Annotated in this window: 110 protein-coding genes, 5 tRNA genes, 2 pseudogenes and 1 riboswitch (2 of these 118 running past the window's edge); of the genes and pseudogenes, 39 read left to right on the top strand and 78 right to left on the bottom strand. The window is 55.2% G+C overall.

Translation table 11 applies throughout. The features are described from left to right. The 3 genes from nhaC to ACMV5H_RS02920 form a co-directional block, all read right to left on the bottom strand. On the bottom strand, window positions 1–855 hold the 5' portion of the coding sequence (gene nhaC, locus ACMV5H_RS02930; protein ID WP_021805199.1) for a Na+/H+ antiporter NhaC. 594 nt of this gene lie to the left of the window's left edge; the window shows 855 of its 1,449 coding nt (coding positions 1–855); the start codon lies at window positions 853–855; the stop codon falls past the left edge of the window. 142 nt (window positions 856–997) lie between these two features. After that, the gene (locus tag ACMV5H_RS02925; protein ID WP_094982724.1) at window positions 998–2,002 is read right to left on the bottom strand and encodes a LacI family DNA-binding transcriptional regulator; all 1,005 of its coding nucleotides are present in this window, start codon (window positions 2,000–2,002) and stop codon (window positions 998–1,000) included. A gap of 136 nt (window positions 2,003–2,138) precedes the next feature. Continuing rightward, on the bottom strand, window positions 2,139–2,729 hold the full coding sequence (locus tag ACMV5H_RS02920) for a Yip1 family protein (RefSeq protein ID WP_021805201.1): 591 nt from the start codon (window positions 2,727–2,729) through the stop codon (window positions 2,139–2,141). 207 nt (window positions 2,730–2,936) lie between these two features. On the opposite strand from ACMV5H_RS02920, the gene ACMV5H_RS02915 reads away from it, so the two are divergent. From ACMV5H_RS02915 to ACMV5H_RS02885, 7 genes are all read left to right on the top strand, one after another. Beyond that, entirely contained in the window at window positions 2,937–3,404 is a 468-nt protein-coding gene (locus tag ACMV5H_RS02915) for an acyltransferase (RefSeq protein ID WP_037375107.1), read from the top strand. Beyond that, window positions 3,405–3,947, top strand: coding sequence for a GNAT family N-acetyltransferase (locus ACMV5H_RS02910; protein ID WP_021805202.1), 543 nt, complete (start codon window positions 3,405–3,407; stop codon window positions 3,945–3,947). A gap of 79 nt (window positions 3,948–4,026) precedes the next feature. Further along, entirely contained in the window at window positions 4,027–4,860 is an 834-nt protein-coding gene (locus ACMV5H_RS02905) for a DUF1460 domain-containing protein (RefSeq protein ID WP_414821424.1), read from the top strand. 118 nt (window positions 4,861–4,978) lie between these two features. Further along, window positions 4,979–5,791: a MetQ/NlpA family lipoprotein gene (locus ACMV5H_RS02900; RefSeq protein WP_021180425.1), complete on the top strand. Its 813-nt coding sequence runs from the start codon at window positions 4,979–4,981 to the stop codon at window positions 5,789–5,791. A 287-nt stretch (window positions 5,792–6,078) separates the two neighbouring features. Beyond that, on the top strand, window positions 6,079–6,627 hold the full coding sequence (locus tag ACMV5H_RS02895) for an N-acetyltransferase family protein (protein ID WP_414821423.1): 549 nt from the start codon (window positions 6,079–6,081) through the stop codon (window positions 6,625–6,627). A 365-nt stretch (window positions 6,628–6,992) separates the two neighbouring features. Beyond that, window positions 6,993–7,532 (top strand): hypothetical protein, encoded by a 540-nt coding sequence (locus ACMV5H_RS02890; protein WP_414821422.1) that lies wholly within the window; start codon window positions 6,993–6,995, stop codon window positions 7,530–7,532. Next, window positions 7,516–7,707, top strand: coding sequence for a hypothetical protein (locus ACMV5H_RS02885; RefSeq protein WP_021805206.1), 192 nt, complete (start codon window positions 7,516–7,518; stop codon window positions 7,705–7,707). Before ACMV5H_RS02890 ends, ACMV5H_RS02885 begins: the two co-directional genes overlap by 17 nt. Before the next feature lie 121 nt (window positions 7,708–7,828). Here the strand turns inward: ACMV5H_RS02885 and ACMV5H_RS02880 are convergent, their stop codons facing one another. The 6 genes from ACMV5H_RS02880 to ACMV5H_RS02855 all read right to left on the bottom strand — a co-directional run bounded on the left by ACMV5H_RS02880 (window position 7,829) and on the right by ACMV5H_RS02855 (window position 14,026). Next, window positions 7,829–8,749 carry a DUF808 domain-containing protein gene (locus ACMV5H_RS02880; protein ID WP_021805207.1) on the bottom strand — a complete coding sequence of 307 codons (921 nt, stop codon included), beginning with the start codon at window positions 8,747–8,749 and terminating at the stop codon, window positions 7,829–7,831. A gap of 176 nt (window positions 8,750–8,925) precedes the next feature. Continuing rightward, on the bottom strand, window positions 8,926–9,855 hold the full coding sequence (gene pbpG / locus ACMV5H_RS02875; protein WP_037375110.1) for a D-alanyl-D-alanine endopeptidase: 930 nt from the start codon (window positions 9,853–9,855) through the stop codon (window positions 8,926–8,928). Between the two features lie 156 nt (window positions 9,856–10,011). Beyond that, window positions 10,012–11,115, bottom strand: coding sequence for an adenosylhomocysteinase (locus ACMV5H_RS02870; protein ID WP_021180419.1), 1,104 nt, complete (start codon window positions 11,113–11,115; stop codon window positions 10,012–10,014). A 226-nt stretch (window positions 11,116–11,341) separates the two neighbouring features. Next, window positions 11,342–12,025 (bottom strand): outer membrane protein, encoded by a 684-nt coding sequence (locus tag ACMV5H_RS02865; RefSeq protein ID WP_021805209.1) that lies wholly within the window; start codon window positions 12,023–12,025, stop codon window positions 11,342–11,344. Window positions 12,026–12,134: 109 nt separating this feature from the next. After that, a complete protein-coding gene (locus ACMV5H_RS02860; protein WP_115159171.1) occupies window positions 12,135–12,758 on the bottom strand; it encodes a response regulator transcription factor in 624 nt (207 codons plus the stop codon). Beyond that, window positions 12,758–14,026, bottom strand: coding sequence for a sensor histidine kinase (locus ACMV5H_RS02855; protein WP_258557381.1), 1,269 nt, complete (start codon window positions 14,024–14,026; stop codon window positions 12,758–12,760). Before ACMV5H_RS02855 ends, ACMV5H_RS02860 begins: the two co-directional genes overlap by 1 nt. 204 nt (window positions 14,027–14,230) lie before the next feature. Here ACMV5H_RS02855 and ACMV5H_RS02850 point away from each other — a divergent pair, with 204 nt between their 5' ends. Beyond that, window positions 14,231–14,794: a DedA family protein gene (locus tag ACMV5H_RS02850; RefSeq protein ID WP_021805212.1), complete on the top strand. Its 564-nt coding sequence runs from the start codon at window positions 14,231–14,233 to the stop codon at window positions 14,792–14,794. 2 nt (window positions 14,795–14,796) lie between these two features. Here the strand turns inward: ACMV5H_RS02850 and ACMV5H_RS02845 are convergent. Both ACMV5H_RS02845 and ACMV5H_RS02840 read right to left on the bottom strand, forming a co-directional pair. Continuing rightward, window positions 14,797–15,423 (bottom strand): annotated as a pseudogene (locus ACMV5H_RS02845) (LysE family translocator). 107 nt (window positions 15,424–15,530) lie between these two features. Further along, on the bottom strand, window positions 15,531–16,418 hold the full coding sequence (locus tag ACMV5H_RS02840) for a LysR family transcriptional regulator (RefSeq protein ID WP_021805214.1): 888 nt from the start codon (window positions 16,416–16,418) through the stop codon (window positions 15,531–15,533). 119 nt (window positions 16,419–16,537) lie between these two features. Between ACMV5H_RS02840 and ACMV5H_RS02835 the strand changes: the two genes are divergently transcribed. Beyond that, window positions 16,538–16,975 (top strand): PACE efflux transporter, encoded by a 438-nt coding sequence (locus ACMV5H_RS02835; RefSeq protein ID WP_021180412.1) that lies wholly within the window; start codon window positions 16,538–16,540, stop codon window positions 16,973–16,975. Between the two features lie 160 nt (window positions 16,976–17,135). Then, a complete protein-coding gene (ansP, locus tag ACMV5H_RS02830) occupies window positions 17,136–18,602 on the top strand; it encodes an L-asparagine permease (RefSeq protein WP_414821421.1) in 1,467 nt (488 codons plus the stop codon). Window positions 18,603–18,659: 57 nt separating this feature from the next. Here ansP and ACMV5H_RS02825 read toward each other — a convergent pair whose 3' ends face one another. The 3 genes from ACMV5H_RS02825 to ACMV5H_RS02815 form a co-directional block, all read right to left on the bottom strand. Next, window positions 18,660–21,761, bottom strand: coding sequence for an efflux RND transporter permease subunit (locus ACMV5H_RS02825; RefSeq protein ID WP_414821420.1), 3,102 nt, complete (start codon window positions 21,759–21,761; stop codon window positions 18,660–18,662). A gap of 10 nt (window positions 21,762–21,771) precedes the next feature. Beyond that, on the bottom strand, window positions 21,772–22,887 hold the full coding sequence (locus ACMV5H_RS02820; protein WP_071683288.1) for an efflux RND transporter periplasmic adaptor subunit: 1,116 nt from the start codon (window positions 22,885–22,887) through the stop codon (window positions 21,772–21,774). Window positions 22,888–23,019: 132 nt separating this feature from the next. Beyond that, window positions 23,020–23,772, bottom strand: coding sequence for an SDR family NAD(P)-dependent oxidoreductase (locus ACMV5H_RS02815; protein ID WP_021180410.1), 753 nt, complete (start codon window positions 23,770–23,772; stop codon window positions 23,020–23,022). Window positions 23,773–24,747: 975 nt separating this feature from the next. On the opposite strand from ACMV5H_RS02815, the gene ACMV5H_RS02810 reads away from it, so the two are divergent. Next, complete coding sequence (locus ACMV5H_RS02810; RefSeq protein WP_414821419.1) at window positions 24,748–25,509, top strand: arylamine N-acetyltransferase family protein; 762 nt, start codon at window positions 24,748–24,750, stop codon at window positions 25,507–25,509. Here the strand turns inward: ACMV5H_RS02810 and dusC are convergent. The 3 genes from dusC to rhlE form a co-directional block, all read right to left on the bottom strand. Then, entirely contained in the window at window positions 25,506–26,435 is a 930-nt protein-coding gene (gene dusC, locus ACMV5H_RS02805) for a tRNA dihydrouridine(16) synthase DusC (RefSeq protein ID WP_414821418.1), read from the bottom strand. The two genes, ACMV5H_RS02810 and dusC, sit on opposite strands and share 4 nt — an antisense overlap. Before the next feature lie 74 nt (window positions 26,436–26,509). Then, on the bottom strand, window positions 26,510–27,469 hold the full coding sequence (locus ACMV5H_RS02800; RefSeq protein ID WP_414821417.1) for a D-2-hydroxyacid dehydrogenase family protein: 960 nt from the start codon (window positions 27,467–27,469) through the stop codon (window positions 26,510–26,512). A 71-nt stretch (window positions 27,470–27,540) separates the two neighbouring features. Next, window positions 27,541–28,914 carry an ATP-dependent RNA helicase RhlE gene (gene rhlE, locus ACMV5H_RS02795; protein WP_024483101.1) on the bottom strand — a complete coding sequence of 458 codons (1,374 nt, stop codon included), beginning with the start codon at window positions 28,912–28,914 and terminating at the stop codon, window positions 27,541–27,543. 323 nt (window positions 28,915–29,237) lie between these two features. Here rhlE and cecR point away from each other — a divergent pair, with 323 nt between their 5' ends. The 6 genes from cecR (at window position 29,238) to dinQ (ending at window position 35,381) form a co-directional block, all read left to right on the top strand. After that, a complete protein-coding gene (gene cecR, locus ACMV5H_RS02790) occupies window positions 29,238–29,936 on the top strand; it encodes a transcriptional regulator CecR (RefSeq protein ID WP_115159167.1) in 699 nt (232 codons plus the stop codon). A 27-nt stretch (window positions 29,937–29,963) separates the two neighbouring features. Beyond that, window positions 29,964–30,950 (top strand): secretion protein HlyD, encoded by a 987-nt coding sequence (gene hlyD, locus ACMV5H_RS02785; protein ID WP_021805220.1) that lies wholly within the window; start codon window positions 29,964–29,966, stop codon window positions 30,948–30,950. A gap of 9 nt (window positions 30,951–30,959) precedes the next feature. Next, on the top strand, window positions 30,960–32,696 hold the full coding sequence (locus ACMV5H_RS02780) for an ATP-binding cassette domain-containing protein (protein ID WP_414821416.1): 1,737 nt from the start codon (window positions 30,960–30,962) through the stop codon (window positions 32,694–32,696). After that, on the top strand, window positions 32,693–33,829 hold the full coding sequence (locus ACMV5H_RS02775; protein WP_414821415.1) for an ABC transporter permease: 1,137 nt from the start codon (window positions 32,693–32,695) through the stop codon (window positions 33,827–33,829). Before ACMV5H_RS02780 ends, ACMV5H_RS02775 begins: the two co-directional genes overlap by 4 nt. A 9-nt stretch (window positions 33,830–33,838) precedes the next feature. Then, window positions 33,839–34,945, top strand: coding sequence for an ABC transporter permease (locus ACMV5H_RS02770; protein ID WP_094982709.1), 1,107 nt, complete (start codon window positions 33,839–33,841; stop codon window positions 34,943–34,945). Between the two features lie 352 nt (window positions 34,946–35,297). Beyond that, complete coding sequence (gene dinQ / locus ACMV5H_RS02765) at window positions 35,298–35,381, top strand: damage-inducible type I toxin DinQ (RefSeq protein ID WP_363136641.1); 84 nt, start codon at window positions 35,298–35,300, stop codon at window positions 35,379–35,381. A 225-nt stretch (window positions 35,382–35,606) separates the two neighbouring features. On the opposite strand, the gene ACMV5H_RS02760 is transcribed toward dinQ, so the two are convergent. The 6 genes from ACMV5H_RS02760 to moaA all read right to left on the bottom strand — a co-directional run bounded on the left by ACMV5H_RS02760 (window position 35,607) and on the right by moaA (window position 39,254). Beyond that, window positions 35,607–36,314: a Bax inhibitor-1 family protein gene (locus tag ACMV5H_RS02760; RefSeq protein ID WP_021180400.1), complete on the bottom strand. Its 708-nt coding sequence runs from the start codon at window positions 36,312–36,314 to the stop codon at window positions 35,607–35,609. 125 nt (window positions 36,315–36,439) lie between these two features. Beyond that, the gene (gene moaE, locus ACMV5H_RS02755; protein ID WP_021805225.1) at window positions 36,440–36,892 is read right to left on the bottom strand and encodes a molybdopterin synthase catalytic subunit MoaE; all 453 of its coding nucleotides are present in this window, start codon (window positions 36,890–36,892) and stop codon (window positions 36,440–36,442) included. 2 nt (window positions 36,893–36,894) lie between these two features. Next, the gene (gene moaD / locus ACMV5H_RS02750) at window positions 36,895–37,140 is read right to left on the bottom strand and encodes a molybdopterin synthase sulfur carrier subunit (protein WP_021805226.1); all 246 of its coding nucleotides are present in this window, start codon (window positions 37,138–37,140) and stop codon (window positions 36,895–36,897) included. Next, a complete protein-coding gene (moaC, locus tag ACMV5H_RS02745; protein WP_021180397.1) occupies window positions 37,137–37,616 on the bottom strand; it encodes a cyclic pyranopterin monophosphate synthase MoaC in 480 nt (159 codons plus the stop codon). The genes moaD and moaC overlap by 4 nt, the downstream gene beginning before the upstream one ends. A 3-nt stretch (window positions 37,617–37,619) precedes the next feature. Next, window positions 37,620–38,132, bottom strand: coding sequence for a molybdenum cofactor biosynthesis protein B (gene moaB, locus ACMV5H_RS02740; RefSeq protein WP_021805228.1), 513 nt, complete (start codon window positions 38,130–38,132; stop codon window positions 37,620–37,622). A gap of 138 nt (window positions 38,133–38,270) precedes the next feature. Then, on the bottom strand, window positions 38,271–39,254 hold the full coding sequence (gene moaA, locus ACMV5H_RS02735) for a GTP 3',8-cyclase MoaA (RefSeq protein WP_021180395.1): 984 nt from the start codon (window positions 39,252–39,254) through the stop codon (window positions 38,271–38,273). Continuing rightward, window positions 39,245–39,387, bottom strand: a riboswitch (molybdenum cofactor riboswitch). Its footprint overlaps the gene before it by 10 nt. A gap of 263 nt (window positions 39,388–39,650) precedes the next feature. Between moaA and ACMV5H_RS02730 the strand changes: the two genes are divergently transcribed. Then, window positions 39,651–40,568, top strand: coding sequence for a gluconeogenesis factor YvcK family protein (locus ACMV5H_RS02730; protein ID WP_024483111.1), 918 nt, complete (start codon window positions 39,651–39,653; stop codon window positions 40,566–40,568). Here the strand turns inward: ACMV5H_RS02730 and ACMV5H_RS02725 are convergent. Continuing rightward, on the bottom strand, window positions 40,565–40,810 hold the full coding sequence (locus ACMV5H_RS02725) for a VF530 family DNA-binding protein (protein WP_021180393.1): 246 nt from the start codon (window positions 40,808–40,810) through the stop codon (window positions 40,565–40,567). The genes ACMV5H_RS02730 and ACMV5H_RS02725 overlap by 4 nt on opposite strands. 102 nt (window positions 40,811–40,912) lie before the next feature. Then, window positions 40,913–42,925 carry an excinuclease ABC subunit UvrB gene (gene uvrB / locus ACMV5H_RS02720; RefSeq protein WP_179246202.1) on the bottom strand — a complete coding sequence of 671 codons (2,013 nt, stop codon included), beginning with the start codon at window positions 42,923–42,925 and terminating at the stop codon, window positions 40,913–40,915. Window positions 42,926–43,987: 1,062 nt separating this feature from the next. Between uvrB and ACMV5H_RS02715 the strand changes: the two genes are divergently transcribed. Then, window positions 43,988–44,698, top strand: coding sequence for an ABC transporter ATP-binding protein (locus ACMV5H_RS02715; RefSeq protein WP_021805233.1), 711 nt, complete (start codon window positions 43,988–43,990; stop codon window positions 44,696–44,698). A 25-nt stretch (window positions 44,699–44,723) separates the two neighbouring features. Here ACMV5H_RS02715 and bioD read toward each other — a convergent pair whose 3' ends face one another. Genes bioD through bioB form a run of 4 tightly spaced genes read right to left on the bottom strand, consistent with a single transcriptional unit; the run spans window position 44,724 to window position 48,336 of the window. Then, window positions 44,724–45,404 carry a dethiobiotin synthase gene (gene bioD / locus ACMV5H_RS02710; protein ID WP_059200186.1) on the bottom strand — a complete coding sequence of 227 codons (681 nt, stop codon included), beginning with the start codon at window positions 45,402–45,404 and terminating at the stop codon, window positions 44,724–44,726. Then, entirely contained in the window at window positions 45,397–46,164 is a 768-nt protein-coding gene (bioC, locus tag ACMV5H_RS02705) for a malonyl-ACP O-methyltransferase BioC (RefSeq protein ID WP_179246205.1), read from the bottom strand. The genes bioD and bioC overlap by 8 nt, the downstream gene beginning before the upstream one ends. Next, window positions 46,148–47,299: an 8-amino-7-oxononanoate synthase gene (bioF, locus tag ACMV5H_RS02700; RefSeq protein ID WP_414821414.1), complete on the bottom strand. Its 1,152-nt coding sequence runs from the start codon at window positions 47,297–47,299 to the stop codon at window positions 46,148–46,150. Before bioF ends, bioC begins: the two co-directional genes overlap by 17 nt. After that, entirely contained in the window at window positions 47,299–48,336 is a 1,038-nt protein-coding gene (gene bioB, locus ACMV5H_RS02695) for a biotin synthase BioB (RefSeq protein ID WP_414821413.1), read from the bottom strand. The genes bioF and bioB overlap by 1 nt, the downstream gene beginning before the upstream one ends. 91 nt (window positions 48,337–48,427) lie before the next feature. Here bioB and bioA point away from each other — a divergent pair, with 91 nt between their 5' ends. Together bioA and ACMV5H_RS02685 are read left to right on the top strand one after the other, a co-directional pair. Further along, a complete protein-coding gene (gene bioA / locus ACMV5H_RS02690) occupies window positions 48,428–49,702 on the top strand; it encodes an adenosylmethionine--8-amino-7-oxononanoate transaminase (protein ID WP_414821412.1) in 1,275 nt (424 codons plus the stop codon). 75 nt (window positions 49,703–49,777) lie between these two features. Beyond that, the gene (locus ACMV5H_RS02685; RefSeq protein ID WP_021805239.1) at window positions 49,778–50,260 is read left to right on the top strand and encodes a kinase inhibitor; all 483 of its coding nucleotides are present in this window, start codon (window positions 49,778–49,780) and stop codon (window positions 50,258–50,260) included. A gap of 43 nt (window positions 50,261–50,303) precedes the next feature. On the opposite strand, the gene pgl is transcribed toward ACMV5H_RS02685, so the two are convergent. Then, window positions 50,304–51,308, bottom strand: coding sequence for a 6-phosphogluconolactonase (gene pgl / locus ACMV5H_RS02680; RefSeq protein ID WP_414821411.1), 1,005 nt, complete (start codon window positions 51,306–51,308; stop codon window positions 50,304–50,306). Between the two features lie 155 nt (window positions 51,309–51,463). Here pgl and ACMV5H_RS02675 point away from each other — a divergent pair, with 155 nt between their 5' ends. Then, the gene (locus ACMV5H_RS02675; protein WP_059200182.1) at window positions 51,464–52,285 is read left to right on the top strand and encodes a pyridoxal phosphatase; all 822 of its coding nucleotides are present in this window, start codon (window positions 51,464–51,466) and stop codon (window positions 52,283–52,285) included. 249 nt (window positions 52,286–52,534) lie between these two features. Here the strand turns inward: ACMV5H_RS02675 and modC are convergent, their stop codons facing one another. The 4 genes from modC to ACMV5H_RS02655 all read right to left on the bottom strand — a co-directional run bounded on the left by modC (window position 52,535) and on the right by ACMV5H_RS02655 (window position 55,391). Next, window positions 52,535–53,638: a molybdenum ABC transporter ATP-binding protein ModC gene (modC, locus tag ACMV5H_RS02670; protein ID WP_021805242.1), complete on the bottom strand. Its 1,104-nt coding sequence runs from the start codon at window positions 53,636–53,638 to the stop codon at window positions 52,535–52,537. Continuing rightward, a complete protein-coding gene (gene modB / locus ACMV5H_RS02665) occupies window positions 53,639–54,328 on the bottom strand; it encodes a molybdate ABC transporter permease subunit (RefSeq protein ID WP_021180337.1) in 690 nt (229 codons plus the stop codon). Continuing rightward, a complete protein-coding gene (gene modA, locus ACMV5H_RS02660; protein WP_414821410.1) occupies window positions 54,325–55,098 on the bottom strand; it encodes a molybdate ABC transporter substrate-binding protein in 774 nt (257 codons plus the stop codon). Before modA ends, modB begins: the two co-directional genes overlap by 4 nt. A gap of 149 nt (window positions 55,099–55,247) precedes the next feature. Beyond that, window positions 55,248–55,391 (bottom strand): AcrZ family multidrug efflux pump-associated protein, encoded by a 144-nt coding sequence (locus ACMV5H_RS02655; RefSeq protein ID WP_021180335.1) that lies wholly within the window; start codon window positions 55,389–55,391, stop codon window positions 55,248–55,250. Between the two features lie 179 nt (window positions 55,392–55,570). Here ACMV5H_RS02655 and modE point away from each other — a divergent pair, with 179 nt between their 5' ends. From modE to gpmA, 9 genes are all read left to right on the top strand, one after another. Further along, on the top strand, window positions 55,571–56,362 hold the full coding sequence (gene modE / locus ACMV5H_RS02650; RefSeq protein ID WP_414821409.1) for a molybdenum-dependent transcriptional regulator: 792 nt from the start codon (window positions 55,571–55,573) through the stop codon (window positions 56,360–56,362). A 90-nt stretch (window positions 56,363–56,452) separates the two neighbouring features. Then, window positions 56,453–57,922 carry a molybdate ABC transporter ATP-binding protein ModF gene (modF, locus tag ACMV5H_RS02645; RefSeq protein ID WP_414821408.1) on the top strand — a complete coding sequence of 490 codons (1,470 nt, stop codon included), beginning with the start codon at window positions 56,453–56,455 and terminating at the stop codon, window positions 57,920–57,922. A 121-nt stretch (window positions 57,923–58,043) separates the two neighbouring features. After that, complete coding sequence (locus ACMV5H_RS02640) at window positions 58,044–58,616, top strand: cysteine hydrolase family protein (RefSeq protein WP_094982690.1); 573 nt, start codon at window positions 58,044–58,046, stop codon at window positions 58,614–58,616. Between the two features lie 216 nt (window positions 58,617–58,832). Next, window positions 58,833–59,651: a lysostaphin resistance A-like protein gene (locus tag ACMV5H_RS02635; RefSeq protein WP_414821407.1), complete on the top strand. Its 819-nt coding sequence runs from the start codon at window positions 58,833–58,835 to the stop codon at window positions 59,649–59,651. Window positions 59,652–59,915: 264 nt separating this feature from the next. After that, window positions 59,916–60,965 carry a galactose-1-phosphate uridylyltransferase gene (gene galT / locus ACMV5H_RS02630; RefSeq protein ID WP_021180330.1) on the top strand — a complete coding sequence of 350 codons (1,050 nt, stop codon included), beginning with the start codon at window positions 59,916–59,918 and terminating at the stop codon, window positions 60,963–60,965. Next, window positions 60,965–62,116, top strand: coding sequence for a galactokinase (gene galK, locus ACMV5H_RS02625; RefSeq protein ID WP_414821406.1), 1,152 nt, complete (start codon window positions 60,965–60,967; stop codon window positions 62,114–62,116). The genes galT and galK overlap by 1 nt, the downstream gene beginning before the upstream one ends. Next, on the top strand, window positions 62,110–63,153 hold the full coding sequence (gene galM, locus ACMV5H_RS02620; RefSeq protein WP_021805249.1) for a galactose-1-epimerase: 1,044 nt from the start codon (window positions 62,110–62,112) through the stop codon (window positions 63,151–63,153). The genes galK and galM overlap by 7 nt, the downstream gene beginning before the upstream one ends. 187 nt (window positions 63,154–63,340) lie before the next feature. Beyond that, entirely contained in the window at window positions 63,341–63,679 is a 339-nt protein-coding gene (locus ACMV5H_RS02615) for a PsiF family protein (protein WP_024483131.1), read from the top strand. Between the two features lie 282 nt (window positions 63,680–63,961). After that, the gene (gpmA, locus tag ACMV5H_RS02610) at window positions 63,962–64,714 is read left to right on the top strand and encodes a 2,3-diphosphoglycerate-dependent phosphoglycerate mutase (RefSeq protein WP_059200177.1); all 753 of its coding nucleotides are present in this window, start codon (window positions 63,962–63,964) and stop codon (window positions 64,712–64,714) included. A 52-nt stretch (window positions 64,715–64,766) separates the two neighbouring features. Here gpmA and ACMV5H_RS02605 read toward each other — a convergent pair whose 3' ends face one another. The 3 genes from ACMV5H_RS02605 to aroG all read right to left on the bottom strand — a co-directional run bounded on the left by ACMV5H_RS02605 (window position 64,767) and on the right by aroG (window position 68,390). Beyond that, window positions 64,767–65,801: a M48 family metallopeptidase gene (locus tag ACMV5H_RS02605; RefSeq protein ID WP_414821405.1), complete on the bottom strand. Its 1,035-nt coding sequence runs from the start codon at window positions 65,799–65,801 to the stop codon at window positions 64,767–64,769. Window positions 65,802–65,811: 10 nt separating this feature from the next. Then, a complete protein-coding gene (locus ACMV5H_RS02600; protein WP_414821404.1) occupies window positions 65,812–66,990 on the bottom strand; it encodes a YjgN family protein in 1,179 nt (392 codons plus the stop codon). Window positions 66,991–67,334: 344 nt separating this feature from the next. Further along, the gene (gene aroG / locus ACMV5H_RS02595) at window positions 67,335–68,390 is read right to left on the bottom strand and encodes a 3-deoxy-7-phosphoheptulonate synthase AroG (RefSeq protein WP_021180323.1); all 1,056 of its coding nucleotides are present in this window, start codon (window positions 68,388–68,390) and stop codon (window positions 67,335–67,337) included. A 209-nt stretch (window positions 68,391–68,599) separates the two neighbouring features. Here aroG and zitB point away from each other — a divergent pair, with 209 nt between their 5' ends. Next, a complete protein-coding gene (gene zitB / locus ACMV5H_RS02590; RefSeq protein ID WP_021805253.1) occupies window positions 68,600–69,538 on the top strand; it encodes a CDF family zinc transporter ZitB in 939 nt (312 codons plus the stop codon). A gap of 32 nt (window positions 69,539–69,570) precedes the next feature. Here the strand turns inward: zitB and pnuC are convergent, their stop codons facing one another. From pnuC to sdhC, 26 genes are all read right to left on the bottom strand, one after another. Then, entirely contained in the window at window positions 69,571–70,296 is a 726-nt protein-coding gene (gene pnuC / locus ACMV5H_RS02585; RefSeq protein WP_115158778.1) for a nicotinamide riboside transporter PnuC, read from the bottom strand. A gap of 30 nt (window positions 70,297–70,326) precedes the next feature. After that, window positions 70,327–71,388 carry a quinolinate synthase NadA gene (nadA, locus tag ACMV5H_RS02580; protein WP_115158777.1) on the bottom strand — a complete coding sequence of 354 codons (1,062 nt, stop codon included), beginning with the start codon at window positions 71,386–71,388 and terminating at the stop codon, window positions 70,327–70,329. Window positions 71,389–71,886: 498 nt separating this feature from the next. Next, window positions 71,887–71,962, bottom strand: a tRNA-Lys gene (locus ACMV5H_RS02575). A 77-nt stretch (window positions 71,963–72,039) separates the two neighbouring features. Next, window positions 72,040–72,115, bottom strand: a tRNA-Lys gene (locus ACMV5H_RS02570). Between the two features lie 166 nt (window positions 72,116–72,281). Further along, a tRNA-Lys gene (locus tag ACMV5H_RS02565) sits at window positions 72,282–72,357 on the bottom strand. Window positions 72,358–72,364: 7 nt separating this feature from the next. Continuing rightward, window positions 72,365–72,440: transfer RNA gene (locus tag ACMV5H_RS02560), tRNA-Val, on the bottom strand. 153 nt (window positions 72,441–72,593) lie between these two features. Then, window positions 72,594–72,669 (bottom strand) — tRNA-Lys (locus ACMV5H_RS02555). Between the two features lie 193 nt (window positions 72,670–72,862). Then, entirely contained in the window at window positions 72,863–73,666 is an 804-nt protein-coding gene (gene cpoB / locus ACMV5H_RS02550) for a cell division protein CpoB (RefSeq protein ID WP_021805256.1), read from the bottom strand. Window positions 73,667–73,675: 9 nt separating this feature from the next. Further along, window positions 73,676–74,185 (bottom strand): peptidoglycan-associated lipoprotein Pal, encoded by a 510-nt coding sequence (pal, locus tag ACMV5H_RS02545; RefSeq protein WP_065686444.1) that lies wholly within the window; start codon window positions 74,183–74,185, stop codon window positions 73,676–73,678. A gap of 47 nt (window positions 74,186–74,232) precedes the next feature. After that, entirely contained in the window at window positions 74,233–75,525 is a 1,293-nt protein-coding gene (tolB, locus tag ACMV5H_RS02540; protein WP_115158776.1) for a Tol-Pal system beta propeller repeat protein TolB, read from the bottom strand. A 132-nt stretch (window positions 75,526–75,657) separates the two neighbouring features. Then, window positions 75,658–76,866 carry a cell envelope integrity protein TolA gene (tolA, locus tag ACMV5H_RS02535; RefSeq protein WP_037375210.1) on the bottom strand — a complete coding sequence of 403 codons (1,209 nt, stop codon included), beginning with the start codon at window positions 76,864–76,866 and terminating at the stop codon, window positions 75,658–75,660. Between the two features lie 78 nt (window positions 76,867–76,944). Then, on the bottom strand, window positions 76,945–77,373 hold the full coding sequence (gene tolR, locus ACMV5H_RS02530) for a colicin uptake protein TolR (protein WP_021805261.1): 429 nt from the start codon (window positions 77,371–77,373) through the stop codon (window positions 76,945–76,947). A gap of 16 nt (window positions 77,374–77,389) precedes the next feature. Continuing rightward, window positions 77,390–78,073, bottom strand: coding sequence for a Tol-Pal system protein TolQ (tolQ, locus tag ACMV5H_RS02525; RefSeq protein ID WP_024483139.1), 684 nt, complete (start codon window positions 78,071–78,073; stop codon window positions 77,390–77,392). Beyond that, on the bottom strand, window positions 78,070–78,477 hold the full coding sequence (gene ybgC, locus ACMV5H_RS02520) for a tol-pal system-associated acyl-CoA thioesterase (protein ID WP_021805263.1): 408 nt from the start codon (window positions 78,475–78,477) through the stop codon (window positions 78,070–78,072). Before ybgC ends, tolQ begins: the two co-directional genes overlap by 4 nt. A gap of 133 nt (window positions 78,478–78,610) precedes the next feature. Then, window positions 78,611–78,907 (bottom strand): cyd operon protein YbgE, encoded by a 297-nt coding sequence (gene ybgE / locus ACMV5H_RS02515; protein WP_021805264.1) that lies wholly within the window; start codon window positions 78,905–78,907, stop codon window positions 78,611–78,613. Beyond that, window positions 78,907–79,020, bottom strand: a complete 114-nt coding sequence (gene cydX, locus ACMV5H_RS02510; protein ID WP_021805265.1) for a cytochrome bd-I oxidase subunit CydX — start codon at window positions 79,018–79,020, stop codon at window positions 78,907–78,909. Before cydX ends, ybgE begins: the two co-directional genes overlap by 1 nt. 17 nt (window positions 79,021–79,037) lie before the next feature. Next, window positions 79,038–80,177 (bottom strand): cytochrome d ubiquinol oxidase subunit II, encoded by a 1,140-nt coding sequence (gene cydB, locus ACMV5H_RS02505; protein ID WP_021805266.1) that lies wholly within the window; start codon window positions 80,175–80,177, stop codon window positions 79,038–79,040. Between the two features lie 15 nt (window positions 80,178–80,192). Continuing rightward, window positions 80,193–81,761 carry a cytochrome ubiquinol oxidase subunit I gene (gene cydA, locus ACMV5H_RS02500; RefSeq protein ID WP_021805267.1) on the bottom strand — a complete coding sequence of 523 codons (1,569 nt, stop codon included), beginning with the start codon at window positions 81,759–81,761 and terminating at the stop codon, window positions 80,193–80,195. Between the two features lie 762 nt (window positions 81,762–82,523). Further along, a complete protein-coding gene (sucD, locus tag ACMV5H_RS02495) occupies window positions 82,524–83,396 on the bottom strand; it encodes a succinate--CoA ligase subunit alpha (RefSeq protein WP_021805268.1) in 873 nt (290 codons plus the stop codon). Further along, window positions 83,396–84,562: an ADP-forming succinate--CoA ligase subunit beta gene (gene sucC / locus ACMV5H_RS02490; protein WP_004949756.1), complete on the bottom strand. Its 1,167-nt coding sequence runs from the start codon at window positions 84,560–84,562 to the stop codon at window positions 83,396–83,398. The genes sucD and sucC overlap by 1 nt, the downstream gene beginning before the upstream one ends. 119 nt (window positions 84,563–84,681) lie before the next feature. Further along, window positions 84,682–85,899, bottom strand: coding sequence for a 2-oxoglutarate dehydrogenase complex dihydrolipoyllysine-residue succinyltransferase (odhB, locus tag ACMV5H_RS02485; protein ID WP_414821403.1), 1,218 nt, complete (start codon window positions 85,897–85,899; stop codon window positions 84,682–84,684). A gap of 10 nt (window positions 85,900–85,909) precedes the next feature. Continuing rightward, window positions 85,910–88,726, bottom strand: a complete 2,817-nt coding sequence (gene sucA / locus ACMV5H_RS02480; RefSeq protein ID WP_021805270.1) for a 2-oxoglutarate dehydrogenase E1 component — start codon at window positions 88,724–88,726, stop codon at window positions 85,910–85,912. A gap of 254 nt (window positions 88,727–88,980) precedes the next feature. Further along, a complete protein-coding gene (locus tag ACMV5H_RS02475) occupies window positions 88,981–89,697 on the bottom strand; it encodes a succinate dehydrogenase iron-sulfur subunit (RefSeq protein WP_414821402.1) in 717 nt (238 codons plus the stop codon). A gap of 16 nt (window positions 89,698–89,713) precedes the next feature. After that, window positions 89,714–91,480, bottom strand: a complete 1,767-nt coding sequence (sdhA, locus tag ACMV5H_RS02470; protein WP_059200169.1) for a succinate dehydrogenase flavoprotein subunit — start codon at window positions 91,478–91,480, stop codon at window positions 89,714–89,716. Further along, on the bottom strand, window positions 91,481–91,828 hold the full coding sequence (sdhD, locus tag ACMV5H_RS02465) for a succinate dehydrogenase membrane anchor subunit (protein ID WP_021805273.1): 348 nt from the start codon (window positions 91,826–91,828) through the stop codon (window positions 91,481–91,483). Further along, window positions 91,822–92,211, bottom strand: coding sequence for a succinate dehydrogenase cytochrome b556 subunit (gene sdhC, locus ACMV5H_RS02460; protein ID WP_024483149.1), 390 nt, complete (start codon window positions 92,209–92,211; stop codon window positions 91,822–91,824). Before sdhC ends, sdhD begins: the two co-directional genes overlap by 7 nt. Window positions 92,212–92,857: 646 nt before the next feature. Between sdhC and ACMV5H_RS02455 the strand changes: the two genes are divergently transcribed. Next, on the top strand, window positions 92,858–94,147 hold the full coding sequence (locus ACMV5H_RS02455; RefSeq protein WP_021805275.1) for a citrate synthase: 1,290 nt from the start codon (window positions 92,858–92,860) through the stop codon (window positions 94,145–94,147). Window positions 94,148–94,233: 86 nt separating this feature from the next. Here ACMV5H_RS02455 and nei read toward each other — a convergent pair whose 3' ends face one another. The 12 genes and pseudogenes from nei to ACMV5H_RS02395 form a co-directional block, all read right to left on the bottom strand. Next, window positions 94,234–95,025, bottom strand: coding sequence for an endonuclease VIII (nei, locus tag ACMV5H_RS02450; RefSeq protein ID WP_115158775.1), 792 nt, complete (start codon window positions 95,023–95,025; stop codon window positions 94,234–94,236). Window positions 95,026–95,097: 72 nt separating this feature from the next. Further along, complete coding sequence (gene pcp / locus ACMV5H_RS02445; protein WP_414821401.1) at window positions 95,098–95,742, bottom strand: pyroglutamyl-peptidase I; 645 nt, start codon at window positions 95,740–95,742, stop codon at window positions 95,098–95,100. 8 nt (window positions 95,743–95,750) lie between these two features. Beyond that, window positions 95,751–96,758: a DUF979 domain-containing protein gene (locus ACMV5H_RS02440; RefSeq protein ID WP_021805278.1), complete on the bottom strand. Its 1,008-nt coding sequence runs from the start codon at window positions 96,756–96,758 to the stop codon at window positions 95,751–95,753. Then, complete coding sequence (locus ACMV5H_RS02435) at window positions 96,755–97,486, bottom strand: DUF969 domain-containing protein (protein ID WP_021805279.1); 732 nt, start codon at window positions 97,484–97,486, stop codon at window positions 96,755–96,757. The genes ACMV5H_RS02440 and ACMV5H_RS02435 overlap by 4 nt, the downstream gene beginning before the upstream one ends. A 66-nt stretch (window positions 97,487–97,552) precedes the next feature. Then, the gene (pxpA, locus tag ACMV5H_RS02430) at window positions 97,553–98,290 is read right to left on the bottom strand and encodes a 5-oxoprolinase subunit PxpA (RefSeq protein WP_179252388.1); all 738 of its coding nucleotides are present in this window, start codon (window positions 98,288–98,290) and stop codon (window positions 97,553–97,555) included. Further along, on the bottom strand, window positions 98,287–99,213 hold the full coding sequence (gene pxpC / locus ACMV5H_RS02425; RefSeq protein ID WP_414821400.1) for a 5-oxoprolinase subunit PxpC: 927 nt from the start codon (window positions 99,211–99,213) through the stop codon (window positions 98,287–98,289). Before pxpC ends, pxpA begins: the two co-directional genes overlap by 4 nt. Then, window positions 99,207–99,863 carry a 5-oxoprolinase subunit PxpB gene (gene pxpB, locus ACMV5H_RS02420; protein WP_024483155.1) on the bottom strand — a complete coding sequence of 219 codons (657 nt, stop codon included), beginning with the start codon at window positions 99,861–99,863 and terminating at the stop codon, window positions 99,207–99,209. Before pxpB ends, pxpC begins: the two co-directional genes overlap by 7 nt. A gap of 224 nt (window positions 99,864–100,087) precedes the next feature. After that, complete coding sequence (locus tag ACMV5H_RS02415) at window positions 100,088–100,831, bottom strand: type 2 GTP cyclohydrolase I (RefSeq protein WP_115158801.1); 744 nt, start codon at window positions 100,829–100,831, stop codon at window positions 100,088–100,090. A 17-nt stretch (window positions 100,832–100,848) separates the two neighbouring features. Beyond that, window positions 100,849–101,829 (bottom strand): MBL fold metallo-hydrolase, encoded by a 981-nt coding sequence (locus ACMV5H_RS02410; protein ID WP_414821399.1) that lies wholly within the window; start codon window positions 101,827–101,829, stop codon window positions 100,849–100,851. Window positions 101,830–101,851: 22 nt separating this feature from the next. Beyond that, a complete protein-coding gene (gene phrB, locus ACMV5H_RS02405; RefSeq protein WP_414821398.1) occupies window positions 101,852–103,276 on the bottom strand; it encodes a deoxyribodipyrimidine photo-lyase in 1,425 nt (474 codons plus the stop codon). Window positions 103,277–103,291: 15 nt separating this feature from the next. Continuing rightward, a pseudogene (locus ACMV5H_RS02400) lies at window positions 103,292–103,466 on the bottom strand (DUF1722 domain-containing protein); the annotation flags it as partial. Between the two features lie 128 nt (window positions 103,467–103,594). Next, window positions 103,595–103,801 (bottom strand): YbfA family protein, encoded by a 207-nt coding sequence (locus tag ACMV5H_RS02395; RefSeq protein ID WP_094982676.1) that lies wholly within the window; start codon window positions 103,799–103,801, stop codon window positions 103,595–103,597. 431 nt (window positions 103,802–104,232) lie between these two features. On the opposite strand from ACMV5H_RS02395, the gene ACMV5H_RS02390 reads away from it, so the two are divergent. From ACMV5H_RS02390 to kdpE, 6 genes are all read left to right on the top strand, one after another. Continuing rightward, entirely contained in the window at window positions 104,233–104,322 is a 90-nt protein-coding gene (locus ACMV5H_RS02390) for a K(+)-transporting ATPase subunit F (protein ID WP_037375124.1), read from the top strand. Then, window positions 104,322–106,010, top strand: coding sequence for a potassium-transporting ATPase subunit KdpA (gene kdpA, locus ACMV5H_RS02385; RefSeq protein WP_115158770.1), 1,689 nt, complete (start codon window positions 104,322–104,324; stop codon window positions 106,008–106,010). The genes ACMV5H_RS02390 and kdpA overlap by 1 nt, the downstream gene beginning before the upstream one ends. Before the next feature lie 25 nt (window positions 106,011–106,035). Then, a complete protein-coding gene (gene kdpB, locus ACMV5H_RS02380) occupies window positions 106,036–108,105 on the top strand; it encodes a potassium-transporting ATPase subunit KdpB (protein WP_021805289.1) in 2,070 nt (689 codons plus the stop codon). A gap of 18 nt (window positions 108,106–108,123) precedes the next feature. Further along, on the top strand, window positions 108,124–108,693 hold the full coding sequence (kdpC, locus tag ACMV5H_RS02375; RefSeq protein WP_414821450.1) for a potassium-transporting ATPase subunit KdpC: 570 nt from the start codon (window positions 108,124–108,126) through the stop codon (window positions 108,691–108,693). Window positions 108,694–108,769: 76 nt separating this feature from the next. Beyond that, entirely contained in the window at window positions 108,770–111,463 is a 2,694-nt protein-coding gene (gene kdpD, locus ACMV5H_RS02370) for a two-component system sensor histidine kinase KdpD (RefSeq protein ID WP_115158769.1), read from the top strand. An 18-nt stretch (window positions 111,464–111,481) separates the two neighbouring features. Beyond that, window positions 111,482–112,171 (top strand): two-component system response regulator KdpE, encoded by a 690-nt coding sequence (gene kdpE, locus ACMV5H_RS02365; protein ID WP_021805292.1) that lies wholly within the window; start codon window positions 111,482–111,484, stop codon window positions 112,169–112,171. Here kdpE and ACMV5H_RS02360 read toward each other — a convergent pair. The 3 genes from ACMV5H_RS02360 to pgm form a co-directional block, all read right to left on the bottom strand. Further along, the gene (locus tag ACMV5H_RS02360) at window positions 112,168–112,476 is read right to left on the bottom strand and encodes a DUF3861 domain-containing protein (RefSeq protein ID WP_414821397.1); all 309 of its coding nucleotides are present in this window, start codon (window positions 112,474–112,476) and stop codon (window positions 112,168–112,170) included. The genes kdpE and ACMV5H_RS02360 overlap by 4 nt on opposite strands. After that, window positions 112,476–113,114, bottom strand: coding sequence for a PadR family transcriptional regulator (locus tag ACMV5H_RS02355; protein ID WP_373368194.1), 639 nt, complete (start codon window positions 113,112–113,114; stop codon window positions 112,476–112,478). The genes ACMV5H_RS02360 and ACMV5H_RS02355 overlap by 1 nt, the downstream gene beginning before the upstream one ends. Window positions 113,115–113,304: 190 nt before the next feature. After that, a protein-coding gene (gene pgm, locus ACMV5H_RS02350) for a phosphoglucomutase (alpha-D-glucose-1,6-bisphosphate-dependent) (RefSeq protein ID WP_071682262.1) crosses the window boundary here: on the bottom strand, window positions 113,305–114,140 show its 3' portion. Its footprint extends 808 nt past the window's final position; only the last 836 of its 1,644 coding nucleotides appear in the window; its start codon lies off the right edge, out of view — the gene reads right to left on this strand; the stop codon is at window positions 113,305–113,307.

Raw genomic sequence — 114,140 nt, 5'->3', positions numbered from 1 at the left:
CAGGCCCTGTTTCAGGCTAAAGCCCTGCATCACCACGGCGAGGCCGATCGCTAGCACACAGGCTGCCAGCATGACCGGGATCACCGGTCGTTTGGTCACCGCCCCCCACAGCACCAGCACCGGCGGCAGGATCAGCAGCAGGTTGAAATGATATAGGCTTTCCAGCCCAACAATGATGTCAGTGACCCGCTGTGGCGTGGCAACCGTTCCCACCACGCTGCTATGACCGGCGATCAGGTAAACGGTGGCTGCCAGCACAAAGCTGGGCAGTGTGGTGTACATCAGGTGTTTGATATGCGCATAGAGATCGGTTTCGGCCACGATGGCGGCAAAGTTGGTCGAATCCGACAGCGGAGAGATTTTATCGCCGAAATAGGCCCCGGAAACCACCGCGCCCGCCGCCGCAGCCAACGGCACATCCAGCCCCGCAGCAACGCCCATCAGCGCAACGCCGACGGTCCCCGCAGACCCCCATGAGGTGCCGGTACAGACGGAGATCACGCTGGTGAGGAAAAAGGCCGCGATCAGAATATATTGCGGGCTGATCACTTTCAGCCCCCAGTACACCATATAAGGAATGGTGCCGCTGATCATCCAGGTACCAATCAGCCCGCCGACGCAGATCAGGATCATGATCACCGGCATAGCCTTCGCCAGTTTGCTGACGATCGAGTTGATAATGTCATCCCAGCTGTAGCCCTGCCACAGTGCCAACCCGGCAGCAACGGCCGCCGAAAGCAGTAACAGCGGTTCAATACGTAATTCCCACACCCCATAGCCGACGATCAACAGCGTCAGCATGGCAACGATCGGCAGCAAAGCCAGCCAAAGGTTGAGCGTTTTCTTACCATCCATAGGTCACCCCGAATTGTTATTGATGTGCCGCTAGCGTAGTGAATCCTGATTTCTCGGGGTGTGAGCTAGCGCCTCAAGCCATGTAACCGCTTTCATGACGGATAACTTTGTGAGGCAGATCTCAGAACAACCTCTGGACAAGCTATCCCTGCCAGCGAGTGACCGAGTCACGCAGCACCAGTTCAGCGCTAAACATGTTATTTTGCGGCGGCACCCCTTGTTGTTGCTGGCTCAGCAACGCCAGCCTGGCAGCCCGCCTGGCCATACGCTCGATGGGATAATGCATGGTACTTAACGCGGGATACAGATAGCGCGCCAGCACCACATCATCAAAGCCGATAATCGACAGTTGCTGCGGCAAGGGGATTTGGCGCTGGTGCAAGGCTCGCATCATGCCGGCGGCCATCACATCATTAAACGTCACCGCGGCCGTAAAACGATGACGGCTGGAAAGTATCTGCTCTGCGGCCAATTCGCCCCCCTCTTCATCAAAGGGCACGCTGATCACCCATTCACCCGGAACGTCGATTCCCGCCTGTGCCATCGCGTTGCGGTAGCCCTGTAAACGCAGTTTGCGATCGTCGATGGGCAAATCGGCGGTCACACAAGCAATACGCCGATGCCCCTGTTGCAGCAAATGTTCGGTCGAAGCCTGAGCCGCGCTGAGGTTATCCAACCACACGCAGCGGTTGGCAATGGCAGGAAAGTAGCGATTGATGATCACCAAACCGGGGGAATGAGCAGCATAGCGCAGCACATCGGCATCGCTCATGCGGGTGATGTGGGCGACAATCGCCTCACAGCCCTGGTTAATCAGAAAATCCAACCCGGCCTTTTCGCGCTCCGCCTGGTGCCCGCCGCTGCACACCATCAGCTTGGCCCCTTCTTTGCGGGTCACTTCCTCCACACCGCGTGCCAGACGCGAGAAAAAAGGATCGGCCAGATTGCCGGTCAGCAGCCCCAGCATGTTGCCACTGCGTTTGGCTAACGCCAGGGCCGCCGCATTGCGGTGGTAATTGAACTCGCGCATCGCTTTTTCGACACGCTCGCGGGTAACAGGCTCAACATAGGCGGTATTGTTAATCACCCGAGAGACCGTCGCAGCGGAAACTCCGGCTCGCTGCGCCACCTCTTTCATTGTCGCCATCAATTATTCCAGTCGGTATCATTTGATGAGTTGATAATAAGCAGGCGGGAGTAACAAATCCAGATGAGCGAGTTCGGCTCCTTTAAACAAAAGCCCCTCATACCCAAGGATATGAGGGGCAACGATCACGCTAACATCAGAATAACCAGGAACCATATCCCCACATTAATACCGTCAGACCGAGCAACAGCTCAAGCAACAGAATGCCCATAGCCAACGTCGAGCTGGAGAAGATAAATCCCTCTTTACGATCGATATTCAGGAAATGCGGAATGCCGAGATACAGCAGATAGCCCGAATAAGCCAGGCCGATAATCCCGACGAACAGGCACAACCAGACCACCGGGTACAGCGCCACTAATCCGCTGAGGAACATTGGAGTCGCCACATAGCCCGCAAAGACCATACACAGATGCAGACTTGGCCGCGACTCATAACGCCGCGCCATCCAGTGGATCACCTTGCCCATGATCGCCACGCCAGCCAGCATCAACAGATAAAACGCGACGGCGGTGTAGAAAGCGGTGAACATATCCAGGCGAATTGCCTGCCCTTGGCCAGAGAGCCAGCCAAGCTGCGTGGTACCGATAAACGCACTGACCACCGGTATTAACGCCATTAGCAGCACGTGGTGGGTATACAGGTGCGAGACGGATTCATTCTCGCTTTTGATCTGTTTCAACTCGACGTTGGGATGGGTCAGTAGACCCCAGACATGATTGACCATGAGACACCTCCTCACTTCGCCGCCAACCGCGATCGGCGAACGGAAAACACACCACTGGCGGTTCAGACACCGCGCAAGGGTTGCGGCTATCAGGCTCTCTGCCCTGCATCAATTATAGTCTTTGGCTGAAAAAACGTACGCTGTCAGCGGCCTGTGGGTTACTCTGCACTATAATCAATATGTTGCGTTATTTGATGGAGGGAGACCATGACAACCAAGATCCGCACCCGCCAAAGCGGGATTAATAACGTCCAGGCCGGACAGAACGTGATGGTGATAGAACCCAGCAACCTGTATGGCTGCCAGTTGGGGGACGACGTGTTTGTCGGCCCATTTGTCGAGATCCAGAAGAACGTTTGCGTGGGCGCGCGCAGCAAGATCCAGTCGCATAGCTTTATCTGTGAATACGTGACCTTGGGCGAAGATTGCTTTATTGGCCACGGCGTGATGTTTGCCAACGATCTGTTCAAAGGGGGCACCCCAAATGCCGACCCGGCAAGCTGGGGGCACACGCAGCTCGGCAACCGAGTTTCTGTGGGTTCTGGCGCCACCATACTGGCCGTGGAAATCTGCGATGACGTGGTGATTGGTGCTGGTGCAGTAGTCAGCAAAAACATCACCCGCAAAGGTATTTATGCGGGCAACCCCGCCAGGCTGCTAAGGGAGCTGGAATAATTGCATCAGGCGATCGGCATCGAAATTATCAGCGAACTCCCCTTCGGTTACCTGGAATACGGTGATTTTTCCTTTGCCGTCTCCTGTTACGCCCAGCCCTGTTTTGATAAGCCAGTCGAGCTGTGGCCGACCCAGCCAGTGGCTCCTTTCAATAAAGTCTACCCGCTGGCCCCGTTCCTTAATGACGATGGGGAAACCTTCCTCGCTCGCTACCAGGGGGAAGCGGTAGGGCATATCACACTCAGCAAAAACTGGAACGACTATACGCTGATCGAGGAGATTGCCGTTAGCCACCACGCTCGCCGCCAAGGCGTAGCCACGGCGCTATTGGATGCCGCACGTCATTGGGCACGAGAGCAGGACACCGCCGGGCTGATGCTGGAAACGCAAAACAATAATCTGACCGCCTGCCGCTGCTATCAACGCTATGGCTTTGTGCTGGGTGGCATCGATCATTTACTCTATCGTGGGCAACCGGACATTGCCGATCATGAGATCGCGCTGTTTTGGTATCTGCCGTTCAATAATGAAGTGGGCTATTGATCTACCACTTTTTGGGTGACGTTAGGTTTACCTTGCGTACGCCATACTGGCCAAACCAATGATCGCTTGGGAGAGAGGGATGCGTGGCTTGGCCCTGATAATATTGTGTACGACGCTGATGGGTTGCAGTGGTAAACAACCGGCCAAAATCCCGGTAGAATCGCTACCGCAACAGGTGAAACCAATAACAATGGCGATAGCAATGGACGATTACACAGTAAACAAACTGCAGGCAGCGCTGGCTCTGCATGCAGCGGTACCGGAAATCGATAAAGGGCGGGCCATTGAGATGCTCTCGCAGACTTTCCTGGAAACCCCTTACCTAGCCAACCGGCTGATCGGTTCCGCCACCACAGCGGAACAATTGGTGATCGATTTCCGTGGGGTAGATTGCTTTACCTATCTGGATTACGTGCAGGCGCTCAGAACCGCCACCAGCGAAAATGAATTCGTCGAAAATGTGATTCAGACGCGCTATATCAATGGGGACATCAGTTTCCCGCAGCGCAAGCATTTCTTCACCGACTGGGCACACACCCGCCAGATCCTTGCCGATGACGTCACCCCGCAACTCAGCCCGCATACCGTCACCGTGGTAAAACAGCTCAACCTCAAAGCGGATGGCGAGCTCTATCTGCCTGGCATCCCAGTCACCGAGCGCAGCGTCACCTATATCCCTAGCGAATTTATTGATGAGCAGGTGATTAGCCAATTACAGACCGGTGACTATATCGGCATCTATACCAAGCTGCCTGGGCTGGACGTTACCCATACCGGCTTCTTTATCATGACCCCAAATGGGCCGGTACTGCGCCATGCTTCCTCGCGCACGGAAAACCACAAAGTGATGGACTCGGCGTTTGCCAGCTATGTGCTGAATACGCCGGGGATCGTGGTGTTACGACCACGCTGATCGCCGGGTTATGAGCTATAAGAAATTGTGCTTAACCAGGATTTGACTTGGCTACGGCCATAGGTTTAGCTGTTGGCACAACACTGACCGATCTTATTGTTTTTACAGGGAGTCACTCATGGCAATTGTTTGGCGCTGCACCGCTTTGGCCGCAGCATTAGCAGCAACGTTGTTATTACAAGGGTGCGATCAGAAGGCCGATCAAAACCATATCAAGGTTGGCGTCATTAACGGTGCCGAGCAGGACGTGGCAGAGGTCGCCAAACGGGTGGCCAAAGAGAAATATGGCCTGGACGTGGAGCTGATTGGCTTTAGCGGTTCGTTGCTGCCCAATGATGCCACCGACAAAGGGGAACTGGATGCCAACGTATTCCAGCACCGCCCCTTCCTGGAACAGCAAAATAAAGATCACGGCTACAAACTGGTGGTGGTAGGCAATACCTTTGTGTTCCCCATGGCTGGCTATTCGAAAAAGATCAAATCACTGTCAGAGTTGCAGGACGGCGCGGTAATTGCCATCCCGAACGATCCCACCAACCTGGGCCGTGCGCTGTTGCTGCTGCAAAAGGTTGGGCTGATCGAGCTTAAGCAAGGCAAAGGCCTGCTGCCAACCTCGCTGGATATCAGTGCCAACCCGCACAACTACCAGATTATGGAGCTGGAAGGTGCACAGCTGCCCCAGGTATTGGACGATCCGAAAGTCGCGGTAGCGGTGATCAGCACCACCTACATCAACCAGATTGGCCTGACGCCGACCAAAGACGGGATTTTTATCGAGGATAAAGATTCGCCGTACACCAATATCGTGGTGGCGCGCGAAGATAATAAAGATGCACAGAACGTGCAAAACTTCGTGAAAGCCTACGAGTCCGATGAAGTCGCCAAAGCGGCAGAGAAGATCTTCAACGGCGGTGCCGTCAAAGGCTGGTAACTCCCCCGCGATCTGTTGCAGGCGCTGGTTGTTGGTGCCTGCAACGCGCCACAAAAATTCCCCACCTCCCTGCTTGACCCTCACGTAACGTCAGGCTGGCTCGCCAGCTTGGATGAGGGGGTAACACCTAACGCAATGGCATACCTTTCGTCACCTAACACATTTGTCAGCATGAAAATGCCATCATTTTTTCTTATCCCCACCAGACAAAAAGCCAATTTATCTTGTCGCCAGGCGCGGAGCATAATGCCTTGGTACTCTGATTTATCATCATAAAAGGGAGCTCTATGTCACTTGCACCCCCACCGCGGGCAACGCTAAGCGTCTCCGATGCCGGCACTGAGGATATGGCTGGCATTCAACAGATATATGCCCATCACGTGCTTTACGGGCCCGCCTCGTTTGAAGAAACGCCTCCGATGCTGGATGAGATGCAACAGCGCCGCCAAAACGTCTTGGCTGCGGGGTTGCCATGGCTGGTGGCGAAGATGGAAGACCGCGTCGTGGGCTATTGCTATGCCACGCCGTATCGGCCGCGACCCGCTTATCGTTATACCATCGAGAATTCGGTCTATGTCGCCGAAGGCCTGCAAGGGCATGGTATTGGCAAGGCGTTACTCGGCGCATTGATTGCCCGCTGTGAACACGGCCCGTGGCGGCAGATGCTGGCAACGATTGGCGATGCTGCTGGCAATGCTGGCTCCCTTGCCCTGCACCGCAAGCTGGGCTTCACCAGCATCGGCACTCTAAGCGGCGTCGGGTTTAAATTTGGCGGTTGGCTGGATACTCATATGATGCAGCGGCCACTGAATGACGGCAGCCATACGCTGCCTTAGGCCCTTTCCGGGCAAGCTGCTGATTTTCATCTATAGTTAATCTTGTCGTGGCTTAGCGATCTCAGCGTGCATTCACGCATTCACTAAACATAAACAGTCGGGAGAGACGGATGAAAATTTTTCTGTGGATTATTGCGATTATCTTTATTGTTGGCCTACTGACCATTACCGGTGTGTTCAAACTGATCTTCTAGTTCTCCCCCCCATTGGGCGCATCAATGCGCCCTGCATCGCTCTGCAGTGATGTAAGCATATCAATGAGCTCAGATTCTTTTCGAGCCGCTTCCCAACTCTCTTATATTATTGTCAAAATCCGCTAAAAATCGTGTTGAATGCCTTCATTGCTACGTTAAAGAGAGCACAGGATGGCCTCAATTCATCACCTAACTCTTCCGTATCCTTTGGAAATCAACCGAGACTACGGAAAGCCCTACGTCACTGGTACCTTTGAAGTTGGAGGCAAGCTATTCCTTGTGGTGTTCAACAAAATAGCCACAGCGACAGAGGCTCGAGCCAAAGGCTACGCTATCAACATGCCTGACATACCTTTTCCGCCCAATGGCATGGTAGAAATCTTTTTCGACGCTCTGAGCGTACCTGAAGAATACGGCCAATTTAGACACGTGCCGTTGCCGGGTGAAAACGGATCCAGGGTCTTGTTCAACGTTGCCAAGCTGGTGAGACTTCATTATAGTGTTTGCAAATCTGGTGGATATTTGTTCTATGCAGCGCCTGATGTTCACAGTGAACGCAAAGTTGATCTGGTCATCATCTATAATAGCCTGCTAGGGTTACGGAACCCGCAAAGAACCCAAAATGATACCAGACTCTGTCGATTGCCAGCTGGTTGGCACGCTTATAACGGATTGTGTGCAGATGGGAGGGGTTATGTCATTACTTGCTGAAAAACCTGTTGGTAACAAAATATTGGCCCGTCAGCGCCTAATGATGCAGATGGCTGCTACCCAGGTTGTGAACCAGAAATTACTGACCGGGGAGTTTGAGTTGCGTGATGGGAAAATCGCCAAAGGGAAAAACTTCCCTGAGCCCCACCATCCGCAACTTCACCACGAAGGTTAAGCCCACAGGCAAAACGCCGTGTTGCCGACAGCGCCAACGTTAAAAAAGCCCAATTTTTATGAGTTCGCGCTGTCAACACCCGAAAAAACACATTTCGGGTGTTTTTCACTAATCCGCAGTATCACGCCTTAAAACGAGCCCGCACCGAACCAATCCCAGAGACCACCAGCATCACAACGCCACCTGCGATCAGGCCAAACACTGCATTCAGCAGCGTTGGGGTCAGGCCCCCAAGAATGGCACCAACGCCAGGCACTACCGTAGAATAACTCGCCCAGTCGGTGAACAGGTGATGCACCGGCGGTAAACCGTGGGTCAAAATCCCGCCACCCACCATAAACATGGCCAGGGTACCCACCACCGACAGGGTTTTCATCAGATAAGGTGCCGCACTGACGATACCGCGCCCTAACGATTGTGCTAACGCGCTACTCTTACGGGCCAGGTAGAACCCCAGATCGTCCAGCTTGACGATGCCTGCCACGATGCCGTACACCCCAACCGTCATCACAATGGCGATGCCACACAGCACAATCACCTGCTGACTAAAGGTGGCTCCGGCTACGGTCCCCAGCGTGATGGCAATGATCTCGGCGGAGAGTACAAAGTCGGTACGAATGGCGCCTTTGATTTTGCGCTGTTCATAGACCGCAACGTCCTCACTGGTATCCAGTTCCGCTTTCTCTTCTGCCTCTGCGCCCTTGCGGTGCATCAGGCTGTGGTAAACCTTTTCAAACCCTTCATAGCAGAGGTAAGCCCCACCGACCATCAGCAGCGGCGTAATCGCCCAGGGGGCGAAAGCGCTGATCAGCAATGCCAGCGGTACCAGGATCGCCTTGTTGATAAACGAGCCTTTGGCCACCTTCCACACCACGGGGATTTCGCGATCGGCCTTAACACCACTAACCTGTTGGGCATTGAGCGCCAGATCGTCTCCCAGCACCCCGGCGGTCTTTTTGGCCGCCATTTTCGTCATCAGTGAAACATCATCCAGTAACGAAGCGATGTCGTCGATCAGGGTTAATAAGCTACTGCCTGCCAAAATGCACTTTCCTTATTAAAGGGTGGGATAGCCATACCGGTTTAGCATAGCGGGTTAAAAACATGAAGAGGGGAAATCCTAATGATTTTACTGCAGGTGCAGGCTTAAGTCGTGAATTTTGCACAATGGGAAAGTGATAGCCTGCCGTAACAGACGGCAGACTAATAAGTCACGTTTTATTCCGTGTCGTTCTTCGCCAGGGCGGCATCTTTCTGGCGGCGATAATCCCGCGCCGCCGCGGGGATCGGCGTTACTTTGCCGGTTTCAATCCAGGTGCGCAGGCGGCTAGCATCCGCAAAATGGGTATATTTGCCAAAGGCGTCCAATACCACCAGCGAAACGGAGCGGTTGCCGATTACGGTACGCATCGCCAGGCAGTGTCCGGCCTGATTGGTAAAACCGGTTTTGGTCAGCTGGATATTCCATTTCGGGTTGTAGACCAGATGGTTGGTATTGCGAAACGGCAGCGTATAGTTGGGATCCTTGAAGGTCGCCATCCGTTCGGTAGTGGTGCTCAACTGGCCGATCAGCGGGTACTGCTTGGTCGCCAACATCAGCTTGGTCAGGTCACGCGCGGTAGATACGTTATGAATCGATAGCCCGGTCGGTTCAACGTAACGGGTATTAGTCATGCCTAGCGCTTTGGCTTTGGCATTCATCGCCTTGATAAAGGCGTTATAGCCCCCTGGATAATGATGCGCCAAACTGGCCGCGGCCCGGTTTTCCGACGACATCAACGCCAACAGCAGCATATCCTTGCGGCTGATTTCGCTGTTCAACCGCACCCGGGAGTAGACCCCTTTCATTTCTGGCGTCTGGCTGATATCGACCGACAGCATTTCGTCCAGCGGCAGGCGGGCATCCAGCGTCACCATCGCCGTCATCAGCTTGGTGATCGAGGCGATAGGCACCACTTCATCGGGGTTACGTGAATAAATCACCCGATGTGTTTGCATATCCAGCACCATGGCACTGCCAGAAGCCAACTCAGGCTGGGAGGCCTGCACTGCGGCGGTTTTATTGCTGGCTAATGCACTCGGCACCAGGCCAGTACCGGCTTGCAACGCGAGCAGGGTTAGGACCAAAACACGGATTTTCACATGTATTACTCTGTAACGGAGGAGAGAACCGACTGCGTTGAATTATAAGTGAGGGGTATAGAATTGCACTGTGATTGTGAGTAGCTATTTGTGACAAAATCTATCGGCACAAAATTTATGCAACCCGCGAGCGTACTGGGTTGTACGCCCGCAAGGTAAAAGTTACAGCGCTGGCTGCCAGGCAGATTGCGGCAACAGGTACAATCCGGCAGCATGCTGCTCACCGGCACCGACAATATGTCCGATCCCGGCGGCCATCACGGCCAGGGTCACATCGAAGGCATTCAGGCTGTCGCCGTAGCCTGCCGTCAGGTTGAACATCGACCCGTTGGCCAGCAGATACAGCGTTTTGTCTGCCAGTTGGTAAGCGTTCACAAATGGCATTGGCTCGCTGTGCGGAAGGCCTTGCAGGAAACCGACGTCGATCTCTTCCGCCACATGCCCAACGTTGAGGATAAACACCCCATCCTTGGCCCGTTCCAGATGCCGTGCAGACAGCACGTTTTTGGCTCCGGTGGCCGTGGCAATCACGTCGGCCTGCTCTACGGCAGTGGCTAAATCGACTACCGCCCAACCATCGTAGCGCGCTTGCAAAGCCCGGGCCGGATCGATTTCCGCCACGATAACTTGCCCGCCATAAGCCTTGGCAGAAGCGGCTACGCCCTGGCCCACCAGCCCATAACCAATCACCACCACACATTTTTCATGCAACGTCAGATGGGTGGTCTGGAAGAAGGTATGCCAGGCGGTCAGCCCAACCATGTGGCGATTATGCAGCCCTTCTTTTACCGGCAGGTCATCCCAGTTAAAGATCGGGTAACGCGGTGCAATGCCCCCCAAGCGGCTGATGCCTGAACCGGTCGCTTCCAGCCCAGCCTTGATCTGTGGGCCATTGGCAGATTGATGCAGTCGAGTGGTCAGATCGGCTCCCATTTCACACAGATGAGTCGGCCCCCAGGCCAGCGCGCGGTCGAAAGATTCAGACCAGTCGGCATCGCTCATATCACGCCAGGCGTGCGCTTGGGCACCGTGACGTTCCAGCCAGGCCACTACGTCATCCTGTACCGTCGTCGGGTTACAGGTGGTGAGATAAATGGCAGCGCCCTTATCCAACAGCCCGGCTACCAGCGGGGCCATTTTCAGATCCAGGTGCATGTTACACGCCAGACGCACGCCGTGCAGGTCCGGTAACGCCGCCACTGCAGCGCGGGTACGCGGCATATGGCGCATGGCCCACTTCAACTCACTGTCAAAATCCTGATACATCGGTTACTCCTCTACTACGCCACGCCGCCAGGGCATGGCAGAATGATTAATCTGCATCGCATGGCGACTATTATCACTTATCTCGCAGCAAAAAACCGAGGTGACTATCATGACAGCAGCATGAGTGATGGTTTTCAGATCTATCAGGGGGGAGGAACCGCCGAACGGATTGTTCAGCGGTACAGGCCGCGATGGCGCAAATCACGGCCCGATATCAATGATAAGACTAGAACAGGTAACGCACGCCTAAAGCAAACTCACTGGAAACCAGGCGTGCTTTCATTTGCTCATCTTTTAACCCACGGGCATTGGTAAAGTTATTGTAACCACTTTCAATCTTGCCCATATCCACGTAGCGGTAGCCCAAATCAAGATTGAGCCGCTCCATGGCCGCATAGCTAATCCCTGCGCCAATGGAGTAAGCCAGATTATTTTGCGTGCTTGCCGCGTATTGGCGCGAGGTATTCCCCTGCCAGCCGTCGGATTTCACTTTGGCGATACCCAGGCCAACCGTGCCATAAACCGAGAAGTCATACCCTAGCGCGTAGTCACGATAGGCATTGAGCATCAGGCGCTGAGCGTCCACTTTGTGGTGATTGTAGCTGCTGGCAAAGGTGGTTGAGCCGCTGGTGTATTCGCTTTTCTTTTTGAACACATACTCTGCCTCACTGCGCCAGCCATTGCCAAATTGATAGCCTGCAGCAATAGCCCCGTTATAGAAATTATGTTTTTCGTCACCGCTGACAAAATCACCCACGCCTGGGCGGCTGCTGGTATTCATATCTTCTGCGGATTGCCTGGCGTGCAATAGTTTTATCGCCCCATAGTATCCCTCTAAATAATCATCGGCTAAAACATTACCGGAAACAACGGAGAGGGAAACCAGCAGTACCAGAGGTTTAATATTCATGCGATCCTCGCTTGAAAGGTTATTTATGATGAACAATGAAGGTTCAGCTAAAATAACCAGCGCGCAGCGGTGTCGCAATTCGGTTGAATACCTACTGCCCTAGGTATTTTTACTTAACTCTTGGTGGAGAAAACAGCTCACCATAAACTTTCATTAGCTTCACCGACGAGTTAATCGCCAGTTTGGCAAATAAATTGGCGCGATGGGCCTCTACCGTGCGCGGCGAAAGCTCTAGCTCCAGAGCAATTTCCTTGCTGGATTTCCCTTGCATAATCAGCCCGGTGACTTCCAGTTCCCGCGCTGAGAGCGTCTTGAGCCTCTCTTGTAACTCGGCGGTTGCTTGCCGCTGTTGTTGCAACGTTCGCTGATGATCCAATGCCCCAGCGACAGTTTCGATCAGCAGATCGGCATCAATGGGCTTGGTCAGGAATTCAAAAGCCCCGTTTTTGAAGGCCCGCCGGCATAAATCAATATTCCCGTGGCCGGTCATGATGATAACGGGGATATCCAACCCCTGTTGTTGCCACTCTTCCAGTAGCGTGATGCCGCTTTTACCCGGCATGCGAATATCCAGCAGCAAACAGCCGCACAGCGCCTGCGGCTCCCCCATCCGCTGTTGAAAATCCAGACTATTTTCATAAGCCAGCGTTTGCCAGCCCATGGTTGCCAATAGTGAAGTTAGCGAACTACGGATGGCCCGATCGTCATCAATCAGATAAATAAATTGTTCCATCACTCCTCCTGAGTGTTAAACGGAAACCACAGGGTAAAACGCGCTCCCTGGCCGGCCATATTTTCCACCGTAATAGTGCCGTTCAGGCGCTGAACCAGAGTTTCCGTCAGCGCCATGCCCAGCCCCAATCCCTCTTGGCGAGTCGTGAAGAAGGGAATAAAGACCTGTTGTAATGCGGGTTCAGAAAGCCCTGGCCCACCATCGGTAATCATCAGTTGGATCCCTTGCTTCGAGTATTCAGCATCGATTGCCACCCAACCTGGCTCCGGCTGATTGGGCTGTTGTGCCTGAATGGCGTTGGTCACTATGTTATGGAAGATTTGTTCAACCCAGAGAGGATCGGCTCGTAGAGTGGGTAACGCATCGGGCATCCGGTTAACGATCCTGACCTTGCCCTTGTTGATCTCATCTTCCAGCAGCATAGTGACGCGCAACCAGACCTTATGCAGATCGACCTCTTGCAATACTACCTGCTCATGCGCCAACTTTTGCCGAAATTGCAGCAACAAGGTGCTGATGCGTTTGATTTGTATCACAGCCGCATCAAGCAACGGCACGGCTTTATCCTGCTGCTGTTGGTCTAACAGACGCAGGGCGGCCTGGTTATAACTTAACACCGCAGTCAACGGTTGGTTGAGTTCGTGAACCATACTGGCCGTGATTTCCCCCATAGCGTTAAGCCGAGTCAATTGCGAGAAGTGTTCACGCAAAACGGCAATATTGCGTTGGCGTTTTTGAATACGGTATTGGTCGATAAAATAGACGACAGCAGCCCAGAAAACCGGCAGCAGCAATAACAGCAACCAAGGCAAACGCGCCCAATCAGGGTCGTTTCGGGCGGATAATGCAAAAGGCTGAGAGGCACTGCTGATCCCCTTGTCCCATTGCCAATACGCTGGTTGAGCATGATCCCCCTGCTCAAATAAAGGTTTGTTGTGCCAGCTCAGGCCGATCTGCCGGAAATCATGACGCTGGGGAATGTCCGCAAATAGCAGCGCAGGATCGATCAACAGCGCAAAATGTTGGTGGGCCAGCCAGTAAGTTCCCTCTCCCGTTGGCGTCAAGGTCGGGATTGGCTGTGCCTGTGGCATGCGTTTCCATGCCACAATCTGCGGGAATTTTTGCTGGACGATGGCAGGATCGCTGGACACCGACAGTAAGGAAAGCACCGTCTCAAGTTGGGATAATTTAACCGTCACCTCACGATATAAAATACGATAGGTGACTGATTGCTCTTCATATTGCTGTTGCAAAGCATAAATTATCACCCCGCTCCCTGAAAACAGAGATAGAACCAACCAGAGAGCAACCTTGAGCATAATATCTCCATGTCATTGGCAGACGAGTTTATTAATAACGGATTAAACACTATGCGAATGCAAGAATCTATTATTAACATCGGGCCGTTTCAATTCCCCCCGCTGCGGGGACAGGATGTTATAATCCTATTTCATCGCAATAAAGGAACAACAATGACGGATTTAGCCCACTACATTACCCAATATGGCTACTGGGCACTGCTGATTGGCTGCCTGCTCGAAGGGGAAACCATCACCCTGCTGGGAGGAATTGCCGCACACAACGGATTGCTGCGCCTGCCGCTGGTGATTGCGGTGGTCGCCATTGGCGGCGCCTTGGGCGATCAGGTGCTCTATTTTGCCGGGCGCCATTTTGGTGGACGGGTGCTTGCCCGTATAGAGAGTCAACAAGCACGCATTGAACGCGCCCAAAAGCTGATTGCCAGCCACCCGATTTTATTTGTGATTGGCGTACGTTTTATGTACGGATTCCGGCTTATCGGCCCGGTGCTGATCGGTGCCAGCAAGCTGCCCCCCTCGCGCTTTATCCCGCTGAATATTCTGGGGGCTATCCTGTGGGCCACGCTATTTGTACTGCTCGGCTATTTTGGTGGCCAGGCCATCAGCAGTTTTGTCAGCGGTAGTGACAAAAAGCTGTATAGCCTGCTGTTCTGCGTGGTGGTGATCGCCGCTATTCTGCTGCTTCGCTACTGGTGGCGGCGGCGTCACGCACAATAAGACTATTTGTTGAGCATCAGCTTCAGGCCCAGTAAGGCCAGCACGCTGCCGCCCAGGCGATCGAACCAGGCTTTGAAACGCAGGTAGACGCGGCGCGGGCGCGGTGACGACAGCACAAACGCCACAAAGGCATACCACAGCAGATCGACGGCCAGAGCAATCAACGGCAACACGATATACAGAACCATGGGGATCTTATGGCTAAGCAACGCAGCAAACACGCTGCCGAAGACGATAGCGGTGTTCGGGTTGCCCAGTTGGGTTAGCAGCCCGGTGGTGAACGCCCGGCGAAAGCCTAGCTGCTGGCCGCCAACCGTTTCGATCATCAACGGCTGATTAGCTCCGCGCAGCATTTTGAACGCCAGATAGATCAGATAGGCCCCCCCCAGCATTTTCAGCGTGGTATACAGCCAAGGCAGCGCCAGTAGCAGCGACTACAGCCCCAACAAGGCGATTAGTGCGAAGATAAAACAGCCGATCCCCATCCCCAATGCCACCGCCATCCCATCGCGCCGTGACGAAGCCACCGCCGTTCGCGCTACCAGAATAAAGCTTTGCCCTGGGCTCATGGCGCCAAGCGTAATAGCCCCGGTAATGCTGAGTACCGATAATAGCGTTTCGTTGATCATGCTCTTTTCCCTTGCCTGATTCCGTTACTCAAATTAACGCGCTGGATAAAATAAAAGCAATAGAAACGTATGGATACGGGAGAAAACTGCGCCACGTTCCCCCCCGGTCAAGCATTGCCCTGCATCATCAACGCCAGCAACTCCCTGGCCGCCTTCTGTTGCGGCTGGTGCTTCAACCAAATCAGGTGCACCGGCAGACGCAGTTCGTTTTTGGTATTTTTAAATTTCAGGCGGATCAACCGGCCCTGCTCAAGCAATGGTGCAGTTAACGACAGCGGAAAGTTGCCCCACCCCAGTCCAGCTTCCACCATGCTTAGCGCCATCGGCAAACTGTCAGTACGCCAGAAGGATTCCGCCACCTGTGGGCGTTTATCGGCCATAGGCAAATCCCGGCTGGCCACCATGATCTGCCGCACGTTGACCAGTTCCTCCAGAAACAACTCGGCACCGCCAGCGTTCAGAGCTGAATGCTGCGCCGCAATGGTTGCCACCAACGACTCGCTACCCACATAGTGAAAATGTTCCTGGCTGTTCACGTCCAGCCCGCCGAATGCCAGGCACAAGCTGACCCGCTGTTGATGCAGCATATGCAAAACATCATCTTGTGGGGCAGTCAGCACCTCGATATCCAACAACGGGTAGCGCTCCGCCAACGCTTTAACCGCCGCCAGTAGACCGCTGCTGTTGATATCCGATGCCACACCGATCGACAGCCTGCTTTCCAGCCCCTGAGAAAGCTCAATGGCGTGGATCTGCAGCTGCTTGAGCTGTTCGGCGATCAAGCGTGCGTGGGGAGCCAGTGCCAATGCCAGCGCGGTGGGCACCGGTTCGCGGTGCGAGCGGTCGAATAGTTGAAAACCCAGCTCCGCCTCCATATTGGCGATCCCCATGCTGACCGCCGAAGGCACGCGCCGCAATGCCCTGGCTGCCGCCGAGAATGATCCGCGATCCAACACAGCCAAAAACAGTTCGATATTGTCACTGGAAAAATTCATCACCTTACCTGTCAGTAAAACTGACAGCTCCTGACTTTTTCTATCAATAGTATTGACGTTATCTTACGCATCGGGTTGCCGGACGTCATCAGGCACGAAAAATAAAGCAGGAGAAAAGCATGCAAGGCGTGAAACGCAAACTGGTCTATGTGACCGCTTATGAAGTTATCGGTATGGTCATTTCGGCCCTTGGTTTGGCACTACTCTCTGGCTCCGCCCCGAGCAGCACCGGGCCGTTGGCGGTGATCATCACCACCATCGCCGTCAGTTGGAACCTGATTTACAACTACTTGTACGAATTCTGGGAAATCCGCCAGGCATCACGCACCCGCACGCTGAAGCGCCGCATTCTGCATGCGGTGGGCTTCCAACTGACGCTGGTGGTTTACCTGATCCCCCTGATCGCCTGGTGGATGGAGATTTCTCTGCTGCAGGCCTTGCTGCTGGATATGGCGCTGATCGTGATTATTCCCTGCTATACCTTTGTATTTAACTGGGCATTCGACAAAATATTCGGGCTACCGACCTCCGCCCTGCCTGCCACCGAATCGGCCTGAGTCAAACACTCTCCCCCTGAACCGCAGTTTTTTTGCCTCAATTCCCTAGAACGGGTGGCATGCCTCGCCGTTATTTAACGGCGCTGGTATCAACCATAAACTGCGGAATGTTGCCATGACCTCATTCCCATGATGCAAACAGACAGGAACAGGACGAATAATGCACTCAGAGAAAACGACTGCACATGACAAGCAGGCGGCCAGAAAACGTTGGTTAGACTCACACGAATCCGGTTACCACAAAAGCATGGGTAAACGGCAGATACAGATGATCGCCATTGGAGGCTCAATCGGCACTGGCCTATTCCTTGGCACCGGCGCACGTCTACAGATGGCGGGTCCGGCACTGGCGCTGGTATATCTGGTATGTGGCGTGTTTTCTTTTTTCATCCTACGCGCCTTGGGCGAGCTGGTATTACACCGCCCATCCAGCGGCAGTTTCGTTTCCTATGCACGCGAATTTCTCGGTGAAAAGGCCTCCTACGTTGCAGGATGGATGTACTTTCTTAATTGGGCGATGACCGGCATTGTCGATATCACCGCCGTAGCGCTGTATATGCATTATTGGGGTACCTTCGCCGAGGTTCCCCAGTGGCTGTTTGCCCTGGGGGCGCTTGGGATTGTGGCTACCATGAATATGATCGGCGTGAAATGGTTCGCCGAAATGGAGTTCTGGTTTGCGTTGATCAAGGTTGCCGCTATCTCTCTGTTCCTGGTCGTAGGGGTCATCTTCCTTGGCGTCGGCACACCGGTAGCGGGAAATACAACCGGGATCCACCTGATCACCGATAACGGCGGCATGTTCCCACACGGTCTGTTACCTGCTTTGGTATTGGTACAAGGGGTGATCTTCGCCTTTGCCGGTATCGAACTGATAGGCACCGCCGCTGGCGAGTGTAAAGATCCGGAAAAAATGATGCCAAAAGCGATCAACAGCGTGATCTGGCGTATCGGTTTGTTCTATGTCGGCTCGGTAGTACTGCTGGTTCTGCTGTTACCCTGGAACGCCTATCAGGCTGGGCAAAGCCCGTTTGTCACCTTCTTTTCCAAGCTTGGCGTACCCTACATCGGGACCATCATGAATATCGTGGTGCTGACCGCCGCCCTTTCCAGCCTGAACTCTGGTCTGTACTCAACAGGCCGTATCCTGCGCTCACTTTCCATGGGGGGCTCAGCACCAAAGCTGATGGCTAAAATGAGCAGCCAGCAGGTACCTTACGCCGGTATTCTGGTGACCTGCGGTATCTATGTAATTGGCGTGGTGCTGAATTATCTGGTGCCATCGCAGGTGTTCAAAATCGTGCTGAATATCGCTTCACTGGGCATCATCTGCTCTTGGGCATTTATTATCGTTTGTCAGATGCAACTGCGTAAGGCGATCAAGGCGGGGAAAGCCAAACCGGTGGCGTTTAAAATGCCAGGAGCACCGGTCACCTCGTGGCTGACGCTGTTGTTCCTGTTAGCGGTGGTGATCATGATGGCCTTTGATTACCCGAACGGCACCTGGACTATTGCCACCATCCCCGTGTTGGCCGTGTTACTGCTACTTGGCTGGTTTGGCCTGCGCAAGCGTGCCGCACAGGTGAAGCTGGAACAACAGGCTCACGAACAGCATAGCGAGGCTTAACAGCTTCCATTTGCAGGTCTACCCGGCCCCCGCGCCGAGTAGACCTGGTCAGCGACTCTAGGCAAACCGTGATTTAACCCATTCGCGCAGCCGTTGAATATGCAGGTACAGCGCAGGAATAAAGAAGATCCCGACCAGGGTTGCCAGTAACATCCCGCCAAACACGGTAATACCGATAATTTGGCGGCTCATCGCCCCGGCACCGGTAGCAAACACCAGCGGCATCACCCCGAGAATAAAGGAAATGGCCGTCATCATCACCGCCCGGAAACGTTGCCGGGCGCCGTCCTGCGCGGCTTCGCGAATGCTGGCCCCCTCTTCACGCCGCGCCTTGGAGAACTCAACGATCAGGATGGCATTCTTGGCCGCCAGGCCGATCAGCAGGACTAGCCCGATTTGGGCGTAAACGTCGTTGGCGAACCCCATCATGCGTAACCCCGCGACCGCTCCTGCCACCGCGAAAATCACCGACAGCATCACCACCAGCGGGATACTCCAGCTTTCATACTGAGCCACCAGGAACAGATAGGCGAACACCAGCGCCGCCAGATAGATCAGCAGGGCTTGGTCACCGGTTTGTTGTTCCTGCCAGGACAGGCCGCTCCAACTATAGCCGTAACCCTTTGGCAGCTGCTCGGCCAATAAAGACTCCATGGTTTTCATCGCCTGCCCGGAGCTAACCCCCTCGGCCGCAGAACCGTTCACCGATACCGACGGAAACTGGTTGAACTGGCTGATAAAAGGCGCGCCGATGGAAGGCGTAAGCCGTACCAGATTAGCCAGGCTCACCAGAGCGCCGGTGTCGCTGCGCACGTTCAGGCGATTAATTTGTTCGGTGCGTTGCCGGAAATCCATATCGTTTTGCAACTGCACCCGGAACATACGGTTATTGACCGAAAAATCCCCCACGTTCAGGCCGCCAAGCGAAACTTGCAGCGTATTGAAAATCCGGCTGACCGGCACCTGAAATAGTGCAGCACGTTCACGATCGACCGCTAGATCGATATCCGGCACCACGGCGCTGAAGGTGGTAAATACCCGGCTCAGCTCTGGCCGCTGGTTGGCCGCAAAAATAATCCCCTGGGCCACCTGAGCCATCTGCTGCGGCGTTTGCCCCTCCAGCGCCAGCAGGCGTAAATCAAAACCGGCGGCGTTGCCTAGCCCGGCGATGGCCGGTGGATTAACCACCATAATCATCGCCGAGGGGATTGCCGCCAGCCGGCCCTGAAGATCGGCTAACACCCGGTCAACATGTTCGCGTTGGCCCCAAGGTTTGAGCATCACGATGGCGAAGCCCGCATTGGGCGAATTGCCCCCGCTCAGCAGGCTGAAACCGGTAATTTTGATCACATCTTCCACCGCCGGGTTTTGTATCACCTGCTGATGCATCTGATCCATTACCGCCTGGGTACGTTCAAGGGAAGCTCCATCTGGCAACTGTACGTTGACGAAGAAGTAGCCCTGATCCTCCTCCGGCAGGAAAGAGGTTGGCAGACGGCTATAGCCATACCAGGTGGCCAAGCCAACGACAAAGAGTGCAATCACCGTGGTTAAAGCTCGCTTGCTAGCCAATGCGGTCATGCGAACATAGCCATAGCGCATCCGGTTCATACCCCGGTTGAAACCACCAAAAAAGCCGGTTTGCGCCAGCTCACGCCGCCGGATCAGCGTGGCACAAAGCGCCGGGGACAGCGTCAACGCGTTGATGCTCGACAGGATCACCGCCGCCGACAGGGTCACGGCAAACTGACGATACAGCTCACCGGTAATGCCCGGCAGCACCGCAATCGGCACAAACACCGCCATCAGCACTAACGTCGTAGCGACGATCGGCCCGGCAATCTGGCTAATCGCCTTGCGGGTTGCTTCTGCCGGGCTAAGAGCGGGACCTTGGGCCAGCAGACGCTCCACGTTTTCCACCACCACGATGGCGTCGTCTACCACGATAGTCAGCGCCAGGATAATGGCGAACAGGCTCAGGGTGTTGGCGGAGTAGCCGAAAACATACAGCACGGCGAAAGTACCGAGCAATGAAACTGGAATGGTGAGCGCCACGATAAAGGTGGCCCGCAGGCTCTGTAAGAACAGATAAACCACCAGCAACACCACCGCCAGGGTTAACGCCAGCGAAATGGCAATCTCGTGCAGCGTTGCCGTTACCGGGCGGGTAGAGTCATATTTGATGTCATAGCTCATATCGCTGGGGAAGGACTGCGACAAGCGTGCCATCTCCTGGCGTACCGCATTGGCAACATTCAGCGCGTTAGCTCCCGGCGTGGGGTAAACCACCAAAAATGCCGATTCCTGTTGGTTCATCGAAGCATTGACCTGGTAGTTTTGTGCCCCCAACTCGACCCGTGCCACGTCACCCACCCGCACCGTGCCGCCATTGGCTCCGCTGCGGATAATCACTCTGGCGAATTCCTGCGGATCGGTTAAACGCCCCTGCCCGCTGATGGTCAAGGTTTGCTGCTGCCGGGAAGGCGAAGGCGCGGAACCGATCTGGCCTGCGGCGGCCTGCACGTTCTGCTGCTGCAACGCTTGCACGATGTCCTGCACGCTGATATTCAGCGACTCCATACGCTGCGGATCGAGCCAGACGCGCATGCTGTAATCCCGGGCGCCAAACACCTGCACATCTCCCACACCGCTGATGCGGGCCAAGGCATCGCGCAGTTGGATACTGGTGTAATTGCTCAGAAACAGCGTGTCACGGCTGCCCTTGGGAGAGAACACGCTAACGCCCAACAACAGATTCGAGGCCCGCTTGCGCACCGAAACCCCGTTGTTATTCACCTCTGCCGGTAGCTGCGCGCTAACCTGTGAAATACGGTTTTGCACCTCCACGGCGGCCATATCCGGATCGGTGCCGCTGGCAAAGGTAATGCTCAGTTGATAACCGCCGTTGTTGGCGCTGGTCGATTCCATGTACAGCATGTTGCTGACGCCGTTGACCTGAGCTTCGATGGGCGATGCCACCGCCTGAGCCACGTCACGGGCGCTGGCTCCAGGATAGAGCGCGCTGACGGAAACCACCGGTGGCGTGATATCGGGGTACTGCTCCACCGGGATCACCTTGAGAGAAACGATCCCCACCAGGGTGATCACCAGCGCAATCACGATGGCGAACTTTGGCCGCCGGATAAAGAAATGCAGCATCAACGTCCCCTTATGGTTGCGCGTTGGCGCTGGAAAGAATGGCGTTCACCTGCATTCCGGGCCTGACGTGCTGAACCCCGGAGATAATCACCCTTTCGCCAGCACTGAGCCCGGCATTCACCTGATAATATTGTTGATGTTGTTCACCCAGCGTCACCGCTCGGACTTCCACAATATTCTCAGGCGTGACCACCAACACAAAGTGGCCTTGCTGGTTTTGCTGTAGCGCAGCAATTGGCACCAGCGTAACCGTCTGCGGTTGCTCGGCGGTCAGGATCACGTTCACCACGCCCCCGGGCAGCAGCAGATGATTAGGATTGGCAAAACGGGTGCGCAACGTGACGGTGCCAGTGTGGGCATCGATCTGGTTATCTATTGATTCAAAAGTGCCCGGCTCCGGGTAGGATTTGCCGTTGGCCAGTTCAAGACGGGCAGAAAACTGCCCTTCGGCAAGCTTGCCCTCCCCATGCTGACGCTGATAGGCGGCGGTAATATAGTCGCGTTCATTGATGGAGATCGCCACGCGGATCGGATCGAGCTGAATAATGTTGACCAGTGTGCCACTCGCCGCGTTGACCAGGCTGCCCACATGAAAACGGCTGTGGCCGATGCGCCCGGCAATCGGCGCATAAATTCGGGTATAGCTGAGTTGTAACTGCTGCGTATTAAGCAGTGCCCGCGCCTGGGCGACCGCAGCCCTGCTGGTATCACGCTCGGCTGCCGCGGCATCAATATCTGCTCTGCTAACCGCGCGGTTATTGCCTAACTGCTGCAAGCGCGTCAGGTTTACCTGAGCCAGGTTGGCTGTGGCCGTCGCGCTATCTAACTGAGCCTGAGCCTGTGCCACGGCAGAATGGTGTAATGCAGGCTCGATCTCGTACAGTAAATCCCCGGCCTTGACCATCTGCCCTTCGGTAAACGGCCGCTTGGCGATAAACCCTTCGGTGCGGGTCTTCACCTCCACGGTTTGTATCGCCTCGACGCGGCCGAGATAGTGCAATGCGCGTTCGGGTTGGCTTTGTTCAATCAGCGCCACGGTCACCGCAGGCAGCGGTGCAGCAACGATCGGAGTGGCTATGGCCAGCAGCCACAGTGCCATAAAACGGGAGAACAGAGATTTTGTCATCGGCAGCAAGATCGCTCATCAATTAATCTAACTTGATGAAAATTATAGTTCACCCCTAGCAAGTCAGAATGAGCTCTGCTGACGATTTCTTGCCAAGACGCAAGCTCGCTTACGCCTTAGCCTACCAACGGTTTACTGTGCCGTATAACCACCATCAATGCTGTAAAAGGCCCCGGTGGTGAAACTGCTGTCTATAGAAAGCAAAAAAACCACCGTTTTCGCTACCTCTTCACGCGTAGCCATTCGCCCCATTGGATGAGAGGCCGCCATTTTCTCCCGCACCAAGGCGGGTAATTTGGCCATCGATGGCGTATCGACATAGCCAGGCCCGACGGCGTTGATGCGTATCCCCCGATCGGCAAACTCCAGAGCGGCGGCCCGTGTCAAACCGATAATGCCATGCTTGGCCGCGGTATAAGGTGCAATGCCCGCAATACCGACCATGCCATTGACGGCTGAGAGATTCACTACCGCGCCACCGCCTGCCGCTGCGATAGCGGGTAATCCGTACTTCATCCCATAGAAGGTGCCACTGAGATCGGTTTCAATCACCGCGTGCCAATCTTCGATGGGGTATTCATTCAGCGGCACATCATGCGGCCCGGTGATACCGGCATTATTGACCAGCAGATGCAATTGCCCACCAAGGGCTAGCGTTTGCGCTACCGCACTGCGCACCGATTCAGGATCGCGAGCATCCATAACCAACGGAAATACCGATTTGCCTGTCGGATCTATACGTTGCGCCGTTGCTGCCAGTCTTTCGCTATTTCTGGCGGTGATCGCTACCTTCGCACCGCGATCGACCAACTCTTGAGCAATAGCCTCACCAATCCCGGTGGAAGCACCGGTCACCAGTGCCACTTTACCCGTAAAATCTTGCATAACGCCTCCCGATCGCTTTGAGTTAGGCGTTCAGGCTAAGGCTTGAGCATGACAGTTTCTGGCAGTGGCGTTCCTCCAAAAATGCTGAAGCATCACCCCATTGGCAAAAGGATAAAACGAAAAAGCCCTGACAATATTTGCCAGGGCTTTTAGGTTACTGCATATTTAAAATTCAACATTAATCAACTTACTAACTGGGTACTACTTTCGATACTATTTAAAATGTACTTGTTTATCACAGATAATATTGGGTATTAAAAAGCTAACTACATCCTCCCCTATACTGGCTGATTTACAAATTTTGACTTACCTACCTCATAATAATTAGCCGAGGCAAAGCAAGCTAAACTGGTACATTCCCCCTCGCGATATAAACTATTGACGCATGGCTTTACTTTCATTGCAACAAACTTACAGGATAAAATTAACAAGTTGCAACATTAACACTTGAGAAACATAGCCTTACATCATCGCGTTATGGTACACACCCTGCGATCGTCGGTACTGACTACGTGGCCTTAAAACATTGTCCTTGAGCCCGAACTGGCTACTCAACGACGACTTCCCCATACAACAGAACTTCGTGGCCTTTATCGCAATATCACTAAACAACTTATTAAAAGTAATCTTTCAATCTGTTATTTAGCTAAGCAGCTAACTATCAATTTCCTGCTGCTGGATACTAATCTACGACTTTTTCAAACTATGTCAATACTGTTTTTAACAACATACGTTTATTCGCTAAATCGCTAATTTTAAACGGACTGAAATCGATACGCATTTGTCTTTCTGGTTAATTACAGACGGCGTTCACATGCTCGCAAGCCAGGTGGCCACGACCTGTCAGGAAGACGAGTGTATTGCATTGGCACAAGCGGCTTTACGCCAGCGATTTTCAGCACCGCACATATTGCTTCCCCGACTGCCGCAATTCCCGCTAATTTATGCAAAATTTCCCGTATAGCGAGAATTCTGGTGGACATACCACGCTATCTGCAACACATCGGCTTCACAGGCACACCACAGGCCGATCTGCAAACTCTGCAACAGCTGCATCGCTGCCATATGCTGGCGGTACCCTTCGAGAATTTGAGCATTATCTATCATCAGGGAATCGATCTCAGCGAGGCCGGGCTGTTCAGCAAAATCGTCGAGCATAATCGCGGTGGGTTTTGCTATGAATTGAACCGGATATTCGCCCTGCTGTTGCAGCAGATCGGCTTTAAGGTGACGTTTATATCCGGGGAAATCCACGCCAGAGACGGCTCTTTTGGTCCGCCATTTGACCATATGGCGCTGGTGGTGACCCTGGATCAGCCGTATCTGGTCGATGTAGGGTTTGGTGATTCTTTCCTCGCCCCGCTGAAAATCACCACCACCGAACAACAACCGCAGGCCAGCGGCACCTTTCATCTTGAGCAAGACGGTGAGTGGTATCATCTCGAGCGCCGCAACGGCGATCAGACCTCCCACGCCAAGACGCTTTATCGCTTTACCCTGCAACCCCGGCAGCCGGAAGAGTTTAGCGACATGTGTCACTATCACAGCACTTCGCCACAGTCGCATTTTACCCAAAAGCTGGTGTGCTCCCGCCCCACAGAGGATGGCCGCATCACCCTCAGCGAGTTAAAGCTGATCGTGACCCAAAACCATCATCGTAAGGAGTCTACGCTGCATTCGGAGGAAGAACGGTTGGAGGCGCTGCGACACTATTTCGCCATTGAAATAAGGAGTTAGCGGCAAATCACCCGTGCAATATCCTTGGAGTTGTTTAACGTGCGGATCTCGGTAAACAGCTCCGTGGCTTCCTGATACTCTTTGCGCAGGTAGCTGAGCCACTGTTTGATGCGGGCGACGTGATATAAACCGGTATCGCCCTGCTTTTCCAGATGCACGTACTTTTGCAATAGCTGCACCACCTGCGGCCAAGGCATACGCGGTTCGTTATATTTCACCACCCGGCTCAGGTTGGGGATGTTCAACGCTCCACGCCCCAGCATTACCGCGTCGCAGCCGGTGGCCTGAATACAGGCCTGCGCACTTTGATAGTCCCAGATTTCCCCGTTGGCAATCACCGGGATGGTCAAACGCTGGCGGATCTCACCGATCGCCTGCCAGTTGATGCGATCGGCTTTATAACCGTCCTCTTTGGTACGGCCATGAATGGTGATTTCGGTCGCCCCCGCTTGCTGCACCGCATCGGCAATTTCAAAGCTGCGGGAATCCGAATCCCAACCCAAGCGCACTTTAACCGTCACTGGCAGATGCGCAGGCACCGCGGTGCGCATCGCTTTGGCACCCTGATAAATCAGTTCGGGATCTTTGAGCAAGGTGGCCCCGCCGCCGCTGCCGTTGACATGTTTGGACGGGCAACCGCAGTTCAGATCGACACCATAAGAACCCAGTTCAACCGCCTGAGCGGCGTTTTCCGCCAACCATTCGGGATACTGGCCCAGCAGTTGCACCCGCACCTGGGTGCCGGATGGCGTTCTGCTGGCATGGTGCAGTTCCGGGCATAGCCGGTAGAAGGATTTGGCCGGCAGCCGCTGATCGATCACCCGCAGGAATTCGGTGATGCAGAGATCGTAATCGTTCACCTCGGTGAGCAATTCCCGCACCAGAGAGTCGAGTACCCCCTCCATTGGAGCCAATAATACGCGCATGCCTACCCCTGCAATCAAAGAGGGCGCAATGATACGGGCGAAAGAGGGAGCCAACAAGCCTCCCGCCGATAAAATTAGCCTAGCTTGCGCAGCGGCTCACCGGCAATAAAGGCCTGGATATCGGCAATCGCTTCCCGGAAATAGGTGCGGTAGTTATCATCCGCCACATAACCCACATGCGGCGTAGCCAGCACGTTGGGCAAGCCGCGCAATGGGTGATCGGCTGGCAGTGGCTCTACTTCAAACACGTCCAGCCCGGCACCGGCGATCTGCCCTGTTTGCAGCGCCTCAACCAACGCTTGTTGATCGACAATTGCCGCGCGTGAGGTGTTGATCAGGAATGCACTGGTTTTCATCTGCGCCAGCGCCTGGCGGTCGATCAGCCCACGGCTGCGATCGCATAACACCAGATGGACCGAAACAAAGTCACTCGCTGCCAACAGCACCTGTTTTGACTCGGCAAGTTGCACACCGAATTCCTGTGCCCTTTCAGCCGTCAGATTTTGGCTCCAGGCCACGACGTTCATACCAAACGCCTGTGCCACCTTTGCCATCTGGCCGCCGATCTTGCCCAGCCCCAGTAAGCCTAACGTTTTGCCATGCAAGGTGATGCCAACATGTTGCTGCCAAGGCCCGTTGGCACGCAATCCGCTGCTTTCAGCCACCAGATGCTTGGCCAAACCGAGGATGAGCGCCCAGGTCAGTTCCATCGGTGCTTCAGAACCGCTGGCGGTGCCACAAACGGTAATCCCTTGCCGGGTTGCCGCTGGCAGATCGATCGAAGCGTTGCGCATGCCTGAGGTGATCAGCAATTGCAGTTTTGGCAAACGGGCAAGCAATGCGGCGGTGAACGGCGAACGTTCTCGCATAATCACCACGATCTCGCAGTCGTTGATGCGGCTCACCAGTTGGTCTTCATCGTCAATATGCTCACACAGGGAGAAGACCTCGACCTGCTCGCCAAGGACGGACCAATCCGCCATCGTCAGCGCTACACCTTGGTAATCATCAAGAATTGCACACTTCAATTTCATCTGGACCTCCGGAAACAGGCGAAAAAAAACCGCCAATCAATGGCGGTTCAGTATAGATCATCAATCGAGGATCACTCAGACGGTTTACGGCTATGCGGACGGCGCGATGGAGCACCTGAACGTGGTTTGCCGTCACCCTGCGGGCGAGCACTGCCGCCGCCGCGATTTTCACGCTGACCGCCGCCATTGCCACTACGCTGGCCGCCACCGTTACCGGTACGCGGAGCGCCGCCGCCGTTGCCACGTGGAGCACCACGGCCACCACCAGCCTGACGGCCATTGATGATCGGTTCGGCTTTGATGCTTGGGTCCGGTTCATAGCCTGGCAGCGCAATGCGTGGAATTTCACGCTTGAGCAGGCGCTCAATATCACGCAGCAGTTTGTGTTCATCCACGCAGACCAACGAGATCGCCTCACCGGTACGTTCGGCACGGCCAGTACGGCCAATGCGGTGAACGTAATCTTCCGGTACGTTTGGCAGTTCGTAGTTCACCACGTGTGGCAACTGATCGATATCCAGGCCGCGCGCAGCGATGTCGGTAGCTACCAGCACACGGATTTTGCCGTCTTTAAAGTCGGCCAGTGCGCGGGTACGTGCGCCCTGGCTTTTATTGCCGTGGATGGCCGCAGCGGTGATACCATCTTTATTCAGTTGTTCAGCCAAATGGTTGGCACCGTGCTTGGTACGGTTAAATACCAGCACCTGCTTCCAGTCACCTTCGCCGATCATCTGGGAAAGCAGTTCACGCTTACGCTTCTTATCGACAAAGTGAACGCTCTGTTCAATTTGCTCAGATGCGGTGTTGCGGCGAGCCACTTCTACCGAGGCCGGGTTGGTCAGCAGTTTACTGGCCAGCCCTTTGATCTCATCGGAGAAGGTCGCGGAGAACAGCAGGTTCTGACGCTTGGCAGGCAGCTTGGACAGCACGCGGCGGATATCATGGATAAAGCCCATATCCAGCATGCGGTCGGCTTCGTCCAGCACCAGAATTTCAATTTTGGACAGATCAACCGCGTTCTGATGTTCCAGATCCAGCAGGCGACCCGGCGTTGCCACCAGGATGTCAACGCCGCCGCGCAGCTTCATCATCTGCGGGTTGATGCTCACACCACCAAACACCACCAGCGAACGCAGGCGCAGGTGTTTGCTGTAAGCCTCAACGTTTTCACCGATTTGTGCAGCCAGTTCACGGGTTGGCGTCAGGATCAACGCGCGCACCGGACGACGGCCTTTGATTGGGTGATCGTGTTTGCTCAGCAGCTGTAATAGCGGCAAGGTAAAACCAGCTGTTTTACCGGTGCCGGTCTGGGCGCTGGCCATCAGGTCACGGCCTGCCAATACCACCGGGATTGCCTGGCGTTGAATTGGCGTAGGTTCGCGATAGCCCTGTTCTTCAACAGCGCGCAGAATTTCAGCACTTAAGCCGAGGGTTTCAAATGACATAGTAGAGAAAAACTCCAGATCCCCCCTAACCTAAACAAATGTTCGGTGCAGTTTCCGGGAGGATTATCAGACGGGGCATAAGGAGGTACTCGCACTTTTTTGCGGCACATCCTCGGCATGACCTCGAGGGATTGGCACAAACTGCAGTGCACCAAGCGCGAGAGTGTAGCAGAAATCGAACAAGAAAAGGCAATTTTACGTGTTCACAGCACTTTTCGCCGAGCAAGCTCACGGAAAAGCAAAATGTTCTGGCCTGTGGTTTACATTTTAGCCCGCCCGGCCTAAAGTTAATCATATGATTGATTAACTTTTTGGGTCAACCTATGTCCTCTGCAGAAAACCCGCCACTAAGCCCTCTCAAACGGGGTGAGCAAGCGCGCCAACAACTGCTCACCGCCGCGATTGAAGTGTTCGGCGAATATGGCCTTTCGGGTGCCACCACGCGGCAAATCGCCCAGCGTGCCGGGCAGAACATCGCCGCTATCACCTATTATTTCAACTCGAAAGAGGGGTTATATCTGGCGGTAGCCCAGTGGATTGCCGACTTTATCCAGCAAAGCTTCCGCCCACTGAGCAAAGAAATCGAACGTTTCTATCAACTGCCCGCGGAGCAACGCCAGCCGGAGCGTTATCTCTACCATCTCAAAAGCGGGTTGCTGGCCTTTAGCCAACTGATGACCGAGCCCCACACGCTCAACCTGAGCAAGATTATGTCTCGCGAACAGCTTTCGCCAACCGATGCTTATCCGCTGATCCACCAGCAAGTGATAGCCCCGTTGCATCACTTACTGTGTCGCCTGTTAGCGGGCTACACCGGCATCGATGAGCGTTCCACCAAAATCGTCTTGCATACCCATGCGCTGATCGGTGAGGTTCTGGCATTCCGCGTTGGCCGGGAAACTTTGCTACGCCAGGCAGGCTGGCATCAGATCGCGGCAGAAGAAGCCGAGCAAATTAGCGAGGTGCTGGCCGAACATATCGACATTCTGGTTAACGGGCTACGCCAGCGTTACGCCGTCTAACTTTCCGTCTTGCGAGTAAGGAACATTATGAACAAGAAAAGAGTTGCCATTGTGGGTATAGCGATCGTGCTGATCGCCGCTGCGGCCTACGGTTTCTGGTCTTACCAACGCCAGCAGGACAAGCCTTTGACGCTGTATGGCAATGTAGATATCCGCACGGTCAACCTGGGTTTCCGCGTTAATGGCCGGTTGGCCTCACTGGCGGTAGACGAAGGGGACAGCGTGCAACAGGGGCAGCTGCTGGGCAAACTGGACGATGCCCCTTACCAGAACGCGTTGCTACAGGCACAGGCCAACGTTGCCAGCGCCAAAGCCAAACTGGATTTATTGCAGGCAGGCTACCGCAACGAGGAGATTGCTCAGGTACGATCCGAAGTGGCGCAACGGCAGTCGGCCTTCAGTTATGCCGACAGCTTCTTCCAACGTCAGCAGGGGCTATGGGCGAAAAAGGCCACCTCTGCCAACGCCCTGGAAGATGCCCGCACCGCGCGTAATCAGGCGCAGGCAAATTTGCAGGCGTCGAAAGACAAACTGTCGCAATACCTGACCGGTAACCGCCCACAGGAAATCGAACAGGCCAAAGCCAATCTGGCACTAGCCGAGGCAGCACTGGCGCAAGCCCAGTTGGATCTGCATGACACCACCCTGCTCTCACCGTCCGTTGGTACGGTAATGACGCGAGCCGTGGAGCCAGGCACCATGCTCAGCGCTGGCAGCACAGTGTTTACCCTATCGTTGACGCGGCCGGTATGGGTTCGTGCCTACATCAATGAAGCCAGCCTGGGTAGCGCTACGCCAGGTACCGAAGTCTTGATCGAGACCGACAGCCGCCCTGGCAAGCCTTATCACGGCAAGATCGGCTTTGTTTCCCCCACCGCGGAGTTCACTCCCAAAAGCGTAGAAACGCCAGATTTGCGTACCGATCTGGTCTACCGCCTGCGGATCATCGTCAACGATGCCGATGATGCCTTGCGTCAGGGGATGCCGGTTACCGTCCATTTCACACAACCGTAAGGAACCGTGATGGCACAGGCACATACGATTGAACTGGTGGCGTTGGAAAAACGCTTTCCATCACTCGATAAACCAGCGGTAGCCAGCCTGACGATCACGTTGCGCAGTGGCGCGGTGACCGGGCTGGTTGGCCCCGATGGCGCGGGCAAAACTACCCTGCTGCGCATGTTGGCAGGTTTGCTGCTCCCCAGCAGCGGCAAGCTGACCGTCGCCGGGTTGGATCCGATCGCACAGGATCGCCAGTTGCACGCCATTCTCGGTTACATGCCGCAAAAGTTTGGGCTGTATGAAGATCTGACGGTGATGGAAAATCTCACGCTTTATGCCGATCTGCGCGGAGTCACCGGCGATCTGCGTAAGCAAACCTTTGAGCGGTTGCTGACGTTTACCGATCTGACCCGCTTTACCGAACGTCTGGCGGGTAAGCTTTCCGGCGGGATGAAGCAAAAGCTAGGGCTGGCCTGTACGCTGCTTGGTCAACCTCAGGTGCTGCTGCTGGATGAGCCCGGCGTCGGCGTCGATCCCATTTCACGTCGTGAATTGTGGCGAATGGTGCATGAGCTGGCCAACGACGGCATGCTGATCCTGTGGAGTACCTCCTATCTAGACGAAGCTGAGCAGTGCCGCGAAGTGCTGCTGATGAACGAAGGTGAGTTGCTGTTCAGCGGCGCGCCACAGGATCTTACCCAGCACATGGCTGGCCGTACCATTTTGATCGACACCCCAGCCGGTAGCCACCGATCGCTGTTGCAGCGGGCGATCTGCCTGCCTGCGGTTAGCGACGGTGTGATCCAGGGGAAATATCTGCGGCTGATCCTCAAGCCGGGTGAAGATCACCAGCAGGTATTGCGGGATCTGGATCTGCCACAGGCCGAATTAACCGAGGCCGAACCGCGTTTTGAGGATGCGTTTATCGATCTGCTGGGCGGCGGCCCGAACAGCAAATCCGCCCTGGCCGAGATCATGCCTACGGTAACGGGCGACAACTCGGAAACGGTGATCGAAGCACAGGGGTTGACCAAAAAATTCGGCGACTTTGCGGCCACCGATCATGTGGATTTCAAGGTGCAGCGCGGCGAGATTTTTGGCCTGCTTGGCCCCAACGGCGCGGGCAAATCCACCACCTTCAAGATGATGTGTGGCCTGCTGGTACCTAGCGATGGCAAAGCGCTGGTGCTCGGTATGGATCTAAAAACCAGCTCCGGCAAAGCGCGCCAGCATCTGGGCTATATGGCGCAGAAATTTTCGCTGTATGGCAACCTGACGGTGGCCCAGAACCTGAAGTTTTTCTCTGGCGTTTATGGGCTAAGCGGTAAGAGCCAGCGCGATAAAATCGAGGAGATGTCTCGCGCCTTCAACTTCGCCCCGATCCTCAACCAAACGCCGGATTCGCTGCCGCTCGGTTTCAAACAGCGGCTGGCGCTGGCCTGCGCGCTGATGCATGAGCCAGATATTCTGTTTCTTGATGAGCCCACCTCGGGCGTCGATCCCCTGACCCGGCGCGAGTTCTGGCTGCACATCAACGGCATGGTGGATAAAGGCGTGACGGTGATGGTCACCACCCACTTTATGGATGAAGCGGAATACTGCGATCGTATCGGCCTGGTGTATCGCGGCAAAATTATCGCTGCCGGTACGCCAGACGATCTCAAACAGCAGATAGCCAGCGAGCAAAACCCCAACCCTTCGATGGAAGAAGCGTTTATCGAACTGGTGCAGGGTTACGATCGGGAGGAGACTGCATGAACAGCGACAACGGCTTTTCCTGGCGGCGGCTGCGGGCGTTGTGCCTGAAAGAAACCCGGCAGATATTGCGCGATCCCAGCAGCGGACTGATTGCCTTCGTCATTCCGTTGATGCTGCTGTTTATCTTTGGCTACGGCATCAATCTGGATTCCAGCAAGCTACGGCTGGGGATCCTGATGGAGCAGCAAAGCGAAGAGGCTCGCGATCTGGCCAATGCCTTTATCGGCTCGCCCTATATTGAACCGACCGTCAGCGATAACCGCCAGCAGCTGATCCAGATGATGCAGGCTGGCAGCATCCGCGGCCTGGTAGTGATCCCCAGCGATTTTGCCGAGCATTTGGCAAGGCCCAACGACCGTGCTCCGTTGCAGGTCATTACTGACGGCAGCGAGCCCAATACCGCCAACTTTGTGCAAGGCTATACCCAGGGGATCTGGCAAATCTGGCAGCAACAGCGCGCCACCGATCTGGGGCGTGATGACAAGCCACTGATTGAAGTCCAGATGCGCTACTGGTTTAACCCGGCGGCCATCAGCCAGCACTTTATTATTCCGGGGGCCATCACCATTATCATGACGGTGATCGGTGCCATTCTGACCTCGTTGGTGATCGCCCGCGAATGGGAGCGTGGCACCATGGAGGCACTGCTTTCCACCCAGGTCACACGCAGCGAGCTGCTGCTGTCCAAGCTGGTGCCGTACTATTTCCTGGGCATGATCGCCATGGTGCTGTGTATGGTGGTTTCGGTATTTGTACTCGGCGTGCCCTACCGTGGCTCCCTGCTGCTGCTGTTCGTGATCAGTAGCCTGTTCCTGGCCAGCACGCTCGGCATGGGGCTGTTAATCTCGACCATCACCCGCAACCAGTTTAACGCGGCAATGGTAGCCCTGAACGCCGCCTTTTTACCTTCAATTATGCTGTCTGGATTTATCTTCCAGATCGACAGTATGCCCGCCGTGGTGCGTGCGGTGACCTATATCATTCCGGCGCGCTACTTTGTCAGCACGCTGCAAACACTGTTCCTGGCGGGCAACATCGGCACCGTGTTGGTGATTAACCTGCTGTTTTTGATCGCCTCGGCGGTGGTGTTTATCGGCCTGACGGCCTGGAAAACCCAGCGGCGGCTGGATTAAGGGGAAGCCATGTTTCACCGTCTCTGGACGTTGATCGTTAAAGAAATGCAGTCGTTGCTGCGCGATCCGCAGACCCGCGCGATCCTGATTATGCCGGTGTTGTTGCAGGTGGTGTTGTTCCCGTTCGCCGCCACGCTGGAAGTCACCAACGCCACCATCGCGGTGTACAGTGAGGACAGCGGCCAGCACTCCATTGAGCTGACTCAGCGCCTCGCCAAAGCCAAAGCCTTTTCTCACGTGCTGTTGTTACGCAGCCCGCAGGAGATTAGAACCACCATTGATAATCAGAAGGCGCTGCTGCTGGTCCGCTTCCCGGCCAACTTCTCACGGGATATCGCCAGCGGTAATACCGCGCCGTTGCAGTTGATCCTCGATGGTCGTAACTCCAACAGCGCGCAGATCGCCGCCAACTATGTGCAGCAGATCGTGCAAGACTACCAGAATGAGCTGATTGGGCAGCGTACCAAGCCCAACAACAGCGAACTGGTGGTGCGTAACTGGTATAACCCGAATCTGGATTACAAATGGTTCGTGGTGCCTTCGCTGATCGCGATGATCACCACCATCGGCGTACTGATCGTTACCTCACTTTCCGTCGCGCGTGAACGTGAGCAAGGCACGTTAGAGCAGTTATTGGTTTCGCCTTTAACCACCTGGCAGATCTTTATCGGCAAGGCGGTACCGGCCCTGATCATTGCCACCTTCCAGGCTTCGATCGTGTTGTTTATCGGTATCTTTGCCTATCAGATCCCGTTTGCCGGTTCGCTGCTGCTGTTCTATGGCACCATGCTGGTTTACGGGCTGTCTTTGGTGGGCTTCGGGCTGCTGATTTCTTCGCTGTGCGCGACGCAGCAGCAGGCATTTATCGGGGTGTTTGTGTTTATGATGCCGGCGATACTGCTTTCCGGCTATGTCTCGCCAGTGGAGAATATGCCGGTTTGGCTACAGCATCTTACCTGGGCCAACCCTATCCGCCACTTCACCGATATCACCAAGCAGATCTACCTCAAGGATGCCGGGCTCACTATCATCTGGCACAGCCTGTGGCCATTACTGGTGATCACCGCCACCACCGGCAGCGCGGCCTATGCCATGTTCCGGCGCAAGATTGCCTGAATTTCGGGCGTAAAAAAACCGACGGGTGAGGTCGGTTTTTTTACTTTCCGGCACTGAGTTGGTGGCTCTAGCCGGAGTGAGGCAGTCCACATCTAACGTAATCAGTATACGCAGGATTTGATTGATTTTCAAACTACCGCATAGACGATATAATCAGCAGGTTAGCGCTGTTTGCTGCGGAACTCTGGTCTGCGAGGGAAAGTATTCAAGTCCTGGCTGGAGTGACGGGTGGTGCCGGTTCTGGTGCTCTAGCCAGAGTGAAGCAGTCCACATCTAACAATGAAGGGCAACCCCTATAACAGGCAGTGTAAGGGCAAGTAGGGGGCTTTCACTCCATTTATGGAGAAAATGGGTGAAAGCTTTAATCGATAAAGTTCTCATCGTTCTGAAAGCGCTGGTTGCGCTGCTGGAACTGATCCGCCGGTTCATCGATTGATGATGGTGGAAACGTAGCTAAGGCCGGGGAGTTAACCACTCTCCGGCTTTTAATATTTGCGTCTAGGGGATCGCGTTTTATTGGTGACCCAGCCCGTCCCCCCCCTATCCCAAAGGGCGAGGGAGCTTGTACAGCGCTAGAGTTAACTACAGGAGTAAAACTGAGGCACCTTCGGTTCCCTCTCCTGGGGGAGAGGGATTGAGTGAGGGCGCCAACTTTCCGCTTTTAGCGGCGGTTGCCGAAGATACGCAGGAGCATCAGGAACAGGTTGATAAAGTCGAGATACAGCGTCAATGCGCCAACGATAGCGTATTTGCGGAAGCTGTCTTTATCATCGGCATTCAGCTGTTCACCCATCGCTTTCAGTTTCTGGGTGTCATACGCCGTCAGGCCCACAAATACCAGCACGCCGATATAGGTGATTGCCCACATCAGCGCCGGGCTTTTCAGCCAGATGTTCACCAGTGAAGCCAGCACAATACCAATCAGCCCCATAAACAGCATACTACCGAAACCGCTCAAATCGCGTTTGGTCGTGTAGCCGTACAGGCTCATCGCGCCGAACATACCCGCAGTGACCACGAAGGTGCTGGCGATCGAGCTATAGGTGTAGGCAATGAAGATGCTCGATAGCGTTAACCCGGTCAGCGCCGAGTAAAGCATAAATAGCCCAGTGGCCATGGTGCCGCTCAGGCGGTTAACCATGCCGGAAATCACAAACACCAGGCCCAACTGCAGGATAATCAGCCCAAAGAAGGTGATCTGGCTAGAGAAAATAAAGTTGATGATCGCAGGCGTATGCGCTGCATACCAGGAAACAAATGCGGTCAACAGCAAGCCACAGGTCATCCAGCCATACACCTGCGCCATATAAGCCTGAATGCCGCTGTTGGCACGTTCAACGATCGAACCATTACGTGGATATCGGTCCATGACGGTTACCTTTTACATGTGAGCCAAGTTTCGGGGAACTTCCCCTGCCAATAGTAAGCGTATCACAGAAAACGCTACGCGAAACGGGCAAAGGTATTGATTTATTTCCGCTGTTGAGGCGCGATTTACCAACGCTTGGCGGCTTGTTTATCCGTATCGCGAGCCTCTACCCAGCGGTCTCCCTGCCCGGTCGCCTCACGTTTCCAGAAGGGAGCTCGGGTTTTCAGGTAATCCATAATAAATTGTGCCGCCTCAAAGGCCATACTGCGGTGGGCGCTGGTCACGCCGACAAACACAATTTCATCACCAGGAAAGAGATCACCGATACGGTGGATCACCGTTACCCGTTGCAATGGCCAACGGGTTCTTGCCTCTGCAACGATCTCTTCAAGGGCTTTTTCAGTCATGCCAGGGTAATGCTCCAACGACAGCGCGCTGACGTCATCCCCCAGATTGTGATTGCGTACCTTGCCGGTAAAGGTCACCACCGCGCCGTCATCATCACACTGTGCCAGCCACTGGTATTCTTCACCTACGCTAAAAGTTGCCTGGCCAACGCGGATACGAGTATTTTCCACTGTTAACCTCCGGTTACCGGTGGAAAGAAAGCCACTTCATCACCGGCTTGCAGCGGATGCTCTGCGGCCACCAGCGATTGGTTGACCGCCGTCAGCAATTTACCGGGCTCCAGCGCCAGCGCCCAACGATCGCCACGCTCGCACAGCGATTTACGCAGCTCTTCAACCGTAAGATACTGCGCTGGCAGGTTCAGCGTGCTGGTGCCGACCAGTTCACGCACCTGGGCGAAAAACAGAATAGTGATCATAATTCCACCTTAAAATCACCGGACTTGCCGCCGCTTTTTGCCAGCAGCCGCACCGGGCCAATGACCATATCTTTCTGTACCGCTTTGCACATGTCGTAGATGGTGAGCGCGGCCACCGAAGCGGCAGTCAACGCCTCCATTTCAACCCCGGTTTTACCGGTCAAACGGCAGCAGGTTTCGATACGCACGCGGTTAAATTCCGGCTGCGCTTCGAGCTGTACTTCCACCTTGCTCAGCATCAACGGATGGCAAAGGGGGATCAGTTCCCAGGTACGCTTCGCGGCCTGAATACCGGCAATACGCGCCGTGGCGAATACGTCGCCTTTATGGTGGCTGCCGTCGATAATCATCGCCAGCGTTGCCGCCTGCATTTCAACAAAAGCCTCGGCACGGGCTTCACGTACCGTCTCCGCTTTGGCAGAGACATCGACCATATGGGCCTCGCCAGCGGCGTTAATGTGGGTTAGCTGCGTCATGGATTATTTCTTCAAATGGGGTAAGAAGTTGCACGGGCGATGGCGCGCGTCCAACTGTTCTTCAATAATACGTTCCCAGGCGGTACGACAGGCGCGGGTGGAACCCGGCATGGCGAAGATCACCGTCTGGTTGGCAATACCGGCCACCGCGCGGGACTGGAGGGTCGCGGTGCCGATCTCTTCGTATGACACCATGCGGAACAGTTCGCCGAACCCTTCCACTTCACGGTCAAACAGCGGCAATAGCGCTTCTGGCGTATTGTCCCCGGAGGTAAAGCCGGTGCCACCGTTAATCAACACGGCCTGCACGTCATCGCTGGCAATCCATGCGGAAACCTGCGCACGGATCTGATAAATATTGTCTTTGACCAAGGCACGTGCCACTACCTGATGGCCGGTTTCCTGCGCGGCTTCCTGTAGATATTGCCCGGAGGTGTCGTCCACTTCAGTGCGGCGATCCGAAACGGTCAGAATGGCAATCTTTGCCGCAATAAATTCACTGCTGATTTGGCTCATTGTGTGTTGTGCTCCTGCTCATTGGATGCTCGGTTAGACTTGGCGTTGCCCCCTCACCCTAACCCTCTCCCACAGGGAGAGGGGACCGATCGAGCTCATATTAATCATCTGGCGTTCCCCGAGGCTATAGGGGACGTGTTAACCGCCGATAAACGATAAGTTCTGCGTGAGACCGCTATTGCCCTGATGCAGGAAGTGGGTCTGCTTTTTGGTTTGCAGCCCGCTTTGAATGCGCATTTTCAGCTGTTCCAACTGGCCGTCATCCGCCAGCAGATCGCGTAGGGTAATCCCTTGCTCACCAAACAGGCACAGATGCAGATTGCCAATGGCGGAAACCCGAAGGCGGTTGCAACTGGCACAGAAATCTTTTTCGTACGGCATGATCAGCCCAATCTCGCCCTGATAATCCGGGTGGCTGAATACCTGCGCCGGGCCATCACTGCGGCCACGGACTTGGCGCTGCCAGCCCTGCTGCTCCAACTGCAGGCGGATCACTTCGCCAGACACATGGTGCTTGCGGAACAGATCGCTGCCATCGCCGGTTTCCATCAGTTCGATAAACCGCAGTTGGATTGGCCGATCCTTGATCCAGTTAAGGAAGCTGCCCAGTTGCTGGTGATTGACATCACGCATCAGCACCGCATTCACCTTCACCTTGCTGTAACCGGCGGTAAAGGCGGCATCGATGCCCTCCATCACCTGGCGGAACTTGTCCTGGCCGGTGATGGCATGAAACTGGCGTGCATCAAGGCTGTCTACGCTAACGTTAATCGCCGTGAGGCCCGCATCACGCCAACTGGCCACATCACGTGCCAGGCGATAGCCGTTGGTGGTTACAGCCAAGGTTCGGATGGCCGGGTTTTCGCGCACGGCGGCAATAATGTCGGTAAAATCGCGGCGTAAAGAAGGCTCACCGCCGGTCAGGCGTACCTTTTCGGTACCCAGTTCGGCAAAGGCACGGCTGACGCGCCGAATTTCATCCAGAGAGAGGAAGGTCTTGGGGCTGCCGCTCGGTTTATAGCCATCCGGCAGACAGTAGGTGCAACGAAAGTTACACACGTCGGTGATCGACAGGCGCAAATAGTAGAATTTGCGCTCAAAAGCATCAATAAGTTGCGGCACCTGTAACACCTTCCAAATACGGGAGATGCGAGCGTTTCCACTCTGCACCCTGGTGGCTGACTTCGCCACGGCCAAGATACCCTATCGCTCCAAAGAACAACGTAGGTACCAAGGCTAGGAGTTTTGATCCCATCCCCGCTACCTCAAGTAGCCGGAACGAAACCGTGGTTTTCCAGAGAATTCTAGCGCTAAACAGCCGCGATAGCCAATGTGGATTAACGCTATATACTTGTGTATACAGCGAATTTTCACCCTCTCAAGTCTGGATAACCATAATAAACAACCGTTACGCCAGCGAATTGACCAGAATCACGCAAATCGCACTCTTTATCGCGTTTTTGTGTCAAATCCGCTACTTTATGCAGGCAGTCTACCTACCCTGAGTTAAGGAATTTTATGCGCAACCGTACCCTGGCCGATCTTGATCGCGTCGTGGCATTAGGTGGTGGTCACGGTCTTGGCCGTGTGATGTCTTCGCTGTCGTCGTTGGGCTCTCGCCTGACCGGCATTGTCACCACGACCGATAACGGCGGTTCTACCGGCCGCATCCGCCGTTCTGAAGGCGGCATTGCCTGGGGTGACACCCGTAATTGCCTCAATCAGCTGATTACCGAGCCTAGCGTCGCCTCGGCGATGTTTGAATACCGTTTTAGCGGCAACGGCGAGTTGGCGGGGCATAACCTGGGGAATCTGATGCTGAAAGCCTTGGATCACCTGAGCGTGCGCCCACTGGAGGCGATCAATCTGGTTCGTAGTCTGCTAAAGATCGACGCGGCGCTGATCCCGATGTCGGAGCAACCGGTCGATCTGATGGCCCACGATCATGAGGGGCACCAGGTCTACGGTGAAGTCAATATCGATCAACTGAGGATCATGCCGCAAGAGCTGATGCTCTCCCCGCCGGTACACGCCACCCGTGAAGCGGTTGAGGCAATCGCGCAGGCCGATCTGATCCTGATCGGGCCAGGCAGTTTTCTTACCAGCCTGATGCCACTGTTGCTGCTTGAGGATCTGACTCAGGCCCTGCGCCGCAGCAGCGCCAATATGGTGTATATCGGTAACCTGGGCCGCGAGCTGAGCGTCGCCGCAGCCGCACTGACGCTGCAAGACAAACTTGCGCTGATGGAAGAGAAGATCGGCCGTAAAATGATTGACGCGGTGATCGTTGGCCCGGCGGTGGATACCAGCGCCATGCAGGATCGCATTGTGGTGCAACAACCGCTGGAAGCCAGCGATATCCCTTATCGCCACGATCGCCAACTATTACGCCAGGCGCTGGATACCGCGTTGGTGCAGCTAGCTAGCCGCGGTTAATCTTGACCCCGGAGCCAAGGATTATCGCTAACGCTGTCGATGTAGAGATCTTCCACCTGCTTGCGTGCCCACGGGGTGCGGCGCAAGAACTTGAGGCTGGATTTGATGCTCGGATCGCTGCTGAAGCAGTTGATGCGAATACGCTCTGCCAGCCCGTTCCAGCCATATTGGGCTACCAGCTTGTTCAGCAGTTGCTCCAGCGTAATGCCGTGTAACGGGTCTTTGGATGGGGTTGCGGTCATGGCGGCTACTCGTCTCAATACTTGGGGCGCACACCTTAATCAGCAAACGGGCGTACGGCAAGAAAATTTACCGGGGCGTGCATACCACGCCCCTTAAGTTCACTATGATAGCGCGATAAATTGCTCGCGCAGCTGGTGAATTTCATCACGCACCGCAGCAGCCTGTTCGAACTCCAGATTCTGCGCATGAGAATACATCTGTGCCTCCAGCTCCTGGATTTTTTGCTCCAGCGCTTTGGGGGTGAGCAGTTGGTATTGCGCCGCGCTCTCTGCCGCTTTGCCCTTCCCTTTGTGCTTGCCACGGCTGCTTGGTTGCCCAAGCTGCAGAATATCCGAAACCTTCTTGTTCAGGCCCTGAGGTACGATACCGTTGGCTTCGTTATGCGCCTGCTGCTTGGCGCGGCGGCGTTCCGTTTCACCGATCGCCTTGGCCATGGAATCGGTGATCCTGTCGCCATACAGGATCGCTTTACCGTTGAGGTTACGCGCCGCTCGGCCAATGGTCTGGATCAGTGAGCGCTCAGAACGCAGGAACCCTTCCTTATCTGCGTCCAGGATCGCTACCAGCGACACCTCTGGCATGTCCAGGCCTTCCCTTAACAGGTTGATGCCCACCAGCACGTCAAACTCGCCCAGACGCAAATCACGGATGATTTCGACACGTTCTACCGTATCGATATCCGAATGCAGATAACGCACCCGCTCCCCGTGCTCTTCCAGGTATTCTGTCAGGTCTTCTGCCATGCGTTTGGTCAACGTGGTGACCAGTACGCGCTCGTTGATAGCCACGCGCTTGCGGATCTCGGAAAGCAGATCGTCCACCTGAGTGGTCACCGGGCGCACTTCCACGATCGGATCCAGCAGGCCGGTTGGGCGCACCACCTGATCGATAATATCGCCGCCGGATTTCTCCAGCTCATATTTGCCCGGCGTGGCGGACACGTAGATGGTCTGCGGTGCCGCAGCGGCAAACTCTTCAAAACGCATTGGCCGGTTATCCAGCGCCGAAGGCAAGCGGAAGCCGTATTCCACCAGCGTCTCTTTACGCGAGCGGTCGCCTTTGAACATGCCTCCGATCTGCGGGATGGTGACGTGGGATTCATCTACCACCAGCAACCCGTCAGCCGGCAGATAGTCGAACAAGGTTGGCGGTGGCTCGCCCTCACCGCGCCCTGAAAGATAGCGCGAGTAGTTTTCGATACCGGAGCAGTAACCCAGCTCGTTCATCATTTCCAGATCGAACTGGGTACGCTGCGTCAAGCGCTGTTCTTCCAACAGCTTGTTGTTTTCCAGCAGCACTTTGCGCCGCTGAGCCAACTCCACCTTGATCTCTTCCATCGCCTGCACGATACGTTCACGCGGGGTGACGTAGTGAGATTTGGGATAAATGGTAAAGCGTGGCACCACCTGCTCAATCTGGCCGGTTAGCGGATCGAACAGCGACAGGCGTTCGACCTCTTCGTCGAACAGTTCAACGCGCAGCGCCAGCTCATCCGATTCCGCCGGGAAAATGTCGATCACTTCGCCACGCACGCGGAAGGTGGCGCGCTGGAAGGCCTGATCGTTGCGGGTATATTGCAGCTCGGCCAGACGGCGCAGGATCGAACGCTGATCGATGATCATGCCCTTGGTCAGGTGCAACATCATTTTCAGGTACAGATCCGGATCGCCCAGGCCGTAGATCGCGGAAACCGAAGCCACCACTACCACGTCACGCCGTTCTAGCAGCGCTTTGGTGGCCGACAGGCGCATCTGCTCGATATGTTCGTTGACCGAGGCGTCTTTCTCGATAAAGGTATCGGAGCTAGGTACATAGGCTTCTGGCTGATAGTAATCGTAGTAGGAGACAAAATATTCCACCGCATTCTCGGGAAAGAACTCTTTCATCTCGCCATACAGCTGGGCCGCCAGGGTCTTGTTGGGCGCCAGCACCATGGTGGGCCGGTTGAGATCGGCGATCACATTGGCGATGGTAAAGGTTTTACCCGAGCCGGTAACCCCCAGCAGCGTTTGGTGCGCCAGGCCGTCTTCCAGCCCCTCTTCCAACTTTTGGATGGCTTGCGGCTGATCGCCGGCCGGTTTGAATTCGGAATGCAGTTTGAAATGTTTGCTCATATCCCCATCATCTTTCAGGTTTGCGGCCAGACGGTAGCGGCCTAATTATGGAAAGACCGGAAGATTTCCGCCAGTGCCCATGATACTGGATATAAAACCAGCTTCAAGCGGATTTACGCTATTACGGCCGTTAACGGGGCGCGAACGCACCGGCAAGGTGACAATACCATGACATTTTTATTGTCAATCACCCTGTTATCCCCAGAATGCGATACAAATTAACTTTTGGCCCGGATTGCGCTGAAAAACTGCCCATCGACACATTAACGATATACGTTGGCTTGATTTTAATTAACCTGTTGATATTAAATTACTTTAATAAAAAGACGAGAATGCGGACAACCTGCGCACAACCCGCGCCCGCTCTCTGTTCACACCGCTTTTCTAAGTATAATGCACAAGGTTATCCACAGGAATAGTGGATAACTCTCACTACCCCATGGGGGGCGGGAGTTGCGGAAAGAACGCTTTTCCCAATGAAACGTCAACTGAGTCGGTTTTTTAGTTATTTTTTTACAATAATTCTGCTTTGGTTATGCCGATTAATGCTAAAAGCCGTGATAACGAAAACGCTCTTTTCGCTATTTTGCTTTTCAGGGGTTGCAAGTTGCGGCAACAACCTTTAGGGCTTGCACCAACAGCTCGCCGTGCCGCACGGTAACGGTGCAAAAAACGCCCAAGTTAACTTTATTGCGCTGACAGCCCCCTGCATACCGGGCTTAAATCAGTTAACAAAACACTAACAAACCACCTTTTTTGTTGCGCAACACCTGATGGCCTAGGAATTGCATATCCTGGTTCAGGGGCGTTACCTTGCAGAAGAACCGGCAAACTCTGGCGAAAATCGGCCGCAGCCAGCTCGGTTATCTTCGGCGAAAAAGTTCATTGCATACCAAAACCCCCCCCTAGAGCCGCCAAACGACCGGTAGCGGCCATTTTCCAATTTTTAGCCTGAGCCGCGATTAGGGTAATCAGCACAGCATTTGCCACACCCGGGAGAGACACCGCTTGCTGCGGTCAACGTTATCCATACGTGAATATCGGTCTTGGAGGAGATGCCAAATGTTAAGCTTAAGGGCGGTAAACCAATATTATGGGCAACAGCATACGCTGTGGGATGTCAGCCTTGAGTTACCTCGTGGGCAATGCACCCTGTTGCTTGGCCGCAATGGAGTGGGCAAAACCACGCTGATCAATTGCATCATGGGACACCTGCCGATCGTCAGCGGCAGCATGACCTGGCAGTTGGCGGATGAGCCACCGCAAAACCTGTTGCCACAGCCGGTAGAAAACCGGGCGTTACTGGGCATTGGTTACGTGCCACAAGGGCGGCAAATCTTTTCCCAACTGAGCGTTGAAGAGAACCTGCAGGTGGCCTTGCTGGCCGGGCGTGACAAGGTCCGCCGTATGCCACCCATCATTTACAATCTGTTCCCCCGGCTGCAGGCGATGCGTATGCGCCGTGCGGGCGACCTGTGCCAAAGCGAGCAACAGCAGTTGGCATTAGGCCGCGCTCTGATGCTGGAGCCGGAACTGCTGATCCTGGATGAACCCACCGCCGGTATGTCACCTTCCCTGGCGACGGAGATCGGCCAGGTACTCCGTAAGCTGAATCAGGAACTGGGCATGACCATTTTGCTGGTTGAGCACCAACTCCCCTTTGCCCGCCATCTGGCCGACCGCTTCTGCTTGATGGATAAAGGCCGTAACGTGGCCAATGGCACGCTGGGGCAGTTGGATGAGGGGCTGATTGATGCCTATCTGACGGAGTGATTTGGCCCCTCCGTGGGCCATCAGGTTAGGGGTTCAACCTGGTTAAATCGAGATACTGTCCCAATGCCTGCTGTTCTACCTGCGGTAAATGTGGGATCTCGCCCAACAGGGGGGCGGGCAATAGGCGGCAAAGAGTGGCAAGGTACTCTTGATGGCGTTTTCCTGGCGGGGTAACGTCATTGGCGATCCAGCCTGCCAGGGTCAGACCTGACTGTTGGATCGCCAACGCAGTCAACAAAGCATGATTGATGCAGCCAAGCTTGATGCCCACCACCAGGATCACCGGCAGCTGCTCCTGCTGTGCCCAGTCGGCAAAGGTTTCATGCTCAGAAAGTGGAGTGAACCAACCGCCGGCACCCTCTACCAACAGCCAGTCCGCACGTTGTTCAAGATGACGTAAACCGGCGGAAAGCCGTGCCAGCGAGATAGGCCGCCCTTCGGCCTGGCTGACAATATGCGGCGAAGTCGGTTCGGCAAAGGTGTAAGGGTTCACTACGGCGTAATCCAGCGCTACGCTGCTGTTTCTCTGCAGCGACAGCGCATCGCCGTTGCGTAACCCTTCATCGGTCATCTCACTGCCTGACGCCACCGGTTTATAGCCAGCACAGCGCCATCCCGCCGCGCTGGCGGCCTGTAGCAAGGCGCTGCTGGCCACGGTTTTTCCCACTTCGGTGTCGGTTCCGGTAACGAACCAGCGCTTAATCACGATAAATCACTCCATAAACCAAATGATAACTGAGAGGAAACTGCCCGTCCCGGCAAGGATAGGCAGCCTGCAATGCGGCAAGCCGCTGGCGGGAAAGCAGGCCTGCCTCGCGTCCTTGATGCAGGTGAGTCGCACCGATGCCCTTTAGCGATCGCATCAACGTCATCACGTCGGGATAACTGAGCGTTTGCCAATTTGCCGTAAGCTGGTGCCGGTAGGGATGACAGGCGGCGGCGATCTGAGTTGGCGGCAGGAAGTCATTAACATGACGCTCGCCATCGACTTGCTGCCAGGCGTCGCCTAACTCGTGCAAAGCCCCTTGTGCCAAAGTAGAGAACAGGATCAGTCCACCGGGCCGCGTCACCCGATACAACTCAGCCAGCGCCAGAGGCAAATCGCTGCACCACTGCACCACCAGGCTGCTAAAACAGATATCCACCGAGGCGGTCGGCAAAGGGATATGTTCGATATCCCCCAGCAAATAGCGATCCGCCGCTTGCTGCTGACGGGCAAATGCCAGCATGCCCGGAGCCAGATCCAGCGCGCTGACCTGCTTGCCCAGCTCGCGCCAGCGACGGCTGAAATAGCCCGTGCCGCAACCGGCATCCAACACCTGTTGGCCTGGATGAGACAGCCCCATCCCCAGTAAGCGTTCACCAACCTCCCGTTGCAGCACGGCTGCGGTATCGTAGCTCGCCGCTGCCCGGCTGAAGGCCGCCGCCACCGCCTGCTTGTTCACCGTATCAATGGCAGACGTCATGCAATACCTCCAACAAGCGATCGATATCCTGTGGCTGGTGTGCCGCAGTGAGCGTAATGCGTAACCGCGCGCCCCCCGGTGGTACCGTTGGTGGACGGATGGCGCTGACCCACAATCCCTGCTCTCGCAGGCGCTGCGCCAGATCCAGCGCCTGTTGGTTATCCCCCACCAGCAACGGTTGGATAGCGGTATCCGACGCGGTTAGCGTTAACGGCAGACCTGCCACTCCGGCACGAAAATGCTGGATGTGTTTTTGCAGCCGACTACGTAGTTCATCCCCTTGCTGAATACAGCTTAACGCGGCCTGCAAGGCACAGGCTTGAGCGGGCGGCATCGCGGTGCTGTAAATCAGATGGCGGGCGAATTGCAGCAGATATTCCGCCAACGGCTCATCGCAGAGGATCGCCGCTCCGCTGACGCCAAATGCCTTGCCAAAGGTGACGACCAGCACTTCCGGGCGCACACCTTGCTGCCAGCAACTGCCGCGCCCCTGCTCGCCACGTACGCCAATCCCGTGCGCATCATCCACCATCAGCCAGGCACCTGCCTGCTGCGTCAACCGATGTAGTTCGACCAACGGTGCGCTATCCCCGTCCATGCTGAACACCCCTTCGGTGATCGCCAACTGTTGGCCCGCACGGGTTTTTTGCAGCAAGGTGGCCAATGCCTGGGGCTGGTTATGCCGAAAACGCCGCAGTTGCGCCGGTGAGTAAGTGGCCGCTTCCAATATAGAGGCGTGGCAGAGCTTATCCGCCAAAATGCGATCGTCGGCCTGCATCAGGGCAGCCAGCAATGCCTGATTGGCCGCGTAGCCGGAAATAAACAGCAGCGCACGCGGGTAGCCGAGCCACTCCGCCAGTTGCTGCTCCAGCTCATGATGAACATGGCAAAAACCGGTGACGTGGCCGGAACCGCCGCTGCCAACGCCGTAACGCTGCGCCCCCTGCTGCCAGGCGGCAATCACCTCAGGATGTTGGCTCAGGCCCAGATAGTCGTTGCCAGAAAAATTCACATAGCGCTGGCCGTCGAGTTGCAGATAGCGGCCATTACCGCCTTGATTCACCTGACGTTGCCGATAAGCAGCGGCTCCTCGCCGCTCCTCAAGCGCCTGTTCGATCCGTTGCTGCCAGCTCATTACAGCGCCGCGTTGTAGAATTCGGCGGTATCTGCGTGCAGCAACTGCTCGGTCAGCACTTGTTGCTGCTGATTGTCGCCCTGTTCGGTGGCGGTTTGCTGCGGATTCAGGCCCAGCTTGCGGAACAGTCGCAGATCCTTGTCCTCTTCCGGATTAGGCGTGGTCAGCAGTTTGCAGCCATAGAAGATGGAGTTGGCCCCAGCCATAAAGCACATCGCCTGAGTCTGCTCGCTCATCTGTTCACGGCCTGCCGACAGGCGGACGTAGGACGTCGGCATCATGATGCGGGCAATGGCAATGGTGCGGATAAAGTCGAACGGATCGACATCATCATTATCGGCCAATGGCGTACCTTTCACCTTCACCAGCATATTGATCGGTACGCTTTCCGGCGGTTTGGGCAGGTTGGCCAGTTGCACCAACAACCCGGCTCGGTCACGCACCGTTTCGCCCAGCCCGACAATCCCACCGGAGCAGACTTTGATCCCGGCGTTGCGCACCTTATCCAAGGTATCCAGACGTTCCTGATAGCTGCGGGTGGTGATGATGTTGCCGTAGAATTCCGGCGAGGTGTCCAGGTTATGGTTGTAGTAATCCAGCCCCGCTTCGGCCAGCCGTTCGGCCTGCGCGCCATCCAGCGTGCCCAGCGTCATGCAGGTTTCCATCCCCATCGCCTTGACGCCCTGCACCATCTGTTGCAGATAAGGCATATCGCGCTCATGCGGGTTTTTCCAGGCAGCCCCCATACAGAAACGACTCGAACCGGCCGCTTTGGCCTTGCGCGCCGATTCCAGCACCTGTTCCACCTGCATCAGCCGCTCGGATTCCAGGCCGGTTTTATAACGCGAACTTTGCGGGCAGTACTTACAGTCTTCCGGGCAGGCACCGGTTTTGATCGACAGCAGCGTACTGACCTGCACCTGTTGCGGATCAAAATGTTGGCGGTGAATAGTCTGTGCTTCGAACAGCAGTTCGAGTAAGGGTTTATCAAACAGGGCCTGGGCTTGCCCCACTGTCCAGCGAATGCGGTCGGCCATTTACGGCGTCTCCAAAAGGGAAAAAAGTGTCGTCAGTGTAGAGTTTGCGATTATACTGTCAACCATTCTATTAAAATTTGGTTTACGGTTAATGTCTGCTTCTCCCTGCGATATTGAATTCGATCGACGCCACATCTGGCACCCTTACACCTCCATGACCCAGCCCTTGCCTTGCTATCCGGTGGTGTCCGCCAGCGGCGTCGAGCTGCAACTGGACGATGGCCGCCTACTGGTAGATGGCATGTCTTCCTGGTGGGCGGCGATCCACGGTTACAATCATCCACAGTTGAATCAGGCAGCCGTACAGCAGTTGGAAAAAATGTCGCATGTGATGTTCGGTGGCATCACTCATCCTGCCGCTATTGAACTGTGCCGCAAACTGGTAGCGATGACGCCGGAAGCGTTGCAGTGCGTATTCCTGGCAGATTCCGGATCGGTGGCGGTCGAAGTGGCGCTAAAGATGGCGCTGCAATATTGGCAGGCCCGTGGTGAACGGCGGCAGCGCATTCTGACCTTACGCCATGGCTATCATGGTGATACCTTTGGCGCGATGTCGGTCTGCGATCCGGACAACTCCATGCACAGTCTGTATCAGGGCTATTTGGCCACCCACCTGTTTGCCACCGCACCGCAATGCCGTTTTGACCAGCCTTGGGACGAACAGGACATTGCCCCGTTTGCCGAATTACTGGATCAGCACGCCGGGGAAATAGCCGCTGTGATCCTGGAGCCAGTGGTGCAAGGTGCCGGTGGAATGCGCATCTATCATCCAAGCTATCTGCAACGCGTGCGGGAGCTGTGCGATCGCCACCAAATCCTGCTGATTGCCGACGAGATCGCCACCGGTTTTGGCCGCACAGGCAAACTGTTTGCCTGTGAACATGCCGGCGTAGTGCCGGATATTCTTTGCCTGGGCAAAGCGCTGACCGGTGGCTATATGACCCTTTCCGCCACCCTGACCACGCGCCACATAGCAGAAACGATCAGTAACGGAGCCGCAGGCTGCTTTATGCATGGGCCAACCTTTATGGGCAACCCGCTAGCCTGTGCCGTAGCCTGCGCCAACCTGTCCTTGCTCGAGGAAAATCACTGGCAACATCAGGTCGCCGCCATTGAAACACAGCTTAAACAGCAGCTCTTACCGCTGGTGGCATCACCCAAAGTGGCCGACGTGCGGGTGCTTGGGGCGATTGGCGTGGTGGAAATGCATCAGCCGGTGGATGTGGCGTTGCTACAACGTGGCTTTGTCGAACGCGGCGTGTGGATCCGGCCATTCGGTAAACTGATCTACCTGATGCCGCCTTATATCATTACGCCAGAGCAGCTCACCCGGCTGACGGCAGCAATCGCCGTGGCGGTGGAGTAACGGTTTTAAGGTTGTATTGTGGCGGCAAACCGATCTAGCTTAGGGGTTCGGTATTTTAGACAACTGGGAGTCATTATGGCTTTTCGTTTGTACAGCAGCGATCTGCAAGACGGCGCAAAAATGCCTGAACGGCAGGTATTTAACGGCATGGGCTACCATGGGGATAACCTCTCCCCTCATCTGGCCTGGGAAGATGCACCGGCGGGCACCAAGAGCTTTGCCATCACGGTTTACGATCCCGATGCCCCTACCGGCTCCGGCTGGTGGCACTGGGTGGTCGCCAATATCCCGGCAAACGTGCATGAACTGCCGCCAGGTGCGGGTTCCGGCAAACCGGGGCTTCCCGCTGGCGCAGTGCAAACCCGTACCGATTTCGGTAAGGCCGGTTACGGTGGTGCGGCTCCGCCACAGGGTGAAAGCCATCGTTATCAGTTCACCGTGCATGCGTTGGACGTGGAAAGCATTCCAGTGGACGCAGAAGCGAGTGGCGCGATGGTCGGTTTTAACATCCACTTCCATAGCCTTGGCAAAGCGACGTTGACGGTAAAATACAGCTGAGAAACGTTGAGGGGCGAAGCGCTTCGCCCCGATTTTTAACCCATTATTTTGCCAGTACGCTCACCCACATTGGGCCTTTGCCCACCGGGTAACGCGCCAGATCCGTCAGCTCACCGCTGTTTTGGTCAATCTGATACACGCCGATATGACCAGATTTCTGCCCTGCCGCAATCACGAAGCGACCGCTGTGATCGATATTGAAACCGCGTGGCTGCTCTTCTGTGGCATGGTGGCCAACCACCGCAATCTTGCTGCCGTCTTCCGAGACGCTGAACACGGTTAAAATGCTGGCGGTGCGATCGCTGGTATACAGGAAACGACCGTTTGGCGTGAGGTGGATATCCGCCGCCCAGCGGGTGCCGGTGAAATCGGCAGGCATCATGTCCAGGCTTTGCACCAGCGTATATTTACCACCGTTGGCTTCGATAGCGAACACATCTACCGTGCCATCCAGCTCATTGACGCAGTAAGCGAATTTATCGTTACCATGGAATGCCATATGGCGCGGGCCTGCGCCGCTTGCCGTCGCTACCGCCTCTTGGCCGTGTGGCGTCAGTTGGCCCTGTTGGCCCTGTTGGCTCAGATTGAACAGACGGATGCGGTCCTCTTTCAGACATGGCACCAGCAGCAATTGATTGGTCGGGTCAATATTGGCCGAATGCGGCGCGGTCAGGCCATCGATCTGCTGGGTAGGCGCAAGCACTACGCCATCATGGCCAATCGGGCTGATGCTGGCACAGTTGCCGCTGTAAGACGCGGAGAACAGATAACGGCCCTGCAAATCGGTGGAAATATGGGTTGGGCTGCCTGGCAGTGGTGCCATCCCTGCCTCATGCAGCGTGCCATCTTCCGCGATACGGTAGCTGACAATGCCAAACGCCGGACGTACCCCAACATACAGATGAGTCTTGTCCGGGTGGATCGCCATCGGCTGCACCTGCCCCGCGACCTCGACCGTTTGCAGCAGCGCCAGTGCGCCCTTGTCGTCTAACTGCCATACGTGGATCTGCTGGCTCTCCGGGCTGGCGACATAAACGATTTGCTTCATTTGCTCTCCTTAATGAGAAAGGGTAACCGGTTTCAGTTTGTTCTAGCTTACGCGACATTTGTGACATGGCAACCCTGGCAGGTTACGCAGTTTTATCGAACGGTTATCCGGTGTACCATCGAGGTAATTTTCTTGCTAACTATAATGAGACCGCTATGAGCTACCGTGTTATTGCCCTCGATTTAGACGGCACTTTGCTAGACAACCAGAAACGTATCTTACCGCAGTCGCTGGCGGCGCTGGAGGAAGCCCGCGCCGCCGGGGTGAAAGTCGTAGTGGTCACCGGCCGTCATCACGTGGCTATCCACCCGTTCTATCAGGCGCTGCAAATCGATACGCCAGCCATTTGTTGTAACGGCACCTATCTGTACGACTTCCAGCAGAAAAAGGTACTGGCGTCCGATCCGTTGGCAAAAGAGCAGGCCAAGCAGGTACTGCAACTGCTCAAGCAAAACGCTATTCACGGCCTGATGTATGTGGACGACGCCATGCTGTATCAGGAAACAAGCGGTCATGTGATCCGTTCGCTGGCTTGGTCTGAGACTTTGCCGGTAGCCCAGCGCCCAACGTTGTTGCAGGTCAACAGCCTGATGCAGGCGGCGGATGACGCGCAGGCCATCTGGAAGTTTGCCACTTCACATAGCGATCTCCCAGCGCTGCGCAGCTTTGCCGAAATGGTAGAAAAAGAACTGGGCCTGGCCTGTGAATGGTCCTGGCACGATCAGGTGGACATTGCCAAAGGCGGTAACAGCAAGGGTAAACGCCTGCAGCAGTGGGTGGAGTCACAGGGGTTGAGCATGGATCAGGTGGTCGCCTTTGGTGACAACTACAACGACCTGAGCATGCTTGAGGCCGTTGGGCTGGGCGTTGCCATGGGTAATGCCGATAATGCCATCAAGGAACGTGCAGACCTGGTGATTGCCGATCACCTGCAGCCAGGTATTGCCGAAGTGATCCGTTCTCGTGTGCTGAATTAACAAAAACGACCCCTCACCCTAACCCTCTCCCACAGGGAGAGGGAACCGATCGAGTGGGCTAAAAGTATCGTAATCCTTCATGATCACCTGCTGATTCACCTTGGATGAAGGTGCGATCGCAGTTGCTGAAATGACCTATTTACTACCAAAAGAGGATCGTGACTCTTCATGAGTACCCGTTGATTCACCTTGGTTGCAGGAGCGATCTCCATTGCTAAGATCATCTCTTTACTTCCAAAAGAGCAGGGGCTAATAGCTCCCTCTCCCTGTGGGAGAGGGTTGGGGTGAGGGGCCATCGCGGCTGATCGACACGCTCTTGACCTGTGCATACAGCCACTGACCGGGCCTGATAGCCAGATCGTCACGTGCCCATGGGGTGATGCGCGCCCAGAGGATGTTTTCCCCGACCATCAGCTTCACTTCAACCTGCCCTGCCACATCCAGACACTCCGCCACCTTGGCGGGCAAAATATTACGAATGCTGCTGTTGGCTGGCGGTTGCAGCACTAAAGAAACGTCGGCAGCGTTGATACGAATACGCATCTGGCTACCGACCGGCGCTTCAATACCGCCGACCCACAGCCGCTGATCGCCCAGTGCCAGCGCGGTCATGGCATAGCGCGGGTGATGTTCAATCACGCTCACGCTCAACACGCTGCTCTGATCTTCTCGCTGTAGCCAAGGCCGCAGCGCGCTGCTGGCCCAAACCTCCTCCAACCCGCCGTACGCACGCACCTGGCCGTGATCCAATACCATCACCTGCTCTGCCAGGCGCAAGATCTCGTCCATGCTGTGGCTGACATAGAGAATGGGGATATTGACGTCCTGCGCCAGCCGCTCCAGATATGGTAGCAGCTCACGCTTGCGTGGCATATCGAGCGAGGCCAGCGGTTCATCCATCAGCAACAGTTCCGGCGCGGTCAACAGCGCCCGACCAATCGCGACACGCTGTTTCTCTCCGCCGGACAGGGTCAAAGGCAAACGGTTCAGCAACGGCGCAATCCCCAACAGCTCGACAATGCTGTCAAACTGGCCGCGCATACTGGCCGCCATGCCGTATTGCAAGTTGCCGCGAACGCGATAATGCGGGAACAGGCGCGCATCCTGGAAAACATAGCCAACACGGCGCTTTTCAGGTGGCAGACAGACACCACTGGCGGTATCTACCAGTGTGCGGCCATTAAGCACAATACGCCCCTGCTGCACCAGCGTCAGGCCGCCGATAGCATTGATCAAGGAAGTTTTACCGGCCCCGGAAAGCCCGAAGATCGCGGTGATCCCCTGAGCCGGCAGATTAGCCTGCACGTTGAGATTGAGATCGCCAAGCTGCTGGGAGAAATCCAGTTCTAACATCTATAAGCCCATACGCTTGCGGCCCCAGCGGGCCAGCCATTCGGAAACCATCAGGGCAGCCAGGGCCAGCACGATGGCAATCACGCACAAACGCGCTGCCGCCGCCTCGGCCCCTGGCGTTTCGATCAGGGTGTACATTGCCAGCGGGATGGTACGGGTTTCACCAGGGATATTGGAAACAAAGGTGATGGTGGCGCCAAACTCGCCCAAAGAGCGGGCAAAGGCCAGCACCACGCCAACGATCACACCGGGAAGCGAAAGCGGTAAGGTGATGGTGAAAAATACCCGCCACGGGTTGGCACCCAGGGTACGGGCCGCCTGTTCCAAGCGGATATCTACCGCTTCCAGCGACATGCGGATAGCACGTACCATCAGCGGGAATGCCACCACCGCCGAAGCCAGGGCGGCACCGCGCCAGCTGAAACTGAAGCTGAAACCAAACCAGTTATATAACCATTCGCCGATAAAGCCGCGCCGCCCCATGGCAATCAGCAGCAGATAGCCCACCACCACCGGTGGCAAGACTAACGGCAGATGAACAATGCTATCCAACAACGATTTACCGGGGAAATTGCAGCGAACCAGGATCCAGGCCATTAAAATACCCAGCGGCAAACTGCAGATCACCGCCAGGCTGGAGACTTTCAGGCTCAGTTCGACCGCCTGCCATTCATACTCACTTAATATCATTTACGCGGGGTGAATCCATAACGTTCGAAGATAGCCGCAGCGGCCGGAGTCGTCAGGTAATCGTAGAAAGCCGTCACGGCTGGCGTCTGGTGATCTTTAACGATGGCCATTGGATACTCAACCGGCTTGTGGCTGTCTTCCGGGAAGATGGCAATCACTTTGACCTTGTCGCTGGCCACGGCGTCCGAGCCGTAAACGATACCCAGCGGGGCTTCTTCGCGCTCAACCATGGCCATAGCGCTGCGCACGTTATTGGCCCGCGCCAGCTGAGGTTCCAGCGTGGTCCATGCCCCCAGGTTCTGCAACGCTTCTTTGGCGTAGATGCCCGCAGGAACATGATCCGGATCGCCTACGGACAGGCGGCCACCGTTGAGCAATTTGGCCCAGTCGGTTTGCTTGTTGATAGTGATTTTATCTTGTTTGGCCGATTTGGCGGCGATCAGCACCAGTTCGTTGCCTAGCAGAGTATAACGAGTGTCTTTCACTATCTGCTGCTTATCGATGGCGTAATCCATCCATTGCTGATCGGCAGAGATAAACATATCCGCAGGCGCCCCTTGCTCAATCTGGCGTGCCAGCGTTGAGGAGGAAGCAAAAGAGGAGACGACTTCGACGTCTTTGCCTTTCTGGTATTCGGTGGCGATATCTTGTAAGGCGTTGGTCAGCGAGGCTGCGGCAAACACGGTGATTTTCTCCGCCGCAGAAACCTGTGCCACCAGCCCGCAAGCCAATGCCACACCGCCAACCCAGTTAATCCATTGCTGTTTCATTGTTTTCTCCGCAAGTTAACCATCATCACATCGCTATGTAAAAAATAATATAACGCAGCGAGAACGATTGTCATGCGGTTTATCGGCAAAGCGAGAGATAACTTGAGAAATACCCGCCAAGAGAGCTCGGCGGGCATTTGGGAGGGGGATTAGCTGCGGTTTTCTTTAGGATGGCCAACTTTGGAGAAGATGTTGAACACCTCGCCCAAGCCATAAATCAAGCCTAAAATAATGGCCATCACTACCGGCACCATGACCACGGCAAACAACAGACTTTTCAATAATTCTAACATCGTAGCCTCACTTGACTGCTTTAAACCGCTGCGTAGGCTTCACTGTAAACCAAAACGCAGGCGAAAACGCGGTTATTTTACCGACTGCGGGAAATTTGTAACCGGCTAAACGTGCTCAGTTGGCGCTTTGCGGCAAATCGGCGACAATAGCCTGACTTACTGCCTTATAAGGACCCATCATGCAGGCCGAGATCCTCCTTACCTTAAAGCTGCAGCAGAAACTGTTCGCTGACCCACGCCGCATCGCGCTGCTCAAGCAAGTGGTGCATACCGGCTCGATCAGCCAGGGAGCCAAACTGGCGGGGATCAGCTACAAAAGCGCCTGGGATGCCATCAACGAGATGAATCAGCTGGCCGAGCAGACGGTGGTCGAACGCGCTACCGGCGGCAAAGGCGGCGGCGGCGCGCAGGTGACCCGTTATGGCCTGCGGCTGATCCAACTTTACGATCTGCTGGGCCAAATCCAGCAGAAGGCCTTTAACGTGTTGCAGCAGGACTCTCTGCCGTTGGACAGCCTGTTGGCCGCCATCGCCCGTTTTTCCTTGCAGACCAGCGCCCGCAACCAGTTTTTCGGCACCGTGATTGAACGCGACCATCAGCAGGTCCAACAGCATATCAGCCTGCTGCTGGCCGACGGCAACACCCGCCTGACCGCTGCCGTGACTCAGCAAAGCGCCGACCGGCTACAGTTGACGCCGGGCAAAGAGGTGTTAGCCCTGATTAAAGCGCCTTGGGTGAAACTCAGTACCGATCCGGCTTCGACCGGCCTGGCCGATAATGCGCTGCCGGGAAGCGTAGCCAGTATTCAGCCTGGTAGCGATCACAGTGAGGTTCTGGTCACGCTTAACGGCGGAGAAACGCTATGCGCCACCGTCAGCAACCAGGAACTGGCACAGTTGAAACTGAGCGTCGGCACGCCGGTACACGCCTTGTTCAATGCCGATCGGGTGATTGTCGCGACGTTGTGTTAAACGCAACGTCACGTTGCAGTATTGCCGATTGACATCTTTTCCGCTAGCGCCTATTTCTAAGGAAATTAATTGCAGAATAGGGAACATAGGATGTCGTCGTTGCACATTTCGCAAGGTTCATTTCGTCTAAGCGATACCCGCACGCTGGAGCTGGATCGGCTTGATATTCAGTCCGGCGATAGCTGGGCATTCGTCGGGGCTAACGGCAGCGGGAAATCCGCGCTGGCCCGGGCGCTGGCCGGTGAGCTGACGTTGCTGAAAGGCGAACGCCACAGTGATTTTCGTCAAGTAGTGCGGCTCTCCTTTGAGCAGTTGCAAAAGCTGGTCAGCGACGAATGGCAACGCAACAATACCGACCTGCTTAGCCAGGACGAAGACGACACCGGGCGCACGACGGCGGAAATCATTCAGGAAGAGCTCAACGATCCCGCTCGCTGCACACAGTTGGCTGAGCAGTTTGGTATCACGCCGCTGCTTACGCGCCGTTTCAAATATCTCTCTACCGGTGAGACCCGCAAAACTCTGCTGTGCCGTGCCCTGATGGCCCAGCCCGATTTATTGATCCTCGATGAGCCGTTCGACGGGCTGGACGTCAATTCACGCGCTCAGCTCGCCACTCTGCTTGGCGAACTTTCACAGCAAGGTTATACCGTGGTCCTGGTGCTCAACCGGTTTGATGAAATCCCAGACTTCATTGAGCAGGTCGGCGTACTGGCCGATTGCACCCTCACCAGCCAGGGGCCACGGCAACAGGTGATGGCCGATGCGCTAGTCGCCCAACTGGCGCACAGTGAAAATCTCAACGGCTTGACGCTGCCAGAAACCGAAGATCCCACACAGGTCATCAGGCTGCCGGACGATCGGCCACTGATCGTTCTGCGTGATGGCGTAGTCAGCTACAACGATCGCCCCATCCTCAACCAACTCAGTTGGCAGGTTAACCCCGGTGAAAACTGGCAGATCGTCGGCCCGAACGGGGCGGGAAAATCCACCCTGCTCAGCCTGATCACCGGCGATCATCCGCAAGGCTACAGCAACGATCTGACGCTGTTTGGCCGCCGACGCGGTAGTGGAGAAACCATCTGGGATATCAAACGCCATATCGGCTACGTCAGCAGCAGCCTGCACCTGGACTATCGGGTCAGCTCCAGCGTGCGTAACGTGATCCTGTCCGGTTTCTTTGATTCGATCGGTATTTATCAGGCAGTTTCCGATCGTCAGCATCAGTTGACCTCACAATGGCTGGCGCTGCTCGGGCTTGGCGCTATGGGCGATGCTCCCTTCCATAGCCTGTCCTGGGGCCAGCAACGCCTGGCGCTGATCGCCCGGGCATTAGTCAAACATCCGGCGCTGCTGATCCTCGATGAGCCACTGCAAGGCCTGGATCCGCTAAACCGCCAATTGGTAAGGCGCTTCGTAGATGTGTTGATCCAACAGGGCTCAACCCAGTTGCTGTTTGTTTCACACCACGCAGAAGACGCGCCGCAATGTATCACCCACCGTTTCTCCTTCATCCCTGAAGGCGATGGCTACCGCTATCAGCAAGACGTCCTGGCTTAACATACTCGGGGGTGAGTGCTACAGCGCTCATCCTGAGGACATATCCGGCAACACTTCCTCCACTACGCATCACATTTGGCCTTTTATCCTTAAAGGGTACAGAAACGTTTTTGGAGAAGGTATGTCCGCCGCGCTGATTATGATTGACCTGATTGAAGATCTGGCTGGCCCTAAAGGGCGGGCGAATCACTGCCACGAACAGCTCGTAACGCGTGATGTGATCGCGCACGTCAATGCTGCTGCGGCCTACGCGCGGGTGCGTAAAATCCCGGTGATTTGGTTGCGCACCGGTTTTGCCGACAATTACCACGATATTCCCCGACACTCGCCGCTGTTCAATCAGCTCAAACATATCGGCGCACTGCGTTTAAGTAACGGGGGATGCCATTGGCTGGCCGGTCTGGAGGTAAAAACCGAGGATCTGTGCCTGGAAAAGAAAGGGCTCAGCGCGTTTGCCGGTAACAATTTGTTAGCCTGGTTACAGCAGCACCGCTGCCACCACCTGTTATTGGGCGGTATCAGCACCCCGCTTGCCATTGAGAGTACCGCCCGACAGGCGCACGATGCAGGCTTACAGGTAACGGTGCTACAAGATCTGTGCGCCGCCCCAACGGAAGAGATCCACCAGCAGAGCCTGGAGACCTTGCAGAACCTTGGGGAGGTTATGCGTTCGCAGGCGTGGATGCGCGGTTAAAACCACGACACCATCAGTTTGAGACAGGAGGGAGTCATGCAGCACAATTAGAAACAGCTAGTTAGCCGTTATAAGCACGATTAACTACTGTCCCGACCTTTATATTCATCCTGTTGTGCTACTATCCCATTTAGTGCTCATTTATATTTAACCAGACATTAACACGCCGGATTTCCGGCATTGAGCGCCGTGTATCTATTTAAAGGGATAGCTATTATGTGGGGCGTACTTTCGGCTTCGTTGTTTTTTTTGCCATTTAACCGGCTGATTGCCTCAGTAGTATTGGCGGCGGCTGCTGCAATGGGGGTTTACCATCATGTCCTGACGCCCGTCGGGCTGGGCTATCTGGCGGTTATCGCCATTGCCATCTGGCTTCATCAACACTATCGCCAGCAGCGCAGCATCGCGCTAGCGCTGGAGGTATTTTTAGTCGCCTGCTCAATCGCTCTGTTTAATCACCTGATACCGGGCTTCAATAACCAATTGATGGTCGATCAGGTCAAAGTGGGCCCGATGAGCTCGCTGTATTCCATGTATTACAACTTCGATAAGGCACTGGTCCCCTTTCTGCTGTTAGCCTGCCTGCCAACGCTATTTAACGCGGGCAAGCCTGACAAACAAGTAGGCGTCAGCGCCTGGCTGATCCTGGTGCTCTGCATACCTGCGGTGCTGCTGTTGGCGGTGGCGCTCGGTGGGCTGAAAGTTGAGCTGCATCTACCCTCCTGGATCCTGGCCTTCATTATGGCCAACCTGTTTTTTGTTTCGATGGCCGAAGAAGCGCTGTTCCGTGGCTATTTGCAGCAGCGTCTGCGCCAGTGGCTGGGTGCCTATCCGGCACTGATTATCACCGCCCTGCTGTTTGGAGCCGCTCACTTTGCCGGTGGCATGTTGATGGTGGCATTTGCCACGCTGGCAGGGGTGATTTATGGCCTGGCCTGGATGTGGAGCGGCCGTCTGTGGGTGCCCATTCTCTTCCACTTTGGGCTAAATCTGGTCCATTTGCTGTTCTTTACCTACCCGGCTTACCAATATTAGTCCCCCTCCAGGCCGGCAGAGTTCTCTGCCGGCCTGTCCAGTGTAATCGCTACCACTTAACCCACCCTGCTGCCTTGCCTACCTCAACCGAATTAAAGCCTCAATCGATGTAAGCGATTCCATTTTTCGCGCTAGATCACCTTTTTCTCACCGCGGCCGTGCTATCTTCTAGCCATTATTTTCCAAAATGCACTCGGCTATAGTCGGTCACGCAGCAGGTGAAAGCGATTACAATTAGCCCCGTCGCTAGATAAAGGAAGCGCAATGCCTGATTTCAATCCTATCGATCATCCACATCGCCGTTTTAATCCCCTTACCGGGCAATGGGTGCTGGTATCTCCGCACCGGGCCAAACGCCCGTGGCAGGGCCAACAGGAATCCCCCGCTCAGGAAACACTGCCAGCACACGATCCCGACTGCTTCCTTTGCCCCGGCAACACGCGCGTAACCGGTGATAAAAACCCTGACTATCCAGGCACCTACGTGTTCACCAATGATTTTGCCGCCCTGATGCAAGATACCCCGCAGGCGCCGGAAAGTGACGATCCGCTGATGCGTTGCCAAAGCGCCCGTGGCACCAGCCGGGTGATCTGCTTCTCCCCCGATCACAGTAAAACGCTACCGCAGCTGACGCTACCCGCACTGGAACAGGTGATCGCCACCTGGCAGGAACAGACCGCCGATCTGGGGCGCAGCTACCCCTGGGTACAGGTGTTTGAAAATAAAGGGGCCGCGATGGGCTGTTCCAATCCTCACCCGCATGGTCAGGTATGGGCCAACAGCTTCTTGCCGAATGAAGCCGAACGAGAAGATCGCCTGCAACAGGAGTATTTCAGCCAGCATCAATCCGCCATGCTGGTGGACTATGCTCAACGCGAGCAGGCCGACGGCAGCCGTACGGTGGTGGAAACCGAGCACTGGTTGGCGGTTGTCCCTTACTGGGCAGCCTGGCCGTTTGAAACGCTGTTGCTGCCAAAAGCGCCGGTACAGCGCCTGACCGACCTTAGTGCAGCACAAAGCCGCGATCTGGCCATTGCGCTGAAGAAACTCACCAGCCGCTATGACAACCTGTTCCAATGCTCTTTCCCTTACTCCATGGGCTGGCACGGCGCGCCCTTCAACCAGGCCGATAACCGCCACTGGCAACTGCATGCCCACTTCTACCCGCCGTTACTGCGCAGCGCCACGGTGCGTAAATTTATGGTGGGCTATGAAATGCTGGCGGAAACCCAACGCGACCTCACCGCAGAACAAGCCGCTGAACGCCTGCGTGCGGTCAGTGATATCCATTACCGCGAAGCCGGAGTGAAATAATGAGTCTGAAGCAACTTACCCAAGCCCTGTTTACCGAACACTTTGGCTACGCACCCACCCTGACGATCCAGGCTCCGGGACGAGTCAATCTGATCGGCGAACACACCGATTACAACGACGGCTTCGTCCTGCCCTGCGCCATTGATTATCAAACCGTGATCAGCGGGGCTCCACGTAACGATCGCAAGATCCGCGTATTGGCCGCCGATTACGAGAACCAGCAGGATCAGTTTTCGCTGGATGAGCCTATCGTCAGCCACGCCAATCTGCGCTGGGCCGACTATGTGCGCGGCGTGGTGAAACACCTGCAGACCCGCGATGCCAATTTTGGCGGTGCCGATCTGGTGATCAGCGGCAACGTCCCGCAGGGCGCCGGGCTCAGCTCTTCCGCCTCACTGGAAGTGGCCGTCGGGCAGGTGTTGCAGGCGCTCTATCAATTGCCGTTGGACGGCGTAGCGCTGGCGCTGAATGGCCAGGAAGCGGAAAACCAGTTTGTCGGCTGCAACTGCGGCATTATGGATCAGCTGATTTCTGCGTTGGGCAAGAAAGATCACGCCCTGCTGATCGACTGCCGCTCTTTGGAAACTCGGGCGGTGCCAATGCCAGCCGATGTCGCCGTGGTGATCATCAACTCCAACGTCAAACGCGGCCTGGTCGACAGCGAATACAACACCCGCCGGCAACAGTGCGAAGCGGCGGCTCGCTTCTTCGGCGTCAAGGCGCTGCGCGACGTCAGCCCGGATCTGTTCTTCCCGATCCTGCACGAACTGGATCCGATCGTGGCCAAACGGGCGCGCCATGTGATCACCGAAAACGATCGCACCCTGGCCGCTGCCGATGCCTTGGCCGCTGGCAACCTGAAGCTGATGGGCAAACTGATGGCTGAATCACACGCGTCGATGCGTGATGATTTTGAAATTACCGTGCCCCCTATCGATACGCTGGTCGAGATTGTGAAAGAGGTCATTGGCGATCGTGGCGGTGTGCGTATGACCGGAGGGGGCTTTGGGGGGTGCATCGTGGCCTTGATGCCGCAGGATCTGGTAGAGTCGGTACGTACGGCGGTAGCCCGCGAATATCCACTGCGAACCAACGGCCTGCAAGAAACCTTCTACGTCTGCAAAGCTTCACAAGGATCCGGTCTATGCTGAGTGATAACTCCGCCGTTGCCCCAGACGGCCAGCCCTTTATTCTCACCACCCTGAAAAATGCCGCGGGAATGACGGTCACGTTGATGGATTGGGGCGCAACCTGGCTTTCCGCCTTGCTACCGTTGAAATCAGGGGAGCAACGTGAGCTGCTGCTGGGATGCCAAACCCCGCAGGACTATCTGCACCAGGGGGCCTATCTGGGGGCCACGGTCGGGCGCTATGCCAACCGTATTGCACATGCCAGCCTAAACATCGATGGCAAGCCACACCCGCTGATCGCTAATCAAGGGGAGCATCAACTGCACGGCGGGCCAAACGGCTTCCACGCTCGCCGCTGGCAGATAGTAAAGCAGGATGAGCAGCAGGTGGTTTATCAACTCCATTCGCCAGACGGTGACCAGGGCTTCCCTGGCAACCTCGACGTTACGCTGACTTATCGACTCACCGCCGAACACCGGCTGGAGATTGAGTATCAGGCACAGACCGATCGCGCCTGCCCGGTCAATCTGACCAACCATGCTTATTTCAATCTGGATGGCGCAGGCCACGACGCCCGACAACAGCGCTTGCAACTGTTCGCCGACCGTTATCTGCCCGTGGACGGCGATGGCATCCCCTGTGCCGAACTGACGGCGGTGGCAGGAACCGGGATGGATTTCCGCCAGCCGAAAACCCTGCAGCAAGATTTATTACGCGACCGCGATCAGCAACGGGTTAAGGGTTACGACCATGCTTACCTGTTACACGATACCTGCCACGGGTTGGCAAGCCCGGCGGCTCACCTGTGGTCTGCCGACGGCAAGGTCGCGATGACGGTGTTCACCACCGCGCCAGCGCTCCAGCTCTACAGCGGTAATTATTTGGGTGGCACACCGGCGCGCGACGGCGGTAGCTACCAGAATTACGCCGGCGTAGCGCTGGAAAGCGAGTTCCTACCGGACAGCCCGAACCACCCAGAATGGCCACAGCCGGACTGTTGGCTACTGCCTGGCCAGCGTTATCAGAGCGCAACGCACTATCAGCTTATTCCTATCTGAGCCGCCACGCCCCTTGTCATGCGGTAAGGGGCGTGATTGTTATAATTACTTACATTGCGTCTCCAGGCCGTTACCTTTCCTTATTGCCAACCCCGCACTAGAATCAGGCTACCGTGGTATGCACAAACCCGTGAGTGATATCACAATTTTCGGCCTGCTGGCCGTTCAATAGCTGAAGGAACACCTAATGCGTCTGATTACTGCACTTCCATTACTGGCAGGTTTATTGCTGAGCACCAACCTGATGGCTGCCGACACCGCAGCAAAAACGCCTTCTCCGGCGCAGGCTGCCCAGCAAAAACGCATGACCGATTGTAATCAACAGGCTACCACCCAATCGCTGAAAGGTTCTGACCGTACCACCTTCATGAGCACCTGCCTGAAGGCCGAAGGCCACCATACCGAGAAGGCCCTGACACCACAGCAGCAGAAGATGAAAGACTGTAATGCCGACGCCGCTAAAAAGAGCCTGAAAGGTGACGAGCGTAAAACCTTTATGAGTAGCTGCCTGAAAAAAACCGCCTGATACATTAACGCTGTGGCGCGGATGAATAGCTCTCGTTCGCGCCCTTCAACCAGCCTGAACGATTCAGCTTTTTCCTTTGCGCCCCTCTTACCTTGCGGCCAAAAATTGGCTATGGTTAACACTATGCCTAGTGGCAGTAAGGGTTAGACAATGTCGCACGTCGTACGAAACCCTCGACTTTTAGTGGATATATTCACGGGTATATCGATTGCCGAGTAAGCAGCAGCAGAATATAATGATATTCGTTATCATTAAACCTTCAGATTATTAAGGAGTTAAGCTATGGCTGTAACTAAGCTGGTTCTGGTGCGCCACGGCGAAAGCCAGTGGAACAACGAAAACCGCTTCACCGGTTGGTATGATGTCGATCTGTCCGACAAAGGCCGTACCGAAGCAAAAGCAGCGGGCAAGCTGTTGAAAGACGAAGGTTTCTCTTTCGATTTCGCTTACACCTCCGTACTGAAGCGTGCTATCCACACTCTGTGGAACATTCTGGATGAGTTGGACCAGGCCTGGTTGCCTACCGAAAAGTCCTGGAAGCTGAACGAACGCCATTACGGCGCGCTGCAGGGTCTGAACAAGGCTGAAACCGCAGAAAAATACGGTGACGAGCAGGTCAAACAATGGCGTCGCGGCTTCGCAGTCACACCGCCAGAGCTGACCAAAGAAGATGAGCGCTACCCGGGCCACGATCCGCGTTACTCAGCGCTGAGCGAAAAAGAATTGCCACTGACCGAAAGCCTGGCGTTGACCATCGATCGCGTTATCCCTTACTGGGACGAAGAGATCCTGCCACGCATCAAGAACGGTGAGCGCGTGATCGTCGCGGCTCACGGTAACTCCCTGCGTGCACTGGTGAAATATCTGGATAACCTGAGCGAAGACGAGATCCTCGAGCTGAATATCCCAACCGGCGTGCCGTTGGTGTATGAGTTCGATGAGAACTTCAAGCCAATCAAACGTTACTACCTGGGTAATGCCGATGAGATCGCAGCCAAAGCTGCGGCCGTCGCCAACCAAGGTAAAGCGAAGTAAGTTTTCGCCCCTGAAAAGCAACAAGCCCCCGGTGTTGAGCCGGGGGCTTTTTTTATTGCTCTTTGATCCTGGCTGCTTCGATAACCTGCAAACGCGCCTGCATCTCTGGATGGGTGCTTAACCACTCAGGCACCTCTAGTGCCACGCTTGACGTGCTTGCCGCCTGTTGCAATGCGCGGTAAAGATCTTCCATCGCTAATAACGAACGCCCCTGGCGCTGCATTTCCGCGATTGCCCAGTCGTCTGCCTCACGCTCCACGCTGCGGGAGAACTGCATTTCATGCATAAATGAGGCCGATTGCAGCAAAGTATCGCCGATGCCGCTGACATCGCCGGTCATCCACATAAACGTCAGGGCCACCAGGGATGAACGCACCACCATACGCATGGGATGACGGTACGCATGATGTCCCATTTCATGGAGCATCACCGCAGCCAGGCCGTCTTCATTGGCCGCCAACTTGGCAAGATCGTCGGTGATCACCAAAGTCCCGTCAGGTAACATGAACGCATTGGCAACCTCAGGCACCGCCAGCAATTTCAATTTGAGCGGAGTGCGCTCGTGCCGCATCTGCTCCGGCATCACCTGCAAGAATAGCTTCTGTATCGCCTGCTGTTTCTCGGCAGGCAATTGCGACGGCTTGAAGCCACTGGTTTGCAGGAAATCGAGCGTATGTTTACCCAGCTTCTGTTCCGCCGCGGTAGGAATGCGCATGGCGATTTCACTGCTCGCCCAAGGGAGAACCAGGAAAACATAGGCCAGGGTCAACAAAACGGTTAGCAACAACGTCAGCAACACGCCACGCTTATAACGCTCTAAGCGGTGCACCAACCCCGGTGAACGGCGTTGATAAAACCACTGGCGGAATGACGCATCATAGGCAGGTACAAATCGTCCACCGTCTGGGAAGGTCAAGGTCAGCGGAATGCGGCCCAATGAATCGGAAACGGAAATTTGCGCTAAAGAAAAATAGCGATGTTCACCATCATGTTGCAGCGTTACCCCATCACCCATATCGTTTAACAGCAGCCGGGCCGCCTGTTGGGCGGCCCGGCCAGGGCACTGGTAGTGTCCTTCAAGGATCATCAGTCTTTACTCAAAAACTGGTGCCCAGATCGAGCGCCTGTACGGCTTCTTCAGCGATAGCGGTATTGGCCGTATCGTGATGAGCCTGTACCGACAACAGCGACAGATCACCTTCAACCTGAGTTGACTCAGCAATATAGCGAGCATGGCGTACGTGTGCCACCGGAGCTGCAAGGCCCAATGAGAACACGGTGATCAGGCTGTTGGTGATCAACAGTCCCATATACGGCAGAGTCTGCATGGAAGAACGCAGTTTAACCTCACCTTGTAAGGTGGTTTGGTTAAACACGTAGTTACGCTGAGCGACAACCATATAACTGCTGGAAACCATCACACCTAGCAACAGCACCAACATCATCATGAACAGGCTACCAATATTATTTGCCATCTGAGCTTGTAACATTGCATCGGACATACCGCCAAACAGCGCCATTTGGAATAAGCTGACAAAGAACGAGCCAACCAAGACCAAGGCAATGACCAGGAATGGCAAGAAGATCAGCAGGCTGAACAGTGCAATCTTAATGAACTCTGCTTTCTTGAATTCGGCCACAAAGGGGGAAGTGCCAAAACGCAGGTTGTTCACATACAGATCATGTTGCAGGGTAGCCAGGATACCATTGATAGCGGCCAGCATCGGTACAAACAGGATGACCGTAATAGCGGCCAGCACAAGGATCGCAGTCGGGCTGCCCAGACTGCTGCCAATCAAACCCAATACGATCATAACCGCATACAGGCCAATCACTAGCAGTATCGGACAGAACAGTAATACCCAGTAGGCGCGCCCGGTCTGGCATAAGTAATTGAAGCGAACACCACGATAGCTAGACATAATAGCGTTATAACGCCAGCTACGGATGATAATCCAAGGGATCAACGCAAGGAGTGCCAGCATGGCAATCATGCCAAGCAATGGGCTGATAAATAAAAGAATATAGAACAGGATCACGGCGCCGATCACCAGCAGACGACCCTTGAGTATTTGCATTGGCTGCGCGTGGTAATCAAAGCGGTCGCCATTCAATTCGGTATTGCCATAAAAATAACGACGACGACGCACCGTTGCCCAGGCTGAGTATATTCCCAACGTAATAGCCGTCAGTAATATGTTAACCAGCCAGATTGAGAAATACTCCCCGCCCGTACCACGAAAATAAATTTGATGCCGAGAACTATTGTTTTCCATCAGCTATTCATCCTGAAATTAAAGTCATTAACCATCATGCCCTTATTTTTAGATTGGGTATTTTGGTTGTAAAAAACGCATCATCATAATCATACTACGCAGCAAGAGCAAATTGTGTGTGACTAGTAACAGTTGCGCGAGATGAAAACAGCGTTGGGACAAATAAGATTTTACCTGCAAATAAAAATTATGGCTGGTGACATTATCAGAAAAGGAGCAGCAGAACGAGGAATGCTCCACGAAATTAGTATAATTTCAGATTTTATTCTGGTGTTATTATTGCTAAAGGATACTCACCAGGTTTGGCCCCGCAGCAATGCTGCAGGGCTACAAACATGGATAGCTTATCGGCTACGGCGCGCCTTCACCGCTGCGGCCAGATCGCGCAGTACGGTTTCGGTATCTTCCCAGCCAATACAGGCATCGGTCACGCTTTTGCCGTAAACCAGCGGCTCGCCGCTTTCCAGGTTTTGATTTCCTTCCACCAGGTGACTTTCGATCATCACCCCGATAATAGCTTTTTCACCACCACGCAGCTGCTGGCAAACGTCCGCGTTCACCTCCAGCTGTTTTTTAAACTGCTTGCTGCTGTTGGCGTGGCTGAAGTCGATCATCACCTGTGCAGGCAGACCCGCTTTGGCCAGCCCCTCTTTCACTTCTTTCACATGGGCCGCGCTGTAGTTTGGCTCTTTGCCACCACGCAGAATAATGTGGCAGTCACCATTGCCGCTGGTGTTAACAATCGCGGAATGACCCCATTTGGTGACGGACAGGAAACAGTGCGGTGCGCCAGCGGCATTGATAGCATCGATCGCGACTTTGATGGTGCCGTCGGTGCCGTTTTTGAAGCCCACCGGGCAAGACAGGCCAGAGGCCAGTTCACGATGCACCTGAGATTCCGTGGTGCGTGCGCCGATCGCTCCCCAGCTCATCAAATCTGCCAGGTATTGCGGAGTGATCATATCCAGGAACTCGCCCGCAGCAGGCAAGCCGCCGTCATTGATATCCAACAGGAGCTTACGCGCCAGGCGCAGGCCTTCGTTAATCTGGAAGCTGTTATCCATTTGCGGATCGTTGATCAGCCCTTTCCAGCCAACGGTGGTACGTGGTTTTTCAAAATAGACGCGCATCACTACTTCCAGCTCACCGTTGAGCTCCTGGCGCAGGGTCATCAGGCGCGCGGCATACTCTTTCGCCGCTTTGGTATCGTGAATGGAACAAGGCCCAATCACCACCAACAGGCGATCGTCATTGCCACGCAGGATGTTGTGGATCGATTGGCGAGCCAGTGACACCGTCTCTGCTGCCTGAGCCGAAGCCGGAAACTTTTCCAACAGGGCCACCGGCGGCAGGAGTTCCTTGATTTCTTTAATGCGTAAGTCGTCGTTTTGGTAATTCATCACTTTTCCATTCGGTATCGGGTGTATCGCACAGCGCGTAGAGTAGATTTCACCAATCTAGCTTGTGAGGCTTGCGCTGTAAATCACCTTTAGATCCCATAATCACCATCGGCAAATATTCAGCTCTCTACCAGGGCAGCCTATAATGAGCTAAGTAACGGCCAAGATTGGACTTTGGCACCCGACAAACTTTGCAATAAGGATAAGTAATGACTGGAGCTTCCCATGTCCATCAACCTAAAGACGGCAACAGTAAGCGCCTACTAGCCGCATTTTTAGTCACCACCCTCTTCATGGTTGTTGAGGCCGTGGGCGGGTTGCTTTCTGGCTCACTGGCGCTGCTGGCAGACGCCGGGCATATGCTGACGGATTCCGCAGCCCTGCTCGTCGCCCTGATGGCGGTGCACTTCTCACAGCGCAAACCCAACGCCCGCCATACTTTTGGCTATCTGCGCCTAACCACATTGGCCGCCTTTATCAATGCTGCCGCATTACTGCTGATCGTCGTATTCATCCTGTGGGAGGCCGTACGGCGTTTCTTCGAACCACAGCCAGTGATGGGTACCCCAATGCTGGTGATCGCCGTAGCGGGTCTGCTGGCTAACCTGTTCGCCTTCTGGCTGCTGCACCGCGGCAATGAAGAGAAAAATATCAACGTGCGTGCCGCCGCCCTACATGTTCTTGGGGACCTGCTCGGCTCAGTCGGGGCGATCGCAGCAGCCATCATCATTCTGACTACCGGCTGGACCCCCATCGATCCGATACTCTCGGTCCTGGTTTCCTGCCTGGTATTGCGCAGCGCCTGGCGCCTGCTGAAGGAGAGTTTCCATGAACTGCTGGAGGGAACACCGCAGGAGGTAGATATCAATAAGCTGCAAAAGGATCTGTGCCTGAATATTCCGGAAGTCCGTAACATCCATCACGTGCATGTCTGGCAGATTGGCGAGCAAAAGCTGATGACGCTCCACGCCCAAGTGATCCCGCCACACGATCATGACGGGCTGTTACGCCGCATCCAGGCCTATTTGCTGGAGCATTACCAGATTGGCCATGCGACGATCCAGATGGAGTACCAGCATTGTGATACCCCTGACTGTGGTATTGCGAGTGACCACTCACACTCCAGCCATCTGGGGCATCATCATTAACATCCAGGGGCGCTGGTTACGCCCCTGACGTATCAAGGTGCTGAAGAAAGAGGTTGGGAGTGATTCTTCGCGGCGCTGCGTACCCATAGCCAGGAGCCATTGAGAGCAATCAGCGTCAAAATGACGTATTCCAGCGCCATGGCGTACACGCCCTGGTAAGCAAAGATCGCCACGCTGATCACATCAATCACTACCCACAGTAGCCAGTTTTCGACGTATTTGCGCGTCATCAGGATCATGGCGACGATAGACAGTACCATCATGGCTGAATCCCAGAACGGGAAAGCATCCGGTTGCAGTTCTGGCATCTGTACGTTAAGGCCCAGCCCCTGCATGACCGCCACCGCAATTTGCGTCAGATAGGCAAATACCCGGTCGATATTAAACGTCATCAACGCAATACCAACCACGCACACCGCCCCCCATGCCAATGCTTTAGGCAGCGGTAACCAACGGATCTGCAATTCGGCCTGATTATCCTGCGTCTGACGGCTCCAGGCGTACCAGCCGTAAATATTGGCCACGAAGAAAAACAGTTGCAGCAACAGGCTGGCGTACAGTTGGATCTGAAAAAAGATCACCGCAAACAGCGTGACGTTGATCAGGCCAAACAGATAGTTGATGATTTTCTCTTTGCTGGCATACCAGATACAGAGTAAACCAAACAGCGTGCCGATGGCCTCAATCCACGACAGGTCATAACCCCCTGCGCCAATCGGAATATGGACCAGAATGTTGCCGGTGCTGAAAAAGCTCATGTCTATTCCTTAAAAAACGTAAGCCTGGATTCAGGCGTTGCCTTTAACCTGCATTTTCAACTGCGCTGCAAAGTCCAGCATGCGGTTGAGCGGGATCAGCGCCTTGTCACGCAGTGCGCCATCAACAAAAATCTCATGCTGTGAGCCCCCTTGTTCCAGCCCTTCGGCAATAGCCTTCAGGCCGTTCATCGCCATCCACGGGCAGTGGGCACAGCTACGACAGGTGGCCCCCTCACCGGCAGTAGGAGCTTCAAACAGTTCTTTATCCGGACAAGCTTGCTGCATCTTGTAGAAGATACCGCGATCGGTGGCCACGATCAGTTGCCGGTTGGGCAAGGTTACCGCCGCCTGGATCAGTTGGCTGGTCGAACCGACGGCATCAGCCAGATCGACGATCGCCTGCGGTGACTCTGGATGCACCAGTATCGCAGCCTCCGGGTATAAGGCTTTCATACGTATCAGCGCCTGGGTTTTAAACTCGTCATGGACGATACAGGCCCCCTGCCAGCACAGCACGTCCGCCCCAGTCTGCTTCTGCACATAATTGCCCAGATGGCGATCCGGCGCCCAGATGATTTTCTCCCCCAGGCTATCGAGATGTTCAATCAGCTCAACGGCAATGCTGGAAGTAACCACCCAATCGGCACGCGCTTTGACGGCTGCTGAGGTATTGGCGTACACCACCACGGTCCGATCTGGATGGCTATCGCAGAACGCGGCGAACTCTGCCTCAGGACAACCGAGGTCCAGCGAGCACTCGGCATGCAGCGTTGGCATCAGCACCTGTTTTTCCGGGCTGAGGATTTTGGCCGTCTCCCCCATAAAACGCACGCCAGCAACCAGCAAAGTAGACGCAGGATGTTGGCTGCCGAAACGCGCCATCTCCAATGAATCAGCGACGCAACCGCCAGTCTCTTCGGCCAGCGCCTGGATCTCCGGATCGGTGTAGTAATGGGCTACCAGGACCGCATCACGCTGCTTGAGCAAGGTTTTGATCTTCTGCCGATAAAAAGCCTTCTCTGCGACGTCTAACGGCACCGGTTTCGGCGGGAATGGATATATCGCCGCATTGACATCAAACATTTCACTCATCGCTGTTATCTCTATGCTAGGTTGTGGGTCTGCTTTTTAGGCTGTATCTTGCCGCTTGCTCAACCGCCTCGTTTTATATACTAAACAAAATACCTAATTTTTGACTAAAAGTCGCTTAACATTTCTTGCCATGGGCAGATTTGTTTAATGGGCTGAAATTTTGGGTTGAAATGAGAAGCTTTGAGTTCAAAAGATAACGGCTTGGAGCGGTGATTTGTGGGTGAGTGGGTCTGGCAGGATGATCGGCTGCCGCCGTTGTCTTGCAAGCGAGACTCGAACCTGAACGCAGGATCTCACCCGCACGACTGGTGCGATATGACGTGCTGGAGTTTGAAGTTTAGTGCTTTGGAATTTTTAAGATGGTGGGTCTGGCAGGATGACCGGCTGCCGCCGTTGTCTCGCAAGCGAGACTCGAACCTGAGCGCAGGATCTCACCCGCACGACTGGTGCGATATGACGTGCTGGAGTTTGGATTTTAGTGCTTTGGAATTTTTAAGATGGTGGGTCGTGCAGGATTCGAACCTGCGACCAATTGATTAAAAGTCAACTGCTCTACCAACTGAGCTAACGACCCACTGATGTGGTTTACTGCTGAACCGCGTTAGCAACGAGAGGGACTCGACTGCAATTCTTTACCAATTCATCAAGAATTGGTGGGTCGTGCAGGATTCGAACCTGCGACCAATTGATTAAAAGTCAACTGCTCTACCAACTGAGCTAACGACCCACTGACGTGGTTTACTTCTTAATACAAGAGCAACGAGGAAGGACTCGACTGCACATAATGGTGGGCCTGGCAGGATTAGCGGCTTTTGCCGTTGTCTCGCTTCGCTCGGCTCGAACCTCTAACGATTCTTATCCTCACGATTTGACTCACAATTAAATCTTAAAAATGGTGGGTCGTGCAGGATTCGAACCTGCGACCAATTGATTAAAAGTCAACTGCTCTACCAACTGAGCTAACGACCCACTGTCGTGGTGGGTGATGACGGGCTCGAACCGCCGACCCCCTCCGTGTAAAGGAGATGCTCTACCAACTGAGCTAATCACCCACTGTCGTGGTTACTACTCCACTCTTTACCAATTCACTATGAATTGGTGGGTCGTGCAGGATTAGCGGCCATGCCGTGGTCTCCCTACGGTCGGCTCGAACCTTTGACGGTTCTCATCCTTCACGATTCCAGCTTTACCAACTCATTAAGAATTGGTGGGTCGTGCAGGATTCGAACCTGCGACCAATTGATTAAAAGTCAACTGCTCTACCAACTGAGCTAACGACCCACTATCGTGGTTTACTACTAATTTCCTTGCTGCTTTAACATCTTGCAAGTTGTCTTGGCAACGGCGGCATATATTACTAATTTATCTCAGCAGCGCAACCTAAATTTTGGCGCAATAGGTTCAACTGCTTGTTCTTCACGCGAATGAGCCCAGAATTCGGTCAAATCGACTAACTTCTGGGCTCGGTTTTTACTTACAAACTCGCTTCGCGTTTCTTGGCCTGCTTGGCCGCATCGCTGGTCGGGTACGATTTGATCACCTGCTGGTAAACGGCTTTGGCTTTATCAGCCTGCCCTTTTTCCTGCATGATCACCCCAACTTTATACATCGCGTCCGGCGCCTTGGGTGATTTTGGGTAACTCTTAACCACCACTGCATAATAGTATGCCGCGTCTTCCTTCTTACCCTTGTTGTAGTACAACTGGCCCAGCCAATAGTTGGCATTAGGCAGGTAAGTGGATTTCGGATACTGCTTTATGAAAGCCTGAAAAGCGGAGATCGCCTGGTCATACTGCTTTTTTTCCAGCGCCAGTGAAACAGCGGCGTTGTAGTCGCTGTTTTCATCGCCCGTACTAGCCGCAGCGGCTGTCGCACCCGCAGGGGCGCTGCCAGCGCCGTCAGAGGACGCCGCGGCGGCTGTACCACCTGCGGCCCCCGCTGCTGCACCAGCGGAATTCTGTGCGCCCCCCTGGCTAAGGCTATCCATCTGTTGATAGATCTGTTTCTGGCGTTCAACCACCTGATTCAACTGATACTGACTTTCCTGGATCTGCCCACGGAGCGTATCGATATCGCGTTGGTTGTCAGAGAGTTGTTGCTGGAGTTGGTTTAAAAGCTGACCCTGAGCATTACTGATACGCTCAAGTGATGTGACACGGTCTTCGACCGAGCCGGACCCGACATTACTGATTGGCGCTTGGGCAGTAGCGGCCCATGGGACCGCTACGCCAACCAGTAACGCCAGACTCAACAGGTGACGTCTGAAGTTACTGTTCATGCGATTCTCTTAGTAAACCAGAACGGCACGACGGTTTTTAGCATAGGCTGCTTCGTCGTGGCCCAGTACTGCTGGTTTTTCTTTACCGTAAGAAACGATAGAGATTTGGTCAGCAGAAACGCCTTTGCCTTGCAGGTACATTTTAACTGCGTTAGCACGACGCTCACCCAGAGCGATGTTGTATTCTGGCGTGCCACGCTCATCCGTATGACCTTCAACAGTCACTTTGTAGGATGGGTTGTTACGCAGGAAAGCAGCATGCGCATCCAGCATCTGAGCGAACTCAGAGCTGACGTCATATTTGTCCAGGCCGAAGTAAACAATGTTGTTACGTTGCAGTTCTTGCATCTGCAGACGTGCTTGTTCTTCAGAAGACAGGTTGCTGCTGCCGTTTTCTGTACCAGTGCCAGCGCCCATACCGGATTGATCGTTATTAGCGCTTTTGTTAGAACTACAAGCTGCTACAGCCAGAACTGGCAGTGCCAGCAGAAGCCCTTTCAGCACTTTGTTCAGTTGCATTTCTTTGATCCTTTTATAGTTTTTGCCATACATATTTTAAACATGCATCACAGATACGGCGACCAGGCAGGGGATTTTACCTGTCCATCAGTTGCCGGAAGACGCGCTTTGAAGCGCCCATCAGTCGATACCAACTGCAGCACGGAGCCCATACCTTGCGTGGAGCTATAGATCACCATGGTGCCGTTTGGTGCGATACTAGGCGATTCATCCAGGAACGTGTCCGTTAATACTTGAACGGCTCCCGATCCGAGATCTTGTTTGGCGATATGCTGAGCTCCATTATTGGAGCTTACCATCACCAAGAATTTACCATCAGAACTCACAGTGGCGTTCTGATTCTGGGCACCTTCCCAGGTCAGACGTTGTGATGCACCACCATTGGCACTGATTTTATAAATTTGAGGACGCCCCCCCTGGTCAGAGGTAAAGGCCAGAGACTGGCTGTCCGGGAACCAGGAAGGTTCGGTATTATTGTTGCGGCCATCGGTAATCTGAGAGATCTGACCAGAAGCCAAATTCATCACATACAGGTTCATGCTACCGCTTTTAGACAAGGCGAAAGCCAAACGAGTACCGTCTGGAGAGAAGGAAGGTGCACCGTTGTGACGAGGGAACGAAGCTACCTGACGGATAGCACCATCAGACAGGTTCTGGATCACCAGCGCAGATTTGCCGCTCTCAAAGGTCACGTAGGCCAGTTTGCTGCCATCCGGCGACCAGGCCGGTGACATCAGTGGCTCTGGTGAACGATGCACTGGAACCTGGTTATAGCCGTCGTAATCCGATACGCGCAGTTCGTACGGGAATTTCCCGCCGTTGGTCTGCACCACGTAAGCGATGCGGGTACGGAATGCGCCCTTGATACCGGTCAGCTTCTCAAACACGCCATCGCTGGCGGTATGAGCCGCATAACGCAGCCACTGTTTGGTCACTTTAAACTGGTTTTGTGCCAATACGGTGCCAGGCGAACCTGAAGTATCGACCAGTTGGTAGGAAACCAGATAGCTGCCGTCGGCACCAGGCTGAACCTGGCCAACCACTACGGCATCGATGCCCAGCGCAGTCCAGGCCGCTGGCGTCACTTCAGACGCGGTGGTAGGTTGCTGCGGCATACGTGCCACATCAATCGGGTTGAATTTGCCACTGTTACGCAGATCTGCACCAACGATCTGGCCAACATCTTCCGGAGGCGTGCCTGGGCCCGCCCATTTAAATGGCACCACGCCAATCGGGCGAGCGGAGTCGACCCCTTGGGTGATTTCAATGCGAACTTCCGCATGCAGCACGGATGCCCACAGAACAATAAGACCTAACGCTACTCGAAATGCCTGCTTCATCTCATCTCCCTTATCCAGGCGGTATGCCTGCGATAATTTAGCAGAATTTTAACAAACCAACGCCAACAACACTACATATTCCCTGTTGGTTACCTTGGTACATCCATGCGTTTAACTCAGCTATAACAACAGTTATTGCGGCTTGAATTCAAGTATAGAACTCTTAAATTGCTGATAAACTGCATCACTTGGCGGTTTAGGAATACGCGCCTGTTTTGCAGCTGCAACAGCAGCCTGACACAAGGCAGGATCGCCCCCCACAGCCTCCACCTCATACATAAAGCCATCAGGTCTTAGCTTAATACGCAAATCGCAGGTTTTGCCCACATACAAACCAGCATCATAGAACTTGCTCTTGATAGCGGCCTGAATCTGACTCTTATAACCACTGATATCCGCTCCACTTGCCCCTGCAGTTTTGGCATTCCCCTCACCTTGCGCCTTGGCTGCGTCACCTTTAGCCTTGGCACCTCCACCTTTCGGCGCATTTTTGCCATCGGCCAAGCTACCGAATAAATCATCTACATCAGCAGACTGTTTAGCTGCTTCAGCTGCGGCCTTCTTCTTAGCATCTGCGGCTTTCTTGGCGGCAGCAGCCTTCTCGGCAGCGGCGGCTTTTTTAGCTTCCTCTGCTGCCGCTTTCTTCTCGGCGTCAGCAGCGGCTTTCTTCTCTGCGGCTTCAGCAGCCTTCTGTTCTGCGGCAGCGGCGGCTTCTTTCTTCGCCTCTTCCGCCTGCTTTTTAGCAGCGGCGGCAGCGGCAGCTTCTTTCTTGGCTTCCGCTTCGGCTTTCTTCTGTGCGTCTGCTTGCGCCTTGGCTATTTTATCCGCCTCGGCTTTGGCTTTCGCCGCAGCTTGCTCGGCTGCCTTCTGTTGTTCTTTGGCCTTCGCCGCAGCGGCTTCTGCTGCTTTCTGCTGCTCAGCGGCCTGTTGTTGCTGCTCGGCAGCTTTCTTCTGCTGTTCGGCCTGTGCCTTGGCGTCCTGCGCGGCTTTTTCCTGCGCGGCCAAACGCTCTTGTTCCAATTCTTTCAGGCGCTGCTGTTCCGCCGCCTGCTTCTGCTGCAGCTCTTCAGCCTGCTGCTCCGCCTTCTTCTGGCGCTGCTTTTCTGCACGCTGTGCATCGCTGCTCTGTTGCTGTTGGCGATTGTACTGCTCTACCACCGCCCCTGGATCGACCATCACGGCCCCGACCACGGAACCATCACCGCCGCCGCCTGCACTACTCATTTCAGTATTTTCGTACAGCGAACCCCAAATCAACAGGGCAATCAATAGAATGTGCAGAACCACCGATACAATCACGGAACGGTTCAGCTTATCATTTTGCTCAGTTGCCTTTACCAAAATAGAATCCCAAAAACTGCTGCTTAAACGGGGTTCCTGCGCCACAGGGCAGGAACCGGGTTGCCACTGACCTTACGGTTAGATTGGCTGGGTCATCAACCCTACGGAAGCGACACCCGCCTGATGCAGAATATTCAATGCCTTGATAATCTCATCGTACGGTACTTCCTTGGCCCCACCGATCAAAAACACCGTCTTCGGATTAGCTGCCAGACGCGACTTGGCTTCGGCCGCCACCTGCTCAGGCGGCAACAGCTCCATACGGTTGTGATCCACCACCAGGGTGTACTGACCTACGCCGGAAACTTCCAGGATCACCGGTGGATTATCGTCGCTGGATACCGTCTTGGAATCGGTGGCATCAGGCAAATCAACTTCAACGCTTTGGGTGATGATTGGCGCAGTTGCCATAAAGATCAGCAACAGCACCAACAAGACGTCCAGCAGCGGAACAATGTTGATTTCCGACTTCAGCTCACGCTTGTTACGACCACGAACTCTCGCCATGCTACCCTCCTACTTCTTATTTGCTGTCGCTGGAGAAGGCCTGACGATGCAGAATAGCGGTGAACTCTTCCATAAAGTTGTCGTAATTCTGCTCAAGCTTGTTAACGCGCTGATTTAGGCGGTTATAGGCCATAACGGCAGGGATCGCGGCAAACAGACCGATGGCCGTAGCGATCAACGCTTCGGCGATACCCGGTGCTACCATCTGCAAGGTGGCTTGTTTTACCGCACCCAAGGCGATAAAGGCGTGCATGATCCCCCACACGGTACCAAACAGGCCGATATACGGGCTGATGGAACCCACGGTGCCGAGGAAAGGAATATGGTTTTCCAGCGTTTCCAGCTCACGATTCATCGAAATACGCATCGCACGCGTTGCGCCTTCGATCACCGACTCCGGCGCATGGCTGTTAGCGCGGTGCAAACGGGCAAACTCTTTAAAACCGGAATGGAAAATCTGCTCTGAGCCAGTCAGGCTATCGCGACGTGCCTGGCTTTCCTGATACAGACGGGAAAGCTCGATACCAGACCAGAATTTGTCTTCGAAGGCTTCGGCGTCGCGAGTGGCCGCATTGAGGATGCGGGTACGCTGGATGATAATCGCCCAAGAGGCCACTGAAAAGCATATCAAAATCAGCATGATAAACTTGACCAGCAGGCTCGCCTTCAAGAATAGATCTAGGATGTTCATGTCAGTCACTGCTTAAACTCCGCGACAATAGACTTAGGAAGCGCTATCGGCTTCATTTGGTGTGGATCAATGCATGCAATCAATACATCGGCCTGACTCAAGAGAGTACCGTCAGAATTAACAATGCGTTGAGCAAACGTAAGAGAAGCCCCGCGTATTGAGGTGATTTTGCTCTGCACTTCCAGCAGATCGTCAAGACGAGCTGGTGACAGATAATCCACCGTCATACGCCGGACAGCGAAAGCGACATGTTCTTCACTGAGCAGCTGCTGTTGATGAAAGTTATGTTGACGCAGCATCTCGGTGCGCGCTCTTTCATAAAAAGCGACGTAACGGGCATGGTAGACCACACCACCGGCATCGGTGTCTTCAAAGTAAACACGAACCGGCCATCGAAACAACTTATTACTCACGAGACTTCCAAACCAAGGCAATTGAACGATTGCTACTATACGCAAGACGGATCGGGTTGGGAATGGGTTACTGAATGGGAATGAAAATAATTATGGGCCTGAATGGCCCATAACCGGGGGGATGCGTAATAGATTATAAAGAAACGTAAAGTAATCCTGCGGCCAGGATCACAATTGCAGGTAATGGCGCGAAAAATGCACGCCAAAACGTGCTCTGTGATCGGAAGCCGACACCGTGAACAATGCCTGCACATACTGCCCAGATCAGCAAGATACCCTGCCAAATCTCTAATGAGCTGGTACGTGCTGCAAAGCGGCTAGGATCCCAAAAGATACATCCCGCCAAAATCACCGCCAGCACCAATGAAAGGGCCCGAACCGGGCCCTTGTCGGTGATAGCGTACAGCTTATCCACCAGTGACGAACTCATCACTTACCGTCTTGCTGCGCTTTTGAATCTTCACTGTGCTCAAGCGCCAGCGCCGTGATGATACCGAAGGCACAGGCAAGAAGCGTTCCGAGGATCCAGGCAAAATACCACATGGTTTAGCTCCTTTTGCTTAGTACAGCGAATGCTTATTTTTTTCGATGAAGTTCTTATCCAGGCGACCAAACATTTTGTAGTACGCCCAAGCGGTGTACGCCAGAACGATTGGCACGAAGATAATGGCAACAACGGTCATCACCTGCAGCGTGAACAGGCTGGAAGTCGCATCCCACATGGTCAGGCTGACGTTAGGCACGGTGCTTGATGGCATAACGAACGGGAACATGGTTACCCCAGCCGTCAGGATCACACAGGCAATCGTCAGTGATGAACTCAGGAACGCCATCGCAGCTTTGTCCAAACGGGCAAACAGGATAGTGAACAGTGGCAGAACCACGCCCAACGCCGGCAGTGCCCACAGGGATGGATACTTGTTGAAGTTGATCAACCAGGCACCCGCCTGATGAGCGACTTCTTTACGCAGTGGGTTGGATTCCGCTGCCGTATCCAGTGCTGAGGTGATCACGAAACCGTCGATACCTTTCACCAGCCAGATACCCGCCAACAGGAAGCATACGCCCATCACCAGCGCAGAAATCTGCGCTGCAGCGCGTGAGCGCAGGTGAATCTCGGCAGTGGTACGCATCTGCAGGTAGGTGGCCCCCTGAGTCACCAGCATGGTCAGGCTGACAATACCGGCCAGCAAACCAAACGGGTTCAACAGTTGGAAGAAGTTGCCGGTATAGAACAGACGCAGATATTCATCGATATGGAACGGTACGCCCTGTAACAGGTTACCGAACGCCACGCCGAACACCACCGCAGGCACGAAGCTACCGACAAAGATGCCCCAGTCCCACATGTTACGCCAGGTGCTGTTCTCCAGCTTCGAGCGGTAGTCAAAACCGACCGGGCGGAAGAACAAGGCAGCCAGCACCAGGATCATGGCCACATAGAAACCAGAGAACGCGGCAGCATAGACCATTGGCCAGGCGGCGAACAATGCGCCACCGGCGGTGATCAGCCACACCTGGTTACCGTCCCAGTGCGGGGCAATGGCGTTGATCATGACCCGGCGCTCGGTATCGGTTTTACCGATAATGCGCATCAGTATACCGACACCCATATCGAAACCATCGGTGACGGCGAAACCGATCAGCAGGATGCCAACCAGGAGCCACCAGATAAATCGCAGTACTTCGTAATCAAACATATCTTGGACTCCTGTTTAGCGCGCTTCCTGCACGGCGGCAGTCGGTTGTTCAAAGTGGTAGCGGCCAGTTTTCAGGCTGCTTGGACCCAGACGTGCAAACTTGAACATCAGGTACATTTCAGCCACCAGGAACAGGGTGTACAAGCCGCATATCAGCCCCATCGAGAACAGAATGTCGCCTGCGGTCAGCGAAGAGGTGGCGACTGCGGTTGGCAGCACCTCACCTATCGCCCACGGCTGACGGCCATACTCCGCCACGAACCAGCCCGCTTCAACGGCAATCCATGGTAATGGCAGGCCGAACAACGCAGCGCGAAGCAGCCATTTCTTCTGACCGATACGACCACGTACCACGCTCAAGAATGACAAGCCGATAATAAACAGCATCAGCACACCACAGGCCACCATGATACGGAAGGCGAAGTACAGTGGAGCAACGCGTGGGATAGAGTCTTTGGTTGCCTGCTGGATCTGCGCTTCCGTCGCGTCGGTGACGTTTTCGGTATAGCGCTTGAGCAGCATGCCGTAACCCAGATCCTGTTTGGTATCGTTGAATGCGGTGCGCACTGCTGGATCGGTATTACCGCCACGCAGTTCTTCCAGCAGTTGGTAAGCTTTCATACCGTTACGGATACGCACCTGGTGCTGTGCCATCAGTTCGCGCAAGCCGATAACCGGGGTGTCGATAGAACGGGTAGCAATCAGGCCGAGCGCCCAAGGAATTTGAATCGCGAAGGAGTTCTCCATTTTCTCCTGGTTCGGGATGCCGAACAGGGTAAATGCGGCCGGAGCCGGTTGAGTTTCCCATTCGGCTTCAATGGCAGCCAGTTTGGTTTTCTGCACGTCCCCCATTTCGTAACCGGATTCATCACCCAGTACGATAACAGAAAGGATCGCAGCCATACCGAAGCTGGCAGCAATGGCGAACGAACGCTTGGCAAAAGCAACGTCACGCCCTTTCAGCAGATAGTAGGAGCTGATACCCAGCACGAACATCGCACCGGTGGTGTAGCCTGAGGCCACGGTGTGAACAAACTTCACCTGAGCGACCGGGTTCAAAACCAGCTCGGAGAAGCTGAGCATCTCCATGCGCATGGTTTCAAAGTTGAAGTCGGAGGCGATTGGGTTTTGCATCCAGCCGTTGGCGACCAGGATCCACAACGCAGACAGGTTTGAGCCGAGGGCAACAAACCAGGTGACCGTCATGTGCTGGATCTTGCTCAGGCGATCCCACCCGAAGAAGAACAGACCGACCAGCGTCGATTCCAGGAAGAACGCCATCAGACCTTCGATAGCCAGCGGGGCCCCGAAGATGTCACCGACGTAATGAGAGAAGTATGACCAGTTGGTCCCGAACTGGAACTCCATGGTCAACCCGGTGGCCACACCCAGAGCAAAGTTGATTGCAAATAACTTGCCCCAGAATTTGGTCATATCTTTATAAATTTGTTTGCCGGACAGCACATATACCGTTTCCATAATTGCCAGCAAAAACGCCATACCCAGCGTTAATGGGACAAATAGGAAGTGGTACATCGCCGTTAAAGCAAACTGTAAGCGCGACAGTTCGACAATATCAAACATCTTGACTCCTTGCTCCTCGCAGGAAGACTCCGACTTGCGGTTATCGGTATTACTCCCGAAAGAGTAGCCGGTAACGCCCCGCAGTGAATGCCCTTAAACACAACAAAATTTGATCCAGCCTCTCCGCTTTCAACCGCACGTTCAGAGCCAGACCACGAGGGACGGGAGCAAAACGCACCAATGAAAACCGACAGCGGGTAACAAATGCAACAAGATCAACCATCCGTAATTACACAGTGGCATGATACTCGCCAAAGCCCATACAATAAATAGGTATTTGCGTGACACAGGTTGGACTTTTGGCTACAGGTCAAAAATCAGCCTAAATAGGTAGCCAGGCCAATATTGATCTAAAACAATTTAAGCCTATCTGCATATTATTGCTAGGCTCATTACGCAATTTGCTGTAATTTCCCAGCGCCCATGTTAAGCAATGGTTTAATTGTTTTTTATTGATATCTTTGTGTTAAATAAATGTAATTTAAAATACCCCCAATTGTATTACTTCAGCATTACCATTCGATAGATATTAACTTTTTATTTCCAATGACGATTGCAGTGAGTTAACTCACAAATCTGCTTTTTGCTAAGTAATCATAGACCATGTTGCGAGGTTGATCCCAGAACCTGCAAGCACTGAGTGGTCGGCTCGCACCTCCAGCAACAATGCCTTGCAAAACGCCCTTCTCTCTCAGTGACATACAAAAAAGGCCGCCCAAAGGCGGCCAAACATGTCGAGATATTATTATTTGCTATACGGTACTAACGATTCAGGATCGCCTTCACTGCATCACCGATATCAGCCAGGCTGCGTACGGTTTTCACCCCTGCCGCTTCCAGAGCCGCGAACTTCTCATCCGCAGTCCCTTTGCCGCCGGCAATGATGGCGCCAGCATGGCCCATACGCTTGCCTTTCGGTGCAGTAACACCGGCGATATAGCCGACTACCGGCTTGGTGACGTGCTCTTTGATATAGGCTGCCGCTTCTTCTTCCGCGCTGCCGCCAATCTCACCGATCATCACGATAGCTTCGGTCTGCGGATCTTCCTGGAACAACTTCAGAATATCGATAAAGTTGGAACCCGGGATCGGGTCACCGCCGATACCTACGCAGGTAGACTGCCCCAGACCGGCGTCAGTGGTTTGTTTTACCGCTTCATAGGTCAGAGTACCTGAACGGGAAACGATACCCACCTTGCCTGGCAGGTGAATATGGCCAGGCATGATACCGATCTTGCATTCGCCCGGGGTGATCACACCTGGGCAGTTCGGGCCGATCATGCGCACACCGGCTTCATCCAGCTTCACTTTCACGGTCAGCATATCCAGAGTTGGGATGCCTTCGGTGATGGTGATGATCAGTTTGATGCCTGCATCGATGGCTTCCAGAATGGAGTCTTTGCAGAATGGCGCTGGCACGTAGATAACAGACGCGGTAGCACCGGTCGCTTCAACAGCTTCACGCACGGTGTTGAACACTGGCAGACCCAGGTGCTCAGTACCGCCTTTGCCCGGAGTCACGCCCCCCACCATTTTGGTGCCGTAAGCGATAGCTTGTTCGGAGTGGAAGGTACCCTGGCTACCGGTGAAACCCTGGCAGATTACTTTGGTGTTCTTATCGATTAAAATGGACATTATTTACCCTCCACTGCCGCAACAACTTGCTGAGCCGCATCAGTCAGGCTGGTCGCAGCAATGATATTCAAACCGCTGTCCGCCAGTTTCTTGGCGCCCAGTTCGGCGTTGTTCCCTTCCAGGCGCACGACCACCGGGACGTTAACACCCACTTCGGCTACCGCGCCAATGATACCGTCAGCGATCAGATCGCAACGTACGATGCCACCGAAGATGTTCACCAACACCGCTTTCACCTTGTCGTCAGACAGGATGATTTTAAAGGCTTCGGTCACGCGCTCTTTGGTTGCACCACCACCCACGTCCAGGAAGTTGGCTGGTTCGCCACCGTGCAGTTTCACGATGTCCATGGTACCCATCGCCAGACCGGCACCGTTCACCATGCAACCGATATTACCGTCGAGGGCAACATAGTTCAGCTCCCACTGGGCCGCACGGGATTCACGCTCGTCTTCCTGAGAAGGGTCACGCATTTCACGCAGTTCAGATTGGCGGAACAGGGCATTGCCATCGGCACCCAGCTTACCGTCCAGGCAGATCAGATCGCCCTGCTTGGTCACTACCAGCGGGTTGATCTCAACCATCGCCAGATCGCGCTCCAGGAACAACGTTGCCAGGCCCATAAAGATTTTGGCAAACTGGCCGACTTGCTTACCGGTCAGGCCCAGTTTGAACGCCAGCTCACGCCCCTGGTAAGGCTGTGGGCCTGCCAGTGGGTCGATGGTCATTTTGTGGATCAGTTCCGGGGTCTCTTCCGCAACTTTCTCAATTTCAACGCCGCCTTCAGTAGAAGCCATAAACACTACGCGACGGCTGGCACGGTCAACTACCGCCCCCAGATACAGCTCTTTGTCGATATCGGTGGCCGCTTCTACCAGGATCTGGTGAACCGGCTGGCCCAGCGCATCGGTCTGGTAAGTCACCAGGCGTTTACCCAGCCAGGCTTCGGCAAAAGCACGGATATCTTCTTTGCTGTTAACGACTTTAACGCCACCAGCTTTACCACGGCCGCCAGCATGAACCTGACATTTTACCACCCACGGGCCGGAGCCGATTTTAGATGCGGCTTCTTCTGCTTCACGCGGAGTGGTACAGGCGTAACCGGTTGGTGCTGGCATGCCATACCGAGCAAACAGCTGTTTTGCCTGATATTCGTGTAAATTCATGATGTTCTATCCATTCAGGTCAGAAAGTTTTAGCCGGGTCACTTTCGCGGTATTCCGCATGACTTATCGGCCACATAGCATAGGGTGTGGGCGCGGCAAAAACCACGCCCTTGCAGGGATTAAACGTCCAGCAGCAGACGAGCCGGATCTTCCAGCATGTCTTTCACCGTTACCAGATAACTCACCGACTCTTTGCCATCGATCAGACGATGATCGTAAGACAGAGCCAGATACATCATCGGCTGGATCACGACCTGACCATTGACCGCCATCGGGCGATCCTTGATGGCGTGCATACCCAGGATGGCGCTCTGCGGTGGATTGATGATCGGGGTGGACATCAATGAACCGAAGACGCCGCCGTTAGTAATGGTGAAGTTACCGCCGGTCAGTTCTTCCACGGTCAATTTGCCGTCACGGCCTTTGATCGCCAGCTCTTTGATTTTCTTCTCGATGTCCGCCATGCTCATGGAGTCAACGTCACGCAGTACCGGGGTTACCAGGCCGCGCGGGGTCGAAACCGCAATGCTGATATCGAAGTAGTTGTGGTAAACCACGTCGCTGCCGTCGATAGAGGCGTTCACTTCCGGGAAGCGTTTCAGCGCTTCGACTACCGCTTTGATGTAGAAGGACATAAAGCCCAGACGTACACCGTGGCGTTTTTCGAAGGCTTCACCGTACTGCTTGCGCAGATCCATGATCGGCTGCATGTTGATTTCGTTGAAGGTGGTCAGCATCGCGGTGCTGTTCTTCGCTTCCAACAGGCGCTCGGCCACGCGTTTGCGCAGGCGGGTCATAGGAACACGTTTTTCGCTACGACCGCCCAAGGCTGGCTGAGGTGCCGCCGCTGGGGCTGCTGCAGTCGGTGCCGCTTTCTTGCTGGCAGCCAGGTGCGCTTCTACGTCTTCACGCGTGATACGGCCACCCACGCCGCTGCCTTTGATGGCGGCAGCATCGAGATCGTGTTCGGCAATCAGGCGGCGGATCGCCGGGCTGAGTGCGTCGTTGTTCTCTTCTTCCAGGCTGGCGGTTGCACGCTGTGCCGGAGTTGATTCAACGCTCTGAGCTTTCGCTTCGGTCGGCTTGCCAGAGCTGTCACCCTGACGGATACGCCCGAGAAGCTGACGTGAAGTCACGGTTGCGCCTTCGTCTTCCAGGATCGCTTCCAGTACGCCGGCTTCACTGGCAGGCACTTCCAATACGACTTTGTCGGTTTCAATTTCAACCAGCACTTCGTCACGCTGAACGGTGTCACCCGGTTTTTTATGCCAGGTGGCGACGGTCGCATCGGCAACGGATTCAGGGAGGTCAGGAACCAGAATATCTACGCTACTCATTAGCTTTCCTTTAAATTTTTTCTTCAATATTCAGCGCGTCATTCACCAGAGCCTGCTGCTGCTTCTGGTGTACGGACATATAACCCACCGCCGGAGAGGCAGAGGCTGGACGTCCTGCGTAACGTAAAGAGGCCCCAAACGGGATCACTTCACGGAAATTGTGTTGGCTGCAATACCAGGCACCCTGGTTCAACGGCTCTTCCTGACACCAGACGAAATCATGCACGTGGGCATACTGTTCCAATACCGCTTGAACGGCCTGATGCGGGAACGGATACAGCTGCTCGATACGTACGATGGCCACGTCTTTCTGGTCGTTCTTGCGGCGTTGCTCCAGCAGATCGTAATAAACCTTACCAGAACACAGCACCACGCGTTTTACCGCTTTGGCATCCAGCTCGTCAATTTCGCCGATGGCCGGTTGGAAGGTGCCGTTTGCCAGTTCTTCCAGGGAAGAGACTGCCAGCGGATGACGCAGCAAGGACTTCGGTGACATCACCACCAGCGGACGGCGCATACCGCGCAACGCCTGACGGCGCAGCATATGGTAAACCTGTGCCGGAGTGGACGGGATGCACACCTGCATGTTCTGTTCTGCACACAGCTGCAGGTAACGTTCCAGACGTGCAGAGGAGTGCTCTGGGCCCTGGCCTTCGTAACCGTGCGGCAGCAGCATCACCAGGCCACACATACGGCCCCACTTCTGCTCACCGGAGCTGATGAACTGGTCGATCACTACCTGAGCACCGTTGGCAAAGTCACCAAACTGCGCTTCCCAGATAGTCAGGGTGCGCGGCTCTGCGGTGGCGTAGCCATATTCGAATGCCAGAACGGCTTCTTCAGACAGCACCGAGTCCCAGACTTTGAATTCGCCCTGGCCGCTGTGGATATTCGCCAGCGGGACATAGACAGAACCATTTTTCTGGTTGTGCACCACCGCATGGCGGTGGAAGAAGGTGCCACGGCCAGCATCTTCACCAGAAATACGGATCGGGATGCCTTCATCAGCCATGGTGGCGTAAGCCAGCGTTTCCGCTGCGCCCCAGTCGAACGGTTTGTTGCCTGCGGCCATCTCGGCACGATCGCCGTAGATTTTCGCCACGCGCGACTGCATTTCGATCGCTTCCGGTACGCTGCTGATGCGGCGAGCCAGTTCCTGCAGGCGCTTCATCTCAACCTTGCTTGGGTACTCTTCGTCCCACTCATGATTCAGGTATGGCGACCAGGTAAAGGAGTGCAGGTTCATCGGACGCCACTCTTCAACCACGCAGTCACCGCGATCGAGAGCATCGCGATACAGGTTGACCATTTCCGTGGCATCTTCCAGGCTGGCAACCTTCTGTTCGGTCAGTACGTCAGCGTAGATTTTGCGTGGCGTTGGGTGTTTCTTGATCTTCTGGTACATCACCGGCTGGGTAGCACTTGGCTCATCGGCCTCGTTATGCCCATGGCGACGGTAGCAGACCAGATCGATCATCACGTCACGTTTAAAGGTGTTACGGAAATCCAACGCCAGACGAGTGACAAAGGCCACCGCTTCCGGATCATCGGCATTCACGTGGAAGATAGGAGCCTGCACCATCTTGGCAATATCGGTACAGTATTGGGTAGAACGCGCATCCAACGGGTTGGAGGTAGTGAAGCCAACCTGGTTGTTGATGACGATACGCACCGTACCGCCCACTTCATAACCGCGAGCCTGCGACATGTTCAGGGTTTCCTGAACCACGCCCTGCCCGGTGATTGCTGCGTCACCGTGAATGGTGATTGGCAGCACCATGTTGCTGCGCGCTTCGTCCAGACGGTCGCGGCGGGCACGTACAGACCCCATGACAACCGGGCTGACGATTTCCAGGTGCGACGGGTTAAACGCCAGCGCCAGGTGAACCATGCCGCCTTCGGTTTCCACGTCGGAAGAGAAGCCCTGGTGATATTTCACGTCACCGGTGCCCAGGTGTTCTTTATGCTTGCCGGCAAACTCGTCGAACAGGTCGGCCGGTTTTTTACCCAGCACGTTGATCAACACGTTCAGACGGCCACGGTGGGCCATGCCCAGCACCACTTCACGCGTGCCGTTTTTGCCTGCGTGACGCACCATTTCTTTCAGCATCGGCACCAGCGCATCGCCACCTTCCAGCGAGAAGCGTTTGGCCCCAGGGAATTTGGCACCCAGGTAACGCTCCAGCCCTTCGGCCGCCGTCAGTTCGCTCAGGAAACGGCGTTTCTCATCGGTGGTGAAGCTGGCACGCCCCGCTACCGATTCAATGCGCTGCTGGATCCAGCGTTTCTCTTCGGTGTTGGTGATGTGCATATACTCGGCACCGATCGAACCGCAGTAGGTCTGCTTCAGCGCCGCGTACAGATCGCTCAGCTTCATGGTTTCTTTGCCGATGGCAAAAGAACCCACGTTGAAGGTTTCCTGGAAGTCGGCTTCGGTCAGGTTGTGGTACGCCGGATCGAGATCGGGAACGCGCTCCTGCTTCCACAGGTCTAACGGGTCGAGGTTGGCGTGCTGATGCCCACGGAAGCGGAAGGCGTTGATCAGCTGCAATACCTTGACCTGCTTGGCATCGGTTTCAGGATCGTTGATGGTGGTGTTATAACGAGCAGAATCTTTCGCCAGGCGGCGGAAGTAATCTCGCGTTTGGGAGTGGAGCTGATCGGGTTTGACACCCGCAGTTGGTAGTTGCTGGAAAATCGAACGCCAACTATCTTCAACGGAACTCGGATCGGTTAAAAAGTCTTCATAGAGCTGCTCTATGTAGGACTGGTTCGCGCCCGCCAGATAGGAGGAATCCAGCCAGGCCTTCATTGCGCCGTTCTGCATTTTGATCCCTTAAGCTTTAAAGCTTCAGTTTTCGCCGTGGTTAACATAATTACCGTAATGGTACGCTTAACGGTTCACTAGACGTGCTTATACAAGTGCACGTTCTGTTTTGGACCTTGCGGCCCCATACAAGGAACCTCTAAAAACCGGCGGGACAAACCTGATTGCCTTTAACCACAATCACGGGTCAGTTTTTAGAGATACCCTCTTGGGATGTGCGCCGGTAAAGCCCCCGGCGCAGCATCTCGTTCTGTTTATGCGCCGCGTTGCAGCAGCATAGACTTGATATGACCAATTGCACGGGTCGGATTCAAGCCCTTAGGACATACACTGACACAATTCATAATGCTATGGCAGCGGAAAACACTGAAAGCGTCGTTCAGATCGTCCAATCGTGCTTCAGTTTCCGTATCACGGCTGTCGATCAGGAAGCGGTACGCCGCCAACAGACCGGCCGGGCCAACAAACTTGTCAGGGTTCCACCAGAACGATGGGCAAGAGGTGGAGCAACAGGCACAGAGAATACATTCGTACAATCCATCCAGTTTTTCCCGCTGATCCGGCGTTTGCAGGTGCTCACGCGCCGGAGGATTCTTGCCATCATTAATCAAGAACGGCTTGATTTTTTCATACTGGGTATAGAACTGTCCCATATCCACCACCAGATCGCGTACCACCGGTAACCCCGGCAGCGGGCGGATCACAATCTTGTTGTTGCCTTTACGCAACGACGAGACCGGGGTAATACAGGCCAGACCGTTCTTACCGTTCATATTGATACCGTCTGAACCGCACACGCCTTCACGGCAAGAGCGGCGGAAAGATAAGGTCGGGTCCTTTTCTTTCAGCTGGATCAACGCATCCAGCAGCATCATGTCACGGCCTTCTTCCGCTTCCAGGCTGAAGTCCTGCATATGCGGGGCGCTATCAACATCCGGATTGTAGCGATAGATAGAGAATTCAAGTTTCATCAATCGAGCTCCGCAATTAGTAAGAACGCACTTTCGGCGGGAATGCTGCGCGCAGCTTCGGTTGCATGTTCACTTCACGACGTGTCATGCTTTCCGATTGCGGCAGATACAGCGAATGGCACAGCCAGTTGGCATCATCACGCTCCGGGAAGTCGAAGCGGCTATGCGCGCCACGGCTCTCGGTACGGAAGTTGGCCGACACGGCAGTGGAATACGCGGTCTCCATCAGGTTATCCAACTCCAGGCATTCGATGCGCTGGGTGTTGAATTCGCTGGAGGTATCATCCAGGCGTGCGTTCTTCAGACGTTCACGGATCACTTTCAGCTCTTCCAACCCTTTCGCCATCGCATCACCTTCGCGGAACACCGAGAAGTTATGCTGCATACAGGATTGCAGTGCCTTACGAATTTCCACCGGATCTTCACCAGAACGGGTGTTGTTCCAACGGTTCAGACGATCCAGTGAAGCTTCAACGTCCGATTCGCTAGCATCGCGGCTATCGCCCTGCTCTGCCAACGACTCTTGCAGGTGCATACCGGCAGAGCGACCAAATACCACCAGATCCAGCAGCGAGTTGCCGCCCAGACGGTTGGCACCGTGTACCGATACGCAGGCAATTTCACCTACCGCGAACAGGCCCGGGATCACCACGTCTTCGCCTTTCTCGTTCACGGTCAGCGCCTGGCCGGTCACTTTGGTCGGAATACCGCCCATCATATAGTGGCAGGTAGGAATGACCGGGATCGGCTCTTTCACCGGATCGACGTGGGCGAAGGTACGGGACAGTTCCAGAATACCCGGCAGGCGGGACTCCAGCACTTCTTTACCCAAGTGGTCCAGTTTCAGCTTAGCATGAGGGCCCCAAGGACCGTCACAGCCGCGGCCTTCACGGATCTCAATCATGATCGAACGTGCCACTACGTCACGGCCCGCCAGATCTTTGGCATTTGGCGCATAACGTTCCATGAAACGTTCGCCATGTTTGTTCAGCAGGTAACCACCTTCACCGCGACAGCCTTCGGTGACCAATACGCCAGCCCCGGCAATACCGGTTGGGTGGAACTGCCACATTTCCATATCCTGCACCGGTACACCGGCACGCAGCGCCATACCGACACCGTCACCGGTATTGATGTGGGCGTTGGTGGTGGATTGGTAAATACGACCTGCCCCACCGGTAGCCAGAATGGTTGCCTTGGCCTTGAAGTACACGACCTCACCGGTTTCGATACAGATAGCGGTGGTACCAACTACTGCACCATCCTGGTTTTTCACCAGATCCAGCGCATACCACTCGGAGAAGATGGTGGTGTGGTTTTTCAGGTTCTGCTGATAAAGGGTGTGCAACAACGCGTGACCGGTACGGTCCGCCGCCGCAGCGGTACGGGCCGCCTGCTCGCCACCAAAGTTCAGTGACTGGCCGCCAAACGGGCGTTGATAAATGCGGCCATCGTCCAGACGGGAGAACGGCAGGCCCATGTGTTCCAACTCCAGAATCGCTTCCGGGCCGGTTTTACACATATATTCAATGGCGTCCTGGTCACCGATATAGTCGGAACCCTTCACCGTGTCGTACATATGCCATTCCCAGTTGTCTTCGTGGTTATTGCCCAAGGCTACGGTAATGCCACCTTGTGCAGACACGGTATGGGAACGGGTCGGGAATACTTTGGAAAGCAGCGCACAGGTTGAGCCCGCCTGGGAAATCTGCAGCGCCGCGCGCATACCTGCGCCACCAGCACCGATAACAACTGCATCAAACTCTCTGATTGGCAGTTTCATTTAAGCACCCCACACGACGATTGTTCCGTACAGTAAATAGACCAGCAACGTGACGACAATCGCCAGTTGCAGCACCAGGCGTAACGCCAGTGGCTTGATATAGTCCGTCAGCACCTGCCACATTCCCACCCAGGCGTGAACCAGGATCGACAGCAATGTCAGCAAGGTGAATACTTTCGTAATGGAGGTGGCGAAGAAGCCGCGCCAGATTTCATAGGTGATGTCCGGAGCCGTAACGACGAAGCCCAGGATATAGAGCACATACAGGGTGATGACGATGGCGGAAGCACGCAGTAACAACCAGTCGTGTACGCCGTTACGTCCTAATGCAGAAACGTTGCTTACCATACGAGGACTCCAGCCAGAATTGACAGCACGACGGTCAGACCGAACGCCACCTGGGCAGAACGGGTACCTGCGGCTAAACTCTCTTCGATATAGCCAAAATCCATTAACAAGTGACGAATGCCACCGCAAATGTGATAGGCCAACGCGGTGAGGATCCCCCAGAAAATGAATTTCACGAAGAAGCTATTCATGATGGCGGCAGCGTGCAGGAAGCCCTCTTGAGAAGAGAGAGAGATACCCAGCAGCCAGAGGAGAATGCCCACGGCAACGAAAGTAATTACGCCAGAGACTCGGTGTAAGATGGACGCTATCGCAGTTACAGGAAACCGGATCGTTTGCAGATCCAGATTGACAGGTCTTTGTTTTTTCACGGTTTTGCCCACACAGCTCTTATTATTTTCCTTCCTCCGGGCCTGGGTGGGGATCAGACAGCGTCCAAGAGCTTTCACTCTTACACCTCACGCGCTCAAACATCGACATCCTAGTGCTTAAACGGCGCGTAGTGATAACGCTGGGTGCTCCTACTTCAGGGTAATCCGGAGACCTGGCGGCAGTATAGGAGGTTCACATTCTTATTACAATTCCCATACAATCCCTTTGGTCACATTTCCCCAGAACAGTGATTTAGATCACGATTATTACATTTAGCACGAAATTAATTATCTGATTTGACAAGAGATCAACATTTCCATTACAAATAGGTCAGCAATCAACCCTATGATGCACTAGCGGTCACCGGATACACTTCCCCCTAAGCACAAGTTATGCAACAGTGTAGCGATAGTGTATGTGGTTAACATTCCAAACAGATCGTAGGTAATGATTAAAAGAAAATAACGAATCCCGATGAATCGTTAACGGCTGCTAACCCGTCTTGTTCGCCTGGTGCAAACTCTGTCCCCTACCGGCGCAAATGCGCTGTCGCTCACAGAGTTAGCGTTCGCTCGACTTTATTGCGGGCAACCTGCGGAGATTTAAGGTATTTCAGTTGTTAGAGGTTTTTAAAATAAGGCGTTAAGGAGACTGTAAATGACTGATAAGAAAGCGACGCTAAGCATCAACAACGGCGAAGCTCCGATCGAACTGGGCGTGCTCACCCCTTCACTGGGCCCTGATGTTATTGACGTACGCGCCCTGGGCTCCAAAGGTTATTTCACATTTGATCCCGGCTTTACTTCTACCGCTTCCTGTGAATCCAAAATCACGTTCATCGACGGCGACAAAGGTATCCTGCTGCACCGCGGCTTCCCGATTGAGCAGTTGGCAAAAGAGTCCTCCTACCTGGAGGTGTGCTACATCCTGCTGTACGGCGAAACCCCGAGTGCTGAAGAGTTCGAAACTTTCAAAACCACGGTAACCCGTCACACCATGATCCACGACCAGATCACCCATCTGTTCCGTGGTTTCCGCCGTGACTCGCACCCAATGGCGGTGCTGTGCGGGGTAACAGGTGCCCTGGCTGCGTTCTATCACGATGCGCTGGACGTCAACAATGAACGTCACCGTGAGATCACCGCGTTCCGCCTGCTGTCCAAAATGCCTACCGTGGCAGCGATGTGTTACAAGTATTCCCTTGGCCAGCCGTTTGTTTACCCACGCAACGACCTGTCCTACGCCGGTAACTTCCTGCGCATGATGTTTGCTACACCTTGCGAAGAGTACGTGGTGAACCCAGTGCTGGAACGCGCCATGGATCGTATTCTGATCCTGCATGCCGACCATGAGCAGAACGCGTCCACCTCCACCGTGCGTACCGCCGGTTCATCCGGTGCCAACCCGTTTGCCTGTATCGCGGCCGGTATCGCTTCCCTGTGGGGGCCAGCGCACGGCGGTGCCAACGAAGCGGCACTGAAGATGCTCGAAGAGATCAAAACCGTTGAGCACATCCCTGAGTTCATCAAACGTGCCAAAGACAAGAACGACTCGTTCCGTCTGATGGGCTTTGGCCACCGCGTGTACAAAAACTACGATCCGCGCGCCACCGTGATGCGTGAAACCTGTCACGAAGTGCTGAAAGAACTGAACAAGAAAGACGACAACCTGCTGCAGGTCGCGATGGAACTGGAACATATCGCGTTGAACGACCCGTACTTCATCGAGAAGAAACTGTACCCGAACGTCGATTTCTATTCAGGTATCATCCTGAAAGCGATGGGTATTCCTTCTTCCATGTTTACGGTGATCTTCGCGATTGCCCGTACCATTGGCTGGATTGCCCACTGGAACGAAATGCATGACGAAGGCATCAAGATCGCTCGTCCACGTCAGCTGTATACCGGCTATGCCGAGCGTGAGTTCAAGTCTCAGGTTAAAAAGTAAGCTTAGCAGGGGGCGTCATAGTCGCCCCAACTCGGCTAATGACCCTATCGACTTAACGCTGCCTCACTGGCAGCGTTTTTTATGGCTTACTGCTGGCAAACCGGGCACCAATAGAACGGCCGCGAAGATAGCGCCGTTTTCTCGATCATCGCGCCACAGCGCGGGCAAGGCTCACCGCTGCGATGAAACACCTTGAAGCTGAACAGCGTACCGTGATGGCGATTTTCATCTACCTGACCACGGGTCTGATATGAAATGCGTGGAATATCCAACAGCGCCTGCGCCAACTGATGCAGCGCATCAGGGGTGAGATCCTGCGGCTTATGCTTGGGTGCCAGTTCTACCTGCCACAAAATCTCGGCTCGCAGGTAATTGCCCAGGCCAGCCAGAAAAGACTGATCCAGCAGCATTCCGCCCAACTGGCGCTTACAAAACGCCGGCGATAACAGCCGCTGTTCCACCTGCTCTACGGTCAAAGCCATATCCAGCACGTCAGGACCAATACGTTTTAAGAACGGGTGTTGCTCGATCTCACCGCGCGGCGCAATGGTGATATCCGAAGCGCTATACAACAAGATCGCCCACTCGGCCGTCTCCAGTCGCACGCGCAGATCGCGCTTGGTTTCTGGTGTTTCGCCCGCTCGCACCACCTTCCACACGCCGTAAAGCTGGTTGTGGCTGTACATGGTCAAACCGTTGGAGAAATCAGTTAACAAGGCTTTACCGCGCGGTTCGATGGCAGTGATACGTTCACCGACCAGCTCGGCCTGATAGTGTTTCAGTTGCGGGAAAGCAAACCAGACTTCGGTCAGTGGTTGCTCGATCATCACCGCCGCCAGCTTATCTGCCGCCCGGCGGATCTCCGGCCCTTCTGGCATGGACAACTCCTTGATTGAAAAGGGTCCGGCAAGCCGAACCCTAGGGTTAACATGGAGGTAGCATAAATGACCTTAGTGCGTGGCGCCACCCACCACTTTCAAGTCATGCTCCACCTGCAAGGCGATCGAAATTGCCATTTCCAAAGCAAACAGCACCGTCTGGGCTGCCATACTCGGCGCACCAGGATGCTGTGCCGCCTGCTCAGGCAGGTAAGGGATATGGATAAACCCGCCCTTCACCGCCTGCTGCCCGCTTAAGCGGTGCAACAGACCGTACATCACATGGTTGCAGACATAGGTCCCGGCGGTTTGTGATACCGAGGCCGGAATGCCAGCCTCACGCATCGCATTCACCACCGCCTTGATCGGCAAGGTGCTGAAATAGGCCGCAGGACCATCTGCCACAATGGCCTGATCGATCGGCTGCTGTCCCTGATTGTCGGGAATACGCGCGTCATCGACGTTAATAGCGACGCGTTCCAGTGTGATGTCAGTGCGCCCGCCCGCCTGGCCGATCGCCATTACCATCGCTGGCTGAACTTCATCAATGGCCGCGTTCAGCACAGTTAATGCCTCACCGAAGACGCAAGGTAGCTGGCGCGCGATAATGTGCGCCCCGCCAAGCTCCAGATCGTTAAGCTGCTTCACCACCTCCCAGGATGGGTTGACTCGCTCGCCGCCAAACGGCTCAAAGCCGGTAATCAATACTTTCTGCATGCGTTCTCCTAGAGGAACATCAGGAAATAAAGCAGGAATACGTTAACCAGCAGCAACGTGACCCCGGTCGGTATCTGCGCCTTGATGACCGCATTCTTGTCCGGTAACTCCAGTAACGCTGCCGGTACAATATTAAAGTTAGCAGCCATTGGCGTCATCAACGTGCCGCAATAGCCGGAGAACATGCCGATAGCCGCCATCACCGCGGGGTTACCGCCGTGTTGCAGTACCAGGATCGGGATACCAATACCCGCAGTGACAATCGGGAAAGCCGCAAACGCGTTCCCCATGATCATGGTTAATACGGCCATGCCGATGGCATACACCGCTACGGCGATAAAGCGGTTATCTACCGCCAGGTATTCCTGCGTTAAATGGGAGATAGCCGTGCCAACGCCCGCAACGGTGAACAGCAGGCCAAGAGTCGCCAGGATTTGCGGCAGGATGAAGGCCCAGCCGATGGAATCCAGCAGACGACGAGCTTCCTGCACTGGCTGCGACATTTTCTCACGGGTCATCTTCACCGCAATAACCAGGCCAAGCAAACAGCCGAGGGTCATGGAGAACAAGGTGATCAAGGTGGAGTGGTTACCGCTGCCAAACACCGCCTGTTGCAAGGCCGGGATGTTATTGAACAGCAGCACGCCGATCACCGTGACGACCGGGATCGCCAGCGCCGGGATAAACAGACGGTTGCCCAAGCGTTTGGCACTGGTTTCGCGCTCTTGCTGGCTGCGCTGATGATAGCTACCAAGACGCACACCGCCAAAACCGGCGATCAGAGCCATCACCACCACCAATACGCCCACGGTGATATGCAGTTGACGCTTGGCTTCAGCCCCTGAGCCAAATAGCCCATAGGTCCAATCCCCCACCAGGAAGATCAATCCGTATAAGGCCCAGAACAGGCCGGTAGAAATACGGCGTGGGTTGGCCTTATCGCGAAACGACATTGCGGCGACGATCAGTAATACCGCACCCGCCAGCCAATAGAGATATTGTTGTTGGAATATCATTGGCCTTCTCCCTTGGCCTGCAACGCAGCCTGGTTAAGTTTGCTCAGTTCAGCGTTGAGTTGTTTGTCCATGCGGTACAAACGGAACGAGTGGATCAGAAAGGCAAAGATCGCCGTTGGGATCCCCCACAGCGCAATGTGCAGCGGTTCGGTCTGAATGCCGCCGGATTCCAGCATAAAGTTATGCATAAAGATGATCGCGCCAAAGGCGACAAAAATATCTTCACCAAAGAACAGCCCGACGTTATCGGTCGCGGCAGACATTGCCCGCAGACGATAGCGCACACGTTCCGGCAGTTCCCCATAGCGGTTTTCCGTGGCCCCCTCCGCCATCGGTGCCAACAGCGGACGTACCATTTGAGGTTGGCCGCCCAGGCTGGTCAGCCCCATTGCCGCCGTTACTTCACGCACAAACAGGTAGACGATCAGTAAACGCCCGGCGGTGGCGCTTTTGATTTTGGCAATCCACGCCTGCGCACGTTCTTTCAAACCGTGGCGCTCTAACAGCCCGATAATCGGCAGCGGCAACAGCAGGATCAGCGGCAGGTTACGGGTATTGAGGAAGCCCTCGCCAAGCTTTTCCAAAATGACATCCAGCGGCATCAACGCCGCCAGCCCGGTGATAATACCGGCGGCGATCACCACCAGCACCGGGTTAAAACGTAATACAAATCCAACCACGATGGCAGCGATGCCTATCAGTGGCCAGAGGTTTACCGCTTGTTCCATATTCACTTCCCTCTTGTCGCCCTCGGTCTTGCGGGCAATGTTGTGTTTGCTTTAGTCATTATTTTTTTATGCGGCGCTGACGCCAATCTGCTGCTGAGTAAAGCTCTCTCTCAGCTTCTTGGCATAGGCCAGTGCATGTTCCCCGTCGCCGTGCAGACAAACGGTTTCAGCCTTGACGGAGGCCCAGCCCCCCTCAACGGTTCGTACACGCTGGTGGCGAACCATTTCCAGCGTCTGTTGCAATGCCAGTTCATCACTGGCAATCAGTGCTCCTGGTTGTCCACGCGGCACCAATGTTCCATCAGCCTGATAGCCGCGATCGGCAAACACTTCCTGCCGCGTCGCCAACCCCAGTTTTTCACCTGCACGGATCAGCTCACTACCGGCCAACCCCACCAGACGCAACGAAGGGTCTACCGCCAACACCGCACGGGCAATGGCTTCGGCCAATTCCGGTTCCACCGCCGCCTGGTTGTAGAGCATGCCGTGCGGTTTCACATGGGCCATCACGCCGCCTTCAGCCCGGGTAATAGCGGCCAGCGCACCCAGCTGATACACCACTTGGGCATACACCGTTTCTACCGGTAACTGCATCCGGGTGCGGCCGAAGTTTTCCCGATCAGGGAAACTGGGATGGGCACCAATCGCCACACCGTATTGCAACGCCCAGCGCACCGATTGGCGCATGGTCTGGGCATCCCCGGCATGGAAGCCGCAGGCAATATTGGCCGAGCTGACCAACTGCAACAGCGCTTCGTCATTGGCGCAACCTTCACCGAGATCGGCATTTAAATCGACGATCATTTAACCCCCCAGGCAATCTGTTGAATAAAGTGATCCTGCTCGGCCTTGGCGTGCTGCGCCTCTGCCAGGGTGCAGGGGATAAAGTGAAGCGCATCCCCCAGACGGATCTGCGCCAAGTGGAACAGATCGGCCTCGATCACGCAGGCAATCCGCGGATACCCCCCGGTAGTCTGAGCATCGGCCATCAAGACGATCGGCTGACCATTGTGTGGGACCTGGATGACGCCGGGTATCAGGCCATGGGAGAGCATTTCCCGTTCAGTGGTGCGAGTCAGGGAGCTACCACCGTGCAGGCGATAACCCATGCGGTTACTCTGCGGGCTGAGCTGCCAGGCGGTACGCCAGAAATCGTCCTGCGCCTGTTGGCTGAACTCGTCATATTCCGGCCCGGTCAACACCCTGATCCGGTTGCTGAACAGCGGCTGTTTCACCCCGATGACCGTGGTCGGCAGCGCCTGCGGCTGACCCGCAGGCAACACGTCGCCCTCTTTCAACTGCCGGCCTTCCAATCCACCAAAGCCCGCTTTCAGATCGGTGCTGCGTGAGCCCAGCATCTCCGGAACATTGATGCCGCCAGACACCGCCAGATAGCTGCGCATCCCGCGTTTAGGCATCTTCAGCGTCAGTTGCTGGCCTTTTTTTACCGGATAGCGCCAGCCCGTCCATAAAGATTTGCCGTCCAACTGAGCATCGCAGCCCGCGCCAGTCAGCGCAATCCACCCATTATGGGTAAATTCGGCACTGAATTGCCCCAGCGTGATCTCCAACCCAGCCGCTTCGGGCGAATTGCCCACCAGCAGGTTGGCTATTTTCAGCGCAGGGATATCCAGAGCGCCGCCCTGGCTGATGCCCAAACGCCGGAAACCGTTACGCCCCAGGTCCTGGACGGTGGTGTAAATACCGGCTCGCAAGATCTTCAGCATACGCCCCCCTTTTGCGGCACAAAGCGCACGTTGTCGCCTGGGCGCAGCAGCGTCGGCGGCATTTCATTCGGATTAAACAGCGCCAACGGCGTGCGGCCAATCAGTTGCCAACCGCCCGGCGTGACCAGCGGATAGATCCCCGTCTGGCCGCCACCGATCCCCACAGAACCCGCAGCAACAGACAAACGAGGTTCCGCACGGCGTGGAGTGGCCAGACGCTCCGGCATCCCCCCCAGATAGGTAAAACCAGGTTGGAAGCCCAGGAAATAAACCACATACGCGGTGGACGAATGGCATTCCACCACCTGTTGCGGCGTCATACCGGTATGGCGCGCCACCTCATCCAGGTCGGGGCCATATTCGCCGCCATAGATCACCGGGATATCGACATCGCGGGACTCTGGCACCAGGCTTTCGTTGCCCTCCCATCCTTGACGCAGCAGTTCCAGCATCGCCTCGGCATCAGCCTGCGGCGTATACAACAACAGCGTCAGGTTATTCATTCCCGGCACCACTTCCCGTACGTCAGTGTGGTGATTCAACTTTTCTGCCAATGCCCAGATGCGCTGCTGACTTTGCAGCGTCACCGGGGGTGCCAATTCAAGCACTACAGCGCGTTCCCCTAGCAGGTAATATTGTGCTCGTTGCACCCCTATCTCCTTATACTCGTCGTGTTTCAAGCCGCAGCATGACTGACCGCTCACGAACGAATGAGCGGGTCACTGGGTAGCAACTTGAAGTTCACAGGGTATTTTATTATTTGAAAAGCGTATCAGTTATGCGGGACGTAACGTCGGCTGTCAAGAGAGCAACCTTCGGGAATATAAGGGATTAGCGGCGCTAAAGGGTTCGTTTTACCGAACCCATAGGCAAATTAGGCCGGATTGGGGATATCGATAAAGGTGACGTCAAAGCCGTGATGTTGCGCTAACCACTCGCCTAACGCCTTGATCCCACCACATTCCGTCGCGTGATGACCGGCGGCAAAAAAGTGCACGCCCATCTCCCGCGCCGTATGAATAGTTTGCTCAGAAACTTCTCCGCTGATAAACGCATCAACGCCAAATCGCGCCGCGCTGTCGATAAATCCCTGGCCGCCACCGGTACACCAGGCCACCCGACGGATTGCCTGCGGGGCATTATCGCCACAGTGCAACACCGCTCGGCCAAGACGGCTCTCGATACGCTGTTGCAATTCACCCGCACTAAGCGGTTGCTCAAATTCGCCGTGCGGCACCAAAGGTTCGATCTCACCGATCACGCGGATGCCCAACGCCTTTGCCAACTGCGCGTTATTCCCCAGTTCCGGGTGTGCATCCAGCGGCAAGTGGTAGCCATACAGGTTGATATCGTTGCTCAGCAGAGTTTTCAGCCGGTTACGCTTCATGCCGCGCACCGCGGGTGCTTCGTTTTTCCAGAAGTAACCATGATGCACCACTATGGCATCCGCCTGATGTTCCACCGCCGCATCAAGCAACGCCTGGCAGGCCGTCACTCCCGTCACGATACGCTGCACATGTGCCCGCCCTTCCACCTGTAGGCCATTTGGCGCGTAGTCCTGGAAGGCCGCACAGTTGAGTTCGCTGTTGATCAGATGTTCCAGATCGAGGTTATGCATAGTCATCTCACTCTCATTCAAAATTGTTGCCGATCGCCCTGTTCCATCAGGATAAATTTCACCCCCAGATCGTTGCCCTGATCCAGCTGTTGCTTGATGGTAGCACGCACATCTTCCCCCTGTTTCAGGCTGGGCTTGATGTGGCTGATGATCACCGGCAGATCTTTTAACGATCCCTCTCCACCGCTGTACTGCTGGAGGTTTTTTAGCTCCTTCAGTAGCCAGGCCGGGGTCAGATGACCATACAGATGCTTGTCATCCACCTCGTTCGGGTAAGAGGTTTCGATAATCATGCCCTTCAGCTTCTTCTGCTCAATCAGCGGCCCCAGTGCGCGCCAGGCACCATCCAGATTGCGTGACTGTTCCAGCGCATCCGGCCCGGTATCGCCAAAGTAGGCAAATGACCCTTCACGGTCGGCCACCAGCAACATCGAAGAGGGGTAGCGATCGTGGCTAAGTGGGTACATCACCCCGCTCAAACCGGTCAGGCCCAGGGTCACACGCTGCAGCGGGCGCACCGTTTGCAAGCGGTAAGTGCCTAGCCGCGAGCCATTACCGGCATCGGTAAAATTGGGCCAGGCTTTCCAGTTAAAATAATGATTGCGCAACGTCAATACGGTATCGGCCTGCGCATAAACGGTTTTCTTACTGTCTTCCGGTGAACCGAGGATCAGCCCAGCCACGTGATCCAGATGGCCGTGGCTAATGAAGTAACCGCCAATCAGCTGACGGAAAATATAGCCCTGAGGAGTATAGGGAGCCGCCAGCTCGGGTGTGACCTGTGGAAAACTGCCCTTTTCCAGCCCTTTGGCAATCCCCGGCAGCAGCGTCCCGGCATCCAGTGCCAGATACTGCGTCTGGTTATCACTGCGGATCAGATAAGAAGTCAGATTGCCGTCGCTGACGCCACCGTCGACGCCTAGCGCCACTACGTCAAAACCGGCCACGGCCAACGCGGAATAGCCCACCAGGCACAGGGCCAGTAGTTTCTTCATCATCAGGAAGCTCCTTGCTGTTACTTTAATGTCCCCCTCGCTTGGCCGCTTCAAAAGCCGCCAACGTCTCCAGCCGAGCCTGCTGGTGTTGGACTATCGGCGGCGGATAATTCAGAACCTGCTGCTGCTTTTCCGCCCAGCGATGGGGTTGATGGAGCTCATTGTCCGGTACATCCGCCAGTTCAGGCAACCATTTACGGATAAAAGTGCCTTTTGGATCAAAACGTTCGCCCTGAGTGGTCGGGTTAAAGATGCGGAAATAAGGTGCGGCATCGGTACCGGTAGAGGCGGCCCACTGCCAGCCACCGTTGTTGGCGGCCAGATCGCCATCCAACAATTGGGACATGAAATACTGTTCACCGGCGCGCCAGTCGATCAGCAAGTCCTTGACCAGGAAGCTGGCCACGATCATCCGCAGGCGATTATGCATCCAGCCGGTTTGATTGAGCTGACGCATGGCTGCATCGACAATCGGGTAACCGGTATTACCCTGTTGCCAGGCCAGTAACGCCGCGTCGTTGCGTTGCCAGCATACCTTATCCGTCCAGGCGATAAAGGGACGGTGCTTGCATAACGCAGGATGCGCCACCATCAGATGACGATAAAACTCTCGCCAGATCAGCTCATTAAGCCAACAGAAAGCACCGCTTTGCGGATTTTCCAGCACATCGGGGCACTCGACGCGCAGACGGTTGACGCACTGGCGGGGAGAGATAACGCCAATAGCCAGGTAGGGTGACAGATTGCTGGTGCCGGCAATGGCGGGCAAATCGCGCTGTGTCGCATAGTCTTGCACCCGCTCGCGGCAGAAAGCGCGCAACCTGTGCAATGCAGCCTCTTCGCCTGCGGGATAGCCCTCTCCCACCTCAGCCAAAGGATAATCGAATGCCACCGCTGCGGTAAAACCAACGGCTTCCCCACGCGGGCGTGGTGCTGGCAGAGAGCTCACGTCGGTCTCGGCCAACCGCTGGAGAAAGGCTTTGCGAAAAGGCGTATACACCTTGTACATCTCGCCGTTGCCGGTTTGCACGCTACCGGGAGGCAACAGCAGGCTATCATCAAAGCTGTGGAACCTCACCTGCCCGGCCAATGCCTGCTCAAGGCGGGCGTCACGTTGACGCTCATTGATTTCATACTGACGATTATAATATAGGGCCGTAACCTGCTGGCGCTGGCAGAACTCCTCCAGCCAGTTAACCGAACCGGCAAAATCGTCGCCCTGATGGCAAATCAGTTCAATGCCCCGAGCCGCCAGCGCCGCTTGCACCTGCAACAGATTGGCGTGGATAAACGCCGCCTGACGTGGCGCCATATGGTGCTGACGCCATTGCGCGGGGGTAGCGATAAATACCGCCAGCACCTTGGCTTGCGGATCGCTACAGGCGGCAGAGAGGGCTTTATTGTCGGTAATGCGTAGATCGTTACGCAACCAGACCAGATGCGTGGTCATAACACTCCTTGCAGGTTAATGGCCGTAGCGCAGGCACAACGCCTCCGGATAGGGCTCAAAATAGCGCTGTTGCGCCAGATAGCTATCAGGATATTCGGCCATGTCATGTTTTAACAGCGTAATCGGTAATCGGTGCCAGCAGCGGTTGCATCCCCTGGCGATAGTGGTCGATAAGCCTGGCCAGTTCCTGCGCTATATCTTGTCTCCCACCAACGGGTTAATGCTAGAAGTGTAGAGGATTTAGTGCGTTAGTGCGGCCTAAAACGCAAAAACCCCCGCCAAAGGGGCGAGGGTTCGTAGTAGTGCAACGGGCCAGGATTAATAAAAATCGCAGGACGCCGTTTCTGCCTGTTGCAGCCAGACCGGTTTATTGCTGGTTTTTGACCAGACGCGGTGTAAATAGCTGTAAAAACGTGCGCGATCGGCACGGAACAGCATCACCGGCAAGGCAAGAACACCGATCACAATCACTGCGCTACGGCGCAGGAGGACCCGATGCAACGGATAGGCTTGGTAGTTAGACATACGAACCTCCTTAAAAACATCCGCGCCAGGTTGTCAGGACCCGACGCAATGCGAAACGATAAATGATGGCCAAATGGAAACTGAGCAAAATATTACCGCATAGGTTGTAATTTTACAACTCATCCGACCACTAAAATGCGCAAAAAGAGCACAAAAAAGGCCTCCGTAACGTAATTTTGTTACATCAAGGTTAATAACTAACTTAACATTAGTTACATTGTGGTTTCTTGGCGTTGCTGGGATCATTTAACGGATTTTTACGCCAACAACCCATCCGCCCACGCCCTTCCTGCGTATAAAACCGCCAATTTCTGCCGTTATTTCAATCATTTTTATACTTTTTTTACACCCGGCCCCGCTATTTTTTCATCTTCTTTCTACTGCCCTCCCTACACTCAGGCTATCAAAAACAACACCTCTGGAGGTGTCCCGTGAGTTTCAGCGTTATTGGTGGTGCGCTGTTGGTTCTGCTGCTGTTGGGCTATCTGGTTTATGCCCTGTTTAATGCGGAGGACTTCTGATGGCAGCTTCAGCCTTCTTGTTGATCGCCAGCTTTGTGCTGGTGCTTCTGGTGCTGGCTCGTCCCCTGGGCAGCTTTATAGCTCGCCTGATCGAGGGAGAGCCACTACCGGTCCTGCGCCATGTGGAAGCAGCCGTCTGGCGTTGCTGCGGTAATGACACCGCCGAGATGACCTGGTGGCAATACGCACTGGCGATCCTGTGGTTCAATATCCTCGGTTTAGTGCTGCTGTTGGTACTGCTGATGGCACAGGGTTCCTTACCGCTCAACCCACAAGGGTTCCCCGGTTTATCTTGGGATCTGGCGTTCAATACCGCCGTCAGCTTCGTCACCAATACCAACTGGCAGGCCTACAGCGGGGAAAACACCCTCAGCTATCTCAGCCAGATGGCCGGGTTGACGGTGCAGAACTTCCTGTCTGCCGCCACCGGTATCGCCGTTGCCTTTGCCCTGATCCGGGCCTTTGCACGCCGTTCCAGCGCCACCATTGGTAACGCCTGGATCGATATCCTGCGCATTACCCTGTATGTGCTGTTGCCACTGTCTCTGTTGATCGCGCTGTTCTTCGTCAGCCAGGGGACGTTGCAGAACTTCCTGCCTTACCTGCATGTGACCACGCTGGAAGGGGCGCAGCAGACCTTGCCGATGGGACCCGTAGCCTCGCAGGAAGCGATCAAGATGCTCGGCACTAACGGGGGCGGCTTCTTCGGTGCCAACTCGGCGCATCCGTTTGAAAACCCAACCGTATTGACCAACTTTGTGCAGATGCTGGCGATCTTCCTGATCCCTTGTGCCCTGTGCTTCGCCTTTGGTCAGGTGGCCGGTGAAAACCGCCAGGGTCACGCGCTGATCTGGGCCATGGCACTGATCTTTATCGTTGCGGTGATCGTGGTGATGAACGCTGAGCTGGCTGGCAACCCACATCTGAGCGCGCTTGGCAGTAGCAGCAACATCAATATGGAAGGTAAAGAGTCCCGCTTTGGCATTCTCGCCAGCAGCATGTTCTCGGTGGTGACCACTGCGGCCTCCTGCGGTGCCGTCAACGCCATGCATGACTCCTTTACCGCGCTGGGTGGCATGGTGCCGATGTGGCTGATGCAGATTGGCGAGGTCGTGTTCGGCGGCGTCGGTTCCGGCCTGTACGGCATGCTGCTGTTCGTGCTGCTGACGGTATTTATCGCCGGGCTGATGATTGGCCGCACGCCGGAATATCTCGGTAAGAAGATCGATGTCTATGACATGAAGATGACCGCGCTGGCAATCCTGGTGACGCCGACCTTGGTACTGCTGGGCACCGCGTTGGCGATTGCTACCGACGCCGGCCGTGCTGGCATCCTCAATCCAGGGGCGCATGGCTTCAGTGAAGTGCTGTATGCCTTCTCTTCGGCAGCCAACAACAACGGTAGCGCCTTTGCTGGCCTGAGCGTCAACACGCCGTTCTACAACCTGCTGCTGGCCTTGGCGATGTTTGTTGGCCGCTTCGGGGTGATCCTGCCGGTGCTGGCCATTGCGGGTTCGCTGTGTGTCAAAAAACGCCAACCGACGGGCAACGGCACGCTGCCAACCTACGGGCCACTGTTTATCGGCCTGTTGGTCGGCACCATCCTGCTGGTGGGTGCCTTGACCTTCGTTCCTGCACTGGCGCTAGGCCCGGTAGCCGAACATTTACAACTGTGGTTGGCCAATTAACAGTCATAACAGAGAGAAGAACAAGATGACTCGCAAACAACGCGCACTGTTTGAACCGGCACTGATGCGTACCGCGCTGATCGATGCGGTGAAAAAGCTGGACCCACGCGTTCAGTGGCGTAACCCGGTGATGTTCGTGGTGTACCTCGGCAGTATCCTGACTTCGGTCATTTGGCTGGTGGTGCTTTCAGGCAACGCCGAAGGTAGCGCGACCTTTACCGGCAGCATCGCCATGTGGCTGTGGTTTACCGTGCTGTTCGCCAACTTCGCCGAGGCGCTAGCGGAAGGACGCAGCAAGGCTCAGGCAGAAAGCCTGAAGGGCACCAAGAAAACCAGTTGGGCAAAGAAACTCGCCACGCCGAAGCGTGATGGCGCTACCGAGAAAGTCTCGGCCGAGAGCCTGCGTAAAGGGGATATCGTGCTGGTGGAAGCCGGTGACACCATCCCTTGCGATGGCGAAGTGCTGGAAGGCGGCGCCTCGGTCGATGAAAGCGCCATCACCGGTGAATCTGCACCGGTGATCCGTGAATCCGGTGGTGACTTCTCCTCCGTGACCGGCGGGACACGTATCCTGTCCGACTGGCTGGTGGTGCAGTGTAGCGTCAACCCGGGGGAAACCTTCCTCGATCGCATGATCGCGATGGTCGAAGGTGCCAAACGCCGTAAAACCCCAAACGAAGTGGCACTGACCATTTTGCTGGTGGCGTTGACTATCGTGTTCGTACTGGCGACCGCTACCCTGTTCCCTTACTCTCAATACAGCGTGGAAGCCGCAGGCAGCGGCAGCATAGTGTCGATCACCGTGTTGGTAGCCTTGCTGGTCTGCCTGATCCCGACCACCATTGGTGGGCTGCTGTCCGCTATCGGCGTCGCCGGGATGAGCCGTATGCTGGGTGCCAACGTGATCGCCACCAGCGGGCGCGCCGTTGAGGCCGCCGGTGACGTTGACGTATTGCTGTTGGATAAGACCGGCACCATCACCCTAGGTAACCGTCAGGCGTCCGAATTCCTGCCGGCACCTGGGGTAAAAGAGCAAGAGCTGGCCGATGCCGCCCAACTCTCTTCGCTGGCCGATGAAACGCCGGAAGGCCGCAGTATCGTGGTGCTGGCCAAGCAGCGCTTCAACCTGCGCGAACGTGATTTGCAGGCGTTGAACGCCACCTTCGTGCCTTTCTCTGCGCAAACCCGCATGAGCGGCGTCAACGTACAGGACCGGATGATCCGTAAAGGGGCTGTGGATGCCATTCGCCGCCACGTGGAATCCAACAATGGCCACTTCCCACGTGCGGTAGATGAGTTGGTGGAAAGCGTCGCTCGTACCGGCGGTACGCCGTTGGTGGTCGCCGAAGGGCCACGCGTATTAGGGGTGGTGGCGCTGAAAGACATCGTCAAAGGCGGGATTAAAGAACGCTTTGCCGAATTGCGCAAGATGGGCATCAAGACGGTGATGATCACCGGGGATAACCGCCTGACCGCCGCCGCCATTGCAGCTGAAGCCGGTGTGGATGACTTCCTCTCGGAAGCCACGCCAGAGGCCAAACTGGCGCTGATCCGTCAGTATCAGGCGGAAGGACGCCTGGTTGCGATGACCGGCGACGGCACCAACGACGCTCCTGCACTGGCGCAGGCCGACGTGGCAGTTGCCATGAACTCGGGGACGCAGGCGGCCAAGGAAGCGGGCAACATGGTCGATCTCGACTCCAACCCGACCAAGCTGATCGAAGTGGTGCATATCGGCAAGCAGATGCTGATGACGCGCGGTTCACTGACCACCTTCAGTATCGCCAACGACGTAGCGAAGTACTTTGCCATTATCCCGGCGGCTTTCGCGGCAACCTATCCGCAGTTGAATGCGCTGAACGTGATGCAACTGCACTCCCCCGCCTCGGCGATTATGTCGGCGGTGATCTTCAACGCTCTGGTGATCGTCTTCCTGATCCCACTGGCGTTAAAAGGGGTGAGCTATAAGGCAATGAGCGCCGCTGCACTGCTGCGCCGTAACCTGTGGCTGTATGGTGTGGGTGGCCTGCTGGTGCCGTTCGTGGGCATCAAACTGATCGACCTGCTGTTAACTGCGCTGAATATGGCCGGCTAAGAATACGGGGAATTTATGATGTCTTATTTACGTCCTTCTTTGGTTATGCTGATCCTGCTGACGGCGATCACCGGTATCGCTTACCCTTTGCTCACCACCGGTCTGTCGCAACTGCTGTTCAGCGGTACGGCCAATGGATCGCTTCTCTATCAAGGGGATAAAGCAGTCGGCTCGGCGTTGATTGGCCAGAACTTCACCCAACCGGGGTATTTCTGGGGCCGCCCTTCTGCCACCAGTGATTCAGCTTATAATGCGTTGGCATCCGGCGGCAGCAATCTGGCCGCCACCAACCCGACGCTGGATAAAGCGATCGGCGAGCGGGTAACGCAGCTGCGCCAGGCCAACCCGGCGATGAGCGGGCCGATCCCGGTCGACCTGCTGACCGCTTCCGGCAGTGGTCTGGATCCACAGATTTCACTGGCCGCCGCCAAGTACCAGTTAGCACGTGTCGCCATCGCTCGTCAGTTGCCGCAGGAACAGATTGCCAAACTGATTGATGAAAACACCGATCGCGCCACGCCTAATTTTATGGGGGAATCGGTGGTCAACGTGCTGAAGCTGAATATGGCGCTGGATGCGTTGAAATAACTAAAGACGTGATAAAACGTCGCTAAAGGGTTCGGCATTGCCGAACCCGCTTTGCATGGGTAAACAAGGAACTCTGATGGTGGATGACGAACTGCAACGCCCCGATCCAGACAGCCTGCTGGCGTTAGCCAATGAAAAGCCACGCGGCAAACTGAAAGTCTTCTTCGGGGCCTGCGCCGGGGTAGGTAAAACCTACGCCATGTTGCAGGAGGCCCAGCGGCAACGGGCACAGGGGCTAGACGTGCTCATTGGCGTGGTGGAAACCCACGGCCGCCAGGAAACGGCGGCGTTACTGCAAGGGCTGTCGATCCTGCCAGCAAAACGCATCCAACATCGTGGCCGGTTGCTGCAGGAATTCGATCTCGATGCCGCTTTGGCACGCCATCCGGCTCTGATCCTGATGGATGAGCTGGCGCACAGTAACGCCCAAGGGTCACGCCATCCGAAACGTTGGCAGGATGTGGACGAACTGCTGGATGCCGGTATCGATGTGTTGACCACGGTAAACGTCCAGCATTTGGAAAGTCTGAACGACGTCGTCGGCGGCATTACCGGAGTACGGGTCAGGGAAACCGTGCCTGACCACGTGTTTGACGAAGCGACCGAAGTGGTATTGGTGGACCTGCCCCCTGACGATCTGCGCCAACGGCTCAACGAAGGCAAGGTCTATATCCCCGGCCAGGCCGAACGCGCCATCGAGCATTTCTTCCGAAAGGGTAACCTGATCGCCCTGCGTGAGCTGGCACTACGCCGCACCGCCGACCGCGTTGACGACCAAATGCGGGCCTTCCGCGATAACCAGGGGCGTGAAAAAGTCTGGCATACCCGGGACAGCATCCTGCTATGCGTCGGCCATAACAGCGGTAGCGAAAAGCTGGTGCGTATCGCTGCAAGGCTCGCGGCACGCCTTGGTTGCCACTGGCATGCCGTGTATGTCGAAACCCCCAAGCTGCACCGCCTGCCGGAAAACCAACGGCGATCCATCCTGCGTGCCTTGCGGCTGGCGCAAGAATTAGGGGCTGAAACCGCCACCCTTTCCGATCCTTCAGAAGAACGCGCGGTATTACGTTATGCCAGGGAACATAACCTGGGCAAAATCATTATTGGCCGCCGTGGCGAACAGCGCTGGAAGCTGCGCGGCAGCTTTGCCGATCGTCTTGGTCAGCTTGGGCCGGATCTCGACCTGGTGATTGTTGCGCTGGAAAACGATACGCCGCAGCCACAAGCCAAAGAGCACGATAACCGCGCCTTTAGCGAAAAATGGCGATTCCAGCTGCGGGGCTGCGCCGTTGCCGTGGCTTTGTGCGCGATCATCACGCTGCTGTCGCAATGGTTACTGCCGGGCTTTGATTCGGCCAACCTGGTGATGGTTTATCTGCTGGGCGTGGCGATTATCGCCCTGTTCTTTGGCCGCTGGCCTTCGGTGCTGGCCGCAGTGATCAACGTCGCCAGCTTCGATTTGTTCTTCGTGCAGCCCGAATGGTCGTTCGCCGTCAGTGATATGCAATACCTGCTGACTTTTGCCGTGATGCTGATTGTCGGTATCACCATTGGTAATCTGACCGCCGGGGTGCGTTATCAGGCCCGGGTGGCACGCTATCGCGAACAACGGGCGCGCCATTTATATGAGATGTCCCGTGGGCTCAGCCAGGCGTTGAGCAGAGAAGATATTGCCAAAACCAGCCGTCATTTTATCTCCAGCAGCTTCCAGGCCAAAACCGTGCTGCTGCTACCACAGGAAGATGGCTCCCTGCAACAGATGGTGGGTGAGGAAGGTGGCTTGCTGTCGGTAGATGAAGCCATCGCCCGCTGGAGCTATGGCAAAGGCTTACCCGCCGGGGCCGGTACCGACACCCTGCCCGGCGTGCCATACCAACTGCTGCCGCTCAGCACCTCCAAACAGACCTTTGGCCTGCTGGCGATTGAACCGAACAATCTGCGTCAGTTGATGGTGCCGGAGCAACAGCGGCTGTTACAGACCTTTGCGGTGCTGATCGCTAGCGCGCTGGAGCGCCTGCATCTGGCCCGCAGTGCCGAAGAGGCCAAGCTGGATGCCGAACGCGAACAGCTACGTAACTCGCTGCTGGCCGCCCTCTCTCACGATCTGCGTACTCCGCTTACCGTGCTGTTTGGTCAGGCAGAGATCCTGACGCTGGATCTGGCCACCGAAGGCTCCAGCCACGCCCCACAGGCCAGCCAAATCCGCCAGCAGGTACTCAGTACCACCCGCCTGGTAAACAATCTGCTGGATATGGCGCGCATTCAGTCCGGCGGTTTTAACCTGCGCAAAGAGTGGCAATCGCTGGAAGAGATCGTCGGCGCCTCGCTGCATATGCTGGAACCGCTGCTGATATTGCACGAGATCAAGGTGGAGTTGCCGTCAGAGATGGTACTGATCAACTGCGATGGCAGCCTGTTAGAGCGGGTGTTCACCAACCTGGTGGAAAATGCCAATAAATATGCCGGTGCCGATGCTATCATCGGGATCCGCGCCCACGCAGTTAAGGACTGGTTGGAAGTGGAGGTTTGGGATAATGGCCCCGGCATACCGGAGGAACAGACCCAACTGATATTTGACAAGTTCTCCCGTGGTAATAAAGAGTCGGCGATCCCCGGCGTCGGTTTGGGGTTAGCGATTTGTCGTGCCATTATTGAAGTACACGGCGGCCGCATCTGGGCGGAGAACCGCGCCGAAGGCGGAGCCAGCTTCCACTTTATGCTGCCGTTGGAAAAGCCACCCGAACTGGATGGAACAGATTTTGACTTATAACCCAAGAGTAGAGGCCCCGTGACCACATCGCCGACTAACATTCTGATTGTGGAAGACGAGAAAGAGATCCGTCGCTTCGTGCGCACCGCGCTGGAGAGCGAAGGGTTACGGGTGTTTGAAAGTGAAACCTTGCAGCGTGGGCTGATAGAGGCCGGCACGCGCAAGCCGGATCTGATCATTCTTGATTTGGGGTTACCCGATGGCGACGGGCTGGACTACATTCGCGATCTGCGCCAATGGAGCGCGGTGCCGGTGATTGTCCTTTCCGCACGCCATGCCGAAGAGGACAAGATTGCCGCGCTGGATGCAGGTGCCGATGACTATCTCAGCAAGCCGTTCGGTATTGGTGAACTGCTGGCTCGGGTGCGGGTTGCGCTACGCCGCCACGCCAATAGCCAACAGGAAAGCCCACTGTTCAGCTTCTCCGATATCACCGTCGATCTGATCAACCGCAGCGTCTTGCGTAACGGTGAAGATCTGCATCTGACGCCCATCGAGTTCCGTTTACTGTCCGAGTTGCTGGCCAACTCTGGCAAGGTGATCACCCAGCGTCAGCTACTCAGCCACGTCTGGGGACCTAATTACGTCGAACACAGCCATTACCTGCGCATCTATATGGGCCATCTGCGGCAAAAGCTGGAAGCCGATCCGGCGCGGCCCAGGCATCTGCTCACTGAGACCGGCGTCGGCTATCGGTTTATGCCTTAATCCTGCGACGATGTGGGCCCTTTCTTCAGTCCGATCATAAACGCCTTAAACGAGTCACGCAGGGGCTCAAACAGCGGATGCTTGCGGTTTTCTATCATCACTTCTGAGAACAGCTTGAGCCCGACGGCAAAGGCCGCGCAGTTCTGTTCGCCAAAGTTCAGATCCTCTCGCCCTTGAATGCGCTCAACAATGGCCAGAATATCGTCGTGATTTTCTACCTCAAACACCAACTCCGGCTTGTCGACGGGTTCACCTTTACGGTCTGTCAGGGCTTCTACGGTAATGCGGAAACGGTGGCCTGGCATCAGTTATCCTCCTGTGGCTGTTTTGGCGATACCATTTCGGCTTCGATAGCCTCCACGGCGGTCAGCAGTGCCTGATTGATACGCCCGACCTGCTCCTGGGACAAATCCGCACGCATCATGTTGCCGCGCAGCAGATAGCGCAGGCGATTCATCACTTCGGAGATCCCTTCGGCTAGATTACCCTCATGGCGATGGTCTCGCCCCGCGCCAGCCAGGCGAGCAAAAATCACTTCGATGGCCGCCTGATGCTTTTGCAGTTCCTGCTTGCCGAGTTCGGTAATTTGGTAGCTCTTACGGCCATTGCCAGCCACCGCGGGTTCCAGGAAGTCTTGCTCTTCCAACAGCGTGAGGGTTGGGTAAATCACGCCTGGGCTTGGCACATACAGGCCTGAAGAAGCCTCTTCGATCGCCTTGATCAGTTCGTAGCCGTGGCTAGGTTTACGCTCTACCAGCGCCAGTAGCACCAGGCGCAGATCGCCGTGCTCAAACAGGCGATGACGCCCGCGCCCGCCCCGGCCATGTTCTTCACCACCACGGCCGTGTTCCCCGCGGCCAGCAAAATGATGACGGCCGCCACGGCGGTGGTGGCAATGCCCCTCTTCCCGCTGGTCGTGGTGACGTGTAAATCGATTAAACATCATGGTTGTTACCTCTTGATTGATGATATGAGCATCGATGCATTTAGATATATCTAAAATACGTCGATGGCTCTAATCTAGATCGATATATCTAAATGCGCAATAGGTAACCTGCAATTTAGATATATCTAAATTGCAGGCGTAAAAAAAGCGCTGTAAAAACAGCGCCTTTTCATTATCGAAAGAGAGATTACTTGGCTGAAGCTAACACTTCACTGACGATCTCGACCGCTTCATGCTCGATCTTTTCACGGTGCTCGGCACCCAGGAAGCTTTCGCAGTAGATCTTGTAAGCCTCTTCGGTACCCGATGGACGAGCGGCAAACCAGCCGTTGTCGGTCATCACTTTCAGGCCGCCGATAGATGCGCCGTTACCCGGAGCTGCAGTCAGACGCGCGGTGATAGGATCGCCCGCCAGAGTGCTGGCCTTGACCATTTCCGGAGACAGCTTGGACAACGCCGCTTTCTGTGCGGAGGTTGCCGGAGCCTGGATACGGTTGTAGCTTGGCGCACCGAAGCGTTTGGCCAGATCGTTATAGTGATGCTGCGGGTTTTCACCGGTGACTGCGGTGATCTCGGCCGCCAGCAGGCACATGATGATACCGTCTTTATCGGTAGACCAAGGCGTACCGTCAAAGCGCAGGAACGAAGCCCCGGCGCTCTCTTCGCCGCCGAAGCCGAAGCTACCGTCGAACAGGCCGTCAACAAACCATTTGAAACCGACCGGCACTTCCACCAGCTTGCGGCCCAAATCGGCCACTACGCGGTCAATCATCGCGCTGGAAACCAGCGTCTTACCGACGGCAACGTTGGCACCCCATTGCGGGCGATGCTGGAACAGGTAATTGATGGCAACGGCCAGGTAGTGGTTCGGGTTCATCAGGCCCGCAGGCGTGACGATACCGTGGCGGTCATAGTCCGGATCGTTGGCAAACGCCAGATCGAACTTGTCGCGCAGGGCCAGCAGGCCAGCCATTGCCGATTCGGACGAACAGTCCATGCGGATGATGCCGTCATGGTCGAGGT

It is taken from the genome of Serratia sp. N21D137 (assembly GCF_047530005.1).
GTDB lineage: Bacteria > Pseudomonadota > Gammaproteobacteria > Enterobacterales > Enterobacteriaceae > Chania > Chania fonticola_B.
The sequence above is the reverse complement of the archived record's forward strand: the minus strand, read 5'-3'. Positions and strand labels throughout refer to the sequence as shown.

What these genes read in the sequence shown, in the direction of transcription:
- ACMV5H_RS02925 (WP_094982724.1), bottom strand. Translation starts at nt 2,002, where the DNA reads ATGGCGACAATGAAAGAGGTGGCGCAGCGAGCCGGAGTTTCCGCTGCG.
- ACMV5H_RS02920 (WP_021805201.1), bottom strand. Translation starts at nt 2,729, where the DNA reads ATGGTCAATCATGTCTGGGGTCTACTGACCCATCCCAACGTCGAGTTG.
- ACMV5H_RS02915 (WP_037375107.1), top strand. Translation starts at nt 2,937, where the DNA reads ATGACAACCAAGATCCGCACCCGCCAAAGCGGGATTAATAACGTCCAG.
- ACMV5H_RS02905 (WP_414821424.1), top strand. Translation starts at nt 4,027, where the DNA reads ATGCGTGGCTTGGCCCTGATAATATTGTGTACGACGCTGATGGGTTGC.
- ACMV5H_RS02900 (WP_021180425.1), top strand. Translation starts at nt 4,979, where the DNA reads ATGGCAATTGTTTGGCGCTGCACCGCTTTGGCCGCAGCATTAGCAGCA.
- ACMV5H_RS02895 (WP_414821423.1), top strand. Translation starts at nt 6,079, where the DNA reads ATGTCACTTGCACCCCCACCGCGGGCAACGCTAAGCGTCTCCGATGCC.
- ACMV5H_RS02890 (WP_414821422.1), top strand. Translation starts at nt 6,993, where the DNA reads ATGGCCTCAATTCATCACCTAACTCTTCCGTATCCTTTGGAAATCAAC.
- ACMV5H_RS02885 (WP_021805206.1), top strand. Translation starts at nt 7,516, where the DNA reads ATGTCATTACTTGCTGAAAAACCTGTTGGTAACAAAATATTGGCCCGT.
- ACMV5H_RS02870 (WP_021180419.1), bottom strand. Translation starts at nt 11,115, where the DNA reads ATGTATCAGGATTTTGACAGTGAGTTGAAGTGGGCCATGCGCCATATG.
- ACMV5H_RS02865 (WP_021805209.1), bottom strand. Translation starts at nt 12,025, where the DNA reads ATGAATATTAAACCTCTGGTACTGCTGGTTTCCCTCTCCGTTGTTTCC.
- ACMV5H_RS02860 (WP_115159171.1), bottom strand. Translation starts at nt 12,758, where the DNA reads ATGGAACAATTTATTTATCTGATTGATGACGATCGGGCCATCCGTAGT.
- ACMV5H_RS02850 (WP_021805212.1), top strand. Translation starts at nt 14,231, where the DNA reads ATGACGGATTTAGCCCACTACATTACCCAATATGGCTACTGGGCACTG.
- ACMV5H_RS02840 (WP_021805214.1), bottom strand. Translation starts at nt 16,418, where the DNA reads ATGAATTTTTCCAGTGACAATATCGAACTGTTTTTGGCTGTGTTGGAT.
- ACMV5H_RS02835 (WP_021180412.1), top strand. Translation starts at nt 16,538, where the DNA reads ATGCAAGGCGTGAAACGCAAACTGGTCTATGTGACCGCTTATGAAGTT.
- ansP (WP_414821421.1), top strand. Translation starts at nt 17,136, where the DNA reads ATGCACTCAGAGAAAACGACTGCACATGACAAGCAGGCGGCCAGAAAA.
- ACMV5H_RS02825 (WP_414821420.1), bottom strand. Translation starts at nt 21,761, where the DNA reads ATGCTGCATTTCTTTATCCGGCGGCCAAAGTTCGCCATCGTGATTGCG.
- ACMV5H_RS02820 (WP_071683288.1), bottom strand. Translation starts at nt 22,887, where the DNA reads ATGACAAAATCTCTGTTCTCCCGTTTTATGGCACTGTGGCTGCTGGCC.
- ACMV5H_RS02815 (WP_021180410.1), bottom strand. Translation starts at nt 23,772, where the DNA reads ATGCAAGATTTTACGGGTAAAGTGGCACTGGTGACCGGTGCTTCCACC.
- dusC (WP_414821418.1), bottom strand. Translation starts at nt 26,435, where the DNA reads ATGCGCGTATTATTGGCTCCAATGGAGGGGGTACTCGACTCTCTGGTG.
- ACMV5H_RS02800 (WP_414821417.1), bottom strand. Translation starts at nt 27,469, where the DNA reads ATGAAATTGAAGTGTGCAATTCTTGATGATTACCAAGGTGTAGCGCTG.
- rhlE (WP_024483101.1), bottom strand. Translation starts at nt 28,914, where the DNA reads ATGTCATTTGAAACCCTCGGCTTAAGTGCTGAAATTCTGCGCGCTGTT.
- cecR (WP_115159167.1), top strand. Translation starts at nt 29,238, where the DNA reads ATGTCCTCTGCAGAAAACCCGCCACTAAGCCCTCTCAAACGGGGTGAG.
- hlyD (WP_021805220.1), top strand. Translation starts at nt 29,964, where the DNA reads ATGAACAAGAAAAGAGTTGCCATTGTGGGTATAGCGATCGTGCTGATC.
- ACMV5H_RS02780 (WP_414821416.1), top strand. Translation starts at nt 30,960, where the DNA reads ATGGCACAGGCACATACGATTGAACTGGTGGCGTTGGAAAAACGCTTT.
- ACMV5H_RS02775 (WP_414821415.1), top strand. Translation starts at nt 32,693, where the DNA reads ATGAACAGCGACAACGGCTTTTCCTGGCGGCGGCTGCGGGCGTTGTGC.
- ACMV5H_RS02770 (WP_094982709.1), top strand. Translation starts at nt 33,839, where the DNA reads ATGTTTCACCGTCTCTGGACGTTGATCGTTAAAGAAATGCAGTCGTTG.
- ACMV5H_RS02760 (WP_021180400.1), bottom strand. Translation starts at nt 36,314, where the DNA reads ATGGACCGATATCCACGTAATGGTTCGATCGTTGAACGTGCCAACAGC.
- moaD (WP_021805226.1), bottom strand. Translation starts at nt 37,140, where the DNA reads ATGATCACTATTCTGTTTTTCGCCCAGGTGCGTGAACTGGTCGGCACC.
- moaC (WP_021180397.1), bottom strand. Translation starts at nt 37,616, where the DNA reads ATGACGCAGCTAACCCACATTAACGCCGCTGGCGAGGCCCATATGGTC.
- moaB (WP_021805228.1), bottom strand. Translation starts at nt 38,132, where the DNA reads ATGAGCCAAATCAGCAGTGAATTTATTGCGGCAAAGATTGCCATTCTG.
- ACMV5H_RS02730 (WP_024483111.1), top strand. Translation starts at nt 39,651, where the DNA reads ATGCGCAACCGTACCCTGGCCGATCTTGATCGCGTCGTGGCATTAGGT.
- ACMV5H_RS02725 (WP_021180393.1), bottom strand. Translation starts at nt 40,810, where the DNA reads ATGACCGCAACCCCATCCAAAGACCCGTTACACGGCATTACGCTGGAG.
- uvrB (WP_179246202.1), bottom strand. Translation starts at nt 42,925, where the DNA reads ATGAGCAAACATTTCAAACTGCATTCCGAATTCAAACCGGCCGGCGAT.
- ACMV5H_RS02715 (WP_021805233.1), top strand. Translation starts at nt 43,988, where the DNA reads ATGTTAAGCTTAAGGGCGGTAAACCAATATTATGGGCAACAGCATACG.
- bioC (WP_179246205.1), bottom strand. Translation starts at nt 46,164, where the DNA reads ATGACGTCTGCCATTGATACGGTGAACAAGCAGGCGGTGGCGGCGGCC.
- bioF (WP_414821414.1), bottom strand. Translation starts at nt 47,299, where the DNA reads ATGAGCTGGCAGCAACGGATCGAACAGGCGCTTGAGGAGCGGCGAGGA.
- bioB (WP_414821413.1), bottom strand. Translation starts at nt 48,336, where the DNA reads ATGGCCGACCGCATTCGCTGGACAGTGGGGCAAGCCCAGGCCCTGTTT.
- bioA (WP_414821412.1), top strand. Translation starts at nt 48,428, where the DNA reads ATGTCTGCTTCTCCCTGCGATATTGAATTCGATCGACGCCACATCTGG.
- ACMV5H_RS02685 (WP_021805239.1), top strand. Translation starts at nt 49,778, where the DNA reads ATGGCTTTTCGTTTGTACAGCAGCGATCTGCAAGACGGCGCAAAAATG.
- pgl (WP_414821411.1), bottom strand. Translation starts at nt 51,308, where the DNA reads ATGAAGCAAATCGTTTATGTCGCCAGCCCGGAGAGCCAGCAGATCCAC.
- ACMV5H_RS02675 (WP_059200182.1), top strand. Translation starts at nt 51,464, where the DNA reads ATGAGCTACCGTGTTATTGCCCTCGATTTAGACGGCACTTTGCTAGAC.
- modC (WP_021805242.1), bottom strand. Translation starts at nt 53,638, where the DNA reads ATGTTAGAACTGGATTTCTCCCAGCAGCTTGGCGATCTCAATCTCAAC.
- modB (WP_021180337.1), bottom strand. Translation starts at nt 54,328, where the DNA reads ATGATATTAAGTGAGTATGAATGGCAGGCGGTCGAACTGAGCCTGAAA.
- modA (WP_414821410.1), bottom strand. Translation starts at nt 55,098, where the DNA reads ATGAAACAGCAATGGATTAACTGGGTTGGCGGTGTGGCATTGGCTTGC.
- ACMV5H_RS02655 (WP_021180335.1), bottom strand. Translation starts at nt 55,391, where the DNA reads ATGTTAGAATTATTGAAAAGTCTGTTGTTTGCCGTGGTCATGGTGCCG.
- modE (WP_414821409.1), top strand. Translation starts at nt 55,571, where the DNA reads ATGCAGGCCGAGATCCTCCTTACCTTAAAGCTGCAGCAGAAACTGTTC.
- modF (WP_414821408.1), top strand. Translation starts at nt 56,453, where the DNA reads ATGTCGTCGTTGCACATTTCGCAAGGTTCATTTCGTCTAAGCGATACC.
- ACMV5H_RS02640 (WP_094982690.1), top strand. Translation starts at nt 58,044, where the DNA reads ATGTCCGCCGCGCTGATTATGATTGACCTGATTGAAGATCTGGCTGGC.
- ACMV5H_RS02635 (WP_414821407.1), top strand. Translation starts at nt 58,833, where the DNA reads ATGTGGGGCGTACTTTCGGCTTCGTTGTTTTTTTTGCCATTTAACCGG.
- galT (WP_021180330.1), top strand. Translation starts at nt 59,916, where the DNA reads ATGCCTGATTTCAATCCTATCGATCATCCACATCGCCGTTTTAATCCC.
- galK (WP_414821406.1), top strand. Translation starts at nt 60,965, where the DNA reads ATGAGTCTGAAGCAACTTACCCAAGCCCTGTTTACCGAACACTTTGGC.
- galM (WP_021805249.1), top strand. Translation starts at nt 62,110, where the DNA reads ATGCTGAGTGATAACTCCGCCGTTGCCCCAGACGGCCAGCCCTTTATT.
- ACMV5H_RS02615 (WP_024483131.1), top strand. Translation starts at nt 63,341, where the DNA reads ATGCGTCTGATTACTGCACTTCCATTACTGGCAGGTTTATTGCTGAGC.
- gpmA (WP_059200177.1), top strand. Translation starts at nt 63,962, where the DNA reads ATGGCTGTAACTAAGCTGGTTCTGGTGCGCCACGGCGAAAGCCAGTGG.
- ACMV5H_RS02605 (WP_414821405.1), bottom strand. Translation starts at nt 65,801, where the DNA reads ATGATCCTTGAAGGACACTACCAGTGCCCTGGCCGGGCCGCCCAACAG.
- ACMV5H_RS02600 (WP_414821404.1), bottom strand. Translation starts at nt 66,990, where the DNA reads ATGGAAAACAATAGTTCTCGGCATCAAATTTATTTTCGTGGTACGGGC.
- aroG (WP_021180323.1), bottom strand. Translation starts at nt 68,390, where the DNA reads ATGAATTACCAAAACGACGACTTACGCATTAAAGAAATCAAGGAACTC.
- zitB (WP_021805253.1), top strand. Translation starts at nt 68,600, where the DNA reads ATGACTGGAGCTTCCCATGTCCATCAACCTAAAGACGGCAACAGTAAG.
- pnuC (WP_115158778.1), bottom strand. Translation starts at nt 70,296, where the DNA reads ATGAGCTTTTTCAGCACCGGCAACATTCTGGTCCATATTCCGATTGGC.
- nadA (WP_115158777.1), bottom strand. Translation starts at nt 71,388, where the DNA reads ATGAGTGAAATGTTTGATGTCAATGCGGCGATATATCCATTCCCGCCG.
- cpoB (WP_021805256.1), bottom strand. Translation starts at nt 73,666, where the DNA reads ATGAACAGTAACTTCAGACGTCACCTGTTGAGTCTGGCGTTACTGGTT.
- pal (WP_065686444.1), bottom strand. Translation starts at nt 74,185, where the DNA reads ATGCAACTGAACAAAGTGCTGAAAGGGCTTCTGCTGGCACTGCCAGTT.
- tolB (WP_115158776.1), bottom strand. Translation starts at nt 75,525, where the DNA reads ATGAAGCAGGCATTTCGAGTAGCGTTAGGTCTTATTGTTCTGTGGGCA.
- tolR (WP_021805261.1), bottom strand. Translation starts at nt 77,373, where the DNA reads ATGGCGAGAGTTCGTGGTCGTAACAAGCGTGAGCTGAAGTCGGAAATC.
- ybgE (WP_021805264.1), bottom strand. Translation starts at nt 78,907, where the DNA reads ATGAGTTCGTCACTGGTGGATAAGCTGTACGCTATCACCGACAAGGGC.
- cydX (WP_021805265.1), bottom strand. Translation starts at nt 79,020, where the DNA reads ATGTGGTATTTTGCCTGGATCCTCGGAACGCTTCTTGCCTGTGCCTTC.
- cydB (WP_021805266.1), bottom strand. Translation starts at nt 80,177, where the DNA reads ATGTTTGATTACGAAGTACTGCGATTTATCTGGTGGCTCCTGGTTGGC.
- cydA (WP_021805267.1), bottom strand. Translation starts at nt 81,761, where the DNA reads ATGTTTGATATTGTCGAACTGTCGCGCTTACAGTTTGCTTTAACGGCG.
- sucD (WP_021805268.1), bottom strand. Translation starts at nt 83,396, where the DNA reads ATGTCCATTTTAATCGATAAGAACACCAAAGTAATCTGCCAGGGTTTC.
- sucC (WP_004949756.1), bottom strand. Translation starts at nt 84,562, where the DNA reads ATGAATTTACACGAATATCAGGCAAAACAGCTGTTTGCTCGGTATGGC.
- odhB (WP_414821403.1), bottom strand. Translation starts at nt 85,899, where the DNA reads ATGAGTAGCGTAGATATTCTGGTTCCTGACCTCCCTGAATCCGTTGCC.
- sucA (WP_021805270.1), bottom strand. Translation starts at nt 88,726, where the DNA reads ATGCAGAACGGCGCAATGAAGGCCTGGCTGGATTCCTCCTATCTGGCG.
- ACMV5H_RS02475 (WP_414821402.1), bottom strand. Translation starts at nt 89,697, where the DNA reads ATGAAACTTGAATTCTCTATCTATCGCTACAATCCGGATGTTGATAGC.
- sdhA (WP_059200169.1), bottom strand. Translation starts at nt 91,480, where the DNA reads ATGAAACTGCCAATCAGAGAGTTTGATGCAGTTGTTATCGGTGCTGGT.
- sdhD (WP_021805273.1), bottom strand. Translation starts at nt 91,828, where the DNA reads ATGGTAAGCAACGTTTCTGCATTAGGACGTAACGGCGTACACGACTGG.
- ACMV5H_RS02455 (WP_021805275.1), top strand. Translation starts at nt 92,858, where the DNA reads ATGACTGATAAGAAAGCGACGCTAAGCATCAACAACGGCGAAGCTCCG.
- nei (WP_115158775.1), bottom strand. Translation starts at nt 95,025, where the DNA reads ATGCCAGAAGGGCCGGAGATCCGCCGGGCGGCAGATAAGCTGGCGGCG.
- pcp (WP_414821401.1), bottom strand. Translation starts at nt 95,742, where the DNA reads ATGCAGAAAGTATTGATTACCGGCTTTGAGCCGTTTGGCGGCGAGCGA.
- ACMV5H_RS02440 (WP_021805278.1), bottom strand. Translation starts at nt 96,758, where the DNA reads ATGATATTCCAACAACAATATCTCTATTGGCTGGCGGGTGCGGTATTA.
- ACMV5H_RS02435 (WP_021805279.1), bottom strand. Translation starts at nt 97,486, where the DNA reads ATGGAACAAGCGGTAAACCTCTGGCCACTGATAGGCATCGCTGCCATC.
- pxpA (WP_179252388.1), bottom strand. Translation starts at nt 98,290, where the DNA reads ATGATCGTCGATTTAAATGCCGATCTCGGTGAAGGTTGCGCCAATGAC.
- pxpC (WP_414821400.1), bottom strand. Translation starts at nt 99,213, where the DNA reads ATGCTGAAGATCTTGCGAGCCGGTATTTACACCACCGTCCAGGACCTG.
- ACMV5H_RS02415 (WP_115158801.1), bottom strand. Translation starts at nt 100,831, where the DNA reads ATGCATAACCTCGATCTGGAACATCTGATCAACAGCGAACTCAACTGT.
- ACMV5H_RS02410 (WP_414821399.1), bottom strand. Translation starts at nt 101,829, where the DNA reads ATGATGAAGAAACTACTGGCCCTGTGCCTGGTGGGCTATTCCGCGTTG.
- phrB (WP_414821398.1), bottom strand. Translation starts at nt 103,276, where the DNA reads ATGACCACGCATCTGGTCTGGTTGCGTAACGATCTACGCATTACCGAC.
- ACMV5H_RS02395 (WP_094982676.1), bottom strand. Translation starts at nt 103,801, where the DNA reads ATGTCTAACTACCAAGCCTATCCGTTGCATCGGGTCCTCCTGCGCCGT.
- kdpA (WP_115158770.1), top strand. Translation starts at nt 104,322, where the DNA reads ATGGCAGCTTCAGCCTTCTTGTTGATCGCCAGCTTTGTGCTGGTGCTT.
- kdpB (WP_021805289.1), top strand. Translation starts at nt 106,036, where the DNA reads ATGACTCGCAAACAACGCGCACTGTTTGAACCGGCACTGATGCGTACC.
- kdpC (WP_414821450.1), top strand. Translation starts at nt 108,124, where the DNA reads ATGTCTTATTTACGTCCTTCTTTGGTTATGCTGATCCTGCTGACGGCG.
- kdpD (WP_115158769.1), top strand. Translation starts at nt 108,770, where the DNA reads ATGGTGGATGACGAACTGCAACGCCCCGATCCAGACAGCCTGCTGGCG.
- ACMV5H_RS02360 (WP_414821397.1), bottom strand. Translation starts at nt 112,476, where the DNA reads ATGCCAGGCCACCGTTTCCGCATTACCGTAGAAGCCCTGACAGACCGT.
- ACMV5H_RS02355 (WP_373368194.1), bottom strand. Translation starts at nt 113,114, where the DNA reads ATGTTTAATCGATTTACACGTCACCACGACCAGCGGGAAGAGGGGCAT.